Source organism: Streptococcus oralis (genome assembly GCF_023611505.1).
Classification (GTDB): Bacteria; Bacillota; Bacilli; order Lactobacillales; family Streptococcaceae; genus Streptococcus; species Streptococcus oralis_CT.
This window is the reverse complement of the sequence record NZ_CP097843.1, coordinates 1,670,253-1,785,595: the sequence shown is the minus strand read 5'-3', so window position 1 is coordinate 1,785,595 and position 115,343 is coordinate 1,670,253. Positions and strand designations below refer to the sequence as shown.

Genomic DNA, 115,343 nt, shown 5'->3' with positions numbered 1-115,343 from the left:
GAGTGGCAGGAAAATAGACCGGATATTGTGATTGCGGACTTTATAACCCTCTCTGGAGGACTTGTAGCGGAACAGTTGAATATTCCCTGGATTACCACGATGGCGACACAGTTTGCCATTGAAACGACAGATGGACCGCCTTGTTTCTTTGGAGGAATGGGCAGTCCAAAAACATCTTTCCAATCTGCTCTGCAATGGCTAGGAAGAAAAGGGACTCGTTTAGGGAAACGAATCGTAAGCTTTTTATTGAGAGAACGATTGAAACGTTACGATTTTAAGCTTTACAATCAGAAAGGTCAGGAAACCATCTATTCACCCTATTCCATCTTGGGAATTGGGATGAAAGAGTTGGAGCTGAAAAGTGATTTTCCAGAGCACTACCTTTGGGTTGGACCTTTTGGCTCTTCGATTGAGAGGGCAGAAAATTATCCCCTCGATTTGTCTCCTTATGCAGGTTATAAGAAGGTCCTTGTCTCCTGTGGCACTCAGCTAGCATGGGCCAAAGACAATCTCCTCTATCAGACACAACAATTGGCTAAAGCGCATCCAGATTGCCACTTCTTTGTGACTCTGGGGTTTGGCGGACAAGACTTCCAATGTGAGGAGGTCATGGACAATGTTTCTGTGGTATCCTATCTTCCCTATAAGGAGTACATTCCTCAGATGGATTATGTGATTCATCATGGTGGTGCAGGTATTTTTTACCAGTGTATCATCTATGGTAAGCCTGCCTTGATTCTCCCCCATGACTATGATCAGTATGACTATGCAGTTCGTGGATTAGAGGCAGGGATTGCCTTGACTGCTAAACGAGAGGATACGGAAGCGATTGGACGCGCCTTTGATGAGTTGTTGGCTAGAGATGACTGGGCAGACTTGAACAAACTTAGTCGTGCAGCTCAAATCTATAAGCCAACAGAGATTCTGAAGAGCGAAATACATCGGCTCTTAGGGGACAAGGAGAAGTAAAAAATGAAGAAAGTATTGGTAACAGGTGCTACGGGCTTTCTAGGCAAGTATGTTGTTGAAGAGCTCAGTCAGCAGGGCTATCAGGTACGCGCTTTTGGACGCAATCGCAAGGTGGGTCAGTCTTTAGAAAACTCCTCTGTGGCATTTTTTCAGGGAGATTTGACCAAGCAAGAGGACTTGGCTCGGGCTTGTCAGGGGATGGACATGGTTGTGCATGCGGGTGCTCTTTCTACCGTTTGGGGGCCTTGGGAGGATTTCTACCAGACAAATGTCTTAGGGACTAAGTATGTTCTGGATGCTTGCCGAGAGGCTGGTATTCAGCGTTTGGTTTATGTGTCCTCGCCTAGCATCTATGCTACTCCTCGAGATCAGCTAGCTATCAAAGAAAGTGATGCGCCTCAGGAAAATAAGCTTAACAACTATATCCGTAGTAAACTGGCTTCGGAGAAGCTGTTTAAGGATTATCCCGATGTTCCGAGCATTATCTTACGACCTCGTGGGCTTTTTGGGATTGGGGATACCAGTATTTTGCCTCGGGTTCTCAAACTCAGTCAGAGAATTGGCATTCCCTTGATAGGAGATGGCCGTCAGCTCATGGATATGACCTGTGTGGAAAATGTCGCTCTGGCCATTCGCTTGGCTCTAGAGGCTCCTCAAGCTAGTGGCGAAGTTTATAATATTACCAACGGGGAACCAAGAGCCTTTAAGGATTTGATAGAAGAAACCCTGAGAGGACTGGGCTATCCGATAACATACAGAAAAGTGCCGGCTCCTATTCTTTCAGCTATTGCAAGTAGTTTAGAGTTTCTTTATAAGACCTTGAAACTTAAAGGCGAGCCGGCTCTGACACGCTATACCTATTATTTGCTGCGGTATAGCCAGACGCTGGACATCAGCAAGGCGGAGCGAGACTTGGGTTATCGCCCTCAAATCAGTATTTCAGAAGGGATTGAACAATATGTCCAAGATTATCGAAAGTATTGATTATTTCCCTGCCGGATATTGTACTAGTTATGCGGGTTTGCTATTTAAAGGAGTCAAGAATAAAAAGATGACCTTCCCAGCTGGCGTCTTTCTGATTAAGCACAGAGACAAGGGCTATCTACTATATGATACGGGTTATCACTATAACATTAAGACGAAGCTACGCTATGGTTTTTACCGTCTAGGAACTCCTGTTCAGATGACGGAAAAGGATCAGATTTCATACTTATTGAAGGCAAAAGGAATTAGACCAGAAGAGATTACTTATGTCATGTTGTCTCATCTCCATCCAGACCATTTAGGAGGGGCAAGTTTTTTCCCGAACGCTCAATTTATCCTGACTCAAGAGGTTTTTGAAGTTTACCAGAAACCCAAGCTCAAGGATTTGGTCTTTAAAGAGTTTTTACCAGTTGATTTTGAGAAAAGACTGACCGTTATCAAGGCAAATCAGCGCTATTCAAACTTTCCCTATGGTCCGATTTGTGACCTCTTTGGAGATAGCAGTATCCTAGTAGCTTCTGTTGATGGGCATGCTAGGGGGCAAGCCTGTCTGTATCTTCCAGACCTTAATCTCCTCATTGCAGCAGATCTTTGCTGGGGAATTGACCTCTTGCCTTACACCAAACAGATGCACCTGATTCCTTCCTTGGTTCAAGATAACAAGGTGGACTATATCAAGGGGACAGAGTTTCTGGAGGAAGTCTTGAAAGACGGAATTGAGGTGCTTGTTAGTCATGACCCTGTAGAAAGGATAGAGTCAATCTTACATGAAAAAAATAACCTTTCTTAAAACCTTTATTCAAACGCGTTGGCTTCATCATTTCAAATCTCGAGAAGCCTTAGAAAACTATCAGAAAAAGCAATTAGCTAACTATATGGACTTTTTAAAGCGAGAGTCACCCTACTTTAAAAATGGGGTGCCTAGCGACTTTGACCATATGGATAAGGCTTTTATGATGGAACATTTCAATGAGCTCAACACCCAAGGAGTGGATCGTGATGAAGCCTTATCCTTAGCTATTGAAAGTGAGAAAACCCGTGATTTCAGTGAACTTAAAGGCGAAGTAGCAGTCGGTCTGTCTTCAGGGACATCTGGACATCGGGGCCTCTTTATCACAACAGAGAAAGAGCGAAGTATGTGGGCAGCGGCTATCTTAGCCAAGATGTTGCCAAAGGGTCAGCTTTTTGGACATCGTATCGCCTTTTTCCTAAGAGCTGATAATGAACTCTATCAGACCATCAATACGGCCCTCATTCGTTTAGAGTATTTTGATATTTTCAAACATACAGATGAGCATATCGAGCGTCTCAATAGCTACCAACCGACGATTATTGTGGCGCCAGCCTCTATGTTGATTGAATTGAGCAAGCGTCTCAAGGCTGGACAGTTAGCCATCCATCCACAAAAAATCGTTTCGGTGGCAGAAATCTTAGAAGATAGTGATAGGGAACGGATCGCTGAAGCCTTTTCTCTATCCATTATTGACCAAGTTTATCAGGCGACTGAAGGTTTCTTAGCCTGCACTTGCCCAGCTGGTAATCTACATCTCAACGAAGACATTATCTTTGTGGAAAAGCGGTATCTGGATGACCGACGTTTCTATCCAGTGATTACGGACTTTAAACGAAGCAGTCAGCCTGTTTATCGCTACCAGCTCAATGATATCTTGGTTGAAAATCCGGAGCCTTGTCCCTGTGGCTCCTGCTATACACGGATTGACAAGGTCGAAGGACGCTCTGACGACATCTTCTATTTTGAAGGACTGGATGGGGGACAGGTAACTATCTATCCAGACTTTATCAGGCGCTGCATCCTTTTTGTGGAGAATGTAGGAGATTACCAAGTCAAGCAACATTCCGAGAAGTTAGTGGAAGTTTGCCTAAGCCAACGAGATGAGGACGTAGAGACAGCGATTTTAGCACAGTTCCAACTCTTGGCCCAGCAAAAAGAGTTCATAGTTCCTCAAATCCAATTTTCAGATTATCACTGGGATACTAGCCGTAAACTCAAACGAATCCAACGTTTATGAAAGGATAATAGACAATGACAGAAGTAAAAAGACATGTAGAAATCGCTGGTTATGGTGTTTGCCTTCCCAAACATACCGTCCAATTCAAAGACCAGACTCGTTATCGTGTAGTTGAAAATGAAGAAACGCAACTCGACTTGGCAGAGGTAGCGATTCAGCGTGCGCTTGAACATGCAAATTTAGATATTAAAGATATCGATTGCCTTGTATCAGCTAGTGCAGTTGGAGTTCAGCCTATTCCTTGTACTGCTGCCTTGATTCATGAGCGCGTGGCAAAAGGACTCTCTATTCCAGCTATGGATATCAATACGACCTGTACTAGCTTTATTTCTGCCCTATCGACCATGTCCCACTTGATTGAGGCGGGCGAATACAATCGTGTTCTGATCGTGTCTAGTGAGGTTGGTAGTTTAGGGCTCAATCCCAAGCAAAAAGAAAGTTTTGAACTCTTTAGTGATGGGGCGGCAGCCTTTATTTTCCAAAAAAGCCATCAGGAAAAAGGGGTCATTGCTAGTCTCCAACGTACTTGGTCAGAAGGAGCTCACGATACGGAAATTCGTGGAGGTCTGACTTCTTTTCAACCAAAAGAGTACTCTGAAGCGACTAAGACCAACTATATGTTTGATATGAAGGGAAAGAAAATCCTCCTCTTGTCAGCTCGTAAAATCCCAGTCATGTTTGAAGAGTTTCAAGAAAAGACCCAGCTAGCCTTGGCAGACGTGGACTATATCATTCCTCACCAAGCAAGTCGTGCTCTTCCTTTGGTTATGGAAAAGCTAGGTGTGGCTGAGAATCAATACCTCAATCTCGTCACGGACTATGGAAATATGGTGTCAGTCTCTGTGCCATTTGGCTTGGCCTATTCATTGGACCATGGATTGGTTAAAGAAGGAGATACCGTCTACCTTATGGGAACTGCAGCAGGTATGACAGTCAATATGTTGGCTCTCAAACTGTAATACACATCTGAAAATGGAAGGGCAAGAGTAAAAGGTTGCTATCTACCCCTGAACTGAGGTATACTAGTAGAAAGATTAGTTTATTAAGCAGTTAAGGAGAATGTTAGAAAAGGAAGGGGATCTATGACAGCTAGAAAAATGCAGCTACTCATGTCCAAGTATGGTTTTAGTATTACTATCATGTTGGCAGAGTTGTTTATCGTCTTTGGTTTATTTCTCTATCTGGGGCGGATGGCTCCGATTCTCTGGATTATCCTTGTCATTTTAGTAAGCTTAGCGACCATTGTATCGATTGTGAATAGATCTATGAATCCTGAGAGTAAGGTAACATGGTTGTTAGTAGCCTTTGTGCCAGTTTTTGGCCCTTTGCTCTATATCATGTTTGGAGAGCGCCGTTTATCTAAAAAAGAATTGAAGCAGCTAAAGCAGCTCCAATCAATGGTTTACCGAGAGGACAATAGCAGGGCTCTCCGTTTGGAGTTAAAAGAACAAGACAAGTCGGCTTACGGGGTTATCAAATCTCTCCTCAGTATGGACACGAATGCAGATGTCTATAATCGAACGGATACCCATTTTTTCCCTTCAGGGGAAAGCATGTGGCGTCAGATGCTAGAGGATCTCAAAAAAGCCGAGAAGTTTATCTTTCTTGAATACTATATCATCGAAGAAGGTTTGATGTGGAATAGTATTTTGGAGATTTTGGAAGAAAAGGCAGCTCAAGGAGTAGAAGTGAAACTCCTTTATGACGATATTGGATGCATGGCAACCTTACCTGGGGATTATACCATCCACCTTCGTAGCCGAGGGATTGAAGCCCATAAATTTAACAAGGTGATTCCACGCTTGACCGTTGCCTATAACAACCGTGACCACCGTAAAATCATGATTATCGATGGGCAGATTGCCTATACAGGTGGTGCCAATCTAGCAGATGAGTATATCAACCATATCGAACGCTTTGGTTACTGGAAGGATAGCGGTATTCGCCTAGATGGATCGGCAGTTAAGGCTTTTACTAGACTCTTTTTATCAACTTGGTATATTAACCGTGGGGAAATTAGTGACTTTGACCAATACCATCTCGAAAATCAACCCAAAGATGGGATGGGGCTTTGTATCCCTTACAGTAGCGGTCCCAAACCCATCTACCGAGCCCAGGTTGGAAAAACGGTCTATCAAAATCTTATCAATCAAGCTACAGACTACGTCTACATCACGACTCCCTATCTGATTGCTGACTACGATCTAACTGAAAGTATTAAAAATGCAGCATTGAGAGGGGTAGATGTGCGAATTGTGACGCCGTGTATCCCAGATAAAAAGGTTATTCAGTTAGTTACTCGAGGAGCCTACCCAGACTTGCTATCTGCGGGGGTTCGTATTTATGAGTATAGCCCGGGATTCCTTCATAGCAAGCAAATGCTTGTTGATGGAGAGGCGGCTACTGTGGGAACCATCAATTTTGACTATCGGAGTTTGCTTCATCACTATGAAAATGCCGTCTTACTTTATAGAACGCAGTCCATCATTGATATTGAAAGGGACTTTGAAGAGATTTTTAAAGTTTCTCAAGAAATTTATCCCCACACCATCAAAACAAGCTGGTATCAAAGCCTGATCAAGGAAATTGTCCAGTTGTTTGCACCTATGCTCTAACTATCCATCAAGATCTAGCCCAAGGCTGGATCTTTTTTGTCTTCTTACGAATAGATAGGTAAAGGAGAAAAACATGCTTAATCTAGAAGATGACGATTTTATTAGAGAGTATAGAGACAGTCGATTCCACCGTTTTCGTGAAATCGAACGCTTTGCGCTATTGAATAAGAAATTCAGCAAATATCAATCCCAAGCTGACATTCCTGTAAGATTTTGATATACTAAAACAGATAAACTTAGAGGAGAAATTGAATGAATGTATATGGGAAAATAGATGAGAAACAAGAAGAATCTCATTACCAAGACTGGTCCGTTCCAGAAAAGCGAGAAGGAGCTCCGATTCCCTTTTTTAGTATCTTGCTTTGGAGTTTAGTGGCTACAGCTATTTCTGTGGTTATCCCCCTTATTTTTGGTTTAGTAAGCCCGCGACAAACTCAGGATCTTTATACCGGTTGGGCTTTGCATCAAAATGGTCAAATGTATACCGATTATTTTGGGACGGAGGGATTGCTCTATTACCTGCTTACCTATCTTTCACAAGGCAGTATTCTGATTGCTTTGGTTGAGTGGTTGGCCTTGTTTGGAGCAGGCGTTTTTCTTTTTAAATCTGCGGATAGTCTTACAGACCGTGTAGAAGAAGCCAAGCAGCTTGTGTTTGTGTTTAATTTGTTGGTAGCAGGTCTCGCTTTTGGTGGTGGCTATGCTCTCTTGCTAGCCTTGCCTTTCCTATTTTATTCACTTAGCATTGTTACGAACTACCTAGCTTATCCAAACGGTGACAAAGGATTTTTACGTGTTGGTATGAGCCTTGCTCTCGCTTTCTTCCTTGCGCCAACCCCAACAGCCTTATTTGCAGCTACACTAGCCTTGGGAATTATCGGCTTTAACTTAGGCAAAGGTCACTTTGTTCATGGTTTATATCAATTTTTTGCGTCAGCCTTAGGGTTCTCACTCTTATTCTATCCTTTGGGCTACTATACAGTATTAACAGGTAGTTTTGGGGATGCCATTAGCCAGACCTTGTATCCGGTAAATACTCTTAGCTTCTTTTCAAATGCGCATTTGCTTGAAAATGCAGCCTTCTACGGCTTACTTGCTATTGGGCTAGGTTCCCTTAGTTTGCTCTTTTCTGGTTTGTTCCAGTCAAAATCAGCTAAGCAATATTCCCTATCGATTGCTGCTAGTTTGGGCTTATTGCTTTCTTTGGGGCTCTTGATTTTTTCCAAAGAACCCATCAACGGTACTCATCTTGTGGTACTAATTCCTTTCTTGGTCTTGCTCCTTCTGACAGGAATCAAGGAAGATGTTTCGGATGGAGGCAGTCGTCGTAGAAGAAGACGTGAGAAACAAACTTCTTTCCTTAAAGGAAATTTCTATCTACCACTGATTGCCCTTGCCTATCTTATTGTTCTTCCTATCGTGAGTCGCTACCTTTCGCATCCAGCGACTTATCAGGAGAGAGAACGTCTTGCTAGCATGGTAAAGCAGCAAACGAGTTCTGAGGATCGTGTCTATGCTTGGGATGATCGTCCTGATTTCTACCGTGCAAGTGAACGCTTGGCGCCGACTTCTCTATCAACTCCAACACTCTATACTGCAAGCGACGAAAATAAAACCAAACTGATGAATGATCTGAAAGAGAATCAACCGAAGATGATTGTGGTCAATCAAAAAGTTGCCTTGTGGTCAGATGTAGAGAGCTGGCTCAGTGAAAACTATGAGCTTGTTCAGACAGATACTAGCGAGTTTAAGCTTTATAAATTCAAATAACAAAAATCAATATCTTGTGGAATTTTAAAAATTTTAGGATTTTTAACACAAGATATTGATTTTTATTTTTAGAGTGGTATAATACTGAATATAAACTATTTAACAATATTTTAGAAAAGAGCATGGATATGATTGTATTAGAAGAAAAGCTTGCAACCGTTCCCACCTTGTTCGTTGAAAAACGAGATGGTAGACGTGTAGTATTTGATGTAGACAAGATTGACAAGGCTCTCCACAAGGCGGCGGAAAAGGTTATGGACGTTACGCCTCTAGTAGAAAAACGCCTAAATGGTCTAGTTGAAAGAATCGTTACCGAAATTCACAGTCGTTTCCCTAAAGGTGTGAAGATTTATGAGATTCAGAATATCGTAGAACATGAACTTCTTGAAGCCAAAGAATATGCCTTGGCTGAAGAGTATATCACTTATCGGACACAGAGGGATTTTGAGCGCTCAAAAGCGACAGATATCAACTTTAGCATTCATAAACTTCTCAATAAAGATCAAGCGGTTGTCAATGAAAATGCCAATAAAGACAGCGATGTCTTTAATACTCAACGTGATTTGACAGCAGGGATTGTGGGGAAATCAATCGGATTGCAAATGCTTCCTAAGCACGTAGCCAATGCTCACCAAAAAGGGGATATACACTATCATGACTTGGACTACAGCCCCTACACTCCTATGACTAACTGCTGTTTGATTGATTTTAAAGGCATGCTGGAAAATGGCTTTAAAATTGGTAACGCAGAGGTAGAGAGTCCCAAGTCTATCCAGACTGCGACAGCTCAGATTTCGCAAATCATTGCCAACGTTGCTTCTAGCCAGTACGGGGGCTGTTCAGCTGACCGTATTGATGAAGTCTTGGCACCTTATGCAGAGAAGAATTACCAAAAGCACCTCAAAGATGCGGAAGAGTGGGTCTTGCCTGAAAAACGGGATGATTATGCTTGGAAGAAAACCCAAAAAGACATCTATGATGCCATGCAATCTCTTGAGTATGAAATCAACACCCTCTTCACTTCAAATGGACAAACACCTTTTACTTCACTAGGTTTTGGTTTAGGAACTAGTCGTTTTGAACGGGAAATTCAAAAAGCTATCTTGACCATTCGTATCAAGGGTCTTGGCTCAGAACACCGCACAGCCATCTTCCCTAAACTCATCTTTACGCTTAAAAGAGGCCTTAACTTGGAAGAAGGGACTCCAAACTATGACATCAAACAGTTGGCCCTCGAGTGTGCAACCAAACGGATGTACCCGGATGTCTTATCCTATGATAAGATTATCGAGTTGACTGGTTCTTTCAAGGTACCTATGGGTTGCCGTTCTTTCCTTCAAGGATGGAAGGATGAGAATGGCGTAGAAGTCAATTCTGGTCGGATGAATCTAGGTGTTGTGACGGTCAACCTTCCTCGTATTGCCCTCGAGTCTGAGGGCGACATGAATAAGTTCTGGGAAATCTTCAACGAGCGGATGAACATCGCAGAAGATGCTCTAGTTTACCGTGTTGAACGGACCAAGGAAGCAACACCAGCAAACGCCCCTATTCTCTATCAGTACGGGGCCTTCGGACGCCGTCTTGGAAAAGACGAGAGCGTTGATCAGCTCTTTAAGAATCGTCGTGCGACAGTTTCATTGGGCTACATCGGTTTGTACGAGGTAGCGACAGTCTTCTTTGGAAATAGCTGGGAACACAATCCAGAAGCCAAGGAATTCACACTGGATATCATTCGCGATATGAAACGTCGGGTGGAAGAGTGGTCTGACCAATATGGCTACCATTTCTCTATCTACTCGACACCGTCTGAAAGTCTAACAGATCGCTTCTGTCGCTTGGATACAGAAAAGTTCGGTTCTATTCCTGATATTACAGACAAGGAATACTACACCAACTCGTTCCACTATGATGTGCGTAAAAATCCAACGCCGTTTGAAAAATTGGACTTTGAGAAGGCTTATCCAGAAGCAGGTGCAACAGGTGGTTTCATCCACTACTGTGAGTATCCAGTTCTCCAACAAAATCCAAAAGCCTTGGAAGCTGTCTGGGACTACGCCTATGATCGTGTAGGGTATCTAGGGACCAATACTCCGATTGATCATTGTTATAAGTGTGACTTTGAAGGGGATTTTGAACCGACAGAGAGGGGCTTTGCTTGTCCAAACTGTGGCAATAGCGACCCTAAAACAGTAGACGTGGTCAAACGTACGTGTGGTTATCTGGGGAATCCTCAAGCGCGTCCGATGGTTAATGGACGCCACAAGGAAATCGCTGCGCGTGTCAAACACATGAATGGTTCAACCATTAAAACAGCCGGACATGAAGTAACAAATTAGAAGGAAATGGAATGGGGAAATACCAATTAGACGATAAGGGACGTGCACAAGTGACCCGTTATCACGAGAAACATTCGAAAGGTGGAACAGGTAAAAAAGAACGCTTGCTCAATCTTAGAGAACAGTTTTTAAACAAGAACAAGAAAAAATAAAAGTGAGAGTCCGCTCTCGCTTTTCTCTTAGCAGGAGGTAAGGATGGAACTACGCAGACCAACATTGGCAGATAAAGAAACAGTTTTAGAGATGATGGCAGAGTTTGAACAGACTCAATCAGCCCACGATGGTGGGTTTTGGAACGCCAACAATTTTGTTTATGAAGAGTGGCTAGAAGAAAATCTTCAAGCGGAAGCGGGACTCAATATTCCTGAAAACGGGGTTCCTGCTATCCAGCTGGTTAGTTTTGACGTAGCAGGCCAAGCTCTTGGCTTTCTCAACCTTCGTCTCCGATTAAATGACTACTTACTAGAAAATGGGGGCCATATTGGCTATTCCATCCGACCGTCTGAAAGAGGCAAAGGTTATGCCAAAGAAGCTCTCCGACAAGGCTTGCAAGTAGCCAAGCAAAAGAATATCAAAAAAGCGCTTGTGACCTGCAGTGTGGAAAATCCTGCTAGCAGAGCGGTGATTGTGGCAAATGGTGGGGCGTTTGAGGATGTTCGCAATGGCGTAGAACGTTACTGGATAGATTTGGAGTAGAAGGATGACATGGAATACACCAAAACCGGGTGAATGGAAAAGCGAGGAGCTTAGTAAAGGGCGAATCATTGATTACAAGGCCTTTAACTTTGTCGATGGAGAAGGTGTGCGCAACTCTCTCTATGTATCAGGCTGCATGTTTCACTGCGAGGGGTGCTATAATGTTGCGACTTGGTCTTTCAACGCAGGCATTCCCTATACAGCAGAATTAGAAGAACAGATTATGGAAGATCTCGCTCAACCCTATGTTCAAGGCTTGACTTTGCTGGGGGGAGAGCCCTTTCTTAATACGGGCATTCTCTTGCCTCTCGTAAAACGCATTCGAAAGGAATTGCCAGACAAAGACATCTGGTCATGGACGGGCTACACGTGGGAAGAAATGATGCTGGAGACTCCAGATAAACTGGAACTCTTATCGCTGATTGATATCCTTGTCGATGGACGGTATGATAAAAGCAAGCGAAATCTCATGCTCCAGTTCCGAGGTTCTTCCAATCAACGAATTATCGATGTGCAAAAATCTCTCAAAAGTGGGCAAGTGGTGATTTGGGACAAGCTTAATGACGGAAAAGAAAGCTATGAACAGGTGAAGAGAGAATGAAGAAAAAAAGAGTTAGTAGACAAACTGGTTTCAGAGATTGAAACGGGAAGGGTTAGGACGCTGGGGATTTACGGTCATGGAGCTTCAGGCAAGTCAACATTCGCTCAGGAATTATATCAGGCCCTAGATTCTACTACAGTAAATTTACTAGAAACAGATCCCTATATCACCTCAGAACGTCACCTAGTAGTACCAAAGCAAGCACCTGATCAAAAGGTGACATCTTGTCTGCCAGTGGCGCATGAACTGGCAAGTTTAGAAAGAGATATTGTAGCTTTAAAGGCAGGTATGGACATCTTGACGATTGATGAACCTTAGAAGCCAAGTGAGATCTTATCTGGAGCCAAACCGATTCTGATTGTTGAAGGGATGTCTGTGGGCTTTCTACCCAAGGAACTCTTTGACAAAACCATCTGCTTCTACGCGGACGAAGAAACAGAATTAAAGAGGCGTCTAGCTCGAGATACTATTATGAGAAATCGAGATGCTTCCTTTGTGTTAGCTAGCCATCAGATGAGACGGGAGCAGTATCTGCGTTACTATAGAGAAACCGAGTCTAAAGCAGATATCTTAGTGGATCAATCGCAAGACAAATTCAAAGTCAAAATGACTCGTATTATATAGAAGAAAAGATTGGTTTTAATAGTCGTAAATTAGTAATTGTATGAAGATGAAATAGGAAAACAGTTTCATCCCAAAAAAACGAAAAAAAGCTCACAAATCCCTTGCAATCGCAGGGGCTTTGTGTTATTCTATTATGGTGCTGTAAAATACAGACTTAGCTTTGATGCAAGAGGTTGCGACACGCTCGGTTGCATTGCCACGCAACGCGCGTCGGTTTTCTTGTGGAGCTAGCCTATTATCTTAAATAGACGAAAAGGAGAAAAAGATGGCAAACAAAAAAATCCGTATCCGTTTGAAAGCTTACGAACACCGTACGCTTGACACAGCGGCTGCAAAAATCGTAGAATCAGCTACTCGTACAGGTGCACAAGTTGCGGGTCCAATCCCACTTCCGACTGAACGTAGCCTCTACACAATCATTCGTGCGACTCACAAATACAAAGACTCTCGCGAACAATTTGAAATGCGTACACACAAACGTTTGATCGATATCGTTAATCCAACTCAAAAAACAGTTGATGCGTTGATGAAATTGGATCTTCCAAGTGGTGTAAACGTAGAAATCAAACTTTAATCCGAAGTTTGAAACCTTGAGCATGAAAAACGCTCGTTAAAAACTTTTTGAATAAAAAATATAGAAAAGGAACTATTTTCTCATGACAAAAGGAATCTTAGGGAAAAAAGTGGGAATGACTCAAATCTTCACTGAAGCTGGCGAATTGATCCCTGTAACAGTTATTGAAGCAACTCCAAACGTTGTTCTTCAAGTTAAAACTGTAGAAACAGACGGATATAACGCTATCCAAGTTGGTTTCGATGACAAACGCGAAGTATTGAGCAACAAACCTGCTAAAGGACATGTAGCGAAAGCTAACACGGCTCCTAAGCGCTTCATTCGTGAATTCAAAAACGTTGAAGGCTTGGAAGTTGGTGCTGAAATCACAGTTGAAACATTCGCAGCTGGAGACGTTGTTGACGTAACTGGTACTTCTAAAGGTAAAGGTTTCCAAGGTGTTATCAAACGCCATGGACAATCACGTGGACCAATGGCTCACGGTTCTCGTTACCACCGTCGTCCAGGTTCTATGGGACCTGTTGCACCTAACCGCGTGTTCAAAGGTAAAAACCTTGCAGGACGTATGGGTGGCGACCGCGTGACAATTCAAAACCTTGAAGTTGTACAAGTTGTTCCAGAAAAGAACGTTATCCTTATCAAAGGTAACGTACCAGGTGCTAAGAAATCTCTTATCACTATCAAGTCAGCAGTTAAAGCTGGTAAATAATAAGGAAAGGGGAATACAGTCAAAATGGCAAATGTAACATTATTCGACCAAACTGGTAAACAAGCTGGCGAAGTTGTTCTTAACGATGCAATCTTTGGTATTGAACCAAACCAATCTGTTGTGTTTGATGTGATCATCAGCCAACGTGCTAGCCTTCGTCAAGGAACTCACGCAGTTAAAAATCGCTCAGCTGTTTCAGGTGGTGGACGCAAACCATGGCGTCAAAAAGGAACTGGACGTGCTCGTCAAGGTTCTATCCGCTCTCCACAATGGCGTGGTGGTGGAACTGTCTTCGGACCAACTCCACGTAGCTATGCGTACAAACTTCCTCAAAAAGTTCGTCGCCTTGCGCTTAAATCTGTTTACTCAGAAAAAGTTGCTGAAAACAAATTTGTAGCCGTTGATTCTCTTGAATTTACAGCTCCAAAAACTGCTGAATTTGCAAAAGTTCTTGCAGCTTTGAGCATCGATTCTAAAGTCCTTGTTATTCTTGAAGAAGGAAACGAATTCGCAGCTCTTTCAGCTCGTAACCTTCCAAACGTGAAAGTTGCGACTGCTACAACTGCAAGTGTTCTTGACATCGCAAATAGTGACAAACTTCTTGTTACTCAAGCAGCTATCTCTAAAATCGAGGAGGTTCTTGCATAATGAATTTGTATGATGTTATCAAAAAACCTGTTATTACTGAAAGCTCAATGGCTCAACTTGAAGCAGGAAAGTATGTATTTGAAGTTGACACTCGTGCACACAAACTTTTGATTAAGCAAGCTGTTGAAGCTGCTTTTGAAGGTGTTAAGGTTGCAAATGTCAACACAATCAACGTAAAACCTAAAGCTAAACGTGTTGGACGTTACACTGGTTTTACTAACAAAACTAAAAAAGCTATCATCACACTTACAGCTGATTCAAAAGCAATCGAGTTGTTTGCTGCTGAAGCTGAATAATCTAAGGAGGAAATATCGTGGGAATTCGTGTTTATAAACCAACAACAAACGGTCGCCGTAATATGACTTCTTTGGATTTCGCTGAAATCACAACAAGCGCTCCTGAAAAATCATTGCTTGTTGCTTTGAAGAACAAGGCTGGTCGTAACAACAACGGTCGTATCACTGTTCGTCACCAAGGTGGTGGGCACAAACGTTTCTACCGTTTGGTTGACTTCAAACGTAACAAAGACAACGTTGAAGCAGTTGTTAAAACTATCGAGTACGATCCAAACCGTTCTGCAAACATCGCTCTTGTACACTACACAGACGGTGTGAAAGCATACATCATCGCTCCAAAAGGTCTCGAAGTTGGTCAACGTATCGTTTCAGGCCCAGAAGCAGATATCAAAGTCGGAAATGCTCTTCCACTTGCTAACATTCCAGTTGGTACTTTGATCCACAACATCGAATTGAAACCAGGTCGTGGTGGAGAATTAGTGCGTGCAGCTGGAGCTTCTGCTCAAGTATTGGGTCAAGAAGGTAAATATGTTCTTGTTCGTCTTCAATCTGGCGAAGTACGTATGATTCTTGGAACTTGTCGTGCAACAGTTGGTGTTGTCGGAAACGAACAACATGGACTTGTAAACCTTGGTAAAGCAGGACGTAGCCGTTGGAAAGGTATCCGCCCAACAGTTCGTGGTTCTGTAATGAACCCTAACGATCACCCACACGGTGGTGGTGAAGGTAAAGCACCAGTTGGTCGTAAAGCGCCATCTACTCCATGGGGCAAACCTGCTCTTGGTCTTAAAACTCGTAACAAGAAAGCGAAATCTGACAAACTTATCGTTCGTCGTCGCAACGAGAAATAATTTAAAACTAGTCGCATAAGCGCTAGATAATCCGCCAGCTCGGTAGCGCTCCATGTGAGCGCAAGCCGCTGTGGTACAACATTTAAAGGAGAAAACATAAAAATGGGACGCAGTCTTAAAAAAGGACCTTTCGTCGATGAGCATTTGATGAAAAAAGTTGAAGCTCAAGCTAACGACGAAAAGAAAAAAGTTATCAAAACTTGGTCACGTCGTTCAACGATCTTCCCAAGTTTCATTGGTTACACTATTGCAGTTTATGACGGACGTAAACACGTACCTGTTTACATCCAAGAAGACATGGTAGGTCACAAACTTGGTGAATTCGCACCGACTCGTACTTACAAAGGTCACGCTGCAGACGACAAGAAAACACGTAGAAAATAAGGAGAACATAAATGGCAGAAATTACTTCAGCTAAAGCAATGGCTCGTACAGTACGTGTTTCACCTCGTAAATCACGTCTTGTTCTTGACAATATTCGTGGTAAAAGCGTAGCCGACGCTATTGCAATCTTGACATTCACACCAAACAAAGCTGCTGAAATCATCTTGAAAGTTTTGAACTCAGCTGTAGCTAACGCTGAAAACAACTTTGGTTTGGACAAAGCTAACTTGGTAGTATCTGAAGCATTCGCAAACGAAGGACCAACTATGAAACGTTTCCGTCCACGTGCGAAAGGTTCAGCTTCACCAATCAACAAACGTACAGCTCACATCACTGTGGCTGTTGCAGAAAAATAAGGAGGTAACATCGTGGGTCAAAAAGTACATCCAATTGGTATGCGTGTCGGCATCATCCGTGATTGGGATGCCAAATGGTATGCTGAAAAAGAATACGCGGATTACCTTCATGAAGATCTTGCAATCCGTAAATTCGTTCAAAAAGAACTAGCTGACGCAGCGGTTTCAACTATCGAAATCGAACGCGCAGTAAACAAAGTTAACGTTTCACTTCACACTGCTAAACCAGGTATGGTTATCGGTAAAGGTGGTGCTAACGTTGATGCACTCCGTGCAAAACTTAACAAATTGACTGGAAAACAAGTACACATCAACATCATCGAAATCAAACAACCTGATTTGGATGCTCACCTTGTAGGTGAAGGAATTGCTCGTCAATTGGAGCAACGTGTTGCTTTCCGTCGTGCACAAAAACAAGCAATCCAACGTGCAATGCGTGCTGGAGCTAAAGGAATCAAAACTCAAGTATCAGGTCGTTTGAACGGTGCAGATATCGCCCGTGCTGAAGGATACTCTGAAGGAACTGTTCCACTTCACACACTTCGTGCAGATATCGATTACGCTTGGGAAGAAGCAGACACAACATACGGTAAACTTGGTGTTAAAGTATGGATCTACCGTGGTGAAGTTCTTCCAGCTCGTAAAAACACTAAAGGAGGTAAATAACCAATGTTAGTACCTAAACGTGTTAAACACCGTCGTGAATTCCGTGGAAAAATGCGCGGTGAAGCAAAAGGTGGAAAAGAAGTAGCATTCGGTGAATACGGTCTTCAAGCTACAACTAGCCACTGGATTACTAACCGCCAAATCGAAGCTGCTCGTATCGCCATGACTCGTTATATGAAACGTGGTGGTAAAGTTTGGATTAAAATCTTCCCACACAAATCATACACTGCTAAAGCTATCGGTGTGCGTATGGGATCTGGTAAAGGGGCACCTGAAGGTTGGGTTGCACCAGTTAAACGCGGTAAAGTGATGTTCGAAATCGCTGGTGTATCTGAAGAGATTGCACGTGAAGCGCTTCGTCTTGCTAGCCACAAATTGCCAGTTAAAACTAAATTCGTAAAACGTGAAGCAGAATAAGGAGAAGGCATGAAACTTAATGAAGTAAAAGAATTTGTTAAAGAACTTCGTGGTCTTTCTCAAGAAGAACTCGCGAAGCGCGAAAACGAATTGAAAAAAGAATTGTTTGAACTTCGTTTCCAAGCTGCTACTGGTCAATTGGAACAAACAGCTCGCTTGAAAGAAGTTAAAAAACAAATTGCTCGTATCAAAACAGTTCAATCTGAAGCGAAATAATAGACTAGGGAAGGAGAAATTTCAATGGAACGCAATAATCGTAAAGTTCTTGTTGGACGTGTTGTATCTGACAAAATGGACAAGACAATCACAGTTGTAGTTGAAACAAAACGTAACCACCCAGTCTATGGTAAACGTATTAACTACTCTAAGAAATACAAAGCACATGATGAAAACAATGTTGCCAAAGAAGGCGATATCGTACGTATCATGGAAACTCGCCCGCTTTCAGCTACAAAACGTTTCCGTCTTGTAGAAGTTGTTGAAGAAGCGGTTATCATCTAATCAAGCCTGAAAGGAGAAAACTGAAATGATTCAAACAGAAACTCGTTTGAAAGTCGCAGACAACAGCGGTGCACGTGAAATCTTGACTATCAAAGTTCTTGGTGGTTCTAAACGTAAATTTGCGAACATCGGTGATGTCATTGTGGCATCTGTAAAACAAGCTACTCCTGGTGGTGCGGTTAAAAAAGGTGACGTTGTAAAAGCTGTTATCGTTCGTACTAAATCAGGTGCTCGTCGCGCTGATGGTTCATACATCAAGTTTGACGAAAATGCAGCTGTTATCATCCGTGATGACAAAACTCCTCGCGGAACACGTATCTTTGGCCCGGTTGCACGTGAATTACGTGAAGGTGGCTTCATGAAGATCGTGTCGCTTGCTCCAGAAGTACTTTAATTTTTAGAAACAAACTAGTCCCCTAGCTTCAAGCTAGGGTGCCCTTGTGGGCGTAAGAAAAATCAAGGAGAAACCTAATGTTTGTAAAAAAAGGCGACAAAGTTCGCGTAATCGCTGGTAAAGATAAGGGAACAGAAGCTGTTGTCCTTACTGCCCTTCCAAAAGTAAACAAAGTTATCGTTGAAGGTGTTAACATCGTTAAGAAACACCAACGTCCAACTAACGAGCTTCCTCAAGGTGGTATCATCGAGAAAGAAGCAGCTATCCACGTATCAAACGTTCAAGTATTGGACAAAAATGGTGTAGCTGGTCGTGTTGGTTACAAATTTGTAGACGGTAAAAAAGTTCGCTACAACAAAAAATCAGGCGAAGTGCTTGATTAATCACGAAGGAAAGGAGAAGTATAATGGCAAATCGTTTAAAAGAAAAATATCTTAATGAAGTAGTTCCTGCTTTGACAGAACAATTCAACTACTCATCAGTGATGGCTGTGCCTAAAGTAGATAAGATCGTTTTGAACATGGGTGTTGGTGAAGCTGTATCAAACGCTAAAAGCCTTGAAAAAGCTGCTGAAGAATTGGCACTTATCTCAGGTCAAAAACCACTTATCACTAAAGCTAAAAAATCAATCGCCGGCTTCCGTCTTCGTGAAGGTGTAGCGATCGGTGCAAAAGTTACCCTTCGTGGGGAACGTATGTACGAATTCTTGGATAAATTGGTTTCAGTTTCACTTCCACGTGTGCGTGACTTCCACGGTGTTCCAACAAAATCATTTGATGGACGCGGAAACTACACTCTTGGTGTGAAAGAACAATTGATCTTCCCAGAAATCAACTTTGATGACGTTGACAAAACTCGTGGTCTTGACATCGTTATCGTAACAACTGCTAACACTGACGAAGAGTCACGTGCATTGCTTACAGGCCTTGGAATGCCTTTTGCAAAATAATATAGGAGGTAAATCTAATGGCTAAAAAATCAATGATTGCTAAGAACAAACGTCCAGCGAAGTTCTCTACTCAAGCTTATACTCGTTGTGAAAAATGTGGTCGTCCACATTCAGTTTACCGCAAATTTAAACTTTGCCGTGTTTGCTTCCGTGAATTAGCTTATAAAGGACAAATTCCTGGTGTAACAAAAGCATCTTGGTAATTTAAGATATCAAGGGCGTCAAAACTCCAGGTGAAAATAGGAAACTTGACGAAGAAACTGAAGTTTCTAGGAAAGTTTATCTTTTTCACGCAGAGTTTAGCCCGGGTTCAGTTGGGCTTACCAATTTGAACACGAGCTACAGCTTTGGCAAAAAAGACCAATTTGCTTTGGAGCATCGCTCCTGCATCAAATTGCCTATTTTTGCTCTTGCTGTTACGCTCTTTGTATCATGTGTTAACTAGCAAGTGCAACTTGCAAACTACTAGTAAGAGGAGAAAAACTAAATGGTTATGACTGACCCAATCGCAGACTTCCTAACTCGTATTCGTAACGCTAACCAAGCGAAACACGAAGTACTTGAAGTACCTGCATCAAACATCAAAAAAGGGATTGCTGAAATCCTTAAACGCGAAGGTTTTGTAAAAAACGTTGAAATCATCGAAGATGACAAACAAGGCATCATCCGTGTATTCCTTAAATACGGACCAAACGGTGAAAAAGTTATCACTAACTTGAAACGCGTTTCTAAACCAGGACTTCGTGTCTACAAAAAACGTGAAGATCTTCCAAAAGTACTTAACGGACTTGGAATTGCTATCCTTTCAACTTCTGAAGGTTTGCTTACTGATAAAGAAGCGCGCCAAAAGAATGTTGGTGGGGAAGTTATCGCTTACGTTTGGTAATTGATGATGTGAGAGCGTTAAAAGAATGCTGTGAAAATAGAAAGTTTGTAGCAGGAGCGATGCTCTAAGACAAACTTATCTTTTTCACCAAATTCTCAGCTCGAACTCAAATCAGATACAAAGCTCGTAAAGAACAAAGCAAAATTAGGAAGTCGGAGAAGTTTGTTTACAAACAAGCCAACATATTTATTTTGCACAGTTCTTAGAGCGAGTTCAATTTAGCTATTGAACTCAATGAGTATCTTTAACCCCGTGAAAACTGGCCATTTAGGCCTGACAATTTAACAGGAGAAAATAAACATGTCACGTATTGGTAATAAAGTTATCGTGTTGCCTGCTGGTGTTGAAGTCACTAACAATGACAACGTAGTAACTGTAAAAGGACCTAAAGGAGAACTTACTCGTAAGTTCTCAAAAGATATTGAAATTCGCGTGGAAGGTACTGAAGTAACTCTTCACCGTCCAAACGATTCAAAAGAAATGAAAACTATCCACGGAACTACTCGTGCCCTTTTGAACAACATGGTAATTGGTGTATCAGAAGGATTCAAGAAAGAACTTGAAATGCGTGGGGTTGGTTACCGTGCACAACTTCAAGGATCAAAACTTGTTTTGGCTGTTGGTAAATCTCATCCAGATGAAGTTGAAGCTCCAGAAGGGATTACTTTTGAACTTCCAAACCCAACAACAATCGTTGTTAGCGGAATTTCAAAAGAAGTGGTTGGTCAAACAGCTGCTTACGTACGTAGCCTTCGTTCACCAGAACCTTACAAAGGTAAAGGTATTCGTTACGTTGGAGAGTACGTTCGTCTTAAAGAAGGTAAAACAGGTAAATAATGTTGAGTGGTTGATTTTCAACCACCAACCTATTTTCCAACTTTGTGCATAGCACGCGATTTAAAACTAAAGAGGTGAAAACTGTGATTTCTAAACCAGATAAAAACAAACTCCGTCAAAAACGCCACCGTCGCGTTCGCGGAAAACTCTCTGGAACTGCTGATCGCCCACGTTTGAACGTATTCCGTTCTAATACAGGCATCTACGCTCAAGTGATTGATGACGTAGCGGGTGTAACGCTCGCAAGTGCTTCAACTCTTGACAAAGAAGTTTCAAAAGGAACTAAAACTGAACAAGCCGTTGCTGTCGGTAAACTCGTTGCAGAACGTGCAAACGCTAAAGGTATTTCAGAAGTGGTGTTCGACCGCGGTGGATATCTATATCACGGACGTGTGAAAGCTTTGGCTGATGCAGCTCGTGAAAACGGATTGAAATTCTAATAGGAGGACACTAGAAAATGGCATTTAAAGACAATGCAGTTGAATTAGAAGAACGCGTAGTTGCTGTCAACCGTGTTACAAAAGTTGTTAAAGGAGGACGTCGTCTTCGTTTCGCAGCTCTTGTTGTTGTCGGTGACCACAACGGTCGTGTAGGATTTGGTACTGGTAAGGCTCAAGAAGTTCCAGAAGCAATCCGCAAAGCAGTAGAAGATGCTAAGAAAAACTTGATTGAAGTTCCTATGGTTGGAACAACAATCCCACACGAAGTTCTTTCAGAATTCGGTGGAGCTAAAGTATTGTTGAAACCTGCTGTAGAAGGTTCTGGAGTTGCCGCTGGTGGTGCGGTTCGTGCCGTTGTGGAATTGGCAGGTGTGGCAGATATTACATCTAAATCACTTGGTTCTAACACTCCAATCAACATTGTTCGCGCAACTGTTGAAGGTTTGAAACAATTGAAACGCGCTGAAGAAGTTGCTGCCCTTCGTGGTATTTCAGTTTCTGATTTGGCATAAGAAAGGGGATAAAATGGCTCAAATTAAAATTACTTTGACTAAGTCTCCAATCGGACGCATTCCATCACAACGTAAAACTGTTGTAGCACTTGGACTTGGCAAATTGAACAGCTCTGTTATTAAAGAAGATAATGCTGCTATCCGTGGTATGATCACTGCAGTATCTCACTTGGTAACAGTTGAAGAAGTAAACTAATGATTTTTAGGGGATGTGGCAATACTCATCCCCTAAAACTAGATATAGTCATCTAAGATGACGAATGTATAGGCGAGTTGATAAGGGAGACAACCTTTTCTCTCTTATCGGCGCTAGCATTTTACAAAAGAGGAGAAAACAATAATGAAACTTCATGAATTGAAACCTGCAGAAGGTTCTCGTAAAGTACGTAACCGTGTTGGTCGTGGTACTTCATCAGGTAACGGTAAAACATCTGGTCGCGGTCAAAAAGGTCAAAAAGCTCGTAGCGGTGGCGGAGTTCGCCTTGGTTTTGAAGGTGGACAAACTCCATTGTTCCGTCGTCTTCCAAAACGTGGATTCACCAACATCAACGCTAAAGAATACGCAATTGTAAACCTTGACCAATTGAACGTCTTTGAAGATGGTGCTGAAGTGACTCCAGTTGTGCTTATCGAAGCAGGAATTGTGAAAGCTGAAAAATCAGGTGTTAAAATTCTTGGTAACGGTGAATTGACTAAGAAATTGACTGTTAAAGCAGCTAAATTCTCTAAATCAGCTGAGGAAGCTATCACTGCTAAAGGTGGTTCTGTAGAAGTCATCTAAGAGAGGTGACCCATGTTTTTTAAATTATTAAAAGAAGCTCTCAAGGTTAAACAAGTTCGCTCAAAAATTCTCTTTACAATTTTTATCATTCTTGTTTTCCGTATTGGGACAAGTATTACTGTTCCAGGGGTGAATGCAAAAAGTTTAGAAGCTCTCAGTGGTTTATCTTTCTTAAACATGCTTAGTCTAGTTTCAGGGAATGCCATGAAGAACTTCTCTGTTTTTGCACTCGGAGTAAGTCCGTATATCACTGCTTCTATCGTTGTTCAATTGCTACAAATGGATATTTTACCGAAGTTTGTAGAATGGGGCAAACAAGGGGAAGTGGGACGGAGAAAACTAAATCAGGCTACTCGTTACATTGCACTTGTGCTTGCATTTGTTCAATCTATTGGGATTACAGCAGGGTTTAATACTCTATCTGGAGCGAAATTATTAACGACAGATTTAACTCCGCAAGTCTTTGTTACTATTGGTATCATCCTAACAGCAGGTAGTATGATTGTAACTTGGCTTGGGGAACAAATTACAGATAAAGGATATGGAAACGGTGTTTCTATGATCATCTTTGCAGGTATTGTCGCTTCAATTCCTGAGATGATTAAGGGTATCTATGTTGACTACTTTGTCAATATTCCAAGTAGCCGATTGACTTCATCTATTATCTTTGTTGTTATTTTGATTATCGCTGTCTTGTTGATTGTTTACTTTACAACATATGTTCAACAGGCAGAATATAAAATCCCAATCCAATATACAAAGGTTGCTCAAGGAGCTCCATCAAGCTCATACCTTCCTTTGAAGGTAAATCCAGCGGGGGTTATCCCAGTTATCTTTGCAAGTTCCATTACAGCAGCACCTGCAGCTATCCTTCAATTTTTGAGTGCTACAGGTCATGATTGGGCTTGGGTACGTACAGCACAGGAAATGTTATCTACAACATCTCCGACAGGTGTTGCTATGTATGCCTTGTTGATCATTCTCTTTACATTCTTCTATACATTTGTACAGATCAATCCAGAGAAAGCAGCAGAAAACTTGCAAAAGAGTGGAGCTTACATTCATGGAGTCCGTCCTGGTAAAGGGACAGAAGAATATATGTCGAAACTTCTTCGTCGCCTTGCGACGGTCGGATCAATCTTCCTTGGTGTCATTTCTATCTTACCTATCGTAGCTAAAGATGTATTTGGCCTTTCAGAAGTTGTTGCTTTTGGGGGAACAAGTCTACTAATCATTATCTCGACAGGTATTGAAGGAATTAAACAATTGGAAGGGTATCTATTGAAACGTAAGTATGTTGGTTTCTTAGACACAACAGAATAGTTGTAATAGGAAATAAAATTGACTATTGCTCAGAGAGTGGAGTGTAAAAATCGAAGACTTTGTCAGATTTTTATCTCCTCTCTTCTATTTTGTTTTTAAATAGGGGTTGAAATAGATTTCTGCTTCTATTTAAATATAAAATAAGGAGATCCTATCATGAATCTTTTGATTATGGGCTTACCTGGAGCAGGTAAGGGAACGCAAGCAGCTAAAATTGTGGAGAAATTCCATGTTGCACATATCTCAACAGGCGATATGTTCCGTGCTGCAATGGCTAATCAAACTGAAATGGGTGTACTTGCAAAGTCATACATTGACAAAGGTGAGTTGGTCCCAGACGAAGTTACAAATGGTATTGTTAAAGAACGCCTTTCACAGGACGATATCAAAGAAACAGGTTTCTTGTTAGATGGTTATCCACGTACGATTGAACAAGCTCATGCCTTGGATGAAACATTGGCTGAACTTGGTATTGAACTTGAAGGAGTAATCAACATCGAAGTGAATCCAGACTGTCTCTTGGAACGCTTGAGTGGCCGTATCATTCACCGCAAAACAGGTGAAACTTTCCACAAAGTTTTCAATCCACCAGTTGACTACAAAGAAGAGGATTACTACCAACGTGAAGATGATAAACCTGAGACAGTTAAACATCGTTTGGATGTGAATATTGCACAAGGTGAACCAATCATTGCTCACTATCGTGCTAAAGGTTTAGTTCATGATATCGAAGGAAATCAAGATATCAATGATGTGTTCAAAGACATCGAAAAAGTATTGACAAATTTGAAATAAAGCGTTTTTCATACTTGCAAAAAATCGCGACAAATGTTATACTGAGATAGTCTGACTTATAATTGTTGCCTCTGTGTCTTGAGGCATCGAATCGAAATTTATGGAGGTGCTTTTGCGTGGCAAAAGACGATGTGATTGAAGTTGAAGGCAAAGTAGTCGATACAATGCCGAACGCAATGTTTACGGTTGAACTTGAAAATGGACATCAGATTTTAGCAACAGTTTCTGGTAAAATTCGTAAAAACTATATTCGTATTTTAGCGGGAGATCGTGTTACTGTCGAGATGAGTCCATATGACTTGACACGTGGACGTATCACTTACCGCTTTAAATAATCGAAAAACTTGGAGGGATAAGAAATGAAAGTAAGACCATCGGTCAAACCAATTTGCGAATACTGTAAAGTAATTCGTCGTAATGGTCGTGTTATGGTAATTTGCCCAGCAAATCCAAAACACAAACAACGTCAAGGATAAGATAGAAAGGAGAAAACATGGCTCGTATTGCTGGAGTTGACATTCCAAATGACAAACGCGTAGTAATCTCATTGACTTACGTTTATGGTATCGGACTTTCAACATCTAAGAAAATTTTGGCTGCTGCTGGAATCTCAGAAGATGTTCGTGTACGTGACCTTACATCAGATCAAGAAGATGCTATCCGTCGTGAAGTGGATGCAATCAAAGTTGAAGGTGACCTTCGTCGTGAAGTAAACTTGAACATTAAACGTTTGATGGAAATCGGTTCATACCGTGGTATTCGTCACCGTCGTGGACTTCCTGTCCGTGGACAAAACACTAAAAACAATGCTCGCACTCGTAAAGGTAAAGCTGTTGCGATTGCTGGTAAGAAAAAATAATATAGGAGGTAAAAGTCTTGGCTAAACCAACACGTAAACGTCGTGTGAAAAAGAATATCGAATCTGGTATTGCTCATATTCACGCTACATTTAATAACACTATTGTTATGATTACTGATGTGCATGGTAATGCAATTGCTTGGTCATCAGCTGGTGCTCTTGGTTTCAAAGGTTCTCGTAAATCTACACCATTCGCTGCTCAAATGGCTTCTGAAGCTGCTGCTAAATCTGCACAAGAACACGGTCTTAAATCAGTTGAAGTTACTGTAAAAGGTCCAGGTTCTGGTCGTGAGTCAGCTATTCGTGCGCTTGCTGCCGCTGGTCTTGAAGTAACAGCAATTCGTGATGTGACTCCAGTGCCACACAATGGTGCTCGTCCTCCAAAACGTCGCCGTGTATAATCATCGCATTACACTGCTTTTCGTTTAAGAGGGAGTAACTAAATGATTGAGTTTGAAAAACCAAATATAACAAAAATTGATGAAAATAAAGATTATGGCAAGTTTGTAATCGAACCACTTGAACGTGGCTACGGTACAACTCTTGGTAACTCTCTTCGTCGTGTACTACTAGCTTCTCTACCAGGAGCAGCTGTGACATCTATCAACATTGATGGTGTGTTACATGAGTTTGACACAGTTCCAGGTGTTCGTGAAGACGTGATGCAAATCATTCTGAACATTAAAGGAATTGCAGTGAAATCATACGTTGAAGACGAAAAAATCATTGAGCTTGACGTTGAAGGTCCTGCTGAAATTACAGCTGGAGATATTTTGACTGACAGTGATATTGAGATTGTAAATCCAGATCATTATCTCTTTACAATCGGTGAAGGTTCTTCTCTAAAGGCGACAATGACTGTTAACAGTGGTCGTGGATATGTACCTGCTGATGAAAACAAAAAAGATAATGCGCCAGTTGGAACACTTGCTGTAGATTCTATTTATACACCAGTTACAAAAGTCAACTATCAAGTTGAACCTGCTCGTGTAGGTAGTAACGATGGTTTTGACAAATTAACCCTTGAAATCTTGACAAATGGAACAATTATTCCAGAAGATGCTTTAGGGCTTTCAGCACGTATCTTGACAGAACATCTTGATTTGTTTACAAATCTTACAGAGATTGCTAAATCTGCAGAAGTGATGAAAGAAGCTGATACTGAATCGGACGACCGTATTTTGGACCGTACGATTGAGGAACTGGACTTGTCTGTGCGTTCATATAACTGTTTGAAACGTGCCGGTATCAATACGGTGCATGATTTGACAGAAAAATCTGAAGCAGAGATGATGAAAGTACGAAATCTTGGACGTAAGAGTTTGGAAGAAGTGAAACTCAAACTCATTGACTTGGGTCTTGGATTAAAAGATAAATAAAGGAGGAATACATGGCTTACCGTAAACTAGGACGCACTAGCTCACAACGTAAAGCAATGCTTCGCGATTTGACAACTGACCTTTTGATCAACGAATCAATCGTGACAACTGAAGCTCGTGCTAAAGAAATCCGTAAAACTGTTGAAAAAATGATTACTCTAGGTAAACGTGGTGATTTGCATGCACGTCGTCAAGCAGCTGCTTTCGTACGTAATGAAATCGCATCTGAAAACTATGATGAAGCAACTGATAAGTACACTTCTACTACAGCACTTCAAAAATTGTTCTCAGAAATCGCACCTCGTTATGCTGAACGTAACGGTGGATACACTCGTATCCTTAAAACTGAACCACGCCGTGGGGATGCTGCGCCAATGGCGATCATCGAATTAGTATAAAATCATCAATTTTGTTGAGTGTTATGATGATGGAGCCTTGTGCTCTTAGTCTAGCTCTGGTCTACCGCTGGGACTTCGGTCCTAGCGGGAACACTCATCATCATTTGATAGGGTAGACGCTTGTTTACGAAATTGTTTTTTTGTTTAAGAACAATTTCGTAAGCAGGCGTTTTTTAGTATTTTTTACGGAAATATGCTATACTAGGAAAAAAGAAAATCAAAAACGTTCAGGTTTTCTAAAAATCGTAGAAATGGGGTATAAGAATGAAGGCTATTATTACAGTGGTTGGTAAGGACAAGGCTGGGATCGTTGCAGGCGTGTCTACTAAGATTGCAGAGTTGGGTTTGAATATTGACGATATTTCTCAGACGGTGTTGGATGAATACTTTACCATGATGGCGGTCGTTTCTAGTGACGAAAAACAGGATTTTACCTCTCTCAGAAATGAGTTTGAAACTTTCGGTCAGACCTTGAATGTTAAAATCAATATTCAAAGTGCAGCGATTTTTGACGCCATGTATAATATCTAGGAGGGCATCATGGATATTAGACAAGTTACGGAAACCATTGCCATGATCGAGGAGCAGAACTTCGATATCAGAACCATCACCATGGGGATTTCCCTTTTGGATTGTATTGATCCAGATATCAATCGTGCTGCTGAAAAGATTTACCAAAAAATCACCACTAAAGCTGCGAATCTAGTGGCTGTGGGAGATGAAATTGCTGCAGAACTTGGGATTCCTATTGTTAATAAACGGGTATCGGTGACTCCGATTTCCTTGATTGGAGCAGCGACAGATGCGACTGACTATGTCGTTTTGGCAAAGGCACTTGACAAGGCTGCCAAGGAGATTGGTGTTGACTTTATCGGAGGTTTTTCGGCCTTGATACAAAAAGGCTACCAAAAAGGAGATGAGATTCTTATCAATTCTATCCCCCGTGCTCTAGCTGAGACAGAAAAGGTCTGTTCGTCCGTCAATATCGGCTCAACCAAGTCAGGCATCAATATGACAGCAGTTGCAGATATGGGACGTATCATCAAGGAAACAGCGAACTTATCAGATATGGGAGCTGCCAAATTAGTCGTATTTGCTAACGCCGTTGAGGACAATCCTTTTATGGCAGGGGCTTTCCATGGTGTTGGCGAAGCAGATGTTATCATCAATGTCGGAGTTTCTGGTCCTGGAGTTGTCAAGCGTGCCTTGGAAAAAGTTCGTGGACGGAGCTTTGATGTAGTAGCGGAAACAGTCAAGAAAACTGCCTTCAAGATTACTCGTATTGGTCAATTGGTTGGTCAGATGGCCAGCGAGAGACTGGGTGTCGACTTTGGGATAGTAGACCTAAGCTTGGCGCCTACTCCTGCGGTTGGTGATTCTGTGGCACGTGTTCTTGAAGAAATGGGCCTAGAAACAGTTGGTACGCATGGGACGACGGCTGCCCTCGCTCTTTTGAATGACCAAGTTAAGAAGGGCGGAGTGATGGCTTGTAACCAAGTCGGTGGCTTGTCAGGTGCTTTTATCCCCGTTTCTGAAGATGAGGGGATGATTGCTGCAGTGCAAAATGGCTCTCTGAATTTAGAGAAACTAGAAGCTATGACGGCTATCTGTTCTGTTGGGTTGGATATGATTGCCATTCCGGAAGATACGCCTGCTGAAACCATTGCGGCTATGATTGCGGATGAGGCGGCAATCGGTGTTATTAATATGAAAACAACGGCTGTCCGTATTATTCCAAAGGGCAAAGAAGGCGATATGATTGAGTTTGGAGGTTTGCTAGGGACAGCTCCAGTTATGAAGGTCAACGGGACTTCGTCTGTCGATTTCATCTCTCGCGGTGGGCAAATCCCAGCTCCAATCCATAGTTTTAAAAATTAATAAAAAAGGAGAGGATTTAAGATGAGTTTAAGGATGACTGTGTATACTATAATCATTAAATAAAGACCTCCTAACTTTATTTAATAGAAATCCTAAACTTTTTCATAATAATCTCCTAGGGAAGCTACCATGAGGGTAGCTTTTCTTTTGGATAATTTACAAATGTTGGCTTCACTTTTGAAAACCGAATATTTCTTTGATCCATGATATAATAGAAGAAAATGGAGGATAGAAAATGTCTAAAGTAAGATTGTATTTGGTTCGTCATGGGAAAACAATGTTTAACACCATTGGACGTGCTCAAGGATGGAGTGATACACCTCTGACTGCAGAAGGTGAGTTGGGAATCCATGAACTAGGAATTGGCTTGAGAGAGTCTGGTTTACAATTTGACCGCGCTTATTCCAGCGATTCAGGGCGGACTATTCAAACCATGGGAATTATCCTGGAGGAACTTGGCTTGCAGGGGAAAATCCCTTATCGCATGGACAAGCGCATCAGAGAGTGGTGTTTTGGTAGTTTTGATGGGGCCTATGATGGGGACCTCTTTATGGGCTTGATTCCGAGAATTTTCAATGTAGACCATGTTCATCAGTTGTCCTATGCAGAGCTAGCAGAAGGTCTAGTTGAGGTTGATACTGCAGGCTGGGCTGAAGGTTGGGAAAAACTCAGTAGTCGAATCAAAGAAGGCTTTGAAGCGATTGCCAAAGAAATGGAAGAACAAGGTGGGGGCAATGCTCTCGTCGTAAGCCATGGAATGACCATTGGGACCATTGTTTATCTGATTAATGGCATGCATCCGCATGGTCTCGATAATGGTAGCGTGACGATTCTTGAATATGAGAACGGCCAGTTTACAGTCCAAGTCGTTGGAGACCGTAGCTATCGAGAGCTCGGACGTGAGAAGATGGAAGAGACAAATAATCAATAGAAGTTAGCTCCGATTAGGAGCTAATTTTGAGTTAAAGGATATGATTTAAATCAATAGTTCCGAAAAAGTAAAAATTTTTGGGAGATGTTATGAAAGGAAGGCTAGAATTATTTTGGAGAAATAATACCCTAAAGTCCAACATAGTGGCATCCGATATAAACAGAGTGAAATCAAACTAAAAGGATTGAATTTTGCATAACGCAAAACTCAATCCTTCATTAAAGAAATATTTATCATGTTTAGTAATCAGTCAAATCTAGTTGAAAGGTATGTTATATTTGAATGAAATTACCAAATATAAGGGAAAATTCGATAGTGAACCTTTTGACAGTATGTTTCAAATGCTTTTCCAAAATGATTGTGTAAGGCTTTTTCTTCTACCTTTAATCGAATACTGTAACCAACTACCAATAGAATGAGACAAATAATAATTGTGAGAGGATTTAATGAAACAATTGACAAGCCAAGTATGGATACGATGCTACCAGTATAGGCAGGATTTCTTACTATAGAGTAGGGACCTGCTTCTACCAACTGTTGACTATCTGTTGTTTGAACAGCAAGTGTAAAATTCTTCCCAAGATAATTAACTGCATAGATACGTAATATAAAGCCGGCTAGAGAAAGGAGAATTCCAATATAGATCAAAAAATGTGGCAGTTGAGCTATAGAAGGTAGAAGTTGTTCATTCATTAATAGAAGACAACAAACAACACTACCAATAATGATGTAACGACTTCCTTTGTCTTCAGAGTTATTTTCATTGTTTGATTTTGTTTTCCTTTTAATCCATGTTTCTGTGATGATGAAAAGGAGAATGAACCCATATGCAAAAATCGTTTGTAAATCCATGATTATTTCCTCCAGCTAGCATTATACAACTTTCAATTTTGGTGGTCAATTAAAAGGAAATAGTTAGAGTATGTTTTGTAATAGGTATCAATGGAAACTTCATGATTTCATCTGTAAAAATCTCTTGAAAATGGTATAATAGTAACATCATAAAATTGGAGAAATAGCATGAGTTTTTACAATCATAAAGAAATTGAGCCTAAGTGGCAGGGCTACTGGGCAGAACATCATACATTTAAGACAGGAACAGACGCATCAAAACCGAAGTTTTATGCTCTCGATATGTTCCCATATCCATCAGGAGCTGGATTGCACGTAGGACACCCAGAAGGTTATACAGCAACCGATATCCTCAGCCGTTACAAACGTGCGCAAGGATACAATGTCCTTCACCCAATGGGATGGGATGCCTTTGGTTTGCCTGCAGAGCAATACGCTATGGATACGGGGAATGACCCGGCAGAATTTACAGCGGAAAATATTGCCAACTTCAAACGTCAAATCAATGCACTTGGCTTCTCTTACGACTGGGATCGTGAAGTCAATACAACAGATCCAAACTACTACAAATGGACTCAGTGGATTTTCACCAAGCTTTACGAAAAAGGCTTGGCCTATGAAGCGGAAGTACCAGTAAACTGGGTGGAAGAATTGGGAACGGCCATTGCCAACGAAGAAGTGCTTCCTGATGGAACTTCTGAGCGTGGTGGCTATCCAGTAGTCCGCAAACCAATGCGCCAATGGATGCTCAAAATTACGGCCTATGCAGAGCGCTTGCTTAACGACTTGGATGAGTTGGATTGGCCAGAGTCTATCAAGGATATGCAACGCAACTGGATTGGTAAATCAACTGGTGCTAATGTAACTTTCAAAGTGAAAGGGACTGACAAGGAATTTACCGTCTTTACCACTCGTCCTGATACTCTTTTCGGTGCGACCTTCACAGTCTTGGCGCCTGAGCATGATTTGGTAGATGCTATCGTCAGTCCAGAACAAGCTGAAGCCGTAGCAGACTACAAACACCAAGCTAGTCTCAAGTCTGACTTGGCTCGTACCGACCTTGCCAAGGAAAAAACAGGGGTTTGGACGGGTGCTTATGCCATCAACCCTGTCAATGGTAAAAAAATCCCAATCTGGATTGCTGACTACGTTCTTGCTAGCTATGGAACAGGTGCGGTTATGGCTGTGCCAGCCCACGACCAACGTGACTGGGAATTTGCCAAACAATTTGACCTTCCAATCGTCGAAGTGCTTGAAGGTGGAAACGTTGAAGAGGCTGCTTACACAGAAGACGGTCTTCATGTCAATTCAGACTTCCTAGATGGACTGAACAAAGAAGACGCTATTGCCAAGATTGTCGCTTGGTTGGAAGAAAAAGGCTGTGGTCAAGAGAAAATCACCTACCGTCTCCGCGACTGGCTCTTTAGCCGTCAACGTTACTGGGGTGAGCCAATCCCAATTATTCATTGGAAAGATGGGACTTCAACAGCTGTTCCAGAAAGTGAATTGCCACTTGTTTTGCCTGTAACTAAGGACATCCGCCCTTCAGGTACTGGGGAAAGCCCATTGGCTAACTTGACCGACTGGCTAGAAGTGACTCGTGAAGATGGTGTCAAGGGTCGTCGTGAAACAAACACTATGCCACAATGGGCTGGTTCAAGCTGGTACTACCTCCGTTATATTGACCCACACAATACTGAGAAATTGGCTGATGAGGATCTCCTCAAACAATGGTTGCCAGTCGATATCTATGTGGGTGGTGCAGAACACGCTGTGCTTCACTTGCTTTACGCTCGTTTCTGGCATAAATTCCTCTATGACCTCGGTGTTGTTCCGACTAAGGAACCATTCCAAAAACTCTTTAACCAAGGGATGATTTTGGGAACAAGCTACCGTGACCACCGTGGAGCTCTTGTAGCGACTGATAAGGTTGAAAAACGTGATGGTTCCTTCTTCCATGTGGAAACAGGAGAAGAGTTGGAGCAAGCGCCAGCCAAGATGTCTAAATCGCTCAAAAACGTTGTCAACCCAGACGACGTAGTGGAACAATACGGTGCTGATACCCTTCGTGTTTATGAAATGTTCATGGGACCGCTTGATGCTTCAATTGCGTGGTCTGAAGAAGGTTTGGAAGGAAGCCGTAAATTCCTCGACCGTGTTTACCGTTTGATTACAAGTAAAGAAATCGCTGCGGAAAATAATGGTGCTCTTGACAAGGTCTACAATGAAACAGTCAAAGCTGTCACTGAGCAAATCGAGTCCATGAAATTCAACACAGCCATTGCCCAACTTATGGTCTTTGTCAACGCGGCTAACAAGGAAGACAAGCTCTATGTTGACTATGCAAAAAGCTTTATCCAATTGATTGCACCATTTGCGCCTCACTTGGCAGAAGAACTCTGGCAAACAGTTGCAGCAACAGGTGAGTCCATCTCTTATGTAGCTTGGCCAACATGGGACGAAAGCAAATTGGTTGAAGACGAAATCGAAATCGTCGTCCAAATCAAAGGAAAAGTCCGTGCCAAACTCATGGTCGCTAAAGACCTCTCACGCGAAGAATTGCAAGAAATTGCTCTCGCTGACGAAAAAGTTAAAGCGGAGATTGACGGTAAGGAAATCGTGAAAGTGATTGCGGTACCGAACAAGCTGGTAAATATCGTTGTGAAATAAGATAGGAATCCTTCAGAGTAGAATCTGGAGGATTTTTAAATTGGATTATGCTATAATAGTCCCAACTAAGATAAAAACACAGTTCTGGTTGGTAGTCCAGACGTAGGCAAGCCTATCAGTAACCTTCCTCCTTGGTTGTCCATTCTTAGGGATAGATTTAAGGAGGTGCTGTCGTGGAAATCGTTTCAATTGGCTTGACAGTTTATTTTGAAGATGGATTTTGGCATGGATTGTTTGAACAAGAGTACGAGGGAACTTATCAAGTTTGTCGAGTGACATTTGGTCAGGAACCAAAAGAGGATGAAATTTTGAAACTTTTACAGACTCAGTTTGTTCGGTTATCTTTTAGTCCAGAGGCAACAGTCAAACAGCATGTGAAGATTAAGAATCCGAAGCGTCTGCAGCGAGCTGTAAAGAAACAGGTGAAGCAGAAAGTTTCTTCTAAGTCACAAGAGCTTTTACAGTTGCAGCACGAGGAACAAAAAAAGCATTCAAAACAACAGTCTAGTCTCCAAAAGCAATTGCTCAAGCAAGAGAAATTTGAACGCAAACAGCAAAAACGTAGAGAGAAGCACAAGGGGCACTAGTGACTCTCTCTTTCATAAAATAGAACAGCTCTTCTTGGATAACAAGAGCTGTTTTTGCTTGTATTGAAGATTTCTTTCCTAATAGATAGACTTATCGTTAATGGCAGTTTCAAATTCAGGACCATACTTGCTTACTTCAAATTCAATCCTGCCCCATTCAGCATTTTCATTTTACTAGAAGGGAGTGTGTGTCATGATTTCTGATTCATTTTTTATTGTTTGCTTTGGTGAGAACAATACTACCGACTTTTGGCTTTTTCTGCTAGATGTGGTAAAACACCTCTTTTATAGCGCATGTTTTAAAAAATAATGTTTGGTTGTAAGTGATTTTAAACTTCCTCTAGTGATTCGATAGGAGAAAAACGGTTGCAGCCTGAACCACTTTAACTTAGCCCCCATTATTTTACCACTTGGCCTTTCATTTTAACTGCTTATCTCAAAAGTCGATTTTTCTTTCATTCTTTTTGTTAAACTAGTGAGGTAAAGAGGAGGGAAAAATATGATTTTACAAGCTAAACATTTGACTAAACGGTACGGCAATCATATGGCTGTCGATGATATTCAGTTAGAGTTTGAAAAAGGAAGTTTCAATGCTATTTTGGGACCCAATGGTGCAGGGAAATCAACCACTATTTCCATGTTAATCGGTTTGAAAAAGCCGACACAAGGTCAAATTCGATATGCGCCAAATACGAAAATCGGAGTTGTTTTTCAAGCTAGTGTACTGGATGAGATGTTGACGGTTAGGGAAAATCTCACGATTCGTGCTCAACAGTATAAGGAGATTGCAGCAAGTCGTGTGGATGATTTGATTCATCAACTGGGTTTGACTGCTTTCCAGAAACAACTCTATGGAACCTTGTCAGGTGGGCAAAAACGTCGGGTTGATATTGCGCGTGCTCTTCTTTCGCGACCAGATATTCTTTTCTTGGATGAACCAACGACAGGTCTTGATATTCAGACTCGCAAATCCATATGGGATCTGCTGTATCGACTACAAAAGGATGAAGGGATGACTATTATCTTAACGACTCATTATCTGGATGAAGCAGATGAAGCGGATCAGATCTATATCGTTGATCATGGAAAAGTGATCGCGCAAGGTTCTGCGACTGCTATCAAAAGTCAGTATGCATCTAATATCCTAAAAATTCGTTTTAAGGAAATGAAGGATTTAGAAAAGTTGCTACAGACTGGAATGACAGTAGAGGAAGAAAACGAGTTGAAATATCTTTTTTATCCAAGGACGTCACAGGAAGCCATTGAATATTTGGCAAAAGTTCGAGAAGAAATTGATTCTTTTGAGTTTCGCCCAGGTACTATGGATGATGCCTTTATTGCACTTACAGGAAGAGAGGTTCGCTAATGCTAGCTTTATTGAAACGGAATTTTATCTTATATTTTCGTAATCGTTCGGGAGTATTTTTCTCATTATTGGGGGCATTGATTTCCTTCCTCCTTTATATCATTTTTTTGCAGAAGAACTTGACGGATGCTTGGTCCCAACTCCCTGATAATACGAACCTTTTAAATAACTGGCTGATGGGTGGGACCTTGGCTGTGACTGGGATGACAACCAGTTTTACGGCTCTTACACAAATGGTACAGGATCGTGAAAATCAAGTGGATCAAGATCTCTTCTTGACAGATTTAGGTAACTGGGGCTTACAGACGTCCTATCTAATCAGTAGTATTGTCATTTCTTTTGTCATGCAGGTGTTTATGTATGCTGTTATGAGTTTTTATTTTAAAGAGAGCCCAGTTATCAGTCATTTACCGGAAATCGCTTTGATTATGTTGTTAAGCAGTCTGCTTTCAAGTTTGGTAAATGTTCTCTTGGTTTACCGTTTTCAATCTGTAGATAGCCTTGGGAAACTGGCAACGATAGTGGGAACTGCCTCTGGATTTTTAGTAGGAACTTATATCCCTATTGGAGTACTACCTGATTCTGCACAGCTTTTCATGAAATGTACCCCTGCAACTTATATTGCTTCTCTTTATCGACAAGTCTTGATGAAAGATCGGTTAGAGACTGCATTTTCAGGAAACAACAGTCTGTTACAGGAATTTCAAGAAAAAATGGGAATCCAAATCAACTGGCAAGAACTATTGACAAAGGAAGAAACATACTTTATAGTGGTTATTATCAGTCTCGTCGCTATTCTTCTTTGGATTTTATTTGTTAAAGTGTTTAGCAAGAGAAAATAAAGATGTATTGGAGAGAAAATGAAGATTCGTTTTGAAATGAAGACAGAGTTTTCAGAAAAAGACCCACACATTTTAATTCAGGCAGCTCAGTTAACTGACCAAGCAAGAGAAGTCATGGAGTATTTAGAACAATTTTCAACGACTAATCAGGTGGTCATTCCTATTCGAACGGATGATCATCTGGTTATGGTGAAAATTGAGGATCTTATTCTAGCAGATATCGATAAGAATTTGTTGACCATTTATACGGTAGACGGGATTTATAAAACTAAGGAAACATTGACAAACTTTCAGAATCGGATTAACCGGCGTAACTTTATACAGATATCACGTCATTCAATTATAAACATTGACCATCTAGAGTCATTATCGGATAGTTTTTCAGGAAACATGATGGCTAAGATGACTCGGGGTATCAAATCTAGTGTGAGTCGGAAATACGTTAAGTCCTTAATGGATTATTTAGGTTTATAGGAGAAAATCATGAAGCGATTGATTGCTTATTTTGTATCGGGAATGCGGACGGCCTCCTTTGTTTATTTGAGTTTGGTGTTATTGGCTCAGTTTTATTCAGGTATCACCTATCCCGCACCAACGACAAAAAATATTCTAGCTTTGTTTTTGATGAGTGGAATTATGGGGGTATTGACCTTAATCCTTGAAAGGCTAGAGTTTCTTGCTTATAGTATGCGTGTAGGAGTTCATTTGTTAGCGACAGCTACTATTTTAGTATTGACCTACCTATTTTTTGGCTGGGGTTCAGCATTGTTGAGTCCCTTGCTGTGGTTCTTTTTCTTGTTAATTTATGGACTGATATGGTTGTACCAGATCTGGCAAACTCACAAACTCACCCAACGAATTAATCAAGCCTTAGAAGAGAAAAGAAAGAAAACGGATCACTAATGTAGTGTTGAGGATGAAGTTTGGGGAGAGTGCTAGTTTCCATATAGAGAAAATTATGATATAGTATTTTCAGCGTAAAACAAGGAGAAAGCTATGCCAGTAAATGAATATGGTCAGATAATTGGTGAGTCAATGAAAGGTTATACACCAGGTGAATTGCCTTCCATTGATTCCTTAGAAGGGCGCTACGCTCGGATAGAGGCTCTTTCGGTGGAGAAGCATGCAGAGGATTTGCTAGCTGTTTATGGTCCAGATACTCCTCGGGAGATGTGGACCTACCTCTTTCAGGAACCAGTGGCAGATATGGAGGAACTAGTTACCGTCTTAAATCAGATGTTAAATCGTAAGGATCGTTTTTACTACGTGATTATAGACAAGGCAACTGGTAAGGCCTTGGGAACATTTTCTCTCATGCGCATTGACCAGAATAACCGAGTAATAGAAGTTGGTGCCGTCACCTTTTCGCCTGCTCTTAAGGGTACGAGGATAGGGACAGAGGCTCAATATCTCCTAGCTCGCTATGTTTTTGAGGAGCTTAACTATCGTCGCTATGAATGGAAATGTGATTCTCTAAATCTGCCATCCAGACGAGCAGCGGAACGTTTGGGCTTTGTCTATGAAGGAACCTTCCGCCAGGCAGTCGTTTATAAGGGGCGTACGAGGGATACGGATTGGCTCTCTATGATTGATAAGGACTGGCCTCAAGTTAAAGCTCGTTTGGAAGCATGGCTGGCTCCTGAAAACTTTGATAAAGATGGACGGCAGTACAAGAGCTTGAGAGAGCTCTAAGAGGTGATGACATGATTAGCGTGAGAAAGCAAGAAGTTGTCAAGTTAGAAGATGTTTTACATCTCTATCAGGCAGTAGGTTGGACAAACTATACACATCAACCCCAAATGTTGGAGCAGGCTTTGTCTCACTCATTAGCGATTTACCTGGCACTTGATGGCGATGCCGTGGTGGGCTTGGTCCGTTTGGTCGGAGATGGTTTTACATCGATTTTTGTCCAGGATTTGATTGTTTTGCCTTGCCATCAGCGCCAAGGGATTGGTAGCGACTTGATGAAAGAGGTTTTAGGTGATTACAAAGATGCCTATCAAGTCCAACTAGTGACCGAACAGACAGAAAAAACCTTGGGATTCTATCGTTCTCTGGGATTTGAAACTTTATCTACTTATGATTGCACAGGAATGATTTGGGTGGATCGAAAAAGATAAAAAAAATTATTTTTTCTTAAGTAAAGTTTAAGTCTCCTCGTGTATCATATAGTTATTAGATAAAGACCTCCTAATACTCTTCGAAAATCTCACCAACCTTCGTTAGAGTCGACTTAGCTAACTATCGTTATGCTTACGTCTATCTGCCTAGTCTGATTTCGATTTTCATTGAGTACCCTTTATTTAATGAAATCCCAAACTTTTCTTTTTCATCATAATCTCCTAAAGAAGCCACCCAATCAGGTGGCTTTTTTATGGCTTGGAGAGGAAAATTCCATTCGAAAAAAATTTTTAAAAAAATGATAAATCAGAGAAAAAATTAAGTTAGCTTTAAGATTCATCTTGTATTATATAATCATTAAATAAAGACCTCCTAACTTTATTTAATGAAATCCTAAACTTTTCTTTTTCATAATAATCTCCCTAAAGAAGCCACCCAATCAGGTGGCTTTTTTGTTTGAAAAAACTCCTTAGAAAAGACTAAGGAGAAAGAATCATGTTTTCTTTTTAAGTTGTTGATTTCGATACTGTCTAGGTGTTAAGTGATAGTGCTGCTTAAATTGACGGTTGAAGTTTGAAAGGTTGGTGAAACCGACTTGGCTTGCAATTTCTTGAATGCTGAGGTTGGTTTGGACGAGTTTCTCACAGGATTTTTCAAGACGTAACTGGAGCAGGTAGTCCATACAACTGGCTCCAGTATGTTGCTTGAAAATACTCATAAAGTGATTTTTACTATATCCAAATATTGCAGCTAGTTGTTCGATATGAATGGGTTCTGCATAGTGCTGTTCAAGGTAGCAAATCACTTCTTTTAGTTTTTGGTATTTTTGATAGGTATCATCTGTATAGTGTCGATTGACATATCGATACTTAAAGAGAAGATGAAGCAATTCGTATAGTTTAGACTTTATGAGTAGATCGTAGTATATGCCTTTTTCTTCAAGGATAGAAAAGAGGGAAAGAAGGCAGGATTGAATTTGATCATAGGCTTTATCGCCTGGTGATATTTGAGGAGTGAGGCAAAAGTGGCCAGAGTGGAGGGGTTGAATATAGCGTTGGCTAAAACTGTCAATTTGACTTCTACCAAGATAATCTAGATGAATCCGAAAGCTGGTAGAAAATAGTTCTTGATCTTTGTGAGAATAGATAGCATGGAGAGAGGTCGGTTGGATAAGAAAAATATCTCCTTCACGACTTTCAAAGCGTTCTGAGTTGATATGAACGATGGCAGAACCCTTTGTAACGTAAATAATCTCTAGTTCAGGATGACAATGATAGATTGTGTCAGGAGACGTTTTGGATAGGATTTGTTTTTCAAAATCATATGGGAAGTCAGATGGGTTATCTCGTAAGAAACGTGAACGGTCTGCCATGGTAAATCCTCCCAATATACTATTACTACTTTTATTATACCAAAAAAACTTCCTTATCTAGGAAGTTTTCTAGATTTAAGCTTTCTTTTTCATATAAAAAATAGTAAGCATAAGTCCAATGAAGGCCAAAGCGATAGCCACATAAAAAGCTACACTATAATTTCCATTATTAGCCATTGCCATTTGAACAGCGACTTTGGGAGCGAAAAATGCTGCTAAAGAATATCCAGTGAAGACGATACCGTAGTTGACTCCCTGATTTGCAGGACCGTAATTTTCCATGACGATAGATGGGAAGACCCCCATAACACCACCAAAGCAGATACCAAGTCCTATAATTCCTAAGGTGAAGCCGAATTGACCAGGGACGATAGTTAGAGAGAATAAAGCTAGGACAATGACAGAATAGATAATCAATAAGGTCTTTGAACGGCCAATTTTATCAGAGAGTGATCCCCAGATAAAACGACCACTAGAGTTTGCAATGGAATAGAGAGAAACATAGAGAGCTGCAGTTCCTGCAGAGAGTCCAAACATTGATTGACCGATTGGCGATGCCTGAGAGGCAATCATCAAACCAGAAAAGGCGCCGACAAAGAACATGCTAATGATAATGTAAAACAGAGGGCTTCGTAGCATTTGTTTCCAGGTTTTATTAGTAGGTCCTTGCTTAGTTTGTACTGGAGCTTTCCAGCCTGATGGTTGGTAGCCGCTTGGAGCTGCCTTGATAAAGAAAATGGCACAGATGATAACAACAATATAGACTAGCCCAATGGTACGAAAAGCAAAGAAGGCATCTTGTTGTTGAATGAGATTGCTTGCGACTGGAGAAGCGATGACTGCGGCAAATCCCATTCCGCCTGTCAGAATTCCAGAGGCTAAGCCACGTTTATCAGGGAAGAGGCGAAGTGAATTGGAGAGGGCACCCGAATAGGCAAAACCTTGACCAAGTCCAGCCATTAATCCATAGGTCAAATAAAGCATGGCTGGTGAATTGGCATAGCCGGTTAAGTAAAATCCGCTAGCAAATAGGAGAGCGCCGAGGGCGATGGTCCATTTTACATAACCTTTGTCAACTAAATAACCTCCTAGAATCATGGGGATAGGGCCGATTGCAGAGTTGATAGCAAATGCTAACATAATATCTGACATGGACCAGCCTGTTGAACTGCTAAGTGGTCCGGCAAAAACAGAAAAGGAATAGACGGCACCTGTGCAAAGAAGAATGGCTGTAGACGCGACTAGAATCCGCCAACGATTGAATGTCTCTTTCATAAAAACATCCTCCTTAAATGTATATTTTTTCACCAAGACTATATCATAGTTAAGGAAGCCGTTCAATAGTTTATGAAGATATTTTGTTAATTTTTTCACGAACTTATACTAAAGTACGATAATCTGATAGAATAACACGGTCTTTATTATCAAGGATTTACAAGATTTTCTAAAGTAGTATAATGAAAGTAGATTAAATAAATGAAAGGGGTACCAAGATGAAACTAGTTGCTATCGTTGGAACCAATTCGGATCGCTCAACCAATCGGAAACTCTTGAAATTTATGCAAAAGCACTTCTCGGATAAGGCCGACATTGAGGTATTGGAAATCAAACAATTGCCAGCATTTAACGAACCTGAGGACAAGCAAGCACCAGTTGAGGTTCAAGCTTTTTCAGAAAAAATTCTTGCTGCAGATGGTGTGATTATTTCAACACCTGAGTACGATCACACAATACCAGCACCTTTGGCCTCTGCTTTGGAGTGGATTGCCTATACCAGTCGTGCCTTAATCAATAAACCAACTATGATTGTAGGTGCTTCTCTCGGTTTGCTAGGAACATCTAGAGCGCAGGCACATTTACGTCAAATTTTAGATGCGCCGGAGCTTAAAGCGAGAGTTATGCCTGGTACAGAGTTCTTTCTAGGTCATTCTGAGCAAGTACTAGATGATGAGTGTCATTTGAACAATCCTGAAAAGGTTGCAGAACTAGAAGAACATTTTTCAGAGTTTCAAAATTTTGTTGAACTAACAAAAGCTTTAGTAAAACCTGAAGATACAAATCGTAAAAAATCATTCATCTGGGAAGAATGGTTAAAAGCCTAGGGAATTAATGAAAGGAGAAGAGTCAATGAAATTAGTAGCTATTGTTGGGACTAATGCAAAAAAATCCTATAATCGCAACCTGTTGCAATTTATGAAAAGACATTTTGCTCAGAAAGCGGATATTGAGATTTTAGAAATAACAGATGTACCGATGTTCAATGAAACAGATGATCAAACAGATACACCTATTATTCAGAAGTTTAATCAAGCTATTTCAGAAGCTGATGGTGTCATTATCTCGACACCCGAGCACAATCATACGATTCCATCAAGTTTGAATAGCTTGCTCGAGTGGTTGTCTTTTAACATTCATCCACTAGACGGAAAGCCGACAATGATTGTAGGAGCTTCCTATGATATTCAAGGTTCTTCACGTGCCCAACTTCATCTTCGTCAGATTCTTGATGCTCCTGGAGTAAATGCAACAGTTATGCCAGGCAGTGAGTTTTTACTTGGTCGAGCTCATCGAGCATTTGATGATAATGGAAATTTAATTGATGAACGAACTGTAGATTTCCTAGATAGTTGTTTTTATCGCTTCCTTCGCTTTGTATCCGTTGCAAACCAACTAAATCTCCCTGAAGAAGTTCGATTTGAACCGGGGACTTATCATGTTACAACTGAAGGCCATAATGGTAAATTGCCGATGGATGTCACGGTTTCTGAGGACCGTATTGAAAAAATTGAAATCGATTCTTCTGGAGAATCTTCAGGAATCGCAGATGTTGTCTTTACTCGTATCCCAGCAGAAATCATTGAGGGACAAACCTTAAACGTTGATGCGGTGTCAGGAGCTTCTGTGACTTCAAATGGTGTCTTGGACGGAGTTGCGCGTGCGGTCAAACAAGCTGGTGCAAATCCAGATGTTTTACGCAAGCGTTCAAAAGCGCCATCTGCTCTAGATAAAGAAGATAAAACCTATCAGGCAGACGTTGTCATCGTTGGAGGTGGAGGAGCTGGTTTAGCTGCGGCTGCTGCAGTCTTACAAGCTGGTAAGAAGCCGATTATTGTTGAGAAATTCCCAGCAATTGGAGGAAATACTGTTCGTGCAGGTGGTCCAATGAATGCACCAGATCCAGCATGGCAAGGAACCTTCGCAGCTCATCCAGGTGAGGCACATACGCTTCAAGAATTGATTGCGATAGATGAATCAACGATTGACCCAGAATATCTAGAGGACTTTAGAGCCTTGAAAGTTGAGGTTGAGCAGTATTTACAGGACCCAAGCTATTTGTTTGACTCTACCTTACTTTACCGTATCCAAACCTATATCGGTGGGAAACGAAAAGATTTACAAGGAAATGAAATTCATGGCCAATACGATTTAGTATCTGTTTTAACCGAACGGGCCCTAGAGTCTGTTCGTTGGTTGGAAGACATTGGTGTTGAATTTGTTCGTAGCGAAGTGACAATGCCAGTTGGAGCCCTTTGGCGTCGTGGTCATAAGCCGGTTCAACCAATGGGGTATGCCTTTATATCTGTCCTACAAAAATATGTTCTAGAAAATGGAGGTAAGATCTTGACTGACTCTCCAGTTAAAGAATTGCTTGTAAAAGACGGGGCTGTCAAGGGTGTCAGAGCAGAAGGCCGAAACGGTCAAACCATCATTGTCAATGCAGATGCTGTTGTTCTAGCTTCTGGAGGATTTGGTGCCAATACCAAGATGCTACAAAAATACAATACCTACTGGACTGAAATAGCAGATGATATTGCCACATCTAATACACCAGCTGTAACAGGAGATGGTATTCTTTTAGGTCAAAGTGTAGGTGCAGATTTGGTGGGTATGGGCTTTAGTCAAATGATGCCAGTATCCGATCCAGTGACAGGAGCTCTCTTCTCAGGACTTCAAGTTCCTCCAGCTAACTTCATCATGGTAAATACTCAAGGGAAGCGATTTGTAGATGAGTACGGTAGCCGAGACAAGCTATCTCAAGCGGCGATTGATAATGGTGGTTTGTTCTACTTGATTGCGGATGACCGCATCAAGGAAACTGCTTACAACACTAGCCAAGAAAAAATCGATGCCCAAGTCAAGGCAGGAACTCTCTATCGTGCAGATACGATAGAAGAGTTGGCGGTTCAGATTGGTATGGATCCACAAGTTCTAGTGGAAACGATTAAGAATTACAATTCCTATGTAGATGCAGGTTTTGATCCTGAATTTAATAAAGGTAGTTTTGATCTCAAGTGTGAGGTTGCGCCATTTTACGCAACACCGAGAAAACCGGCCGTTCACCATACAATGGGTGGACTCAAGATTGATACTTCAACACACGTTTTGAACGAAAAAGGTCAGATTATTCCTGGTTTGTATGCTGCCGGAGAAGTCGCAGGTGGACTCCATGCAGGTAACCGTCTAGGAGGAAATTCGCTTACGGATATCTTTACTTTTGGACGTATTGCAGGTCAAACAGCTGTTCAAGAAAATTGTTAGTAATGGATTTAAAAATTAAGGGAATTTTAAGTCTCCTTGTGTATTATATAATCATTAAATAAAGACCTCCTAATACTCTTCGAAAATCTCATCAACCTTCGTTAGAGTCGACTTAGCTAACCATAGTTATGCTTGCGTCTATCTGCCTAGTCTGATTTCGATTTTCATTGAGTACCCTTTATTTAATGAAATCCTAAACTTTTCTTTTTCATAATAATCTCCCTAAAGAAGTCACCCAATCAGGTGGCTTTTTTGTTTGTAGGCTGGATTTTTGCTATAATAGGAGCATGAGTAGAATTTTAGATTATGAAATCATGGGTGATGAGGAGTTGGTAGAACGTACCCTACGTCCCCAATATTTACGTGAATATATTGGGCAGGATAAGGTCAAGGACCAGCTCCAAATCTTTATCGAAGCCGCCAAAATGCGGGATGAAGCACTGGATCATGTACTCTTATTTGGGCCTCCAGGTTTGGGGAAAACGACCATGGCCTTTGTTATTGCCAACGAACTGGGAGTCAATCTCAAGCAGACCTCTGGGCCTGTCATTGAAAAAGCGGGTGACTTGGTAGCGATTTTGAATGATTTGGAACCTGGAGACGTCCTCTTTATTGACGAGATTCATCGCCTGCCCATGTCGGTGGAAGAGGTACTTTATAGTGCCATGGAGGACTTTTACATCGACATCATGATTGGGGCTGGTGAAGGCAGTCGCAGTGTCCATTTGGATTTGCCACCTTTTACCTTGATTGGTGCGACGACCCGTGCTGGTATGCTTTCTAATCCTCTACGAGCGCGTTTCGGGATTACAGGTCATATGGAATACTATGCCCATGCTGACTTGACAGAAATTGTCGAACGAACAGCAGATATTTTTGAGATGAAAATCACTCATGAGGCAGCTGCTGAGCTGGCCTTACGCAGTCGAGGAACTCCTCGTATCGCCAATCGTCTCCTTAAGCGCGTGCGCGACTTTGCCCAGATTATGGGGAATGGTTTAATTGATGATGTCATTACTGATAAGGCTTTGACCATGCTAGATGTAGACCATGAAGGGTTAGACTATGTGGACCAGAAAATCCTTCGGACCATGATTGAGATGTACGGTGGTGGTCCTATCGGATTAGGAACTCTCTCTGTCAATATTGCCGAGGAGCGCGAAACGGTGGAAGATATGTATGAGCCTTACTTAATCCAAAAAGGTTTTATCATGCGGACACGATCTGGACGGGTTGCGACGGCTAAGGCATATGAACATTTAGGTTATGAATACAATGAAAAATGAACAAGAAATTCTAGATGCTTTCAGAGAAAATCCAGATATAATGACCATTCTGACCATTATTCGTGACCTTGCTCTGAAAGACTCTTGGTTGGCAGCAGGTTCTGTCCGAAATTTTATCTGGAATCTCTTGTCAGACAAATCGCCTTTTGACAGTGAGACGGATGTGGATGTGATTTTCTTTGATCTAGATGTTTCTTATGAGGAAACAGTATCCCTAGAGAAAAAGCTGAGAGAAGATTTTCCTCAGTATCAGTGGGAGTTGAAAAATCAGGTCTATATGCACCAGCACAGTCCCCACACTGCGCCTTACACGAGTTCTCGTGATGCTATGAGTAAATATCCCGAACGCTGTACGGCGATAGGGCTTCGCTTGCATGCCGACGCAACTTTAGAGCTCTTTGCGCCCTATGGTTTAGAGGATATTTTAAAGTTTCAAGTTTCCCCAACTCCTCATTTCTTAGAGAATGAGGACCGAATGAAGCTCTATCAAGAGCGCTTGTCCAAGAAAAATTGGCAAGAAAAATGGGAAAATCTGACTTTTTCGAAAAACTTAAGAAAAATTTAAGTTAGGGGCGGTATACTAGACTCATAAGTTAAGAGAAACTTAACTTAAACTCCTAAAACTTTTTCATAATAATCTCCCTATAAAATAAAGTCGCCCAATCAGGCGGCTTATTTTTTGTTTGTCTGCAAGCAGGGGCAGTAACTTAGCAATAGAAGAATAGAGGGAAATATGGTATAATGAAACGATAGATTTTTGAATAGGAATAAGATCATGTTTGGATTTTTTAAGAAAGATAAAGCTGTAGAAGTTGAGGTTCCAACACAGGTTCCTGCTCACATTGGGATTATCATGGATGGGAATGGTCGCTGGGCTAAAAAACGCATGCAACCACGGGTTTTGGGTCATAAGGCGGGGATGGAAGCCCTCCAAAAGGTGACCAAGGCAGCCAACAAACTGGGCGTTAAGGTTATTACGGTCTATGCTTTTTCTACGGAAAATTGGACACGCCCAGATCAGGAAGTCAAGTTTATCATGAACCTACCAGTCGAGTTTTATGATAACTACGTTCCTGAATTACATGCAAATAATGTTAAGATTCAGATGATTGGGGAGACAGACCGTCTGCCTAAGCCGACGTTTGAAGCTTTGACAAAAGCAGAGGAATTGACCAAGAACAATACGGGTTTGATTCTTAATTTTGCTCTTAACTATGGTGGACGTGCAGAGATTACACAGGCTGTTAAGCTGATTTCTCAGGATGTTTTAGATGCGAAAATCAATCCAGGTGATATCACAGAGGAATTGATTGGCAACTATCTCTTCACCCAACATTTGCCTAAGGATGTGCGAGATCCAGATTTGATTATTCGTACCAGTGGAGAATTACGCTTGAGCAATTTCCTTCCATGGCAGGGGGCGTATAGTGAGCTCTATTTTACGGATACCTTGTGGCCTGATTTTGACGAGGAAGCTTTACAGGAAGCAATTCTTGCCTATAATCGTCGTCATCGCCGATTTGGAGGAGTTTAGGAGATAATATGACCAAGGATTTACAAGAGAGAACACTATTTGCTGGACTGGCTCTGGTTATCTTCCTTCCCGTCTTGTTTGTTGGCGGGCTCTTGTTGCAGATAGGAATTGGATTGATAGCTATGCTGGCTGTTCATGAACTTCTGCACATGAAGGGACTAAAGACTATGACCATTGAGGGTACCTTGACCCTCCTTGCAACCTTTGCCCTCACAATCCCCTTAGAAAATTACCTAACTTTTTTGCCGGTTGATGGCAATGTAGTTGCCTACAGTGTTTTGATTACAATAATGTTAGGGACAACCGTTTTCAGTAAAAACTATACGATTGAAGATGCTGCCTTTCCGATTGCTGTGAGTTTCTATGTTGGTTTTGGCTTCAATGCCTTACTAGATGCTCGTATAGCTGGATTTGATAAGGTTCTCCTGGCTCTCTTTATCGTTTGGGCGACAGATAGTGCAGCTTATCTGACGGGGGTGAATTTTGGCAAGCATAAGTTAGCCCCGAGAGTTTCTCCTAATAAGAGTATTGAGGGCTTTGTTGGGGGTATTCTAGGTGCGGTACTGATAACAGTACTCTTCATGCTAGTGGACAGTACAGTTGCTCTTCCCTATGGAATTTATAGGATGAGTCTCTTTGCAGCCTTCTTCAGTGTGGCAGGTCAGTTTGGTGACTTGATTGAGAGTGCCATGAAACGCCATTTCGGTGTCAAGGATTCTGGAAAATTTATCCCTGGACATGGCGGTGTGTTGGATCGCTTTGACAGCATGCTGATTGTGTTTCCAATGATGCACTTATTTGGCCTGTTTTAAAGAAAGGAATATTGAATGATTGGATTGCTAACCTTTATCCTCGTTTTTGGGATTATTGTGGTGGTGCATGAGTTTGGACATTTTTATTTTGCCAAGAAATCAGGCATTCTAGTTCGTGAATTTGCCATTGGTATGGGGCCCAAGATTTTTTCCCATATCGGTAAGGATGGCACTGCTTATACAATTCGTATCCTTCCTCTAGGAGGCTATGTTCGTATGGCAGGCTGGGGTGATGATGCGACAGAGATCAAGACAGGAACTCCAGTCAGTTTAACACTTGCCGAAGATGGTAAGGTCAAACGAATCAATCTATCTGGGAAGAAACTTGATCAAACAGCTCTCCCTATGCAGGTAACTCAGTTTGACTTTGAAGACAAGCTCTTTATCAAGGGCTTGGTCTTGGAAGAAGAAAAGACCTTTGCGGTGGATCACGATGCAACAGTTGTTGAGGCAGATGGAACCGAAGTACGCATTGCCCCTCTGGATGTACAGTATCAAAATGCTTCTATCTGGGGTAAGCTCATCACCAACTTTGCAGGTCCTATGAATAACTTTATCTTAGGTGTTGTTGTTTTTTGGATTCTGATCTTTTTGCAGGGTGGTGTTAGAGACACTCAGACCAATCTCTTTCATGTCATGCCAGAGGGATCTTTGGCTAAGGTGGGCGTAGCTGAGACAGCTCAAATCACCAAGGTCGGCTCGCATGAGGTTAAGAATTGGCAAGATTTGACCCAGGCTGTGGAAGCAGATACCAAGGACAAGACCGCTCCGATCTTGGATGTGACTATTTCTGAAAATGGTAGCGAAAAACAAGTTACTGTGACTCCAGAAGAGAATCAAGGACGCTATATTCTCGGAGTTCAACCGGGGGTCAAGTCAGACTTTCTATCCATGTTTGTTGGTGGGTTTACAACCGCTGCTGACTCAGGGCTCCGTATCCTTTCAGCTCTGAAAAACTTGATTTTCCATCCAGATTTGAACAAACTCGGTGGTCCCGTTGCCATTTTTAAGGCAAGTAGCGATGCTGCTAAAAATGGAATTGAGAATGTCCTCTACTTCCTAGCTATGATTTCCATCAATATCGGGATTTTTAATTTGATTCCTATCCCGGCTTTGGATGGTGGAAAGATTGTGCTCAATATCCTAGAGGCTATCCGCCGGAAACCCCTTAAACAAGAAATTGAAACCTATGTCACCATGGCTGGTGTAGTTATCATGGTTGTCTTGATGCTAGCTGTGACCTGGAATGACATTATGCGACTCTTCTTTTAGATAATCGAGGAATATTATGAAACAAAGTAAAATGCTAATCCCTACGCTTCGCGAAATGCCAAGCGATGCTCAAGTTATCAGTCACGCCCTTATGTTGCGTGCTGGTTATGTTCGTCAAGTTTCTGCTGGTGTTTATTCTTACCTACCACTTGCTAACCGTGTGATTGAAAAGGCTAAAAACATTATGCGCCAAGAGTTTGATAAGATTGGTGCGGTGGAAATGCTAGCCCCTGCCCTTCTCAGTGCCGATCTTTGGCGTGAATCAGGTCGTTATGAAACCTATGGTGAAGACCTTTATAAACTGAAAAATCGTGAAAAGTCAGACTTTATCCTAGGTCCGACACACGAAGAAACTTTTACAGCTATTGTTCGTGACTCTGTCAAGTCTTACAAGCAATTGCCACTCAACCTTTACCAAATTCAACCTAAGTACCGTGATGAAAAACGTCCACGTAACGGCCTTCTCCGTACGCGTGAGTTTATCATGAAAGACGGATATAGTTTCCATGCTAATTACGATAGTTTGGATGTGACTTATGACGAGTACAAGGCGGCCTACGAACGTATTTTCACTCGTAGTGGCTTGGACTTCAAGGCCATCATCGGTGACGGTGGCGCTATGGGTGGTAAGGATAGCCAAGAATTTATGGCCATTACACCAGCCCGTACAGACCTCGACCGCTGGGTTGTCTTAGACAAGTCAGTTGCCTCATTTGATGAAATTCCTGCAGAAGTGCAAGAAGAAATCAAGGCAGAATTGCTCAAATGGATGGTTTCTGGTGAAGATACCATTGCCTACTCAAGTGAGTCTAGCTATGCAGCTAACTTAGAAATGGCAACAAACGAGTACAAACCAAGCAACCGTGTCGTTTCGGAAGAAGAAGTGACTCGAGTAGAAACTCCAGGTGTTAAATCCATCGATGAAGTGGCAGCCTTCCTCAACGTGCCAGAAGAACAAACGATCAAAACCCTTTTCTACATGGCAGATGGTGAACTTATCGCAGCCCTTCTAGTTGGAAATGACCAACTCAACGAAGTCAAGTTGAAGAACCATTTGGGAGCAGATTTCTTTGATGTGGCTAGCGAGGAAGAAGTCGCAAGTGCCGTCCCAGCAGGCTTTGGTTCGCTTGGACCAGTTGGTTTACCAGAAAATGTGAAAATCATTGCAGACCGTAAGGTGCAAGATGTTCGCAACGCTGTTGTAGGGGCTAACGAAGATGGCTACCACTTGACGGGTGTGAACCCAGGTCGTGACTTCACTGCAGAATATGTGGACATTCGCGAAGTTCGTGAGGGTGAAATTTCACCAGACGGACAAGGTGTTCTAAACTTTGCCCGTGGTATTGAGATCGGTCACATCTTTAAACTCGGAACTCGTTATTCAGCAAGTATGGGTGCAGATGTTTTGGATGAAAATGGTCGTGCTGTGCCAATCATCATGGGCTGTTACGGTATCGGTGTTAGCCGCCTCCTTTCAGCCGTTATAGAGCAACACGCTCGCCTCTTTGTTAACAAAACGCCTAAAGGTGAATACCGTTATGCTTGGGGAGTTAACTTCCCTAAAGAATTGGCACCATTTGATGTGCACTTGATCACTGTCAATGTCAAAGACGAAGAAGCACAAGCCTTAACAGAAAAACTTGAAGCAAGCTTGATGGGAGCTGGTTACGAAGTCTTGACAGATGACCGTAACGAACGTGTCGGAGTGAAGTTTAGCGATAGCGATTTGATTGGGTTGCCAATCCGTATCACTGTTGGGAAAAAAGCAGCCGATGGTATTGTAGAAGTTAAGATCAAGGCAACTGGTGACACAATTGAAGTTCACGCAGACAACTTGCTCGAAACCCTTGAAATCCTAAGCAAGAAATAAAAACTATAATCAGAAGAAAAACAAGGCAAAAATGTAACTAGTTTTTACCTTGTTTTTTCTATATAATGAGAGTGAAGAAATACATAATCAAGTTAAGAGGTATAATAATGCTAAAATTTCCAAAGGATTTTGTCTGGGGTTCCTCTACTTCTGGACCACAGACAGAAGGAAGAGTGCTTGGTGATGGTAAAGGAGATAATCTCTGGGATTATTGGTATCAGGTGGAGCCCAATCGCTACTACAATGGGATTGGACCTGACAAAACATCGACCTTTTACGAAAACTGGGAAAAGGATATTGAGCTTTTGGTAGAGACTGGGCATACAGCCTTCCGAACTTCTATCCAGTGGTCTCGTATTTTCCCACAAGGCCGTGGAGAAGTCAATCCACAAGGGGTGGCTTTCTACCGTCAGGTTTTTGAAGCCATTAAGGCCAAGGGCATTCGTCTCTTAGTCAATCTCTATCACTTTGACCTGCCTTTTGCCCTGCAAGAAGATGGGGATGGTTGGGAAAATAAGGCAACCGTCTCAGCTTATGAAGACTATGCTCGTTTTTGTTTTGAGACTTACGGTGACTTGGTGGATCAATGGATTACCTTTAACGAGCCCATCGTACCTGTAGAGTTTGGCTATTTCTATGATGCCCACTATCCTCACAAGGTGGATGCCAAAGCAGCGGTTAAGGTTGCCTATCATACGCAACTGGCTAGTAGTCTTGCGGTTAAGGCCTGTCATGAGATTTTGCCTGGCTCTAAGATTGGGATTGTCCTTAATTTGACACCAGCCTACCCACGTAGTCAGCATCCCGCAGATGTCAAGGCTGCTCGCATTGCCGATTTCTTTCAAGCCCAATCTTTCCTAGATCCGTCTGTCTTGGGAGCTTATCCAGAAGAGTTAGTAGAGACTTTAGCAGAGCATGATTTGCTGCCGGATTCTACAGCTGAAGAGTTGGAGCTCATTCGTGAGCATACTGTGGACTTCCTTGGGGTTAACTACTACCAACCCTTGCGCGTCATGGCTCCACGCTTTGCTAAACATCCTGATAGCCCGCTTTTGCCAGAGCATTTCTATGAGCCTTACGTCATGCCGGGCCGTAAAATCAATCCTCACCGCGGTTGGGAAATCTACGAGCAGGGGATTTATGATATCGCTCAAAATATCAAGGAAAATTATGGTAATATTGAGTGGATGCTGACAGAGAATGGCATGGGTGTTGAAGGGGAAGAAAAATTCCGTCAAGATGGGATGATTCAGGACGACTATCGTATTGACTTTGTCAAAGGGCATCTGCGTGAACTTCACCGTGCCATTGAAGACGGGGCCAACTGTAAGGGCTACTTGATTTGGACCTTTATCGACTGCTGGTCATGGCTCAACAGCTATAAAAATCGTTATGGTTTGATTGAACTTGACTTGGAAACACAGGAACGTCGCCTGAAGAAATCAGGCCATTGGTTCAAAGAACTCAGCGACCATAATGGATTTTAAGAATGAAAAGAGTGAGATGGTGTTCATCTCACTCTTTATTACAATATCATCACCAAGGTTCCGATCGTAATCAGGATACAGCCAATAATTGTTTTAAACGTCAGGATATCCTGTAGAAAGAAAAAGGCTAGAACAAGGGTAATGACGAGACTGAATTTATCGACAGCAGATACCTCAGTCGCATTGCCCATCTGTAGTGCCTTGTAGTAGCAGAGCCAAGAAGCGCCAGTGGCTAAACCAGATAAGATGAGAAAGAGCCAACTTTTTCTACTGATGTTGAAAATTTCGGTCTGACTATTGGTCAAGAAAACCATGGCCCAGGCCATAAGAATGACGACGACCGTACGAATAGCAGTTGCTAGATTGGATGGAACTCCCTCAATCCCAATCTTGGCTAAAATTGACGTTAAGGCTGCAAAGACAGCTGATAAAAGTGCGAAGAAAAACCACATGGCAAATACCTCCTCTTTTTATTATAAGTAATTGATGCTGACTTGTCAGGTATCAAGTGAAATCTTGATAAAATACCAGATAGAAAAACTATACCAATTTTTATCCTTGACAAGTGAGAAAAACAAGTATATACTGTTTTTGCTGATTCTGTAAAAGGGAAATCAGACTATACCAATTTAAGGAGAAAGCACAGCTGGTCTGTGTCGTATATACTATGTGTGGAATTGTTGGTGTTGTTGGAAACACAAATGCAACTGATATTTTGATTCAGGGGCTTGAAAAGCTCGAATACCGTGGTTATGATTCTGCGGGGATTTTTGTCCTAGGTGGTGCTGAAAATCATTTAGTCAAGGCTGTCGGTCGTATCGCAGAATTATCTGCAAAGACAGCTGGTGTTGAGGGTACAACTGGTATCGGACATACGCGTTGGGCGACTCACGGAAAACCAACGGAGGACAATGCTCACCCACACCGCTCTGAGACTGGACGTTTTGTCTTGGTGCACAATGGGGTGATTGAGAACTACCTTGAAATCAAGGAAGAATACCTTGCAGGTCACCACTTCAAGGGGCAAACAGATACGGAAATTGCTGTTCACTTGATTGGGAAATTTGTTGAAGAAGATGGCTTGTCAGTTCTTGAAGCCTTCAAAAAAGCTCTTCACATCATCCGTGGTTCTTATGCCTTTGCCTTGATTGACTCTGAAAATCCAGATGTTATCTACGTGGCTAAGAATAAATCACCACTTTTGATTGGTCTTGGAGATGGCTATAACATGGTCTGCTCAGATGCCATGGCTATGATTCGTGAAACCAACCAATACATGGAAATCCATGACCAAGAGTTGGTAATCGTCAAGGCTAATAGCGTTGAAGTGCAAGACTATGATGGCAATCGCCGTGAGCGTGCTAGCTATACTGCTGAGCTTGACTTGTCTGATATCGGTAAGGGAACTTATCCTTACTACATGCTCAAGGAAATCGATGAGCAACCGACAGTTATGCGTAAGTTGATCCAAGCTTACACAGATGAGGCTGGTCAAGTAGTCGTAGACCCGTCTATCATCAAGGCTGTTCAAGAGGCAGACCGTATCTACATCCTTGCAGCTGGGACATCTTACCACGCAGGATTTGCTTCTAAAAAGATGCTAGAAGAATTGACAGATACACCAGTTGAACTTGGAATCTCATCTGAGTGGGGCTATGGTATGCCACTTCTCAGCAAGAAACCACTCTTCATCTTTATCAGCCAGTCTGGTGAAACAGCTGACAGCCGTCAGGTTTTGGTCAAGGCCAATGAAATGGGCATTCCAAGCTTGACAGTGACAAACGTGCCAGGTTCAACTCTTTCTCGTGAAGCCAACCATACTATGCTTCTTCACGCGGGTCCTGAAATTGCCGTGGCTTCAACCAAGGCCTATACCGCACAAATCGCAGCTCTTGCCTTCTTGGCAAAAGCTGTCGGAGAAGCAAATGGGAATGAAAAAGCCAAAGCTTTTGACCTGGTTCATGAGTTGTCAATCGTAGCTCAGTCTATCGAATCAACTCTTTCAGAAAAAGAATTAATTGATAGTAAGGTTCGTGAGCTTCTTGAAACAACTCGCAATGCCTTTTACATCGGACGTGGTCAAGATTACTACGTAGCTATGGAAGCCAGTCTCAAACTCAAAGAGATTTCTTATATCCAGTGTGAAGGCTTTGCGGCAGGAGAACTCAAGCATGGAACCATTGCCTTGATTGAAGAGGGAACTCCTGTTTTGGCCCTCTTATCAGATCCAGTCCTTGCCAACCATACTCGTGGAAATATCCAAGAGGTCGCAGCACGTGGTGCCAAAGTGCTTACAATCGCAGAAGAAAATGTTGCTAAAGAGACAGACGATATCGTCCTTACGACCGTACACCCTTACCTCTCACCAATCTCAATGGTGGTACCAACGCAATTGGTCGCTTACTTTGCAACACTTCACCGTGGCCTTGATGTGGACAAACCACGCAACCTTGCTAAGTCAGTAACAGTAGAATAAGCTAAGAAAGTCTAGTTGATCTAGGCTTTTTTACTCTGTCTTGACATCCTTGAGTAAGGAGCCACTGTATTAATGACTAAGTTATTTATCCTGAAAAGAAATAAAGTATTATTGCCGTGCTAGGTTGGTTCAGTCTCAAACTTAGAGGGAATCAAAAGAACAGAAAGAACGATTTTTGATAGTGCAGATAAAACTTCCATTCAACTGAAAGACTATGCCAGCCACACACTGATCAACGACAACTACAGTTTTGGTACAAGGGACAGAGCATACTTTCTAGGGAATATATACCAGCTTATACCAACTACAAGATAAAATAGCAAAAAAGGCGATTATCCAAGCGGAAATCGTCTTTTTGATATTTAGAATAAGTCCAGCCTAATATTTCCACCAAAATGTGGTTTTTCAAGAGCTACCTGTGCTAATTGATTGAGTGTTTGCTTACTATTTTCTTGATTATAGAATTTAAGTCCTTTGATGATAACTCCATCAACTTCATCCTCGAAAATCAAATCTTCTTGATGGTCGTTGATGTATGAAAGGAGTTCCTCCTTCCATCTATCTTTTTCTGCCAATTGTTCACCTTTGGGTTCAATGAAGATTTGAAGATAGTAATCCTTATTTTGAAGAAGTAGGATAAAGTCTGGTTGAAATCCTGAAAAATTGATTTCCCGTGGATTCTCTTCAAATTGGTGCAATTTCAATCGTTCAACTTTATCTGTCCCCTTTAGCATGTTTTCGTCCATTCGAATGAGGAAAACATCACCGTATTGTTCTCTTAGTTCATCAATATGGTTGGCAATAGCATTAACTAGATTTTCTTCATTTCTATTGATTATAGCTGATTGATAAGCAAAAAAGTCAAATTTTTCAAAACTAATATTAGCTACTTTTTGTTCGATGAAGGAGCCACTATGTTTAGCTGTATCATAATTAGGTATTCGTTTGCGATAATCAACGAGATATTCTGTAATTGGATATCCGATAAAGCGGTTCGTACCTCTTGCTTTGCGATAACCTGCCTTTATTTTGGCAGCCAGTAGGTTAAAAAAGTTATCAACAATTTTCAGCTTTTCCATAGCGGAAAAATCTTCTACAATGGTTTCTTTTTCTGTTGTGACAGAGAGTGTAAGATTTTGCAAATCTAGCCAATTTTCGCCCCAAAAATCTTCAATGGACTTGAGATTTGGAAGATATCTTTTCAGATTTTCAAATCGGAAAAAGTTAGAGCGGCTAATTGATTTTTTAAAATAACGAATATCAACTCCCCTCAATTGGGACGTTTTTAACTCTATTGCTTCAGCTGAAAGGTAAGTTGTCTCATAGGTGGATTTAAAATAGGTTATATTGGCTAGCTTAGAAATTTCAATACCATATGCACGTAAATTCACATAGTGACTGTCAGGAATTTCCTCAGTTTCATTATAGTAAAGTTTACCTGCTTTAAAGATTTGGGTTTTCTTGAAAGAGGGTTTCAGTTTGATTTCAATTGGAGGATTTTTTTCATCAGTCCCAGTCGCAAGATTCATCTTGTCAAGTGATGCCATCAAATTCTTAATGTATTGTGGCTCATTAAGGGTATGGTAGTGTAGTGTTTCCAACAAAAGACTTGCTGTTTCATCTGATTCATCAAATCGTCTTTGGTAAGAAATCTTTTGATTTAAGGAGAAAGGATTGTATCGCGCCCCACGTCCGATCAACTGAGCCTCGGAATTGGTTGATTTAGCATCTCTTTTATCATTCATTTTTCCCAAGTTGCTAATACGAACGATATCGTAAAGATTGAGGACATCCCAACCTTCTGTTAATTTTGCTACGGCAAAGACTACACGGTACAGATTATTGGGCGATTCAAGCGAATTGAGGGCTTGATACTGTCCTGTTTCTAGCAACCCTTTTGAGCCACTATCTGAATCATTTGCATTTAGAATTCTAGCTGGTGAAAAACCACGCTTAATTTCTCGAACAACAGTTGAAAGATCATCCTTTTCGAGATAATACTGATAAGCTAGCTGTAGAGTATGGCTTTGCTCTTCTGATACACTTCTCAATTGTGAAATAAGGAACGACCTTAAACTTTCCACAGTCAGACTATCAATCATCTCATTGAATAGCTTATTTGCTTCATAGGAAGCATCAATTTTATGTGATTTGAAAAGAATGACTGGTTTTATCTCAATCCCAAATTTTTCTAGAGCAAATTTGCGACGATATTCACTCAGAAGAACGGTACTAAGCATGTTATCTTCGTTGGAATTCCCCGTCTGAATGCGTCTTACATTTTTTGAATATCGCTCTTTGATGTATGAATCCAAGGTATAACGGTAAATAATCTTATCTCGATATTTTTGATAAATGGTCTCATCGTCAAAATCAAGTGTTGCGGTAAATTCTAGCAAGAGATTATCAGCATGTGCGTGAAGAAGAGAAAGTAGGCTTTTTTCCCATGAGATTTTTTCCAATTCTGCTTTATTTTTCTTTTTCGTAGAAGCAGAATAGTGATGGGCTTCATCCGCCAGAATAACCATTTTTGTCTTCTGGTAATCTTTTAATGACATGATATTTTCTGCCTGTGTGAAGAGGTCATTTGTCAATGTTTGAATTGAAACAAACTTAATATTAATTACATTTTTATTAGGAAAATCTGGAAATCTTCCTGAAATCTGGTTGATAAAGATATGTTCCCCATCAATTTCTAAGTTAGAATTGAAAAGAAACTTAGTAGATTGAGCACTCGTTAGATTATCAATGGTTTTACTCAGAACACCATTTGTATTCACTGTAAACAGAAAATTTTGATACCCTTTTTCTTTATAAAGATAGAGGATTAAACCAGCCATCAAATCAGTCTTTCCCGAACCAGTTGCCATATTGAACATCAGCTGTCTTGGTTTTCGAAACTTGAAAGTATCTGATGCTTGAGTGTAATGAAAATAGCGAATAGCTTCACTTTGATAAGAACGTGGTTCATGCTTGAGATTTTCTACAATATACTGTGGTAATTCCCAACCATGCTGTTCGTTCAAAATATCCATATCCAGCTGTTTCAATTCATCGAAGAGTTCAAAGATCAGTTCTTTTTTCTTTGCTTTTCTAACCATCAGTTCTCTCCATAAAAACTCTTATTGAAATCATAATCTGATTGGGATAATTGCGATTTAATGGTTTCATCGTCAATTTCAGAGTAGTTGTGATAGAGCTGGTTTTTGTCAATAATCTTCACAAGAATTTTTTTCTGCATTTCAAAATCTTCATCCCAGATAGATTGGTCAACTTCTTGTAAATCCACTCTGAAATCAAAATCAAGTGTGGCTTTCATGTCGTCAAAGATAGCCTTTAATTCATCAGAATGTTTAGAGTTAAGAACAGCATCAACAAAGGTTGCATTTTTATCCATTAACTCAGCATAAATGAATGAACCACCGCCAGACCAAGCAACATCTTGAGAAATGCCACCTTGTTCTCCATCAATAACTTTCTTTAATCTCTCTACCGCTACGGTTTCAATATAATCCATTTGTTCAATACCGATGTACTGACGATTCATCTTGTGAGCAACTGCTGCAGTAGTTCCCGAACCCATAAAGAAGTCAAGGACAATATCGTTTTCAGAAGTTACCGCTCTAATAAAAAATGCTAATAAACTTTCTGGTTTAGAGTATGAAAAGTCAAAACCTAATTCTTTCAAATGAGTTTTAGCATCCTCATTTGTGCCCACTCCAAAAATTTTTGATAGATAGCGTTCATCAATAAATTTTTCTGGGGCAACATTGCCTGCTTCTGCTTTTTGATATCGAATAGAAAACTTATCTGATTTAATAACAAAGTCTCCTCCTTTTGAAACTTCGTTATCAAGATAGTCTTGTCCCCATTTAAACTTACCAGTCAACCGAATGGCATTTTTATTTTTACCATTTTCAATTATTAAATCGTCCTCAAGAACTACTGACGATTTTTGCCCAGCAAAATAATGTCCATCTGGAATACTAAATCGAATAACTCCTGCTTTGAAGTTAAGTGTTCCAATAGAATTACTTGAATTTAATAATGGTGCGTCTCCATTTTCTGCATCCTTACCAATCCAACGAACACTGGGGTTTTTCTTCTTTTCATAAGCATGGATATATTCTACACCGCTACGACTTTTTTTCCCAAGTGAGTCAGCGTTATCAGTATTCCGCCAAATAAAAGTTTCAACAAAATCATTCTTCGCAAAAACATCATCCATCAACACTTTTAAATAGGCTTGACCATCCTCTGCCATAGAAACAAGCAACACTCCACCGTCGTCCAATAAGTCTCTTGCAACTTCTAGTCTATTCTTCATAAACGTTAACCAAGTGGATAACTTAAAATTCGAATTATAAGAAAAGGTATCGGCGTCTTTTGTCCCCTCAAAATAATACGGTGGATCGATATAAATCAATTTCACCTTCTCTGCAAATCGTTTTTTCAAACTGTGGAGGGCTAATAGATTATTTCCCTTGATAATCAGGTTATCCGTATCCTTGATTTCTGATACAGGGGAAGAACCGTTTTTGTCATATTTCTTAGCATTTTTAAAAATCTTTTCATCAAGGAGGACATCAATCTCCTCTCTAGCAACTATCTCATTTAAAAAGGATTCTTCAGCATCTTCCCTCGATACATCATCTTTAGTCATACCAGCTTTTAAGATACCATCTTTGTAGGGGAAATTTAGGACAACATCTGTTGTTTCATCTAGATAGCGATTATCTGCTGCTAATCCGATTTTGTTGGTGTAACGCGTGTAAGAGTTTGACCAATATTCATCAACTTCAAGTATTTGAATGATATCATTGATTTTCAAAATTGTCGCACCAGCAATATCCTCGGTAAATGCTTCATTTAGAATTGCATTTGTCAAAATCTTTTCAACCAACTCAGGTTTATAATTATCTAAATCTACTATAATAGCATCTTTTTTTAATAGTCCCTCAGCTACATACTGTTCATCAAAGCTTTCTACCACCTCTCGTAGGGCTTGTTGAATCGCTGTTTCGAATGCCTGATTCATACAAGTCCCTCACTTTCACACAGAACAGAAAAGACCTTCTCACAAAAATGTGAAAAAGTCTGTTTTAGGGCTTGACAAAAAATACGCTTGATTACATAATCAGCGTGAGCTGTGAGCTGTGAGCTGTGAGCTGTGAGCTGTGAGCTGTGAGCTGTGAGCTGTGAGCTGTGAGCTGTGAGCTGTGAGCTGTGATTGCTTTCATACCAATCGTTCCTTTACTTTTTGATAGTTCTATTATATCAAAATTTCTAAATTTTGCATATTTGCTTTTCCTGACGGACAGTCATGTATAAACCACTTAGAAAATATGGTTTATGGCTACACATATACTAAATGAAGTACATTTTGAATTGGAGAAGTCTGTTCTATTAAAAGACGATTTCCGCTTGGAAATCGTCTTTTTTTGATATTCTTGCAAATACGATATCTTGTGGTTGGTGTAAACTGGTATATAGCTCCCTTATTTTATTTATCAAAACCTTGTAAGTTTTTTTGGCGCTCTTCAGTTTGACCCTTAGCATCCAATTTATTACCATTGTAGACAGTGCTTTCCCATGATCCGTACATTGGGTTAGGGAAAATGATGAATTTCTCACCAAACTCTTTTTGTAATTCCTCTAATTTTTGGTCGCGCTCAGTTTCAGAGGTCTTTGAAAACTCTGCAAAGTCCACAAGATTGTCTCCTAGTAGCATGACTAAGTTGGTTTTTTCTTGGACTGCTTGTCTACGACCTTCTTTAGATTTGACGCCTTTTTCTAAGAACATGAGATGATCGCGGCTTTGTACAGGAATTCCTTCATTTTCTAGGTTTTTGATCGTATCATCTACCTGATCTATCGTGCGGTCAGATACATAGTAAATTTGGACACCGTTTTGGTCTGCAAATTGGAGAAAGTCTTTAGCACCTGGTACAGCCTTGGCTGCGGCTTTTTTTACCCAGACATCCCAGTTTTCTGGGGTAAATGCTGTTCCATCTTTGACATTTTGCGCTTGATAAGGGCTATTGTCTAATACGGTTTCGTCCAAGTCCAAAACGATAGAGTAGGGTTTATCTGTCTGTGTTTTTAGTAGTTCTTTCAAACGATCAGTAGCGACATTGTAACCTTGTAGATAGAGTGCCTTGGTCTCAGCTGCTTTTTGATACCAAAGAGTTGACATAGTATTTTCTCTTGAACGCAACTGATCATAGGTCATTGTAACCTGATTGTCAGATGTACTACTTTGTGTTGTCTGTGAATTTGCCGAATTTGTGCCACAGCCAGTCAGTAAAATGACGGAAGCAAGTGTAGAAGCAATTGTAATGGTAACTTTGGATATTTTCATAATCCTATCCTCCTAATAATAGTCTATTAACATTGTAGCGTTTTCATGGGATTTGTGCAAGGGAATATCGGGAGAAAATAAATTTTTCAGTAGTAATTTGGTATTAGGATAAAATTATGTACTTAATTTGGGAATGAAGATGGTTATAAAAAAATCCAATCGACTTGATAGAAAATCTATATCAACTCCTTTTTGAAAAATAGATGAAAATAAAGTGAATCTTTGAAAGGCTAGTAACATCAAGCTTTTCAGAGATTTTTTCTTTATAGATATAAAAATTTCCAATCGGGTTGATAGTCAATATATATTGGGAAAAGGGAAAAAGGAGTGGTAAGATGGTTTCAATCCAAATGGAAGGAGAAAGGTATGGCAAGTAAAAGAGATCTAGTCTTTAGAGCGATTCGAGGCGATGAAGTGGAAAGAGTGCCTGTGGGATTTTGGTTTCATTTTGTAACACTCGAAGAAAAGGGGCAGGGATTAAATAATCCACGTATCTTTCAAAAAAGTGTTGATGGGCATCGCAACTATGTGGAAAAGATTCGTCCTGATTTTGTCAAAATTATGAGCGACGGTTTTTTCCTTTATCCAAGTAATGTCTATAGTCCTAAGATTGCAAGCATTCAGGAGCTGACTTCTATTGAGTCGATTGGTGAGGAACACCCATGGATTCAGCAACAGGTGGAAGTGGTACAAGCGATTCGAGAGACCTTTACCGAAGAGATTGCTTCTTTCTACAATATCTTTTCACCGATCTCCTACCTCAAGCGCTGGTTCCGTACAGAAACTTCTCGAGGAGATAGGGAAGTAGCTGATCTATTGCTTGAAAATCCTGAGCAATTCAGAGCGATTCTAGATGTGATTGCAGGAGATATTGCTATCCTAACTCAAAAAATCATCCAGCAAGGCGGTGTTGACGGGATTTATCTCAGCACCCAGGAAATTCAAGATGAGCGCATCACACCAGCACTCTACAAAACCTATATCGAACCGAGCAATATAGCGATTTTGGAGGCGGCCAATCAGGTTGATGGGACCAATATCCTTCATATCTGTGGTTTTGAAGGTGCGAGTAATGATGTGACGATATTTAAGGATTATCCAGCGCAAGTTGTCAACTGGGCGACCCACCATGAGGATGTTAGTTTGACACAGGGTCAAGAGTTGTTTCCAGGCAAGGCCGTTTTAGGTGGATTTGAAAATGGCAAGAAAAGCTTGCTTTATCAAGGTTCCAAGGCGGAATTGCAAAATGAAACAAGACGGTTACTGGCTGAAGCAGGTAGTAAAGGCGTTCTTCTGGGAGCTGACTGTACTGTTCCAGATGACTTTGACTTAGAGAGGTTGGACTGGATTCGGCAGGCAGCGGTTCTCTAAAAGGAGGAGCTATGAAAAGTAAAAGATGGGGCATCTTCATTGTAGTTGTCGGTTTGCTGGCTTTGGTTGCCATAAGTGTCGTAAAAAATGGGCACTGCAAAAATGGAGAGAGATGTCGTGGAGTTCAGGATTTTTCCAAGTCCAGTCTCCCCTTTCTACGCTCGAATGATATCGCAAACAGTTTATTAGTTGAAAAAGTAAGAAATGGAGAATAAGAATGTCAGAAAAAAAAGAATGGGTTTTAAAAGCATTTAAAGGTGAAAAGGTTGATCGTGTGCCAGTTGGTTTTTGGCACCATTTCACATCCGAAGGCGAATGGCTAGACGGTTTCTCAAATCCAGCCATTATCGAGAAGAATATTGAGGGGCATAAGCGCTTTATCCGAGAAGTTCAGCCAGACTTTATCAAACTCATGAGTGATGGCTACTTTGCTTATCCAAATCCAGCGATTGCCAAAGGAAAATCACTTCAAGAATTGGCGACCATTCAACCACTCGGACCAGATCACGATTGGATAAAAGAGCAGGTGGACTTGGTTAAGAAAATCAAGCAAGAGTTTACAGAAGATATCGTTGCGATTTACAATATTTTTGCTCCTGTGACCTATCTCAAGTGGCTACTAGGGGAAGTGTCTGGCGGAGATGACCTCATTGCAGATTTTTTGGTGGAAGATCCTGAAGCCCTTAAGAAGGTGTTGGATGTGATTGCAGAAGATATTGCTAGCCTCAGCCAAGCCGTCATCGAAGAGGCTGGTGCTGACGGAATCTACCTCAGCGTGCAAAGTATCCAAGATCAACGAGTATCAGCAGCAGATTATCAAGCCGTCATTGCACCTAGTGGGATAACTGTTCTGGAAGCGGCTAGTGCTGTTGGTGGTGTCACTGTTCTTCATATCTGTGGCTACGAGGGAGCGCGAAATGATATTCACCTTTTTGCAGACTATCCAGCCCAAGTCTTTAACTGGGCTGTAGGGCCAGAGGGAATCACTCTCAAGGAAGGTCGTGAGATTTTCAAGGGACGTACGGTTCTTGGAGGATTCGAAAATGGTAAGACGGGCTTGCTGTATACTGGTAGCAAGGACGCCATTCAGGCTGAGGCAAAGAAACTAGTTGCAGAAGCTGGGGAACAGGGATTGGTACTTGGGGCAGATTGTACCATTCCAAGTGATATCGCAGTTGAACGTATCCAGTGGGTGAGAGAAGCGCTTGAAAACTAAAGGAGAAAAAGATGAGTAAAAAAGCATGGATTATCGGTGGTGTAGCAGTTGTTGCAGTAATTGGGGCAACGATTATCGGGAGAAGTTTAGCTGGCGCTCCAGCCAAGGAGGGAGAAACGGCTTCGTCTGCTGAAGTCATAACCTTGAAGGTTGCCCATACACAAAACTACGTCCCTTATGACTTTGTCAATGAAAAAGGGGAATCAGATGGTTATGAAGTAGCTGTTTTGAAGGCTGTTGATGAGAAGTTGGAAAACTATCAATTTGAATATACGGGTACCAGTGATGATGACCTCTTGATTGGTCTGGAATCAGGCAAGTATGACATCGGAACCAAGGGAGCTTGGTACACAGAAGAACGAGCTAAAAAGTTTGTCATTCCATCTGAACCAGTCGGAGCGAGCATCATCGGATTTACTGTCAGAAAAGAAGATGAACAGAAATACAAAACCATTGATGACTTTGCTAAGAATAAAGGGAAATTGGTTCCCATCTCTCCACAGAATGCTCAATGGAATGTTATCACCAGCTACAATGAAAAACATCAGGATGCACCAATTGAGCTAACTGCAGCGGAATCCTTTAAGGTGGCAGATGCCTATGCCTGGGTCTTAGAAGGACGTTATGATGCCTTCTTTGATATCAAACTGTCCTTTGAAAAAGCAGTTACCGCAGAAGATGGCCCTTACCACCAATATGCGGACGAACTCAGCTGGTTCCCATATAAGGGCATTCCAACTTATCCCTTGATTCACCGTGATGAAAAGGGTGAGAAATTTGCTAAAGAATACGAAAAAGTAATTAAAGAGTTGAAAGAAGATGGCACGCTTGCTAAGCTATCTCAGCAATACTTTAAAGAAGATGTCTTTAGTTATGTAGACAAAGACTAGACCAGAAATTCCAAAACTAGAAAGGGTTTTGCATGGTTTCTTATGATTTTTCCAAGGTCTTTCAGTTTTTGCCAACCTTATGGCAGGCACTTCCTATGACCTTGTCCATTCTCTTTTTTACCACTCTTCTTGGTTCCCTTTTTGGAGGTCTCTTGGCCTGGGCGCAAGTAGGAGAAGATAAGAGTTTTGCAGCGATTTCCAAAGGCTATATCTTTACCCTTCGTTGTACACCGCCGATTGTCTTACTTTTTCTAGTCTTTTATGGCTTGCCAGAATTTCTGAAATGGTGGCTGGGTTTGGATATCAACAACTGGTCTAAAACTATTTTTGTCCTCCTGACGATGATTCTCTTGTTTGCGGCTATTGTTGCTGAGGTTTTCAAGGCAGCCTATCAAGCTATTCCAAAGGGACAGACAGAGGCCGGGCTTAGTATTGGTTTGACTCCAAGTCAGACTTTTTGGAGAATCATTTTTCCCCAAGCTTTTCAAGTTGCTCTTCCTAATATAACGACCGCTATTCTCAATCTTATGCGGGATGCTGCCTTGGCCTATACGATTGGTTTCGTTGATGTTATGGGTGCAGGCAATCTCTTGATCAGTCGCAATTTAGGGAACTACTCGCTGGAAACCTATACGGCAGTTGCGCTTCTTTATTGGGGGATTGCCTTAGTTATTTCTAGCTTGAGTCGTTTGCTTGAGAAGTCTTTGGAAACAAAAGGGAGGTAAGAAATGGATATAGACTATATTGTAAAGACCTTTCTTGAGACCTTGAAGGGTGTGCCAATCACCTTGATTATCATGATTGTGGCTATGGTCTTAAGCTTTTTACCGGCTCTATTTTTGGCCTTGGGGCAGATTTACAAGGTTCGAGGGGTGAGGAGTTTTTCTCTGGTCTATCTGGCGTTTATCCGAGCGACTCCTCCGATTTTATTGATTCTCTTCTTTTATAGTTTGTTTCCAAGTCTGCTGAATCAACTTCTCAAAAGCATAGGAAGCGACTTTGATATTTTCAAGCTTGATCCTCTCTACTATGCCTTCATTATTTATAGTTTGATGACAGTCGGGAGTTTATCGGAGATTTTGCGTTCAGCTATCTTGACGGTGGACAAGGGACAACTAGAGGCGGCGCATGCGATTGGGCTGACTACGACCCAGGCCTATCTAAGGATTGTTTTTCCTCAAGCCTTGCGCTCAGCCTTGCCTAACTTGGCCAATCTGGTAATCAATATCGTCAAAGGGACCTCCCTGGTCTTTGTTATGACTATCAAGGATATCACCGCTATTGCTCGTGTGGAAGCATCCTACGGTTACCAGTATTTTGAGTCTTATTTTGTAATCTTTTTGCAGTATATTTTGATCTGTGGTTTGATTCAGTGGGGCTTTTCTGTATTAGAAAAAGGCTATGTGAAAAAAGAAAAGAGAGCGAAAGCATCTAGCGCGCGTTTTGTATAGGAGGACAGGATGTTACAAGTAGAACATATTGCAAAAACATTTGGTGAGAGACAGGTCCTGGAGGATGTCAATCTCCAGGTCAACCAAGGGGATGTCGTCGTTATCTTAGGACCATCAGGTTCGGGGAAAACGACCTTTCTCCGTTGTCTCAATCACTTAGAAAAAGCTGATAGTGGCCATTTGACCTTGGCAGGAAAAACTTATGACTTAGCCAAATTAAGCAAGAAAGACATTCTAGAAATTCGCCAAAAAACAGCCTTTGTTTTCCAACACTACAATCTCTTTGCAAACAAAACTGCTCTGGAAAATATTCTAGAAGGCCTAATCGTAGCTCGTAAAGTTCCCAAGGAAGAAGCGCTCAAACGTGCAGAATCTGCCTTGGAAAAAGTTGGTTTACTGGCCTATAAAGACTACTACCCTTCACAACTATCTGGAGGACAACAACAACGAATAGGAATTGCGCGTGCTATTGCCGTCAAGCCCGAGGTGATTTTGTTAGATGAACCAACATCTGCACTAGACCCTGAGTTGGTTGGAGATGTTTTGGATGTTCTGAAACAGTTGGCGGGAGAAGGTGTGACCATGGTAGTCGTCACGCATGAGATGGGATTTGCTAGAGATGTCGCTAACCACGTTATTTTCATGGATGGAGGCCGTATCGTAGAGGAGAATAATCCCCACGATTTCTTTAGTCGTCCACAAGAAGAACGAACCAAGCAGTTTCTGGCTCGTATCTTATCAGATGCCACCTATAGCGTAGAATATATGATTTGATAGACAAGTGTATCATAAAAACAACACCCCATTGGCTAGAAGAGTCTTCTAATCATGGGGTGTTTTTCTATAGGAAGGCTAGGTTATATTCTTTGAAAATCTCTTTAAACCAGGTCAGCTCCGCCTTGTCTACAACCTCAAAGCTGTGCTTTGAGCAGCCTATGGCTAGCTTCCTAGTTTACTCTTTGATTTTCATTGAGTATTAGTTCTTTTTCTTGTTTTTTATCAACCATCCAAGTCCGAGAAGGGCAAGGAGGCTGAATCCAGCAAGAGCAAGAAGGGATTTATTCTCAGTTCCTGTGTTTGGAAGGAGTTTTTGAGAAAGAGCCTCTGTAGTAGTTTCTTGAGTTTCAGGATTGGCTGCTAGGTTTTGAGCTTGGCCTTGTTCTGGTTCAACTTCCAGGCTAGAAAGATCAAATTCTGGTTTTTCTTCCACAGCTGGAGCGACAATGGCACCACCTTGAGACAAGCGGAGAACGACAGCAGTGAGAGCGTTCAATTTCAAGCCTTTTTCAGTCCATTCGAGACCTTGAGGGTTGGCAATTCCTACTGGTCCTGCTTGGTTTTCATCAGCTAAGACTTCGGCCTTTCTCAAGTGAGCAAAGGCAGTTCCCAAGTTGAATTCGCGAGCCTTTTCATCCGCATTGACAAAGACTGCGTAGATATCTCCATTTGGAGCTGTGATTTGGTAGCCGATGACTACGTCTTCTTTTTCAACACCATTTTTTCCTGGGACAGTAATGAGTTGGACGCGTTCTTTGATATCTTGTAGACTCTTGAGTCGGAAGGCATCTGTCGATTGACGAAGGGCAATCAAACCTTTCATGTAGTTACGGCTCTTGACATTTTCAGGGAAAGCTTTACCATCTGTTGCCTTGGTCCAATCAAACTTGTTGACAGCATCACTAGAGTCGTAAGAGTCATGGATAAAGTAAGGATAGACAAATGGCTTGCCGTCCTTGTCGCGCAACAAGTGAGACTTGTTTGGAACCTTATCTTCAGGAACAGGAGTCTTGTAGGCTGGGTCAAGGAATTGTTTGGTACGTCCATATTCCTGACCAGAGTGGATAAACGGAGTTCCTTGAGCAGTCAAGACCATGAGGTTTCCAAGTCGCAAACGACGATGGATCTCAGCGTAGTTTTCCGCCTTGCTTGGGTCTTTTTTGATAGACTGGGCAATGATGTCAAAGAGTGTCAAGTTATCATGGGCTGCGATATACTGGATCACATCTCCAGGACTGTCTGCTTCAAAGTTAGTTGGTTGGGCAATGAGATTTTTAAAGATGGTATTGATATCTCGTTTGCCACCTGTGATAAAGGCAGGCTGCCCTTCGTTTGGATAGCCAGACTTGAGGTTGTTACGGATGTCGTCTGAAAAGACAGCGACAGTATCTGTTTTCTTCATCCAATCTTGGTCAGCAGGTTGTACAGGCGTATTTTCATCGCCAGTATAGGTTCTCCAGCCTTCACCTAGCATGATAAGGTTTGGATTGAGGGCGCGTACAGCCTTGTAAGCTTCTTCAATAGAAGCTGCATCGTGATCTCCCATCATATCGAAACGGAAACCATCTACTTTGTAGGTTTCAACCAGATACTTGATGGAGTCTACCAAGACACGCTTAGACATGTAGTGGGTTGTTCCTAAACGACCGCCTCCAAAGCTAGTACGAGGTGTTCCGTCTGCGTCCATAAAGTGATAGTAGTTTGGCTCAATATCCTCAAAAATATCAACATTGGCAGTATGGTTGTAGACCACGTCCAAGATAGCCCCCATGCCACGTTTGTGGATTTCGTTGATGAGGTTCTTGAATTCGGCAATACGTTTTTCTGGATCCTTAGGATCGCTTGAGTACATACCAGTCAAGGAGAAGTAGTTTTGAGGGTCATATCCCCAGTTATAGTTGCTGTTACTTGAAGCATAGGCAGACAAACGTTCTTGGTTCTTCAATTCATTGACAAAGTAGTAAGACAAGACTGGAAGGAGTTGGATATGAGTCACACCCAAGTCTTTGAGATAGTCTAGTTTTTCGATAAAGGCTTCAAAGGTACCAAATGGCTTGGTCAAGTCTTTTGCGATGGCAGGATCCGAAGTGAAGTCACGAACATGAGCTTCGTAGATAACGGCATCTTCACGCGATTTGAAGTTGCGAATCTTCCCATAGGTCAAGTCTTGCGGACCTAACTTTGCTGGATCGACGAAGGCAGCTTTAGCGACCTTATGAGCGGCATCTGTTTTTGCTAGGTCGCTATTCCAAGCCGCTAATGATTTGGCATAAGGGTCAAGAACGAGGACAGTTTTACCTTGGCGCTCGATTTGGTAGTGGTAGTAGTAGCCAGTGTAGTTGCTGATACCTAGACCAGAGTTTGCATCTAGAGTTTGTTTCCAGGTTCCTTTTTCTCCTTTTTCAAGGGCGACAGTTCCGACTACTTTTTCAGGGTCTTTCTTGTCATAGACGACAACGGAAACCTTATCAGCACTTGGAGACCAGAGGGTAAGGTCGACACGCTTGCCATCTTCTTTTAGGGTTGCGCCGAGTGGACCGTCATAACTGTAGGTCTCATCCTTGAGGCGCCAGCTTGAACGTGTGGTAAAACGGTCTGAATTGTAGCTGACAGTGTAAGGGTGTTGGGTATCAGAGAAGTCGCCAATGTAGGTCACTTTCTTACCAGCTTCATCTACTTCCACGTCTGTGATGGCTACTTTGTTCCCTTGATGGTCAGTGATGTTGGAGTGCTTAAGAATGTCTTCTTTCTTGGCTCCGACTAGGGTAGAAAAGCTGCTTTCAATACGAGACTTAGCTACGTGTTGAGCACCAGTCATGCGGATGTCGTGCACGTAATAGGGGTTGGTGTAGATGGTTTCGTCATCATCTTTGAGAAAGATTTGACTGTGATTTTTCAAATCTGTAAATTTGTAATCCTCTTTTCGGATTTTCACATCATCGCCTTTCTTGCTTTCGTCTAGTAATAAAAATCCAAATTCTCTTGCAGCTTCATTGAGTGGAATATCAATGTAACGGCCATATTTTCCAGTTGCAGTAAAGTCTGTCCCGTCAGGCCATTCTCCACTGCTTGGATTCTTGACATCGCCCCAATACCAGAGAGATTTTTTGTCATAGTTCCCGTCGGTGCGATAGTAGTTGACACGGACAGTTCCCGCTGGCTGAGGACGGTAGTTGTATACCTTATAGTTTTCATCTAGCCAAGCCTCATTCATTTTTGGAGAAAGGCGCTCTACTGAACGGTCTCCAGTAAGGTTATCCCCTTTAGTATTGTTGATGAGGAAGCTGACCTTCTTGGCTTGATCATTCTTAAGTTTGACATCGAGATAATAGCCGTAGTCATCTTGCTTGGCATCCTTGAAAGACTTGGCTCCATTTGGCCAGTTTTCAGAAGGTTTTTCAACATCGTCCCATGTCCAAAGACCTTGAGAATCCTTGTTTTCTTCAGGGAGTTTTTTTACATGGATGCGGAAGTAGTTGTCTTCGATTGGTTCTTCAGAACTAGTGTCTGCTTGTGGTTTTTGATCAGAACTTGGCGTCGAAGTGCTGGTATCTACTTTCTCTTCTTTGCTGTTGGGCTGGCTTGTAGTAGCGTCTTCTTTTTTAGGTGTTTCAGCTGCTAGAGCTTCCTTTTTAGCGTCAAGGGAAGCGTTTGCATTCTTTTGTTCAGAAATAGGCGTTTCCTTTTGAGTTTGACTCGTTTCAGTCTCAGTAGGGGCCTTGATCACAGCGCTAGTATTTTCCTGAGTTTGAGGAAGGTTTTCGTTAGCTGAAATAGTTGGCATTGCAGCAGAAAGCAAGACAATGCTGGCACCAATAAGGACAGAACCAGTTCCGTTCTTCAAGGAACGGATACCATAAATCATTTTTTTCTCAGTTTGAGATGGGATCTTTTTCATCACAATTCTCCTTGTGTAGTTGTTCCCTAACAGTATAGCACGAGGTAAACATTAGTGCAAGCGTTTTCCTAGTTTTTAAGAGAAAATATAATGCTTCATTCTCTTGAAATTTTAAAATAATATATAGGAAAAGATTGTTTAAAAAGTAGTAAAAAAACCTTGAAAAATCTGGCTAAATAAGGTATAATATGAGTAGTCATTTGTCGTAGGTTTTGTCTGAAATATTGTCCAGACAAGGCTCACAGCAGTTAAATCTTCTGAAAAAGTCAGATTTAGCTGCTCTTTTTGTGCTTTTTTTCAGGTTTTTGAGTGCTTGTAACAAAGATTTAAAGATTCTGAAAATTCATCAAAGGGACACGGTGATAGGGGTTTTTAAAACCATATGACGATTAGAAAAGCCTGATTGATAAGGCTTGGAATTTATTTACAAAGGAGAATCATCTTGGCAGGACATGACGTTCAATACGGGAAACATCGTACCCGTCGTAGTTTTTCAAGAATCAAAGAAGTTCTTGACTTACCAAATTTGATTGAAATTCAAACGGATTCATTCAAAGATTTCCTAGACCACGGACTTAAGGAAGTATTTGAAGATGTATTGCCAATTTCAAACTTCACAGACACAATGGAGTTGGAATTTGTTGGCTATGAAATCAAGGAACCAAAATACACGCTCGAAGAAGCTCGTATCCACGATGCTAGCTACTCAGCACCAATTTTTGTAACCTTCCGCTTGATCAATAAAGAAACAGGCGAAATCAAGACTCAAGAAGTCTTCTTTGGTGATTTCCCAATCATGACTGAGATGGGTACTTTCATCATCAATGGTGGTGAACGTATTATCGTTTCTCAGTTGGTTCGCTCACCAGGTGTTTACTTTAATGACAAAGTAGACAAGAACGGTAAAGTGGGTTACGGTTCTACTGTTATCCCTAACCGTGGAGCTTGGTTGGAACTTGAAAGCGACTCAAAAGACATCGCTTATACTCGTATCGACCGTACTCGTAAGATTCCATTTACGACCTTGGTTCGTGCGCTTGGTTTCTCGGGTGATGATGAAATCTTTGATATCTTTGGTGATAGCGAATTGGTTCGCAATACTGTTGAAAAAGATATCCACAAGAATCCAATGGACTCTCGTACAGACGAAGCCTTGAAAGAAATTTACGAACGCCTTCGTCCAGGTGAGCCTAAAACTGCTGAAAGCTCACGTAGCTTGCTTGTGGCACGTTTCTTTGATCCACGTCGCTATGACTTAGCAGCCGTTGGTCGATACAAGATTAATAAAAAATTGAACATCAAAACACGCTTGCTCAACCAAACCATCGCTGAGCCATTGGTAGATCCTGAAACGGGTGAAATCTTGGTAGAAGCTGGCACCGTTATGACTCGTAGCGTGATTGAAAGTATTGAGAGCCACTTGGATGGCGACTTGAACAAGATTGTTTACATACCAAACGATGCAGCTGTTCTGACAGAACCAGTTGTTCTTCAAAAATTCAAGGTTGTTGCCCCAACGGACCCAGACCGTGTTGTAACCATCATCGGAAATGCTAATCCAGACGACAAGGTTCGTGTTGTAACTCCTGCGGATATCCTTGCAGAGATGAGCTATTTCCTCAACTTGGCAGAAGGTATCGGTCGTGTGGATGATATCGACCACCTTGGAAATCGTCGTATCCGTGCAGTTGGTGAATTGCTTGCCAACCAAGTACGTCTTGGACTTTCTCGTATGGAACGTAATGTCCGTGAACGTATGTCTGTCCAGGACAATGAAGTTTTGACACCGCAACAAATTATCAACATCCGCCCTGTGACAGCTGCGATCAAAGAATTCTTTGGTTCGTCACAATTGTCCCAGTTCATGGACCAACACAACCCACTTTCTGAGTTGTCTCACAAACGTCGTTTGTCAGCCTTAGGACCTGGTGGTTTGACTCGTGACCGTGCTGGATATGAAGTACGTGACGTGCACTACACTCACTACGGTCGTATGTGTCCAATCGAGACACCTGAAGGACCTAACATCGGTTTGATCAATAACTTGTCATCATACGGTCACTTGAACAAGTATGGATTTGTTCAAACACCATATCGTAAGGTTGACCGTGAAACTGGTGTAGTCACAAACGAAATCGTTTGGTTGACAGCCGATGAAGAAGATGAATTTACTGTAGCACAGGCTAATTCAAAATTGAACGAAGATGGTACTTTTGCTGAGAAGGTTGTCATGGGACGTCACCAAGGGGTCAACCAAGAGTATCCAGCAGAAGTAGTTGACTACATGGACGTTTCACCAAAACAGGTAGTTGCCGTTGCGACAGCATGTATTCCTTTCTTGGAAAACGATGACTCAAACCGTGCCCTCATGGGTGCCAACATGCAACGTCAGGCTGTGCCTTTGATTGATCCAAAAGCGCCTTACGTTGGTACTGGTATGGAATATCAAGCAGCCCATGACTCTGGAGCTGCGGTTATTGCTCAGCATGATGGTAAAGTTACCTACGCAGATGCGGACAAGGTAGAAGTTCGCCGTGAAGATGGTTCCCTAGATGTTTATCACATTCAAAAATTCCGCCGTTCAAACTCAGGTACTGCCTACAACCAACGTACCCTCGTTAAAGTTGGTGATGTCGTTGAAAAAGGCGACTTTATCGCTGACGGACCTTCTATGGAAAATGGAGAAATGGCGCTTGGACAAAACCCAATCGTTGCCTACATGACTTGGGAAGGTTACAACTTCGAAGATGCCGTTATCATGAGCGAACGCCTGGTGAAAGACGATGTCTACACATCTGTCCACCTCGAAGAATACGAATCAGAAACGCGCGATACAAAGCTTGGGCCTGAAGAAATTACTCGTGAGATTCCAAACGTTGGGGAAGATGCCCTTAAAAACCTTGACGAAATGGGAATTATCCGTATTGGTGCCGAGGTTAAAGAAGGCGATATCCTTGTAGGTAAAGTCACACCTAAGGGTGAAAAAGATCTTTCAGCTGAAGAACGCCTCTTGCACGCTATCTTCGGAGACAAGTCTCGTGAAGTACGTGATACTTCTCTTCGTGTACCACACGGTGCCGATGGTGTCGTTCGTGATGTTAAGATCTTTACACGTGCAAATGGAGATGAGTTGCAATCAGGCGTTAACATGCTGGTTCGCGTCTACATCGCTCAAAAACGTAAGATCAAGGTCGGAGATAAGATGGCCGGACGTCACGGAAACAAGGGGGTTGTCTCTCGTATCGTCCCTGTAGAAGACATGCCTTACCTTCCAGACGGAACTCCAGTCGATATCATGTTGAACCCTCTTGGGGTACCATCACGTATGAATATCGGTCAGGTTATGGAACTCCACCTTGGTATGGCAGCCCGTACTCTTGGTATCCACATCGCAACACCAGTCTTTGACGGAGCAAGTTCTGAAGACCTTTGGGACACTGTTAAAGAAGCAGGTATGGATAGCGATGCTAAGACAATCCTTTACGATGGACGTACAGGTGAGCCTTTTGACAACCGTGTATCAGTTGGTGTCATGTACATGATCAAACTCCACCACATGGTTGATGATAAATTGCACGCCCGTTCAGTCGGACCATACTCAACTGTTACCCAACAACCACTTGGAGGTAAAGCTCAGTTTGGTGGACAACGTTTCGGTGAGATGGAAGTTTGGGCTCTTGAAGCCTACGGTGCGTCAAATGTTCTCCAAGAAATTTTGACTTACAAGTCTGACGATATTAACGGACGTTTGAGAGCTTATGAAGCTATTACAAAAGGAAAACCAATTCCAAAACCAGGTGTTCCAGAATCATTCCGAGTTCTTGTGAAAGAATTGCAATCTCTTGGTCTTGACATGCGTGTCCTTGACGAAGATGACCAAGAAGTGGAACTTCGCGACTTGGATGAAGGAATGGACGAAGATGTCATCCACGTAGATGACCTTGAAAAAGCCCGCGAAAAAGCAGCCCAAGAGGCTAAAGCAGCCTTTGAAGCTGAAGAAGCAGAGAAAGCAACAAAAGCGGAAGCAACAGAAGAAACTGCTGAACAAGAATAAGCAGTTCACTTAGAATAGAAAGGGAAGAAATAGTGGTTGATGTAAATCGTTTTAAAAGTATGCAAATCACCCTAGCTTCTCCAAGCAAAGTCCGTTCATGGTCTTATGGAGAAGTCAAAAAACCTGAAACAATCAATTACCGTACCTTGAAACCAGAACGTGAAGGACTCTTTGACGAAGTCATCTTTGGTCCTACAAAAGACTGGGAATGTGCTTGTGGTAAGTACAAACGCATTCGTTACAGAGGGATTGTTTGTGACCGTTGTGGGGTTGAAGTAACGCGTACAAAAGTTCGTCGTGAGCGTATGGGGCACATCGAGTTGAAAGCTCCTGTATCTCACATCTGGTATTTCAAGGGAATTCCAAGCCGTATGGGCTTGACCCTTGATATGAGCCCTCGTGCCCTCGAGGAAGTTATCTACTTTGCGGCTTATGTGGTGATTGATCCTAAGGATACACCACTTGAGCACAAGTCTATCATGACAGAGCGTGAATACCGTGAGCGCTTGCGTGAGTATGGCTATGGATCATTCGTTGCCAAGATGGGTGCCGAAGCCATCCAAGACCTTTTGAAACAAGTAGATCTCGAAAAAGAAATTGCTGAACTCAAAGAAGAGTTGAAAACAGCTACTGGACAAAAACGTGTCAAAGCTATCCGTCGTTTGGATGTTTTGGATGCCTTTTACAAGTCTGGGAACAAACCTGAATGGATGGTTCTTAACATCCTCCCAGTTATCCCACCAGATCTCCGTCCAATGTTGCAGTTGGATGGTGGCCGTTTTGCCTCATCTGACTTGAACGACCTTTACCGCCGTGTTATTAACCGTAACAACCGTTTGGCTCGTTTGCTTGAGTTGAATGCACCAGGTATCATCGTTCAAAATGAGAAGCGTATGCTTCAAGAAGCGGTTGACGCTTTGATTGACAATGGTCGTCGTGGCCGTCCAATCACAGGACCAGGTAGCCGTCCGCTGAAATCATTGAGTCACATGCTTAAAGGGAAGCAAGGACGCTTCCGTCAAAACTTGCTCGGTAAACGTGTTGACTTCTCAGGACGTTCCGTTATCGCTGTTGGTCCAACTCTTAAGATGTACCAATGTGGTGTGCCACGTGAAATGGCCATCGAACTCTTTAAACCATTTGTGATGCGTGAAATTGTCGCTCGTGACATCGTGCAAAACGTTAAAGCGGCTAAACGCTTGGTGGAACGTGGAGATGAACGTATCTGGGATATCCTCGAAGAAGTAATCAAAGAACACCCAGTCCTTTTGAACCGCGCACCGACCCTTCACCGTTTGGGTATCCAAGCCTTCGAGCCAGTCTTGATCGATGGTAAGGCCCTTCGTTTGCACCCGCTTGTCTGTGAAGCCTACAATGCCGACTTTGACGGGGACCAAATGGCCATCCACGTACCGCTTTCAGAAGAGGCTCAAGCAGAAGCTCGTATCCTCATGCTCGCTGCTGAGCACATCTTGAACCCGAAAGATGGTAAACCAGTTGTTACCCCATCTCAGGACATGGTTTTGGGTAACTACTACTTGACGATGGAAGAAGCTGGTCGTGAAGGTGAAGGAATGGTCTTCAAAGACCGTGACGAAGCTGTTATGGCTTACCGCAATGGCTATGTTCACCTCCACTCACGTGTTGGTATCGCGACAGACAGCCTCAATAAACCATGGACAGAAGAGCAAAAACACAAGGTCTTGCTTACAACAGTTGGTAAAATCCTCTTCAACGACATCATGCCAGAGGGTCTACCTTACTTGCAAGAACCAAATAATGCGAACTTGACAGAAGGGCTTCCAGCTAAATACTTCTTGCCACTAGGTGGTGATATCAAGGAAGCCATTCGCAACCTTGAACTCAATCCTCCATTCAAGAAGAAAAACCTTGGAAATATCATCGCTGAGATTTTCAAACGTTTCCGTACAACAGAAACCTCTGCATTCTTGGACCGATTGAAAGACTTAGGTTACCATCATTCAACACTTGCTGGATTGACAGTGGGGATTGCTGATATCCCAGTGGTTGAAGACAAGGCTGAAATTATTGAAGAATCTCATAAGCGTGTAGAACAAATCACAAAACAGTTCCGTCGTGGTTTGATCACTGATGATGAACGTTACAATGCTGTTACAGCTGAATGGCGTGCAGCTCGTGAGAAATTGGAAAAACGCTTGGTCGATAACCAAGATCCGAAGAACCCAATCGTTATGATGATGGACTCAGGAGCCCGTGGTAACATCTCGAACTTCTCACAACTTGCCGGTATGCGTGGTCTGATGGCTGCTCCGAACGGACGTATCATGGAATTGCCAATTCTTTCAAACTTCCGCGAAGGTTTGTCAGTACTTGAAATGTTCTTCTCAACTCACGGTGCCCGTAAAGGTATGACCGATACGGCCCTTAAGACAGCCGACTCAGGTTACTTGACTCGTCGTTTGGTTGACGTTGCCCAAGACGTTATCATCCGTGAGGACGACTGTGGAACAGACCGTGGTCTCTTGATCCGCTCTATCGCGGAAGGAAAAGAGATGATCGAGTCTCTCGAAGAACGTCTCAATGGTCGTTACACTAAGAAATCTGTTAAACACCCAGAAACTGGTGCAGTGATCATTGGTCCAAATGAATTAATCACAGAAGACAAGGCGCGCGAGATTGTCAATGCTGGTGTGGAAGAAGTGACTATCCGTTCCGTATTTACATGTAACACTCGTCATGGTGTTTGCCGTCACTGTTACGGTATCAACTTGGCGACTGGTGATGCGGTTGAAGTTGGTGAAGCAGTTGGTACAATCGCTGCCCAATCTATCGGGGAACCTGGTACACAGCTTACAATGCGTACCTTCCACACGGGTGGGGTTGCCTCAAATACCGATATCACTCAGGGTCTTCCTCGTGTCCAAGAAATCTTTGAAGCCCGCAATCCTAAAGGGGAAGCGGTTATTACAGAGGTCAAAGGACAAGTTACAGCAATCGAAGAAGACGCTTCAACTCGTACCAAGAAAGTCTTTGTTAAGGGTGAAACTGGCGAAGGTGAATACGTCGTTCCATTTACAGCACGTATGCGTGTTGAAGTTGGAGACCAAGTTTCTCGTGGTGCAGCATTGACAGAGGGTTCTATCCAACCAAAACATCTCCTTGCTGTTCGTGATGTCTTGTCAGTTGAAACTTACCTTCTCGGTGAAGTCCAAAAAGTTTACCGTAGCCAAGGGGTAGAAATCGGTGACAAACACATTGAGGTTATGGTTCGTCAAATGATCCGTAAAGTCCGTGTCATGGATCCAGGTGATACAGATCTTCTCATGGGTACCCTTTTAGACATCAACGATTTTACAGATGCGAACAAAGATGTCCTTATCGCCGGTGGAGTTCCAGCGACTGGTCGCCCAGTCCTTATGGGAATTACCAAAGCCTCACTTGAAACAAACAGTTTCTTGTCAGCGGCTTCCTTCCAGGAAACAACTCGTGTCCTTACAGATGCGGCCATCCGTGGTAAGAAAGACCATCTCCTTGGACTCAAGGAAAATGTTATTATTGGTAAGATCATCCCAGCAGGTACTGGTATGGCTCGCTACCGTAATCTTGAACCACAGGCAATCAATGATGCAGAATATCTGGCTCCTGAACAAGAAGAGACAGAACTTGCTCCAGTAGATGAAACTGTGGAAATCCAATCTGAAGAAACTGTAGAATAAAAGTAAATAAGAGAACCTTGGGGTTCTCTTTGCTTTGTTTCAGAAAATTTTCCAATTTTTTCATAAAGTGTGGTAGAATAGAAGAACTAAAATGACAAGGGGATTTATATGGAACAAACATTCTTTATCATTAAGCCAGATGGTGTGAAGAGAGGTCTAGTTGGCGAGGTTTTGAAAAGAATTGAGCGACGTGGTTTCAAACTCGAAAAATTAGAGTTACGTTCAACAGTTTCAGAAGATTTGATTGACCAACACTATCGCGACTTAGTTGGAAAAAGTTTTTATCCTCCTATCCGCCAATTTATGACCTCAGGTCCAATAATTGTGGGAATCATTTCAGGTCCCAAGGTAATTGAAAGCTGGCGTGACATGATGGGGGCCACTCGTCCAGAAGAGGCTCTTCCGGGGACAATCCGGGGAGATTTTGCTAAGGCGGCAGGAGAAAATCAAGCCATTCAAAACGTCGTACATGGATCAGATTCAGAAGAGTCAGCTAAACGAGAAATCGCCCTCTGGTTTAAGGATTAGATTAGAAGAGAACAGTTCTGTGAATGACGGAACTGTTTTTTGTACCGTTCAGCGTCCTAATGTGACATTTCGGAAGTCATTTATCATTTTCTAATCCTGTCAGAGTATAATTTCTTATACGGAGGAAGAAAAGGAAATGATGAAATCAATTCGTGTTTTATTATTATTAGCTGTCGCTCAAATTTTATTTGGAAGTTGTTTATTGTGGAAGGAATCATTTTTATCCTTAAGAGAAGGAAATGTCTATTTTTTAATTCTCATAGTGGGAGTTTCTGGCTTTTGTGCTGGGATTAATTACTTCCATACCTTGGGTCAGAAAAGTCATAGTATTTTGCATTCTGCAGAGAAAGTGAAGCTTATCCATAATCTTCTTTTAATCATCAATCTTTTAGCCAGCTGTTTCATTTTATCAGAAAGTATCCAAGTTGGTACTGAGCTTCAGCAGGATCTAGTTGACCTCTTTTTGCCTTCATTCTTTTTCTTGCTGGGAGTAGATCTATGGATTTTCTTACCTTTTGATAAATATATTCGGGATATGGACAACCATCTCAACAAGAAGAGAACGGTTGTGATTTCCGTTTTAGGCACGATTATTTTCTTGAGAAATCCCGTAACGATCTCCTCCATTCTCCTTTATATCGGTCTCGGTTTTTTATGTGCGCGTTTCCTCTTTCCAAAATCCGTGCAAAGGGAAATTTCATTTTACGGACATGTGATTCGCGATGTTTTATTTGTTATTTGTATTTTTACCTTTTTCTGAGAAAGGCAAGGAGAACTATAAATTTAGCATAGTAAGTCTATAAAGAAAATTCACACAAAAGAAAACTTTTTGGTATAATAGTAACATGTACACAAAAAATGAAGAAGAGCTTCGAGCTCTCGGAGAAAGATTAGGTCATTTGCTTCAAAAAGACGATGTTCTGATCTTGACGGGAGAGTTGGGTGCGGGTAAAACAACCTTTACAAAAGGCCTTGCCAAGGGTTTGGATATCCGTCAGATGATTAAAAGTCCAACTTATACTATCGTGAGAGAGTATGAAGGGCGTCTGCCACTTTACCACTTGGATGTCTACCGTATCGAAGGAGATGCTGATTCTATTGACTTGGATGAGTTTCTCTTTGGTGGCGGCGTGACTGTTATTGAGTGGGGGCATCTTTTGGGTGAGGATTTACCAGATTCCTATTTGGAATTGGAAATTTTGAAAGAAGCTGAGGGTCGTTGTCTTCATTTTACGGCTCATGGCCCTCGGGCTGAACAACTCATCAAGGAGCTTCATGATGGAGTATGAGTTGTGCATTCGTGAGGCAGAGACTTCAGATGCTACAGCTTTGATTGCATTTTTAGATTGTGTCGGTCAAGAGACAGACCTCACTAGCCTAGATGAAAATGGTATCATGATGACAGCGTCTGAAATGGCTCTTTTTATCGAAAAACAAGCTGCATCGGAGAATCAAATTACTCTTCTCGCCTTACTGAATGATGAGATTGCAGGTATCTTAAATATCACAGCGGATCAACATTTAAGAGTTCGGCATATTGGAGATGTTTTTCTAGCAGTTCGCAAGAAATTTTGGAACCAAGGCTTGGCGACTATACTTCTAGAAGAAGGCATCGAGTGGGCTAAAGCCAGTGGTGTCTTGCGCCGTTTGCAACTTAGTGTACAAAAACGAAATGAGGCTGCTATCCACCTCTATTCAAAAATGGGATTTATCATAGAAGGCTTGCAAGAAAGAGGAGCCTATTTAGCAGAAGGGATATTTTTAGATGTTTGTCTGATGGGCAAATTGATAGATGAATAACAAGATGATTAAAAAATTAATTGGAATGGTTCTAGGTTTCCTAGCAGTAACAGTTTTAGGTGTAGCGGTTTATGGCTATACCATCTACCAACAGGGAACAGAAACCCTAAGTAAAAAGACTTACAAAAAAATCGGGGAAGAAACCAACGTTATCGAAGCGACGGAGCCACTGACTATCCTCTTGATGGGGGTAGATACGGGAAATTCGGAACGTACAGATCCGTGGGCAGGGAATAGTGATTCTATGATACTCCTGACGGTTAATCCCAAAACAAAGAAAACCACTATGATGAGTTTGGAACGGGATATTTTGACTAAGATCGAGAATGAAAATGGCCAAGTTCAGGAAGCCAAACTCAATGCGGCCTATGCCAATGGTGGTGCAGAGCTTGCAATTTCTACTATTCAAAAGATGATGAATATTCACATTGACCGCTATGTAATGGTTAACATGCAGGGACTTCAACAATTGGTGGATGCAGTTGGTGGGATTACCGTTAACAATACACTTGGTTTCCCAATTTCGATTGCTGACCAAGAAGAGTTTAATAAGATTTCCATTGGTGTTGGGGAACAAAACTTGAATGGTGAGGAAGCCTTGGTGTATTCACGGATGCGTTACCAAGACCCTGAAGGAGACTACGGCCGTCAAAAGCGTCAACGTGAAGTCATTCAAAAAATCGTTGAGAAGGTTTTGAGCCTAAACAGTGTGAGCCATTATCAAGGTATCCTCAAAGCTTTGAGTGATAACATGCAGACCAATGTGGACTTATCAGCTAAGAGCATTCCACAATTGCTCGGCTATCAAGATTCTTTCAAAAATATTGAGACGCATCAATTGCGCGGAGAAGATGCTGAGCTACAAGGGATTTCTTATCAGATTGTCACTTCAGAACATATGCTCGAAATGCAAAATCTCTTGCGTAGTTCACTAGGTAAAGAGCCAGTGACAGAATTGGAAACCAATGCGGTATTGTACGAAACAGCCTTTGGTCGGACAGCGCCTTCGACCAGTACTAACGCTTCAAACGAAGAGGTAGAATAAAACAAAGAATCAAATCGTAGGAAATTTCCTGCGATTTTTTCAAAAAAATTCGAATAGATAAATAGGAGGAAAAATGAAAGCAGAAATTATTGCTGTCGGAACAGAAATTTTAACAGGGCAGATCGTCAATACCAATGCTCAGTTTTTATCAGAGAAGTTAGCCGAAATCGGGGTAGATGTTTATTTTCAAACAGCTGTCGGAGACAATGAAGCTCGTCTTTTGTCCTTGCTTGAGATTGCGAGTCAACGTAGCAATCTTGTGATTTTGACAGGGGGTTTGGGACCAACCGAGGATGATTTGACCAAACAAACTCTGGCAAAATTTTTAGGAAAAGCTCTAGTGTTTGACCCTCAAGCACAAGAGAAATTGGATATTTTCTTTGCTCATAGACCTGACTATGCTCGGACACCGAATAATGAGCGCCAAGCCCAAATTGTAGAAGGGGCGACCCCACTGCCAAATGAGACAGGTTTAGCAGTAGGAGGAGTGTCGGAAGTGAATGGCGTGACCTACGTAGTCCTTCCAGGACCGCCAAGTGAGTTAAAACCCATGGTCTTAAATCAACTTTTACCCAAGCTGATGACTGGCACCAAACTGTATTCCCGAGTGCTTCGTTTCTTTGGGATTGGGGAGAGTCAGTTGGTGACCATTTTGGCGGATTTGATTGACCATCAAACAGATCCGACCTTGGCGCCTTATGCCAAGACGGGAGAAGTGACCTTGCGCTTGTCCACAAAAGCAGTCAGTCAAGAAAAGGCTGATCAAGCCTTGGACATCTTGGAGAATCAAATTTTGAATCGCCAGACTTTCGATGGACAGTCACTGCTAGACATCTGTTATGGATATGGAGAAGAAACCAGTCTAGCAAGTGTCGTTGTAGAAGAGCTAAAGAAGAGACAGAAAAGCATTACTGCGGCAGAAAGCTTGACGGCAGGTCTCTTTCAGGCTACTTTAGCAGACTTTTCAGGTGTTTCAGCTATCTTTAATGGCGGTTTTGTCACTTACAGCCTAGAAGAAAAGTCCAAGATGTTGGATATTTCCGAGCAAGAGCTGAAAGAGTACGGAGTCGTTTCTGAGTTTACGGCTCGAAAAATGGCAGAGCAGGTACGACTCAAGACTCAGTCTGACTACGGAGTCAGTTTGACGGGTGTGGCAGGGCCAGATAGCTTAGAGGGGCATCCAGCTGGGACAGTCTTTATAGGATTGGCACAGGAGCAAGGAACTGAGGTCATCAAAGTTAATATTGGAGGCAGAAGTCGAGCAGATGTACGTCACATCGCAGCTATGCATGCCTTTAACCTAGTTCGCAAGGCTTTATTAAGTGACTAACTTTTGATATAATAGTAGATAGGTCTAAGGACCAGTAGAATATAGGAGAACAGAATGGCGAAAAAACCAAAAAAATTAGATGAAATTTCAAAAAAGTTTGGAGCGGATCGTGAAAAAGCCTTGAACGATGCTCTTAAATTGATTGAGAAAGACTTTGGTAAAGGCTCAATCATGCGTTTGGGCGAGCGTGCGGAGCAAAAAGTGCAAGTCATGAGTTCAGGGTCCTTGGCTCTTGACATTGCTCTTGGTTCAGGTGGTTATCCTAAGGGACGTATCATCGAAATCTACGGGCCAGAGTCTTCTGGTAAGACAACGGTTGCCCTTCACGCTGTCGCGCAAGCACAGAAAGAAGGCGGTATCGCTGCCTTTATCGATGCGGAACATGCTCTTGACCCAGCCTATGCTGCAGCCCTTGGTGTGAACATTGATGAGTTACTCTTGTCACAGCCAGACTCAGGTGAGCAAGGCCTTGAAATTGCAGGAAAATTGATTGACTCAGGTGCAGTTGACCTCGTCGTTATTGACTCAGTTGCGGCCCTTGTACCACGTGCAGAAATCGATGGGGATATTGGAGACAGCCACGTTGGTTTGCAGGCTCGTATGATGAGCCAGGCCATGCGCAAACTTGGTGCTTCTATCAATAAGACCAAAACAATTGCCATCTTTATCAACCAATTGCGTGAAAAAGTTGGGGTCATGTTTGGAAATCCAGAAACAACACCTGGTGGACGTGCTCTGAAATTCTACGCTTCAGTCCGTTTGGATGTTCGTGGAAGCACACAAATCAAAGGAACTGGTGACCAAAAAGATACCAATGTTGGTAAGGAAACCAAAATCAAGGTCGTGAAAAACAAGGTAGCTCCACCGTTTAAGGAAGCCTTCGTTGAAATCATGTACGGAGAAGGGATTTCTAAGACCGGTGAGCTCTTGAAGATTGCAAGTGATCTCGATATTATCCAAAAAGCAGGAGCATGGTACTCTTACAAGGGTGAAAAGATTGGGCAAGGATCTGAAAATGCTAAGAAATACTTGGCAGATCACCCAGAGATTTTTGATGAGATTGACCATCAGGTTCGTGTTCAATACGGTTTGATTGAAGATGAAGAGGGAACCGTTCTTACTTCTGTCGCAGAAGATCTAGCACCTAACCAAGAAGTAACGCTTGACCTAGGCGATGGACTTGAAATCGAAATTGAAGATTAAAGATAAAACTAGGGAAAGATTTCAAAATTATAAAAACGCATAATATCAGGTATTTATAACCTTGATATTATGCGTTTTATCGTGAGAAAGTTCATTAGACTTCTCTTCCTTGAAACAACTAATGATCACTAAAGCGTCTGTATTTAATATGAAAGTCAAAATAATGTTCATCTTGTAATTTTTGGAAGATGTCGCGATAGGCTTCCTCGTCGAAATGGTCACCGCGGTAGAGAATTTCAAAACTCAAGCCATCATACTCTAGAAAAGCGTTAGCTGTTTTAAAGCCATTTTGTTGATAGAAGCTCATACGAGCTTTTCTTTGTTCCAAGTTATCGCATTCTTCATCCAATCGCTCCACTTCAAGCAACATGGTCCGCTGGTAAAAATCAGTTAGTTTGTCGATAATTTCCTTCCCGTACCCGTGACTTCTTAAGTGAGGCATGATGGCAAAAAAGCTAATATAGAAGGCATTTTGGTTGGAGATGGCAAAAGCAAAGCCAACAAATTCTTCTTCGTTATAAAAAGCAAAAAAGTGGGCGTCATCTCGGTCCTGATAGCGCAAAAACTCAGAAAGAGGGACTCGTTCTTCCTCGGGGAAAGCTTCGTTATTTAGCTTTTCAACTTTATCAAGATCTGGAAACACATCGGTTATTAATTGACTGGTCAAACTCATAAATGACCTCCTTTTCTTGATTATAGCAAATTGTCTCTCTGTAAGCAATTGATTTCAGGATTCGTTAAAGAATCTTGTCGGTCCTCTGGAAAGCTGATATAATATCTTTATGAATAAAAAACGAACAGTGGACCTGATTCATGGCTCCATTCTTCCCTCACTTTTGAGCTTCGCCCTTCCAATTCTGTTGTCCAATATCTTCCAACAACTATATAATACAGCTGACGTCTTGATTGTAGGGCGGTTCCTTGGACAAGAATCCCTAGCAGCAGTAGGAGCAACGACGGCTATCTTTGATCTGATTATCGGCTTTGCCCTCGGAGTTGGAAATGGGATGGGAGTTGTCATCGCTCGTCTTTACGGTGCTCGTAATTTTGCTAAGATTAAAGAAGCTGTTGCAGCAACTTGGATTCTGGGTGCCATCCTGAGTGCTCTTGTCATGCTGATAGGCTTCTTCGGTCTTTATCCACTCTTGCAATATTTAGAGACACCTGTAGAAATCCTTCCTCAATCCTATGAGTACATCTCCATGATTGTTACCTGTGTAGGGGTTAGTTTTGCTTACAATCTTTTTGCAGGCTTACTGCGCTCGATTGGCGATAGCCTTGCGGCTCTTGCTTTTCTTATCTTTTCAGCTATCGTTAATGTGATCTTGGATTTATATTTTATTACGCAACTGCATCTGGGAGTTCAGTCTGCGGGTCTTGCAACCATTATCTCGCAGGGTTTGTCAGCAATCCTCTGTTATTTTTATATTCGTAAGAGTGTTCCAGAGATTCTTCCGGGTCTCAAACATTTCAAATGGAATAAGACTCTCTATGTGGATCTCTTGGAGCAGGGACTAGCCATGGGTCTGATGGGGTCAATCGTCTCTATCGGAAGTGTCATTTTGCAATCCTCTGTCAATAGTTTTGGTGCAGTCATTATCAGTGCTCAAACGGCAGCACGGCGAATCATGGCCTTTGCCTTATTACCAATGACAGCTATTTCAGCATCGATGACGACTTTTATCTCTCAAAACTTTGGAGCGAAACGTCCCGAACGTATTGTCCAAGGTCTTCGTTTAGGGAGCTATTTGAGTATGTCTTGGGCAGCCCTTGCCTGTATTTTCCTATTTTTTGCCAGTCCTAGCCTAGTTTCTTTCCTAGCAAGTTCGACAGACAGCTACTTGGTAGAAAACGGGACCTTGTACTTACGTATCAGTTCTGTATTTTATCCATTTTTAAGTCTTTTATTGATTTATAGAAATAGCTTGCAGGGACTAGGCCAAAAACTTTTGCCCCTCGTATCTAGCTTTATCGAGTTGTTTGGAAAAATTATTTTCGTAGCTTGGATTATTCCTTGGACAGGCTACACAGGTGTTATTCTCTGTGAACCGCTACTCTGGGTTGTGATGACTGTCCAACTTTACTTCTCCCTTTCCCGACACCCTTGGATAAAAGAAGGCAAGAAAATCGTGGCAGTCGGAGGGAAATCCTAGCTTGCTTTGCAAAAGAAAATCCATTTCCTCTAGTGAAAATCAGCTAGACTTGTGTTATAATAAGAAAGATTAAAATGTGAAAAAAGGAGATTCCTAATGGGACGTAAATGGGCCAATATCGTAGCCAAGAAAACGGCTAAAGATGGAGCTAACTCTAAAGTGTATGCAAAATTTGGTGTAGAAATCTATGTAGCAGCTAAAAAAGGGGAACCAGATCCAGAATCAAACACTGCTTTGAAATTCGTTATCGATCGTGCTAAACAAGCGCAGGTGCCAAAACACGTTATTGATAAGGCTATCGATAAGGCAAAAGGAAACACAGACGAAACCTTTACAGAAGGACGTTACGAAGGATTTGGACCAAATGGTTCTATGCTGATTGTGGATACCTTGACTTCAAACGTCAACCGTACAGCTGCGAACGTTCGTGCTGCTTTTGGTAAAAATGGCGGTAACATGGGAGCTTCAGGTTCTGTTTCTTACCTCTTTGACAACAAGGGTGTTATCGTATTTGCTGGTGATGATGCGGATGCTATCTTTGAGCTTTTGCTTGAAGCAGACATTGATGTGGATGATGTAGAAGCAGAAGAAGGAACAATCACTGTTTACACAGCTCCAACTGACCTTCACAAGGCTATCGTTGTCCTTCGTGAGTCAGGTGTCGAAGAATTCCAAGTTACTGAACTGGAAATGATTCCTCAGTCAGAAGTTGAGTTGTCAGGTGAAGATTTGGAAACCTTTGAAAAACTTTACAGCGTTCTTGAGGATGATGAGGACGTCCAAAAGATCTACACAAATGTTGATGGATTCTAATAAAAAAGCGAACAGACTTGCTAGCTGTTCGCTTTTTATATTTGAGATTAGATTCTGGTTCCAGAATCTCTTTGCTGCTGGCTTTCTCCTAGGCCTACAGCTATTTTATGAACTAGTAAGAGTTGACCATTATCCTGTTTTACAAAGGTTAGAGTAACGGTTTTGATTCTATCATCAATGCCAATATAGGTAATTTTCTTTGTGTCGTAGCCCTCAATAGTGGAATCAAACTCGGAGTCTGGCAGTCCGTGTTTTTTGATAATATCCTTGTAGTTGGTACCACCTTTTCCTTTGTTATCAAGGTCACCTTCAATTAAAGCGTCGAACTGTTCTTGTGTCCAAGTGAAGGTATCGTCTTCTTCCTCATCTTCGGGGAGTGAATCAATGGTATCATCTGTCAAGTCGCGTTCCATTGAGGAGCTAGCTTCTCTATAGGAACGGTTAAACTCTCTGATAAAATCTTTGTAGACATTAGCGTACAGTATCTGGGTCGTAAAGAAAAGTACAACAGAAGCAACTGCGAGAGATGTTCCGATAATGGCCATTGTTTTCCGTTTTTTGAGATTGGCAATAAGTCCGATAATACCTAAGATCAACGCGACAATAGCGATGAAAAACGATAGATAGTTAATAAACGGGATCCAGGACCCTAAAAGTGCGATGGCTCCAAAAATGGTTGCTAAAATCCCTAAAACTTTTTGTTCTTCTGGTTTCATTTGAACGTTTTCTCCCTTCATCAAGTGAATGGATTCCTATCCACGGTAGCTAGTGCTTATTATAGAGAAAATATTCTCCAATGTCAATTCAGACTAAAATAGTTCTCTAGGAAACTTTTTTCTTGACATCTCTTCTGAAAGTGATAAAATAGTTCTCATGGAAACTTAATTAGTTCTCCTGAGAACTATATTCAATCGTGAGAAAGGAGCAATCATGGACAAGCCGATGTTGATTTTTAAACGCTTTGGGCACCAGGTTCACCTGATGGTACAGAAAGAAGCCAAGCGTTGCGGCATTGAATTTATGGGTGGACCGCAAGGGCAAGTTCTGCGTTTTTTAGATCATTGTGAGCAAAAAGAGGAACTGGTTCTGATTAAAGATATCGAGCAGGAACTCAATATTACCAAATCTGTGGCGAGTAATTTAGTCAAGCGCATGGTGCAAAATGGTTTGGTTGAGCTAGAGGCCAGTCCAAGTGATAAACGAGCAAAATTTGTTCGTTTGACTGACAAATCACGATCTCAGATGCAAGAAGTTAAGGCATTTTTTGATCGGATTGATCAGAGTCTGCTAGACGGGGTTTCAAAGTCGGACTTGGCAATTTTTGAAAAGGTCCTCGGTCAGTTGCAAGAAAATGTTGAGAAGATAGGAGGAGAGAATGAAGAAACTCGCTAAACGTATTACAGGAAAAGAGTGGGGGATGATTGTCCTCGCGATTCTTTTCACTTGTTTCTCGGTCTATCTCGAGTTAGAGGTACCGACCTACATTTCACAAATTACAGAGTTACTTGGAACGTCTGGAACGCAGTTGGATGCACTCTGGTCACCAGCTGCGAAGATGATTGGTTTGTCTTTATTGGCTTTCTTTTCATCTGTTATGGTTGGTTTCTTTGCCGCTCGCGTTGCAGCATCCTATACAACCCATCTACGCACTGATGTATTTCATCAGGTTTTGGATTTTTCGCAGACAGAGATCAAACGTTTTTCAATCCCAAGTCTTTTGACTCGGACGACCAATGATATCACTCAGATTCAGATGCTCTTTACTATGGGCTTACAGGTAGTGACTCGTGGGCCTATCATGGCCATCTGGGCCATTGGAAAAATCCTTGGGAAGTCGGAATACTGGCTCTGGGCAGTGGTTGTGGCTGTTATTGTGAATGTCTTGATGACCACTATTCTCATGACTCTGGCCTTTCCAAAACAATCTGTCATCCAAAAATTGACAGATAAACTCAATAGCATCACTCGTGAAAGCTTGACTGGGATTCGAGTTGTTCGTGCATACAATGCGGAAGATTACCAAGATGAAAAATTTGAAGCAGCCAATGATGAGGTGACACGTCTCAATCTCTTTGTCAATCGATTGATGGCGATTATGAACCCAATCATGATGGCCATTTCAAGTGGACTAAGTTTAGCCATTTACTGGATTGGTGCCTATATCATCAACGACGCAAGTTTGGCAGAACGTTTGCCACTCTTTAGTGATATGGTGGTCTTCATGTCCTATGCTATGCAGGTCGTGATGGGCTTCCTTCTCATGGGAGCACTCTTTATCGTTCTTCCTCGTACCTTAGTTTCGGCAGGACGTATCAATCAAGTATTGGATCTGCATCCTTCTATTGAAAATCCTGGTCATGCACAGACGGCGGATCCTTCAATTCAAGGACAAGTGGAATTCCGTGATGTGACTTTCCGCTACTCTAAAAATTCTGAAGCAGTCGTGGAACATGTCACTTTCAAAGCAGAAGCGGGTCAAACCGTAGCCTTCATTGGATCGACTGGATCAGGTAAGTCCACGCTTGTCAACCTCTTGCCTCGTTTTTACGACGTTTCAGATGGAGAAATCCTAGTGGACGAAGTTAATGTTCAAGACTATGACTTTGAAGATTTGCGCAACAAGGTTGGTTATATTCCTCAAAAAGCTGTGCTCTTTTCTGGAGATGTCAAGGGGAACTTGGACTTTGGCAAAAGCAAAGAAACTCCTCTAAGCGAAGCTGCTATGTGGCAAGCCCTTGAAATGGCCCAGTCTAAAAGCTTCATAGAGGATAAGGAAGCAGGACTTGCATCAGAAGTAGCCCAAGGTGGAACCAACTTCTCAGGAGGTCAAAGACAGCGTTTGGCCATTGCGCGTGCCTTGGCTCGTAAACCAGAGATTCTCATTTTTGATGACTCCTTCTCAGCCTTGGACTACAAGACGGATCGTATCTTACGCCAAGAGCTAGCTGAGAAAACACAATCCATGACCAAGCTCATCGTAGCGCAGCGGATTTCTACCATTATGGATGCTGACCTGATCTTAGTCTTGGATCAAGGAAAAGTCGTGGGACAAGGCACCCACAAGGAACTTCTAGCCACCAACGAAGTCTACCAAGAAATTGCCTACTCACAACTATCGAAGGAGGAATTGGAACATGGAAAATAAAAAAGTGTCGGTCTGGGAACAGTGCAAACCTTATATGGCAGGCCTCCAACTCCCTCTCCTAATAGCAGTTGTGGCTGCAGTTATTTCAAGCATCATTACCGTTTATGGTCCAACTAAGATTAAAGAAATTACTAACTTGATTTCAGATGGCTTGATGACAGGAATTGATTTAGAGGCTGTTTCAAGTATTGCTAGCTTTTTAGTGATTCTCTATGTATTTGGTGCCATCCTTAACTATACACAGGCCTATATCTTTTCAACAAGTATCCAACATTTTTCAAAACGCTTGCGGACAGCAATCGCTGAAAAGATCAATCGTTTGCCCCTTGGCTATTTTGATCGTCATTCGCAAGGGGACACTCTATCTCGTGTGACCAATGATGTGGATACGGCGGCGCAATCTCTCAACCAAAGTCTCGGAACAGTTATCTCAGCCAGCTTCTTGTTGATTGCTGTTTTGGTGACCATGTTTAGTATGAACTGGATTTTAGCTCTGGTAACGGTTGTTTCTACGTTTGTTGGTTTTGCGGCGGTTTCAGTAATTATGGCCAAGTCACAGGGTTATTTTAAAGCCCAACAAAATAATCTAGCAGCCGTCAATGGTTATGTGGAAGAGATGTACTCTGGCCACAATGTAGTGACTAGCTACAACGCAGTGGACACCTCCAAAGCGAGATTTGCAGGTTTAAACCAAAACTTGCATGATAGTATCTGGAAATCTCAGTTTATCTCTGGTATCATGATGCCAGCCATGTTCTTTGTTGGGAATTTTAGCTATGTTTTGGTCATCATCGTTGGGGCTGCGCTTGCTCTAGAAGGGCATATCACTATAGGGATTATTGTAGCCTTTATGGTTTACGTACGGACCTTCTCCCAACCCCTGTCACAGATTGCCCAAGGGATTACGAGCTTACAACAAGCGAGTGCAGCCATGGGACGTGTCTTTGAATTTCTAGGTGAAGCTGAGATGCAGGATGAATCCCATAAGGAAAGACAATTGACTGGCATGAGAGGAGAAGTGGTCTTTGATCGCGTATCCTTTGGTTATACACCAGAACGCACCATCATCCATGACTTTTCTGCGACAGCTCATGCAGGCCAGAAGGTCGCTATCGTTGGGCCTACTGGAGCTGGTAAGACAACCATTGTCAATCTTTTGATGAAGTTCTATGAGATTGATAAGGGAAGTATCCGTATCGATGGTGTCGATACCAAGGATATGAAGCGCTCAGAAGTACACGATGCCTTTTCAATGGTCTTGCAAGATACTTGGCTCTTTGAAGGAACGATTCGAGAAAATCTCATCTACAATCAAACGGGCATCAGTGATGAACGAATGATGGAAGCAAGCAAGGCTGTGGGAATCCACCACTTTATCATGACTTTGCCAGATGGCTACGATACTGTTTTGGATGACACCGTGACCTTGTCTGTTGGACAAAAACAGCTCTTGACCATTGCTCGTGCCCTTCTCAAGGATGCACCGCTCTTGATTTTGGATGAAGCGACATCCTCAGTCGACACACGTACAGAGGAGCTGATTCAAAAAGCCATGGACCGTTTGATGGAAGGCAGAACTTCCTTTGTCATCGCCCACCGCTTGTCAACGATTCGTAATGCAGATTTGATTCTTGTCATGAAAGATGGAAATATCATCGAGCAAGGCAATCACGAGGAGCTGATGGCGCAAGGTGGCTTCTATGCGGATCTCTACAATAGTCAATTTACAGAAGACGAAGCAGAAGAATAAATCTAAAGAAGGCTTGACGGCCTTCTTTTTCTGCACTATACTAGAAGACAAACGTCTCACCTGTAGACGAAAACAAGGTAATGAATGAGAATTATAAATGAAAAATTATCAAGAATGGTATCGAAATATCAGCTCCAGACTAACTAGTCATCCCCCTCTTTTATTCCTATTACGCAGTTTCAATCGTTTGATGACAGTCGCCATGCCCCTGATCTATTTGATCTTGCTAGTCACCACTTACCTGCAACTAGGACTTGGTCAGCAAGTCGGGGTCTATTTGTTTGTCCCTGCTACAGGCTTTGTGATCTTGTCCCTGTTTCGTAAGAAAATCAATCACCCGCGACCCTATGAAACTTGGAACATCAGTCCCCTACTTGAAAAGGATAGCTTGGGACAGTCTATGCCCAGTCGCCATGTCTTTTCGGCAACTATCATCTCCCTGGCCTGTCTGCATGCTAGTCTACCTGTTGGCTTAGCATGCTTGATTTTTTCAGCTTTGCTGGGCTTGGTGAGGGTTTTAGGGGGTGTTCATTATCCTAAGGATGTCTTAGTTGGCTATGCTTGTGGTCTGGTGTGGGGATCCCTTTTCTTCCTATTCTGACATGTAAGTTAAGCTAGTCCTACAACCACTTACTGCTTTAAATTGACCACTTGCTTTTTTGCCCTTGTATTCCTAACTTAGCTTTGATATAGTAGAGTCAGAAAGGAGATGTGATGAAGTTACGAATTGAGATTGACGGCAATTTAGAGGAGACTGAAATTGTCATCAAGACCCCTGCTTTGACAGATGAAATTGCAGACTTGCAACGGCTCTTGCAAGAGTCAAAGGCTCCGAGGTTGACTTTTTACAAGGGGACAGGTGAATATTATCTAGACCTTTCAGAAATTCTCTTCTTTGAAACAGAAGGGAGCAAGATCTACGCTCATAACCAGAAGGAAGCCTATGAAGTTCGTCTCAAACTTTATGAGTTGGAGTCCATCTTGCCTCGCTATTTCAGTCGGGTATCCAAGTCAACTATCGCAAACATCCGTCAGATTTACTCAGTGGACAAGTCCTTTTCAGGAACGGGCACCATTTCCTTTTATCAGACGCACAAGGAGGTTCATGTTTCACGACATTACCAATCCCTCCTAAAAGAAAATCTAAGAAACATGAGGTAAAAAGCATGAAAAAGAAAGCATTTGGTATTGTTTTATTGGTTTTAGCAGCTTGGATCTTGCTGCAAGGAAATTTTGGCATTCCTTCTTTGGATGGTAAAATATGGCCTTTGATTGGTATCGCCTTTTTTGCTTACCAATCAGTTGAAGCTTTGCTTCGTCGTCATCTAACATCAGCAGTTTTTACCGCTCTAGTAGCCTTAATGATTGCGAATCATTTTTATAACATTTTTCCTATTCCAAACCAGTCTTTGTTTTGGGCTAGTATCTTAGCAGTGCTAGGAGTTGGCTATCTCACTCACTCAAGTAAGTTTTGGTATGGCAAAAAATGGTGGTACAATGGGAAAAAAACAGTCGTCACGGATAAGGAAGTCGCTTTTGGTAGTGGGACCTTCTATAAGCAAGATCAAGATCTCGTAGATGACCAAGTTGAAGTTGCTTTTGGAGATGCAAAAATCTACTATGATAATGCAGAGATGTTAGGTGATTTTGCAACTCTGAATATCGAAGTGGCTTTTGGTAATGCAACTGTCTATGTTCCACAACACTGGCGTGTCGATTTGAAAGTAGAAACCTCCTTTGGTGCAGCTAAGGCAGATGCTCCTGTAGCGCCAACAAACAAAACCTTGATTATCCGTGGGGAAGTCGCTTTTGGTAAACTTGGAGTTGTTTACGTTAAATAAAAAAAGTCTCCGAATTTCCTTGCCAAAATAGAGAAAGTGTGATAACATAGTACGGTATGTGGTGCTAGCACATCCGCTATATTAGATCTAATAGGAGGAAAACACAATGGCTAAAGTATGTTACTTTACAGGTCGTAAGACTGTATCGGGAAACAACCGTTCACACGCGATGAACCAAACAAAACGTGCCGTAAAACCAAACCTTCAAAAAGTTACTGTTCTTATCGATGGTAAACCTAAAAAAGTTTGGGCTTCAGCTCGTGCTTTGAAATCAGGTAAAGTTGAACGCGTTTAATAAAGATGAAAAGACCGCTTAGGTCTTTTTTTTTTTGCTCTAGAGATAAAACCATTTGAAAAATAGAGTAATACTCTTCGAAAATCAAATTCAAACCACGTCAGCTTCGCCTTGCCGTACTCAAGTACTGTCTGTGGCTAGCTTCCTAGTTTGCTTTTTGATTTTCATTGAGTATAAATATCCGCCGATACAGCATTCTGCTTTTACACTTGGGCTGAAATATGATAAAATAGAGTATCAACTAGTTGAGGTAAAAAAAATGACTGTAAAAATTAATACAAAAGATGGTCAAATCGAACTGACAGATGAAGTGATTGCAACCGTAGTAGGTGGTGCCGCAACTGAGATTTTTGGTGTGGTCGGTATGGCTAGTAAAAATGCCCTCAAAGACAATTTCCAAGCCCTTCTTGGTAAGGAAAATTATTCTAAGGGTGTTGTCGTGAAGGCAGCCGAGGATGGTAGCATTGCAGTTGATGTTTATACCGTATTGAGCTACGGAGTAAAGATAAGCGAAGTGTCAAAAAACATTCAAGAGCGTGTTCGTTTTAGTTTAGAAAATCAACTAGGAATTACTGCTCAGACTGTGAATGTCTACATTCAAAATATCAAAGTTGTAGGAGAATAATCGTGTCAAAAATTACTACCAGTTTATTCCAAGAGATGGTGCAGGCTGCATCAACTCGTTTGAATAAGCAAGCAGAATATGTCAATTCATTGAACGTCTTTCCAGTTCCAGATGGAGATACTGGGACAAACATGGGAATGACCATTGAAAATGGTGCGAAAGAAGTAGCAGACAAGCCTGCTTCTACAGTTGGAGAAGTAGCGAGCATTCTTGCCAAAGGGCTCTTGATGGGTGCGCGTGGGAACTCAGGGGTTATCACTTCTCAGCTCTTCCGTGGCTTCTCTCAGGCTATCAAGGAAAAAGATGAATTAACAGGTCAAGACTTGGCTCTTGCCTTCCAATCCGGTGTCGAAGTAGCTTATAAAGCGGTTATGAAACCAGTTGAAGGAACTATTTTGACTGTTTCTCGTGGTGCAGCCATTGGGGCTAAGAAAAAGGCCGAGGAGACAGATGATGCTGTTGAGGTCATGCGTGCAGCCTTGGAAGGCGCGAAAGCAGCTTTGGCTAAGACACCAGAAATGCTTCCAGTCCTTAAGGAAGTTGGTGTGGTAGACTCAGGTGGTCAAGGTTTGGTCTTCATCTACGAAGGCTTCCTTTCAGCTCTTACTGGTGAATACAGTGCTTCTGAAGACTTTGTAGCGACTCCTGCCAACATGAGTGAAATGATCAATGCAGAGCACCACAAGTCTGTAGCAGGGCATGTGGCAACTGAGGATATTACCTTCGGTTACTGTACAGAGATCATGGTAGCTCTCAAACAAGGTCCAACTTATTCTAAGGACTTTGACTACGATGAATTCCGTAACTACTTGAATGACTTAGGTGACTCTCTACTTGTTGTCAATGATGATGAAATCGTCAAAGTTCACGTCCATACAGAAGATCCAGGTCTTGTCATGCAAGAAGGTCTTAAATATGGTAGCTTGATCAAGGTCAAAGTGGACAACATGCGTAATCAACACGAGGCGCAAGTTGAAAAAGAAGCAACTCAAGGAAACAAGCCTGCTGAAACAAAAGAGTATGCCCTTATCGCAGTAGTAGCTGGTCAAGGTTTAGCAGATATCTTCCGTGCCCAAGGTGTGGATTATGTCATCGAAGGTGGTCAGACAATGAACCCTTCAACAGAAGACTTTATCAAGGCTGTTGAACAGGTCAATGCTCGCAACATCATCTTCTTGCCGAACAACAAAAATATCTTTATGGCAGCTCAGTCTGCGGCTGAAGTGCTTGAACAACCTGCTGTTGTGGTAGAAGCACGTACAATTCCTCAAGGGTTGACGAGTCTTCTTGCCTTCGATCCAAGCAAGTCTATCGAAGAAAATAAAGAACGCATGACTGCAGCTCTTGGTGATGTGGTCAGCGGTAGTGTAACAACAGCCGTTCGTGACACGACTATCGATGGTTTGGAAATTCATGAAAATGACAATCTTGGTATGGTAGATGGTAAGATCCTCGTATCAAACCCTGACATGCACCAAACTTTGACTAAAACATTGAAACATATGTTGGATGAAGACAGTGAAATCGTAACCTTCTATATTGGTGAAGATGGAAGTGAAGAATTGGCTAACCAAATCGCCCAAGAAATCACAGAAGAATTCGAAGATGTTGAAGTAGAGATTCACCAAGGTCAACAACCTGTATATCCATATCTTTTCAGTGTGGAATAAAAATTTAATCGATTAAAAAGAAAGTTGATTTTGCAGCTTTCTTTTTTTATGACATTTGTCATATTTCCTAGTGACAGAAGCATCTAGCTCCGCTAACTTCAAAAGACTATAATTGAAGTATGAAATGGAGAAAGAAGAAATGAAAAATAAAATGATTGTCGCAGTGAGTTTAGTAGCAGCAGGAGTTATGACCTATCTCATGTTTTCAGGATTGGACGAAGGTTTCTACCATTTTCCTTGGGAGCTCTTTGCTGGCTTTGGAATGATGTCTTGGCTTGTCAGAGAAGGTTTGAAATTAGTCAGAGAAGTGAAAAAGGAGTTTGAGGAATGAAAAAAACAATCACCTATCTTTTTATCGGCCTGTCACTCTTGGCATGGTTAGTGGAAATGTTTACAGGTTGGTTTGACCAAACCTTGCTTCGCCAATTCATTCGTGGTGCTTGGGGGATTGGATTTATGATTTTTGTCGTTTTCCCTATGGGAATGGAGTGGTTGAAAGGAGAATCTCATGACTGTGATTAAAGTTGAGAAATTGAGTAAGAAAATAAAAGACAAGGAGATCTTGCGGAACATCTCCTTTGAAATCAACGATGGTGAATGTGTCGCCTTGATAGGACCTAATGGAGCAGGAAAGACAACTTTGATTGATTGCCTCTTGGGTGACAAGTTCGTGAGCTCAGGTCAGGTAACCATTCAAGGATTTGCGCCAATCGATCCTCGATTAAAGCAGCTTGTTTCTGTCTTGCCTCAAGAAAATGCAGTTGTCCAAAGCTTGAAAGTGAAAGAACTTCTATCATTTTTCAAGTCACTTTATCCTAACAGTCTTTCAGACAAAGAAATTGATGATTTGCTAAGGTTTTCGGACAAGCAGAAAAATCAGCTAGCGGGCAAGTTGTCTGGTGGGCAAAAACGTTTGTTCTCTTTCGTGTTGACTTTAATAGGTCGTCCGGAAATTCTATTTTTAGACGAGCCAACTGCTGCCATGGATACCTCGACACGTCAGCATTTTTGGGAAATTGTCAATCGGTTAAAGAAAAATGGTGTCACCATTGTCTACTCTTCTCACTATATCGAAGAGGTAGAACATACGGCTGACCGCATCTTGGTCCTCCACAAGGGCGAATTGATTCGTGACACGACACCTTATGCCATGCGTGGTGAAGAACAAGAAAAGCATTTTACGGTGCCTCTAACCTATCAGGATTTTGTCAGTACCTTGACTGTGGTTCAAGAGATTGAAATCAAGCAAAATGCACTTTCCTTCACAACCAAAGAAGCCAGCCAGGTATGGGAAGTCTTGAAAGAACAGGGCTGCACGATCGAAGAAATTGAAGTTCGCAATCGAACTCTCTTAGACAGCATCTTCGAAACGACTCAAGACTAAAGGAGATTGACGATGAAAAATATGACAAGTCTCATGAAAGTGGAAATCATTCTGATGAAACGGCAAGCCGTCTACTACTTGCTTTCCATCGGACTTCCAAGTGTGTTTTACCTTATCTTTTCTGGTATGATGTCAGGGTCAGATATTCCAGAGATCGCTCTTCAAGCCTATCTTTTTGCCATGACGCTCTTTAGTATCATGTCAAGCGCCTTTTTCAGCATTCCTAGCACACTCGAGTCTGATAAGACAAACAACTGGCAAAAATTGATTCAACATTCTCCCGTATCTATGGTAGAATATTATGTATCAAAACTGTTCAGTACTCTACTGACTTTCTTGTTATCAATTATAGTTGTCTTTTCAGTTGGTCATTTTGTCCGTGGAGTGACTCTGCCTTGGCTTGATTGGTTGGTGATTGGAGTTATGTTGCTGGTCGGAAGTGTGGTCTTTATCAGTATGGGGGTCTTGGTGAGCTTGCTTCCCAGTGCTCAATTGATGACGGTTATTGGAAATATTGCCTATATTGCTTTGGCTGTCCTAGGTGGACTCTGGTTCCCTTTGAGTTCCTTCCCAGAATGGCTCCAATCTATTGGAAAACTGACTCCAACCTATCAACTGATGCAGGTCGTCTCTACTTATTTGGAGCACCATGAGTTGAATATTCTTTCTGCCTTGGTTGTACTAGGCTATACAGTGTTCTTTAGTGTACTGGTAATCCAGCTTAAAAAACGGATTGAGGTAAAATAAATCTATGTTGGAAAAATTTAAAAACACTCATTATATGTTTCATATTTCAACAGTGTTTATCATCTTTCCTATAGCGGGTGTCATCGTTGGAGAGTACCCGCTTTTAACCTTGTTATGGACCCTACTATTTGTCCTAGCTTTCTATTCGGTTTTAGTCAGTCAGAATCGCACCGTGCAGTGGCTAGCTTGGTGGATCATGCTTGCTTACATTTTTTACAGTTCCGTTTGGCTGAATGGGAGCTTCGCTTGGTTTATCTTTTATTTATCAAACCTCCTTATTTACCAACTGGATGAGATTTCTTTTCACTCTTGGCGTTTTGTCAGCTTTATTGTCTTACAACCGCTGATTTTGACAGGGATTTATATGGTCGATCAAGTTAGTCCCTGGCAACTGCTCTTTTTCTTGGTGACCTTTGTCTTTTCTGATGCCTTGACTTTTGGTCTCTATCGAATTCGGATGGCAGAAGAGCTAAAAGAAGAAAAGAGAAAACAAAATGCAAAGCTCAATCTCTTCTTGGCTGAAAATGAACGCAGTCGTATCGGCCAGGATCTCCATGACAGTCTAGGCCATACTTTTGCTATGTTGAGTGTGAAGACGGATCTTGCCCTCCAGCTTCTTCAAATGGAGGCCTATCCTCAAGTAGAAAAAGAATTAAAAGAAATTCATCAGATCAGTAAAGAATCCATGAACGAAGTTCGTACCATCATTGAAAATCTTAAAACCAGAACTCTTGTGTCTGAATTTGCGACTGTGAAAAAAATGCTGGAAATTGCTGGAATTGAAACGGAAGTCAATCACCAACTAGATACTGCTAGCCTAACTCAGGAATTGGAGTCAACAGCTTCCATGATTTTGCTTGAATTGGTGACCAATATCATCAAACATGCCAAAGCATCCAAAGCCTACTTAAAATTAGAACGAACAGAGAAAGAACTTATTCTAACAGTGAGAGATGATGGCTGTGGCTTTGCTTCTCTAAAGGGAGATGAACTCCATACCGTTCGAGATCGTGTCCTTCCTTTTTCAGGAGAAGTAAAAGTGATCAGTCAGAAACATCCAACTGAAGTGCAGGTTCGACTACCTTATAAGGAGAGAAACTAAGATGAAACTACTTGTTGCAGAAGATCAAAGTATGTTGCGAGATGCTATGTGCCAGTTGCTTACCTTTCAACCAGATGTAGATTCTGTCCTACAAGCTAAGGATGGCCAAGAGGCAATCCAACTCCTAGAAAAAGAGTCTGTGGATATCGCCATTCTTGACGTAGAAATGCCTGTTAAGACAGGCCTCGAAGTCTTGGAGTGGATACGAACAGAAAAGGCGGAAACAAAGGTGGTTGTGGTGACGACTTTCAAGCGCCCCGGCTATTTTGAACGTGCGGTCAAGGCTGGAGTGGATGCTTATGTCTTAAAAGAAAGAAGCATTGCGGACCTTATGCAAACCTTGCACACTGTTCTCGAAGGACGCAAGGAATATTCGCCTGAATTGATGGAAGTGGTGATGACACATCCCAATCCGTTAACAGAGCAAGAAATCGCTGTTTTAAAGGGAATTGCTCAGGGCTTGTCTAACCAAGAAATCGCAGATCAGCTTTATCTATCAAATGGAACCGTCCGAAACTATGTTACCAATATTCTTTCGAAACTAGATGCTGGTAATCGAACAGATGCAGCCAACATCGCAAAAGAATCTGGTTGGCTTTGATAAGAAAGATAAAAAACAACTCAAATGATTGCTAAATCGAAGGAAATCCATACTAGAATGTAGGAGGCAGATTGCCTCCTTTTTTGTTTAGAAAAGCAGTGAAAACCAGTGTCAAAGAGTTAAAAGATCAGAATAAAAATGAAAAATATCTTGACAATGAAGGAAAAATTGTGTTACAATAATAGATGGTACTTTTTACTTTTGGTCTCTCAAAAGTGTACAGGGACGTGCTGACAAATGTTGCAAAAGTACACACAGATGGTAGCTGTCACCAAGTGTATCATCACCAAAAATAAAAAAACACAGGAGAATGTAGATGCCTACAATTAACCAATTGGTTCGCAAACCGCGTAAATCAAAAGTAGAAAAATCTAAATCACCAGCTTTGAACGTTGGTTACAACAGTCATAAAAAAGTTCAAACAAACGTTTCTTCACCACAAAAACGTGGTGTAGCAACTCGTGTTGGAACAATGACACCTAAAAAACCTAACTCTGCCCTTCGTAAATTTGCTCGTGTACGTTTGAGCAACCTTATCGAAGTTACTGCCTACATCCCAGGTATCGGACACAACTTGCAAGAGCACAGCGTGGTGCTTCTTCGTGGTGGACGTGTAAAAGACCTTCCAGGGGTACGTTACCATATCGTCCGTGGTGCACTTGATACTGCAGGTGTTAACGATCGTAAACAAGGCCGTTCTAAATACGGTACTAAACGTCCAAAAGCATAAGGAAAGGGGAAAAGAGAAATGAGTCGTAAAAATAGAGCTCCAAAACGTGACGTATTGCCAGATCCGCTTTACAATTCACAACTAGTTACTCGTCTTATCAACCGCGTTATGCTTGATGGTAAACGTGGTACAGCTGCTTCAATCGTTTACGGTGCTTTTGAGCAAATCAAAGAAGCTACTGGCAACGATGCACTTGAAGTATTTGAAACAGCTATGGAAAACATCATGCCTGTACTTGAAGTACGTGCACGTCGTGTTGGTGGATCTAACTACCAAGTCCCAGTTGAAGTTCGTCCAGAACGTCGTACAACACTTGGACTTCGTTGGTTGGTAACCATCGCTCGCCTTCGTGGTGAACACACAATGCAAGATCGTCTTGCAAAAGAAATCTTGGATGCTGCTAACAACACTGGTGCAGCAGTTAAGAAACGTGAAGACACTCACCGTATGGCTGAAGCTAACCGTGCCTTCGCACACTTCCGTTGGTAATATAGGATGCGAAAGCGTTAAGAAAGTCCCAGAGAAAATAGGGAATCGAAGCAGGTTGCGATTGCAACCAATGAGATTCATCTTTTTCTCCAGACTTTTAGCTTGAGCTCAACTAGATCATGATGCTAGGAACGGTAAGGATGCAAGGTGAAAATAGGAAACTGACGCAGTATTCGACGAATACAAGGAAGTTTATCTTTTTCACACAGCATCCCGTTCCGGCTCAAATCGGCTAGCTAACTTTAGCCCGAGTTCAATTCAACTTGTCTACAAGTTGAAACCAACAAAAACAAGATAAACATTGAGAACGGGTAGGTCCTGCCTATCCGTTTTTATTAAAATCGTGTTATAATAGAATAGAAATCAAAAATAAATAGGAGAAACAAACCTCATGGCACGCGAATTTTCACTTGAAAAAACTCGTAATATCGGTATCATGGCTCACGTCGATGCCGGTAAAACAACAACTACTGAGCGTATTCTTTACTACACTGGTAAAATCCACAAAATCGGTGAAACTCACGAAGGTGCGTCACAAATGGACTGGATGGAGCAAGAGCAAGAACGTGGTATCACTATCACATCTGCTGCGACAACAGCTCAATGGAACAACCACCGCGTAAACATCATCGACACACCAGGGCACGTGGACTTCACAATTGAAGTACAACGTTCTCTTCGTGTATTGGACGGTGCGGTTACCGTTCTTGACTCACAATCAGGTGTTGAGCCTCAAACTGAAACAGTTTGGCGTCAAGCAACTGAGTACGGAGTTCCACGTATCGTATTTGCCAACAAAATGGACAAAATCGGTGCTGACTTCCTTTACTCAGTAAGCACACTTCACGACCGTCTTCAAGCAAACGCACACCCAATCCAATTGCCAATCGGTGCTGAAGATGATTTCCGTGGTATCATCGACTTGATCAAGATGAAAGCTGAGATCTATACAAACGACCTTGGTACAGATATCCTTGAAGAGGATATTCCAGCTGAATATCTTGAACAAGCACAAGAATACCGTGAAAAATTGATCGAAGCAGTTGCTGAAACTGATGAAGATTTGATGATGAAATACCTCGAAGGTGAAGAAATCACTAACGAAGAATTGAAAGCGGGTATCCGTAAAGCTACTATCAATGTTGAATTCTTCCCAGTATTGTGTGGTTCTGCCTTTAAGAACAAGGGTGTTCAATTGATGCTTGATGCAGTTATCGACTACCTTCCAAGCCCACTTGATATCCCAGCGATTAAAGGTATCAACCCAGATACAGATGAAGAAGAAACTCGTCCAGCATCTGACGAAGAGCCATTCGCAGCTCTTGCCTTCAAGATCATGACTGACCCATTCGTAGGTCGTTTGACATTCTTCCGTGTTTACTCAGGTGTTCTTCAATCAGGTTCATACGTATTGAATACTTCTAAAGGTAAACGTGAACGTATCGGACGTATCCTTCAAATGCACGCTAACAGCCGTCAAGAAATTGACACTGTTTACTCAGGTGATATCGCTGCTGCCGTTGGTTTGAAAGATACTACAACTGGTGACTCATTGACAGATGAAAAAGCTAAAATCATCCTTGAGTCAATCAACGTTCCAGAACCAGTTATCCAATTGATGGTTGAGCCAAAATCTAAAGCAGACCAAGACAAGATGGGTATTGCCCTTCAAAAATTGGCTGAAGAAGATCCAACATTCCGTGTTGAAACAAACGTTGAAACTGGTGAAACAGTTATCTCTGGTATGGGTGAGCTTCACCTTGATGTCCTTGTTGACCGTATGCGTCGTGAGTTCAAAGTTGAAGCGAACGTAGGTGCTCCTCAAGTATCTTACCGTGAAACATTCCGCGCTTCTACTCAAGCACGTGGATTCTTCAAACGTCAGTCTGGTGGTAAAGGTCAATTTGGTGATGTATGGATTGAATTTACTCCAAACGAAGAAGGTAAAGGATTCGAATTCGAAAACGCAATCGTCGGTGGTGTGGTTCCTCGTGAATTTATCCCAGCGGTTGAAAAAGGACTTGTAGAAGCAATGGCTAACGGTGTCCTTGCAGGTTATCCAATTGTTGACGTTAAAGCTAAACTTTACGATGGTTCATACCACGATGTCGACTCATCTGAAACTGCCTTCAAGATTGCTGCATCTCTTGCACTTAAAGAAGCTGCTAAGACTGCACAACCAGCTATCCTTGAACCAATGATGCTTGTAACCATCACTGTTCCAGAAGAAAATCTTGGTGATGTTATGGGTCACGTAACTGCTCGTCGTGGACGTGTAGATGGTATGGAAGCACACGGTAACAGCCAAATCGTTCGTGCTTACGTTCCACTTGCTGAAATGTTCGGTTACGCAACAGTTCTTCGTTCTGCATCTCAAGGACGTGGTACATTCATGATGGTATTTGATCACTACGAAGATGTACCTAAGTCAGTACAAGAAGAAATCATTAAGAAAAACAAAGGTGAAGAATAATCTGTCTTCGCAATAGAAGGAAGTCACTTGGTGGCTTCCTTTTTTTGTCTTTAACTATTCATTTTTGCTGAATATAGTATACAAATTTGGTCGCTAAGTGAGAGAGTTATTAATTTTATCCAGAAAGAAAATATTCTAATTTGATAAATTAAAGTAAATAAAGGTTCCTAATTCCGTAGAAAAGTTAATAAAAATGAGAAAAAGATTCATAAATACACTTTTAGATAGAAAATTCAGAAAATTGCTTCTTTTATCTTGAAAATTTTTGAAAAAATGGTATGATAGTAACAAGCTATTTTTAAGAGAAGAGAAAGGGGAACAATGGAGAAAATCAGTTTAGAATCTCCTAAGACGGGGTCAGACCTAGTTTTGGAAACACTTCGTGATTTAGGAATTGATACCATATTTGGCTATCCTGGTGGTGCAGTCTTGCCTTTGTATGATGCGATATATAATTTTAAAGGCATTCGCCACATTTTAGGACGCCATGAGCAAGGTTGTTTGCACGAAGCTGAAGGATATGCCAAATCAACTGGAAAGTTGGGTGTTGCTGTCGTCACGAGTGGACCGGGAGCTACAAATGCCATTACAGGGATTGCAGATGCCATGAGCGATAGCGTTCCCCTTTTGGTCTTTACGGGCCAGGTGGCGCGAGCAGGGATTGGGAAGGATGCCTTTCAGGAGGCGGATATCGTGGGAATTACCATGCCAATCACTAAGTACAATTACCAAGTTCGTGAGACGGCAGATATTCCTCGCATCATTACGGAAGCTGTTCATATCGCAACGACAGGTCGTCCAGGGCCTGTCGTGATTGACCTACCAAAAGACGTATCTGCCTTAGAGACAGATTTCATCTATTCACCCGAAGTGAATTTGCCAAGCTATCAGCCGACTCTGGAGCCAAATGACATGCAAATCAAGAAGATCTTGAAGCAATTGTCAAAAGCCAAGAAACCTGTTTTATTAGCAGGTGGTGGAGTTAGTTATGCAGAAGCAGCTACAGAACTCAATGAGTTTGCAGAACGCTACCAAATTCCAGTCGTGACCAGTCTTTTAGGACAAGGTACGATTGCAACTAGCCATCCACTCTTCCTCGGAATGGGAGGCATGCATGGGTCTTTCGCAGCTAATATTGCCATGACGGAAGCCGACTTTATGATTAGTATTGGTTGCCGTTTCGATGACCGCTTGACGGGAAATCCTAAGACCTTTGCGAAGAATGCTAAGGTTGCCCACATTGATATTGACCCAGCTGAGATTGGCAAGATTATCAGAGCAGATATTCCTGTGGTGGGGGATGCTAAGAAAGCCTTGCAGATGCTACTAGCAGAACCAACTGTTCATAACAATACTGAAAAGTGGATTGAAAAAGTCACCAAGGACAAGAATCGAGTTCGTTCTTATGATAAGAAAGAACGTGTGGTTCAACCTCAAGCCGTTATTGAACGCATTGGTGAGTTGACGAATGGGGATGCCATTGTTGTAACTGACGTTGGTCAACACCAAATGTGGACGGCTCAGTATTATCCTTACCAAAATGAGCGTCAGTTAGTCACTTCAGGTGGTTTGGGTACCATGGGATTCGGAGTTCCCGCAGCTATCGGAGCTAAGATTGCCAATCCGGAAAAAGAAGTTATCCTTTTTGTCGGTGATGGTGGCTTCCAGATGACCAATCAGGAACTAGCAATCCTAAACATATACAAGGTACCGATTAAGGTTGTCATGTTGAATAACCACTCCCTAGGAATGGTTCGTCAGTGGCAGGAATCCTTCTATGAGGGTAGAACTTCCGAATCAGTCTTTGATACACTTCCTGATTTCCAGCTGATGGCACAGGCTTACGGCATCAAAAATTATAAATTTGATAATCCAGAGACGCTAGAGAAGGATCTAGAAGTCATTCTGGAGGATGTGCCCATGTTTATCGAGGTGGATATTTCTCGTAAGGAACAGGTTTTACCGATGGTACCAGCTGGTAAGAGCAATCATGAGATGTTGGGGGTGAAGTTCCATGCGTAGAATGTTAACAGCAAAACTACAAAATCGTTCAGGAGTCCTCAATCGTTTTACAGGTGTCCTTTCACGCCGCCAAGTCAATATTGAGAGTATCTCAGTTGGTGCGACAGAGAATCCTGATGTATCACGGATTACCATCATTATCGATGTAGCTTCACACGATGAAGTAGAGCAAATCATTAAACAGCTCAATCGTCAGATTGATGTGATTCGCATTCGAGATATCACAGATAAACCACACTTGGAAAGAGAAGTTATCTTGGTAAAAGTATCTGCTCCTGCTGAAAAGCGTGCAGAAATCTTGGCCATTATCCAACCTTTCCGTGCAACGGTAGTAGATGTGGCTCCAAGCTCCATCACTATTCAGATGACTGGAAATGCTGAAAAGAGTGAAGCTTTATTGCGAGTGATTCGACCATATGGTATCAAAAATATCGCTCGTACGGGTGCAACTGGATTTACCCGCGACTAATACTCTTTGATTTTCATTGAGTATAAAATCCAGCATAAATTTGTTAAACCGGCCTAAAAGGCAATAAATAATAGAAAAGAGAGAAAAACTATGGCAGTTCAAATGGAATACGAAAAAGATGTTAAAGTAGCAGCGCTTGACGGTAAAAAAATCGCCGTAATCGGTTATGGTTCACAAGGACATGCGCATGCGCAAAACTTGCGTGATTCAGGTCGTGATGTCATTATCGGTGTACGTCCTGGTAAATCTTTTGACAAAGCAAAAGAAGATGGATTTGACACTTACACAGTAGCAGAAGCAACTAAATTGGCTGACGTTATCATGATCTTGGCACCAGATGAAATCCAACAAGAATTGTACGAAGCAGAAATCGCTCCAAACTTGGAAGCAGGAAATGCAGTTGGATTTGCCCATGGTTTCAACATCCACTTTGAATTTATCAAAGTTCCTGCAGATGTAGATGTCTTCATGTGTGCTCCTAAAGGACCAGGACACTTGGTACGTCGTACTTACGAAGAAGGTTTTGGTGTTCCAGCTCTTTATGCAGTATACCAAGACGCTACAGGAAATGCGAAAAATATTGCTATGGACTGGTGTAAAGGTGTTGGAGCAGCTCGTGTTGGTTTGCTTGAAACAACTTACAAAGAAGAAACTGAAGAAGATTTGTTTGGTGAACAAGCTGTACTTTGTGGTGGTTTGACTGCCCTTATCGAAGCAGGCTTTGAAGTCTTGACAGAAGCAGGATACGCCCCAGAATTGGCTTACTTTGAAGTTCTTCATGAAATGAAATTGATCGTTGACTTGATCTATGAAGGTGGATTCAAGAAAATGCGTCAATCAATTTCTAACACTGCTGAATACGGTGACTATGTATCAGGTCCACGTGTGATTACTGAGCAAGTTAAAGAAAACATGAAAGCTGTCTTGGCAGATATCCAAAATGGTAAATTTGCAAATGACTTTGTAAATGACTACAAGGCTGGACGTCCAAAATTGACTGCTTACCGTGAACAAGCAGCTAACCTTGAAATTGAAAAAGTTGGTGCTGAATTGCGTAAAGCAATGCCATTCGTTGGTAAAAATGACGACGACGCATTCAAAATCTACAACTAATTCTTGTGAAGAAAAACAGAAGGCGAGTTGGGGGTACCTAACTCGCTTTTTATCTTAAACAGTATTTGAGGAGGAGACAATGCTAAGTGCAAAAGACGTGGTGAAAGCCCACAAAGTATTGAGTGGTGTAGTAGTCAATACTCCGCTTGATTATGATCATTATTTATCGGAGAAGTATGGTGCTAAGATTTATTTGAAGAAGGAGAATGCCCAGCGTGTTCGTTCCTTTAAGATTCGCGGAGCCTATTATGCCATTTCTCAACTATCAAAAGAAGAACGTGAGCGTGGTGTAGTCTGTGCCTCTGCAGGAAATCACGCCCAAGGTGTCGCCTATACTTGTAATGAGATGAAGATTCCTGCAACCATCTTTATGCCCATCACAACACCGCAACAAAAGATTGGACAGGTTCGCTTTTTTGGTGGTGATTTTGTGACAATCAAGTTAGTTGGAGATACCTTTGATGCCTCAGCTAAAGCAGCTCAAGAATTTACACTGTCGGAAAACCGTACCTTCATTGATCCTTTTGATGATACTCATGTCCAAGCAGGTCAAGGGACTGTCGCTTATGAAATTCTTGAAGAAGCCCGTAAAGAGTCTATTGATTTTGATACAGTACTCGTGCCAGTAGGCGGTGGTGGATTGATTGCCGGTGTTTCTACATATATTAAGGAAACCAACCCGACTATCGAAGTGATTGGGGTAGAAGCCAATGGTGCCCGTTCGATGAAGGCTGCCTTTGAGGCGGGAGGTCCAGTTAAACTCAAAGAAATTGATAAGTTTGCTGATGGGATAGCTGTACAGAAGGTTGGACAGTTGACCTATGAAGCGACCCGTCAGAATGTTGAAACGCTGATTGGGGTAGATGAGGGATTGATTTCTGAAACCTTGATTGATCTTTATTCCAAACAAGGAATTGTAGCGGAACCAGCAGGGGCTGCTAGTGTTGCAGCCTTGGAAGTTTTATCAGACTATATCAAAGGCAAGACGATTTGTTGTATCATTTCTGGGGGAAATAACGATATCAACCGTATGCCAGAGATGGAAGAACGTGCCTTGATTTACGATGGAATCAAGCATTACTTTGTAGTGAATTTCCCACAGCGTCCTGGAGCTCTACGAGAGTTTGTAAATGACATTTTGGGGCCAAATGATGACATCACTCGTTTTGAATATATCAAACGAGCAAGCAAGGGGACGGGTCCTGTATTGATTGGGATTGCTCTTGCCAATAAGCATGATTATGCTGGATTGATTCATCGAATGGAAAAGTTTGACCCGTCTTATATTAATTTGAATGGAAATGAAACATTGTATAATATGTTAGTTTAAACTAAAATAAAATTATTATCATATTATTTGCGTAATGATAACGATGGTGTTATAATGAGGGTGATGAAAGGGGGAGATTCCCATGGTTTTACAAATTTTACTTGTTGTATTGATTTTAGTGGTGATTGCATCAGTGATTACGATTAGTTCTGTATATGTGGTACGACAACAATCTGTCGCTATTATAGAACGCTTTGGTAAATACCAAAAGTTGAGCAATAGTGGTATTCATTTGCGGGCTCCCTTTGGGATTGATAGAATTGCAGCAAGAGTACAACTACGCTTGTTGCAGAGTGAAATCGTTGTAGAGACAAAGACGCAAGATAATGTATTTGTAACGATGAATGTGGCAACTCAGTATCGAGTGAATGAAAACAATGTCACAGATGCCTATTATAAATTGATGCGTCCAGAAGCCCAAATCAAATCCTATATTGAAGATGCTTTGCGTTCATCTGTACCAAAGTTAACCCTAGATGAGTTGTTTGAGAAGAAGGATGAAATCGCCTTAGAAGTTCAAAAACAAGTGGCAGAAGAAATGTCTACGTATGGGTATATCATTGTCAAAACTCTGATTACTAAGGTTGAACCTGATGCTGAAGTAAAACAATCAATGAATGAAATCAATGCAGCTCAACGTAAGAGAGTTGCAGCGCAAGAACTTGCTGAAGCAGATAAGATTAAGATCGTGACCGCAGCAGAAGCAGAAGCAGAAAAAGATCGCCTACATGGTGTAGGGATTGCAGAACAGCGTAAAGCGATTGTTGACGGACTGGCTGATTCTATCAAAGAGTTAAAGGGAGCTAATGTTGAGCTGACTGAAGAACAAATCATGTCTATCCTATTAACGAACCAGTATTTAGACACATTGAATAATTTTGCAGAAAAAGAAGGAAATAATACAATCTTCCTACCAGCAAATCCTAATGGAGTTGAAGATATAAGAACTCATATATTATCGGCTTTAAAAGCCAAATAAAAATATGCAGAATAATATAGTTGTGACGAATATATGTTTTTTTATTGACAGATAAAATAAAAACGTATACAATTAGGAATTGTAAAGAATAATTCAGGAGAAGAACATGGTTAAGTCAAACTTTGAAAAGGTAGAAGCAGTTGTTGGCTGGGTTCGTGATAAGAAGATCACAGGTTACCGTATCTCTAAAGAAACGAATGCGCGTGAAATGTCTATCATTGCCCTAGCGCAAGGACGCGCAAAAGTTAAAAATATTTCATTTGAAACAGCTCTTAGTTTAATCGATTTCTATGAAAAAAATCATGAAAAATTTGAAGATTGAACTGTGGTTACAGGCAGATTTCTGAATCGAGTCTGCCTTTCCTTTACAATTACAAACTAAAAAGACTGCATTCTGTATGCAGTCTTTATTTATTAATTGAGATAACGCTGAAGGAATTCTTTTGTCCGTTCTTCTTTAGGGTTCGTGAAGAGTTCTTCAGGTTTACCTTCTTCTGCAATGATTCCCTTGTCCATGAAGATGACACGATGGGAGACGTCGCGAGCAAATTCCATTTCGTGGGTTACAACAATCATGGTCAAGCCTTCTTGAGCTAGGTCCTGCATAATTTTGAGGACTTCTCCGACCATTTCGGGGTCAAGGGCAGATGTTGGTTCGTCGAAGAGAATGGCGTCAGGATTCATGGAGAGTGCACGGGCGATAGCTACACGTTGCTTTTGTCCACCTGAAAGTTGCTTCGGCTTGGCTTGCCAGTAACGTTCTCCCATACCAACTTTTTCAAGATTCTCTTTGGCAATTTTTTCAGCTTCAGAGTGGTCACGTTTGAGTACTGTCGTTTGGGCGACGATGGTATTTTCGAGGACATTCAGATTTTCAAAGAGATTGAAAGATTGGAAAACCATACCGAGCTTTTCACGATAATGGGTGAGGTTATAGCCTTTTTCCAGGACATTTTCTCCGCGATAGAGAATCTCTCCTCCTGTAGGTGTTTCTAGTAAATTAATCGAACGAAGGAAGGTTGATTTTCCGCTTCCCGAGCTTCCGATGATGGAAATAACCTCTCCTTTATGGACGGTGAGAGAAATGTCTTTTAGCACTTCGTTTTGCCCATAGGATTTTTTTAGGTGTTTGATTTCAAGGATTGGTCGTGTCATTTTTTCAAATCCCCCGTTTGCATTTGGTTAGCACCTGTAGTGTAAGTGTCCATGTCCATATAGCGTTCGATAAAACGTAGGACACGGGTCACAGTGAAGGTGAGGACAAAGTAAATCACTGCAATGATGGTAAAGGTCTGGAAGTATTGATAGGTTTGAGTCGCTACAGTATTTCCTGAGAAATAAAGCTCGACAACTGAAATAACGTTCAATACAGAGGTATCTTTGATATTGATGACAAACTCATTACCAGTAGCAGGTAGAATATTACGGACAACCTGAGGAAGGACAATCTTACGCATGGTTTGATTGTGTGTCATACCAAGAGCAGTTGCAGCTTCGAACTGTCCCTTGTCAACTGCTAGAATACCACCACGAACGATTTCTGTCATGTAGGCACCCGTGTTGATTGAGACGATAAAGATAGCAGCCAGTGTCCGGTCGAGATTGATACCGAAAGCTTGAGCAGTCCCATAGTAGATAACCATGGATTGAACAATCATCGGTGTACCACGGAAGATTTCAATATAGACATTGAGAATCCAACCGACTAGTTTTTGTAGGCCGTAAATGGCTTTGTTTTCAGAGAGAGGAGCCGTACGGAAGACACCAATGGCAAGACCGATAATGAGACCTACGATAGTTCCGATGATTGAGATTAAAAGAGTGACACCTGCACCACGCAAGAGCTGTTGCCAGTTTTCAGAAAGAATTTTAGCAACTTGGTTGAAGAAATTACTGCTGCTTTCTTCAGTTGTTGTGGCTTCGGCAGGTTGCTCCTGAATCATACGATCCATCAGTGCAACTTGTTCATCTTTGGAGATGGTTTCAATACTAGCATTGATTTGGCTGATACGACTGTCATCTTTACGAAGTCCAATGGCGATAGCTGTATCTTCTTCTCCAGTTTTGAAACCGGGTTGGGGTTGGATCATTTTGAACTTAGCGTTGGCAGACTCAGCGGTCAGTGCTTCAGGGCGTTCAGAAACATAGGCATCGATGACACCTGCTTCAAGTGCTTGACGCATCTGAGCAAAATCCCCCATGGCTGTTTCCTTCTTGGCGCCAGGGATTTGGGAAATCAAATCATAGAGATAAACGCCTTGTTGAGACGTGATTTTTGCTCCGCTAAAGTCGTTTAAAGATTTGGCGTTGGCATAGACAGAGTCCTTTTTTACTAATAGAACCGGTTCGCTAGTATAGTAACTGCTTGAAAAGGCAATTTCTTGTTTGCGTTCAGCCGTTGGGCTCATACCTGCAATAATCATATCGATTTTGCCAGAAGTAAGGGCTGGGACAAGTCCTTCCCACTTGGTTTTAACGACCAAAGGCTCCTTACCTAAGTCTTTGGCAATCTTTTTAGCGATTTGGACATCGTAGCCATTGGCATATTGATTGGTACCGTCGATTTTGACAGCACCATTACTATCGTCGTCTTGGGTCCAGTTAAAGGGAGCGTAAGCTGCCTCCATTCCGATGCGTAAATATTCGTCGGCTTGGACTTGGCTAGCTAGTCCTAATGTAAGGGCTAGGCTAGCAAGAATAGATAAGCATAATTTTTTCATGTTTTCTCCTATTTCTAGTCTAAAAATGACTTCTCTCTATTGTATCTAAAAATGGTGAGATTTTCAATACAAGTAAGCCTTTACTTATAAAAAATGATATAATGATAGCAAAGATAAAAAGGGGATTGTGTTATGAAAAAGACTTTTTTCGTGCTTTTATTTAGCTTGTTTTGTATTTTACCACTCTCTGTTTTTGCGGTTGATTTTAAGATTCGCTCTTACCAAGGTGATTTGTATATTCATGCAGATAATACGGCAGAATTTAGGGAGAAAGTAGTCTATTATTTTGATGAAGACTTTAATGGACAACTAGTAGGACTTGGCCGTTCTGGTAAGATGCCAAAGGGCTTTGAAATAGATCCCAGTCCGAAGGTTCAGGTATGGAAAAATGCTAGCGCCATTGAGAATGTCAATAGTGAAGTGATAGAAGAATCGGAAGGTTATACTGTAAAAGTGTATAATCCAGGCCAAGAAGGGGATACCGTTGAAGTGGTAATCACATGGCAACTAAAAAACCTCCTATTTCTATATGATGATATCGCGGAACTTAATTGGCAACCCTTGACAGATAGTTCAGAACCTATCGAAAATTTTGCGTTTCGGGTAACAGGCTTTAATGGAGCTGAAAAACTTTTCTTTCATACAGGGAAACTCTTTACAGAGGGCAAGGTAGAGAAGACAGGTGGTGATTATCGTGTTCATTTGCAGAACCTACCTCGTCAGCGTGAGGTTGAATTGCATGCCTATTGGCCTAGAAAAGATTTTGGAACAGCTTTGGATCAGGGATTGAAGGGCAATCGTTTAGCAGAATTTGAAAAAATAGAGGAGTCCATTGCTGCTGAAAAAGCTCAAAGCAAAGCTCTGGTTACGTGGGTTATCCCTTTTTTACTCTCGCTTTCTTTAGTCTTTAGTGTCATTTTCTATCGCATTTACCGAAGAAAAACCTCCCCATCGAAGAAACATGCTAAAAATCACCGTCTCTACGAACCGCCAATGGACTTAGAACCGATGGTTTTATCGGAAGCTGTTTACTCCACTTCTTTAGAGGAAGTCAGTCCCTTGACCAAGGGAGGAGGGAAGTTCACCTTTGACCAACTCGTTCAGGCAACCTTATTGGATGTGATCGACCGTGGAAATATTTCAATCATCTCAAATGGAGATGAGGTCCGTCTAAAAGTCGTAAAAGAAAAAGGATTGGCAAGTTTTGAAAAAGATTGTCTTAATTTGGCCTTTTCAGGAAGAGAAGAAGTGCTTGTTTCAGATTTGTTTGCAGATTACCAAGTGTCAACTAGTCTTTACCAAGGTGCAAAAGCAGCTGATGAAAAAAGGATTCAGAAAACAGGACGTAAGCTTAAGTCGTCTTTCGAGCAAGCTCTGAAGCAGATGCAGGATGGGGTGAGAAAGCGGGTTTCCTCTTTGCAACTTCCAGATTATTATCGTCCACTGAGTAATGGCGAAAAAATCTTGCGATTGACGATAGGTGTCTCTACGCTTCTACCTGCTTTCGTTGGTTTTGGCTGGTTTTTGTACAGTTTGGATGCTCACGGGTATTTTTCCCTGCCACTTCCTATCCTTGGGTTTGTGAGCTTGATGTTAGCTGCCGTCTATTATTGGACAACCCGATTTGATACTCGTGATGGTGTTTTAAACGAAGAAGGACTAGAAGCGTACTATCTCTGGACTAGTTTTGAAAACATGCTTCGCGATATCGCCCATCTAGACAAGGCAGAATTAGAGAGTATTGTTCTTTGGAATCGCCTCCTTGTCTATGCTACTTTATTTGGTTATGCGGACA

117 protein-coding genes and 1 pseudogene (2 of these 118 cut by a window edge) are annotated in these 115,343 nt (G+C 41.8%); 106 read left to right on the top strand and 12 right to left on the bottom strand.

What is annotated here, in order from left to right; translation table 11 throughout:
• The 45 genes and pseudogenes from M9H69_RS09030 to M9H69_RS08810 all read left to right on the top strand — a co-directional run.
• Positions 1-969, top strand: the 3' portion of a protein-coding gene (locus M9H69_RS09030; RefSeq protein ID WP_250315440.1) for a glycosyltransferase. The gene continues 300 nt to the left of window position 1, outside the view; 969 of the gene's 1,269 nt are visible here — the last part of the coding sequence; its start codon lies beyond the left edge, outside the window; the stop codon is at positions 967-969.
• Between the two features lie 3 nt (positions 970-972).
• Positions 973-1,953, top strand: coding sequence for an NAD-dependent epimerase/dehydratase family protein (locus M9H69_RS09025; protein WP_250315439.1), 981 nt, complete (start codon positions 973-975; stop codon positions 1,951-1,953).
• Positions 1,928-2,743, top strand: a complete 816-nt coding sequence (locus tag M9H69_RS09020; RefSeq protein ID WP_250315438.1) for an MBL fold metallo-hydrolase — start codon at positions 1,928-1,930, stop codon at positions 2,741-2,743. Before M9H69_RS09025 ends, M9H69_RS09020 begins: the two co-directional genes overlap by 26 nt.
• Complete coding sequence (locus M9H69_RS09015) at positions 2,721-3,983, top strand: F390 synthetase-related protein (protein WP_250315437.1); 1,263 nt, start codon at positions 2,721-2,723, stop codon at positions 3,981-3,983. The genes M9H69_RS09020 and M9H69_RS09015 overlap by 23 nt, the downstream gene beginning before the upstream one ends.
• Positions 3,984-3,997: 14 nt before the next feature.
• Positions 3,998-4,942, top strand: a complete 945-nt coding sequence (locus M9H69_RS09010) for a 3-oxoacyl-[acyl-carrier-protein] synthase III C-terminal domain-containing protein (protein WP_049538541.1) — start codon at positions 3,998-4,000, stop codon at positions 4,940-4,942.
• Positions 4,943-5,065: 123 nt separating this feature from the next.
• The gene (cls, locus tag M9H69_RS09005) at positions 5,066-6,598 is read left to right on the top strand and encodes a cardiolipin synthase (protein ID WP_250315436.1); all 1,533 of its coding nucleotides are present in this window, start codon (positions 5,066-5,068) and stop codon (positions 6,596-6,598) included.
• A 73-nt stretch (positions 6,599-6,671) separates the two neighbouring features.
• The gene (locus tag M9H69_RS09000; RefSeq protein ID WP_193431989.1) at positions 6,672-6,815 is read left to right on the top strand and encodes a hypothetical protein; all 144 of its coding nucleotides are present in this window, start codon (positions 6,672-6,674) and stop codon (positions 6,813-6,815) included.
• A 35-nt stretch (positions 6,816-6,850) separates the two neighbouring features.
• Entirely contained in the window at positions 6,851-8,368 is a 1,518-nt protein-coding gene (locus tag M9H69_RS08995; RefSeq protein ID WP_250315435.1) for a damage-inducible protein CinA, read from the top strand.
• A 128-nt stretch (positions 8,369-8,496) separates the two neighbouring features.
• Positions 8,497-10,704: an anaerobic ribonucleoside-triphosphate reductase gene (gene nrdD / locus M9H69_RS08990; RefSeq protein WP_250315434.1), complete on the top strand. Its 2,208-nt coding sequence runs from the start codon at positions 8,497-8,499 to the stop codon at positions 10,702-10,704.
• A gap of 11 nt (positions 10,705-10,715) precedes the next feature.
• Complete coding sequence (locus tag M9H69_RS08985) at positions 10,716-10,856, top strand: hypothetical protein (protein WP_000521625.1); 141 nt, start codon at positions 10,716-10,718, stop codon at positions 10,854-10,856.
• Between the two features lie 43 nt (positions 10,857-10,899).
• Entirely contained in the window at positions 10,900-11,400 is a 501-nt protein-coding gene (locus tag M9H69_RS08980; protein ID WP_250315433.1) for a GNAT family N-acetyltransferase, read from the top strand.
• A gap of 4 nt (positions 11,401-11,404) precedes the next feature.
• The gene (gene nrdG, locus M9H69_RS08975) at positions 11,405-12,001 is read left to right on the top strand and encodes an anaerobic ribonucleoside-triphosphate reductase activating protein (protein WP_000220159.1); all 597 of its coding nucleotides are present in this window, start codon (positions 11,405-11,407) and stop codon (positions 11,999-12,001) included.
• Positions 12,002-12,025: 24 nt separating this feature from the next.
• Positions 12,026-12,625 (top strand): annotated as a pseudogene (locus M9H69_RS08970) (uridine kinase family protein).
• Positions 12,626-12,890: 265 nt separating this feature from the next.
• The gene (gene rpsJ, locus M9H69_RS08965) at positions 12,891-13,199 is read left to right on the top strand and encodes a 30S ribosomal protein S10 (RefSeq protein WP_001284513.1); all 309 of its coding nucleotides are present in this window, start codon (positions 12,891-12,893) and stop codon (positions 13,197-13,199) included.
• A gap of 82 nt (positions 13,200-13,281) precedes the next feature.
• A complete protein-coding gene (rplC, locus tag M9H69_RS08960) occupies positions 13,282-13,908 on the top strand; it encodes a 50S ribosomal protein L3 (RefSeq protein WP_000160197.1) in 627 nt (208 codons plus the stop codon).
• 24 nt (positions 13,909-13,932) lie between these two features.
• Entirely contained in the window at positions 13,933-14,556 is a 624-nt protein-coding gene (gene rplD, locus M9H69_RS08955) for a 50S ribosomal protein L4 (RefSeq protein ID WP_000024550.1), read from the top strand.
• Positions 14,556-14,852 carry a 50S ribosomal protein L23 gene (locus M9H69_RS08950; protein WP_001055347.1) on the top strand — a complete coding sequence of 99 codons (297 nt, stop codon included), beginning with the start codon at positions 14,556-14,558 and terminating at the stop codon, positions 14,850-14,852. The genes rplD and M9H69_RS08950 overlap by 1 nt, the downstream gene beginning before the upstream one ends.
• 17 nt (positions 14,853-14,869) lie before the next feature.
• Complete coding sequence (gene rplB / locus M9H69_RS08945; protein ID WP_000512901.1) at positions 14,870-15,703, top strand: 50S ribosomal protein L2; 834 nt, start codon at positions 14,870-14,872, stop codon at positions 15,701-15,703.
• 102 nt (positions 15,704-15,805) lie between these two features.
• The gene (rpsS, locus tag M9H69_RS08940) at positions 15,806-16,087 is read left to right on the top strand and encodes a 30S ribosomal protein S19 (protein ID WP_000533766.1); all 282 of its coding nucleotides are present in this window, start codon (positions 15,806-15,808) and stop codon (positions 16,085-16,087) included.
• A gap of 11 nt (positions 16,088-16,098) precedes the next feature.
• The gene (rplV, locus tag M9H69_RS08935; RefSeq protein WP_000818137.1) at positions 16,099-16,443 is read left to right on the top strand and encodes a 50S ribosomal protein L22; all 345 of its coding nucleotides are present in this window, start codon (positions 16,099-16,101) and stop codon (positions 16,441-16,443) included.
• A gap of 12 nt (positions 16,444-16,455) precedes the next feature.
• Positions 16,456-17,109: a 30S ribosomal protein S3 gene (rpsC, locus tag M9H69_RS08930; protein ID WP_000529936.1), complete on the top strand. Its 654-nt coding sequence runs from the start codon at positions 16,456-16,458 to the stop codon at positions 17,107-17,109.
• 3 nt (positions 17,110-17,112) lie between these two features.
• Entirely contained in the window at positions 17,113-17,526 is a 414-nt protein-coding gene (gene rplP, locus M9H69_RS08925) for a 50S ribosomal protein L16 (RefSeq protein ID WP_000960947.1), read from the top strand.
• Positions 17,527-17,535: 9 nt separating this feature from the next.
• Positions 17,536-17,742 carry a 50S ribosomal protein L29 gene (gene rpmC / locus M9H69_RS08920; protein WP_000772918.1) on the top strand — a complete coding sequence of 69 codons (207 nt, stop codon included), beginning with the start codon at positions 17,536-17,538 and terminating at the stop codon, positions 17,740-17,742.
• A 24-nt stretch (positions 17,743-17,766) separates the two neighbouring features.
• Positions 17,767-18,027, top strand: coding sequence for a 30S ribosomal protein S17 (rpsQ, locus tag M9H69_RS08915; RefSeq protein WP_000440801.1), 261 nt, complete (start codon positions 17,767-17,769; stop codon positions 18,025-18,027).
• Positions 18,028-18,052: 25 nt separating this feature from the next.
• Complete coding sequence (gene rplN / locus M9H69_RS08910; protein ID WP_000616547.1) at positions 18,053-18,421, top strand: 50S ribosomal protein L14; 369 nt, start codon at positions 18,053-18,055, stop codon at positions 18,419-18,421.
• Between the two features lie 77 nt (positions 18,422-18,498).
• Entirely contained in the window at positions 18,499-18,804 is a 306-nt protein-coding gene (gene rplX, locus M9H69_RS08905) for a 50S ribosomal protein L24 (protein ID WP_000497691.1), read from the top strand.
• Between the two features lie 23 nt (positions 18,805-18,827).
• Positions 18,828-19,370, top strand: coding sequence for a 50S ribosomal protein L5 (gene rplE / locus M9H69_RS08900; protein WP_000013542.1), 543 nt, complete (start codon positions 18,828-18,830; stop codon positions 19,368-19,370).
• 17 nt (positions 19,371-19,387) lie between these two features.
• A complete protein-coding gene (locus tag M9H69_RS08895) occupies positions 19,388-19,573 on the top strand; it encodes a type Z 30S ribosomal protein S14 (protein ID WP_001085697.1) in 186 nt (61 codons plus the stop codon).
• A 284-nt stretch (positions 19,574-19,857) separates the two neighbouring features.
• A complete protein-coding gene (rpsH, locus tag M9H69_RS08890) occupies positions 19,858-20,256 on the top strand; it encodes a 30S ribosomal protein S8 (RefSeq protein WP_000245504.1) in 399 nt (132 codons plus the stop codon).
• A gap of 300 nt (positions 20,257-20,556) precedes the next feature.
• Complete coding sequence (gene rplF, locus M9H69_RS08885; RefSeq protein ID WP_000086642.1) at positions 20,557-21,093, top strand: 50S ribosomal protein L6; 537 nt, start codon at positions 20,557-20,559, stop codon at positions 21,091-21,093.
• A gap of 83 nt (positions 21,094-21,176) precedes the next feature.
• Positions 21,177-21,533 (top strand): 50S ribosomal protein L18, encoded by a 357-nt coding sequence (gene rplR, locus M9H69_RS08880; RefSeq protein WP_000624044.1) that lies wholly within the window; start codon positions 21,177-21,179, stop codon positions 21,531-21,533.
• 17 nt (positions 21,534-21,550) lie between these two features.
• Positions 21,551-22,045 carry a 30S ribosomal protein S5 gene (gene rpsE, locus M9H69_RS08875; protein ID WP_000874204.1) on the top strand — a complete coding sequence of 165 codons (495 nt, stop codon included), beginning with the start codon at positions 21,551-21,553 and terminating at the stop codon, positions 22,043-22,045.
• 13 nt (positions 22,046-22,058) lie between these two features.
• Positions 22,059-22,241, top strand: a complete 183-nt coding sequence (gene rpmD, locus M9H69_RS08870) for a 50S ribosomal protein L30 (protein ID WP_000057241.1) — start codon at positions 22,059-22,061, stop codon at positions 22,239-22,241.
• Positions 22,242-22,385: 144 nt separating this feature from the next.
• Positions 22,386-22,826, top strand: coding sequence for a 50S ribosomal protein L15 (gene rplO / locus M9H69_RS08865; protein WP_000766089.1), 441 nt, complete (start codon positions 22,386-22,388; stop codon positions 22,824-22,826).
• A 12-nt stretch (positions 22,827-22,838) separates the two neighbouring features.
• Entirely contained in the window at positions 22,839-24,149 is a 1,311-nt protein-coding gene (gene secY, locus M9H69_RS08860) for a preprotein translocase subunit SecY (RefSeq protein WP_250315432.1), read from the top strand.
• 156 nt (positions 24,150-24,305) lie between these two features.
• A complete protein-coding gene (locus M9H69_RS08855) occupies positions 24,306-24,944 on the top strand; it encodes an adenylate kinase (RefSeq protein WP_250315431.1) in 639 nt (212 codons plus the stop codon).
• A gap of 116 nt (positions 24,945-25,060) precedes the next feature.
• Positions 25,061-25,279 carry a translation initiation factor IF-1 gene (gene infA, locus M9H69_RS08850; RefSeq protein ID WP_001029883.1) on the top strand — a complete coding sequence of 73 codons (219 nt, stop codon included), beginning with the start codon at positions 25,061-25,063 and terminating at the stop codon, positions 25,277-25,279.
• 24 nt (positions 25,280-25,303) lie between these two features.
• Positions 25,304-25,420: a 50S ribosomal protein L36 gene (gene rpmJ, locus M9H69_RS08845; protein ID WP_001808836.1), complete on the top strand. Its 117-nt coding sequence runs from the start codon at positions 25,304-25,306 to the stop codon at positions 25,418-25,420.
• A 17-nt stretch (positions 25,421-25,437) separates the two neighbouring features.
• The gene (rpsM, locus tag M9H69_RS08840) at positions 25,438-25,803 is read left to right on the top strand and encodes a 30S ribosomal protein S13 (protein ID WP_000090786.1); all 366 of its coding nucleotides are present in this window, start codon (positions 25,438-25,440) and stop codon (positions 25,801-25,803) included.
• Positions 25,804-25,820: 17 nt separating this feature from the next.
• Complete coding sequence (gene rpsK, locus M9H69_RS08835) at positions 25,821-26,204, top strand: 30S ribosomal protein S11 (RefSeq protein WP_001118385.1); 384 nt, start codon at positions 25,821-25,823, stop codon at positions 26,202-26,204.
• A 42-nt stretch (positions 26,205-26,246) separates the two neighbouring features.
• On the top strand, positions 26,247-27,182 hold the full coding sequence (locus M9H69_RS08830) for a DNA-directed RNA polymerase subunit alpha (protein ID WP_000568983.1): 936 nt from the start codon (positions 26,247-26,249) through the stop codon (positions 27,180-27,182).
• 11 nt (positions 27,183-27,193) lie between these two features.
• Positions 27,194-27,580 carry a 50S ribosomal protein L17 gene (rplQ, locus tag M9H69_RS08825; protein WP_000331493.1) on the top strand — a complete coding sequence of 129 codons (387 nt, stop codon included), beginning with the start codon at positions 27,194-27,196 and terminating at the stop codon, positions 27,578-27,580.
• Positions 27,581-27,844: 264 nt separating this feature from the next.
• Positions 27,845-28,111 carry an ACT domain-containing protein gene (locus M9H69_RS08820; RefSeq protein WP_000644108.1) on the top strand — a complete coding sequence of 89 codons (267 nt, stop codon included), beginning with the start codon at positions 27,845-27,847 and terminating at the stop codon, positions 28,109-28,111.
• Positions 28,112-28,120: 9 nt separating this feature from the next.
• On the top strand, positions 28,121-29,458 hold the full coding sequence (locus M9H69_RS08815; RefSeq protein ID WP_250315430.1) for a PFL family protein: 1,338 nt from the start codon (positions 28,121-28,123) through the stop codon (positions 29,456-29,458).
• A gap of 235 nt (positions 29,459-29,693) precedes the next feature.
• On the top strand, positions 29,694-30,389 hold the full coding sequence (locus M9H69_RS08810) for a histidine phosphatase family protein (RefSeq protein WP_250315429.1): 696 nt from the start codon (positions 29,694-29,696) through the stop codon (positions 30,387-30,389).
• 288 nt (positions 30,390-30,677) lie between these two features.
• On the opposite strand, the gene M9H69_RS08805 is transcribed toward M9H69_RS08810, so the two are convergent.
• Positions 30,678-31,241, bottom strand: coding sequence for a methyltransferase family protein (locus M9H69_RS08805; protein WP_250315428.1), 564 nt, complete (start codon positions 31,239-31,241; stop codon positions 30,678-30,680).
• 168 nt (positions 31,242-31,409) lie between these two features.
• Between M9H69_RS08805 and leuS the strand changes: the two genes are divergently transcribed.
• From leuS to M9H69_RS08765, 8 genes are all read left to right on the top strand, one after another.
• On the top strand, positions 31,410-33,911 hold the full coding sequence (leuS, locus tag M9H69_RS08800) for a leucine--tRNA ligase (RefSeq protein ID WP_250315427.1): 2,502 nt from the start codon (positions 31,410-31,412) through the stop codon (positions 33,909-33,911).
• Between the two features lie 173 nt (positions 33,912-34,084).
• A complete protein-coding gene (locus tag M9H69_RS08795) occupies positions 34,085-34,498 on the top strand; it encodes a YjdF family protein (RefSeq protein ID WP_000407104.1) in 414 nt (137 codons plus the stop codon).
• Between the two features lie 499 nt (positions 34,499-34,997).
• A complete protein-coding gene (locus M9H69_RS08790) occupies positions 34,998-35,864 on the top strand; it encodes an ABC transporter ATP-binding protein (RefSeq protein WP_250315426.1) in 867 nt (288 codons plus the stop codon).
• Positions 35,864-36,706 carry an ABC transporter permease gene (locus tag M9H69_RS08785; RefSeq protein WP_250315425.1) on the top strand — a complete coding sequence of 281 codons (843 nt, stop codon included), beginning with the start codon at positions 35,864-35,866 and terminating at the stop codon, positions 36,704-36,706. Before M9H69_RS08790 ends, M9H69_RS08785 begins: the two co-directional genes overlap by 1 nt.
• A gap of 18 nt (positions 36,707-36,724) precedes the next feature.
• Complete coding sequence (locus tag M9H69_RS08780) at positions 36,725-37,180, top strand: LytTR family DNA-binding domain-containing protein (RefSeq protein WP_009729708.1); 456 nt, start codon at positions 36,725-36,727, stop codon at positions 37,178-37,180.
• A 9-nt stretch (positions 37,181-37,189) separates the two neighbouring features.
• A complete protein-coding gene (locus M9H69_RS08775; RefSeq protein ID WP_250315424.1) occupies positions 37,190-37,609 on the top strand; it encodes a DUF3021 domain-containing protein in 420 nt (139 codons plus the stop codon).
• Between the two features lie 93 nt (positions 37,610-37,702).
• The gene (locus tag M9H69_RS08770; protein WP_250315423.1) at positions 37,703-38,398 is read left to right on the top strand and encodes a GNAT family N-acetyltransferase; all 696 of its coding nucleotides are present in this window, start codon (positions 37,703-37,705) and stop codon (positions 38,396-38,398) included.
• An 11-nt stretch (positions 38,399-38,409) separates the two neighbouring features.
• Complete coding sequence (locus M9H69_RS08765; RefSeq protein WP_250315422.1) at positions 38,410-38,826, top strand: GNAT family N-acetyltransferase; 417 nt, start codon at positions 38,410-38,412, stop codon at positions 38,824-38,826.
• A 494-nt stretch (positions 38,827-39,320) separates the two neighbouring features.
• On the opposite strand, the gene M9H69_RS08760 is transcribed toward M9H69_RS08765, so the two are convergent.
• Positions 39,321-40,199 carry an AraC family transcriptional regulator gene (locus tag M9H69_RS08760; RefSeq protein WP_250315421.1) on the bottom strand — a complete coding sequence of 293 codons (879 nt, stop codon included), beginning with the start codon at positions 40,197-40,199 and terminating at the stop codon, positions 39,321-39,323.
• A 75-nt stretch (positions 40,200-40,274) separates the two neighbouring features.
• Positions 40,275-41,474 (bottom strand): L-lactate MFS transporter, encoded by a 1,200-nt coding sequence (locus tag M9H69_RS08755; protein ID WP_250315420.1) that lies wholly within the window; start codon positions 41,472-41,474, stop codon positions 40,275-40,277.
• Between the two features lie 218 nt (positions 41,475-41,692).
• Between M9H69_RS08755 and M9H69_RS08750 the strand changes: the two genes are divergently transcribed.
• The 9 genes from M9H69_RS08750 to M9H69_RS08710 all read left to right on the top strand — a co-directional run bounded on the left by M9H69_RS08750 (position 41,693) and on the right by M9H69_RS08710 (position 52,999).
• Positions 41,693-42,301: an NADPH-dependent FMN reductase gene (locus M9H69_RS08750; protein ID WP_250315419.1), complete on the top strand. Its 609-nt coding sequence runs from the start codon at positions 41,693-41,695 to the stop codon at positions 42,299-42,301.
• A 25-nt stretch (positions 42,302-42,326) separates the two neighbouring features.
• A complete protein-coding gene (locus M9H69_RS08745) occupies positions 42,327-44,738 on the top strand; it encodes a flavocytochrome c (protein ID WP_250315418.1) in 2,412 nt (803 codons plus the stop codon).
• 287 nt (positions 44,739-45,025) lie between these two features.
• On the top strand, positions 45,026-46,024 hold the full coding sequence (gene ruvB / locus M9H69_RS08740) for a Holliday junction branch migration DNA helicase RuvB (protein WP_284453896.1): 999 nt from the start codon (positions 45,026-45,028) through the stop codon (positions 46,022-46,024).
• Positions 46,005-46,589 (top strand): nucleotidyltransferase family protein, encoded by a 585-nt coding sequence (locus M9H69_RS08735; protein ID WP_250315417.1) that lies wholly within the window; start codon positions 46,005-46,007, stop codon positions 46,587-46,589. Before ruvB ends, M9H69_RS08735 begins: the two co-directional genes overlap by 20 nt.
• Positions 46,590-46,799: 210 nt before the next feature.
• Positions 46,800-47,558 carry an isoprenyl transferase gene (locus tag M9H69_RS08730; RefSeq protein WP_250315416.1) on the top strand — a complete coding sequence of 253 codons (759 nt, stop codon included), beginning with the start codon at positions 46,800-46,802 and terminating at the stop codon, positions 47,556-47,558.
• Positions 47,559-47,566: 8 nt separating this feature from the next.
• Positions 47,567-48,370: a phosphatidate cytidylyltransferase gene (locus tag M9H69_RS08725; protein WP_250315415.1), complete on the top strand. Its 804-nt coding sequence runs from the start codon at positions 47,567-47,569 to the stop codon at positions 48,368-48,370.
• A 15-nt stretch (positions 48,371-48,385) separates the two neighbouring features.
• Complete coding sequence (gene rseP / locus M9H69_RS08720) at positions 48,386-49,642, top strand: RIP metalloprotease RseP (protein ID WP_250315414.1); 1,257 nt, start codon at positions 48,386-48,388, stop codon at positions 49,640-49,642.
• A 16-nt stretch (positions 49,643-49,658) separates the two neighbouring features.
• Positions 49,659-51,512, top strand: coding sequence for a proline--tRNA ligase (locus M9H69_RS08715; protein ID WP_250315413.1), 1,854 nt, complete (start codon positions 49,659-49,661; stop codon positions 51,510-51,512).
• 107 nt (positions 51,513-51,619) lie between these two features.
• The gene (locus M9H69_RS08710; protein WP_250315412.1) at positions 51,620-52,999 is read left to right on the top strand and encodes a glycoside hydrolase family 1 protein; all 1,380 of its coding nucleotides are present in this window, start codon (positions 51,620-51,622) and stop codon (positions 52,997-52,999) included.
• Positions 53,000-53,037: 38 nt separating this feature from the next.
• On the opposite strand, the gene M9H69_RS08705 is transcribed toward M9H69_RS08710, so the two are convergent.
• Complete coding sequence (locus M9H69_RS08705; RefSeq protein WP_250315411.1) at positions 53,038-53,451, bottom strand: EamA family transporter; 414 nt, start codon at positions 53,449-53,451, stop codon at positions 53,038-53,040.
• Between the two features lie 215 nt (positions 53,452-53,666).
• On the opposite strand from M9H69_RS08705, the gene glmS reads away from it, so the two are divergent.
• A complete protein-coding gene (gene glmS, locus M9H69_RS08700; RefSeq protein ID WP_250315410.1) occupies positions 53,667-55,475 on the top strand; it encodes a glutamine--fructose-6-phosphate transaminase (isomerizing) in 1,809 nt (602 codons plus the stop codon).
• Between the two features lie 362 nt (positions 55,476-55,837).
• Here glmS and M9H69_RS08695 read toward each other — a convergent pair whose 3' ends face one another.
• The 3 genes from M9H69_RS08695 to M9H69_RS08685 all read right to left on the bottom strand — a co-directional run bounded on the left by M9H69_RS08695 (position 55,838) and on the right by M9H69_RS08685 (position 61,836).
• Positions 55,838-58,576, bottom strand: a complete 2,739-nt coding sequence (locus tag M9H69_RS08695; protein WP_250315409.1) for a DEAD/DEAH box helicase family protein — start codon at positions 58,574-58,576, stop codon at positions 55,838-55,840.
• Positions 58,576-60,513, bottom strand: coding sequence for a site-specific DNA-methyltransferase (locus M9H69_RS08690; RefSeq protein ID WP_250315408.1), 1,938 nt, complete (start codon positions 60,511-60,513; stop codon positions 58,576-58,578). Before M9H69_RS08690 ends, M9H69_RS08695 begins: the two co-directional genes overlap by 1 nt.
• A gap of 465 nt (positions 60,514-60,978) precedes the next feature.
• A complete protein-coding gene (locus tag M9H69_RS08685) occupies positions 60,979-61,836 on the bottom strand; it encodes a 5'-nucleotidase, lipoprotein e(P4) family (RefSeq protein WP_000703383.1) in 858 nt (285 codons plus the stop codon).
• 366 nt (positions 61,837-62,202) lie between these two features.
• Here M9H69_RS08685 and M9H69_RS08680 point away from each other — a divergent pair, with 366 nt between their 5' ends.
• The 7 genes from M9H69_RS08680 to M9H69_RS08650 are packed head-to-tail and all read left to right on the top strand — an operon-like array spanning position 62,203 to position 67,538.
• Entirely contained in the window at positions 62,203-63,207 is a 1,005-nt protein-coding gene (locus tag M9H69_RS08680; RefSeq protein ID WP_250315407.1) for a uroporphyrinogen decarboxylase family protein, read from the top strand.
• Between the two features lie 11 nt (positions 63,208-63,218).
• Positions 63,219-63,422: a hypothetical protein gene (locus M9H69_RS08675; RefSeq protein ID WP_250315406.1), complete on the top strand. Its 204-nt coding sequence runs from the start codon at positions 63,219-63,221 to the stop codon at positions 63,420-63,422.
• A gap of 2 nt (positions 63,423-63,424) precedes the next feature.
• On the top strand, positions 63,425-64,423 hold the full coding sequence (locus M9H69_RS08670) for a uroporphyrinogen decarboxylase family protein (RefSeq protein WP_250315405.1): 999 nt from the start codon (positions 63,425-63,427) through the stop codon (positions 64,421-64,423).
• 11 nt (positions 64,424-64,434) lie between these two features.
• The gene (locus M9H69_RS08665) at positions 64,435-65,313 is read left to right on the top strand and encodes a transporter substrate-binding domain-containing protein (RefSeq protein ID WP_250315404.1); all 879 of its coding nucleotides are present in this window, start codon (positions 64,435-64,437) and stop codon (positions 65,311-65,313) included.
• 32 nt (positions 65,314-65,345) lie between these two features.
• Complete coding sequence (locus tag M9H69_RS08660) at positions 65,346-66,038, top strand: amino acid ABC transporter permease (RefSeq protein WP_000255460.1); 693 nt, start codon at positions 65,346-65,348, stop codon at positions 66,036-66,038.
• A 3-nt stretch (positions 66,039-66,041) separates the two neighbouring features.
• A complete protein-coding gene (locus M9H69_RS08655; RefSeq protein WP_084875944.1) occupies positions 66,042-66,764 on the top strand; it encodes an amino acid ABC transporter permease in 723 nt (240 codons plus the stop codon).
• A 9-nt stretch (positions 66,765-66,773) separates the two neighbouring features.
• Positions 66,774-67,538 carry an amino acid ABC transporter ATP-binding protein gene (locus M9H69_RS08650; protein WP_223331938.1) on the top strand — a complete coding sequence of 255 codons (765 nt, stop codon included), beginning with the start codon at positions 66,774-66,776 and terminating at the stop codon, positions 67,536-67,538.
• Between the two features lie 202 nt (positions 67,539-67,740).
• Here the strand turns inward: M9H69_RS08650 and M9H69_RS08645 are convergent, their stop codons facing one another.
• Positions 67,741-71,439: a pullulanase gene (locus M9H69_RS08645; protein WP_250315403.1), complete on the bottom strand. Its 3,699-nt coding sequence runs from the start codon at positions 71,437-71,439 to the stop codon at positions 67,741-67,743.
• A 442-nt stretch (positions 71,440-71,881) separates the two neighbouring features.
• Between M9H69_RS08645 and rpoB the strand changes: the two genes are divergently transcribed.
• The 9 genes from rpoB to recA all read left to right on the top strand — a co-directional run bounded on the left by rpoB (position 71,882) and on the right by recA (position 85,097).
• Positions 71,882-75,493: a DNA-directed RNA polymerase subunit beta gene (gene rpoB / locus M9H69_RS08640; RefSeq protein WP_250315402.1), complete on the top strand. Its 3,612-nt coding sequence runs from the start codon at positions 71,882-71,884 to the stop codon at positions 75,491-75,493.
• 32 nt (positions 75,494-75,525) lie between these two features.
• Entirely contained in the window at positions 75,526-79,191 is a 3,666-nt protein-coding gene (gene rpoC, locus M9H69_RS08635) for a DNA-directed RNA polymerase subunit beta' (protein ID WP_250315401.1), read from the top strand.
• 108 nt (positions 79,192-79,299) lie between these two features.
• On the top strand, positions 79,300-79,719 hold the full coding sequence (gene ndk / locus M9H69_RS08630) for a nucleoside-diphosphate kinase (protein ID WP_000438306.1): 420 nt from the start codon (positions 79,300-79,302) through the stop codon (positions 79,717-79,719).
• 136 nt (positions 79,720-79,855) lie between these two features.
• A complete protein-coding gene (locus tag M9H69_RS08625; RefSeq protein ID WP_000978030.1) occupies positions 79,856-80,479 on the top strand; it encodes a hypothetical protein in 624 nt (207 codons plus the stop codon).
• Between the two features lie 85 nt (positions 80,480-80,564).
• Positions 80,565-81,008: a tRNA (adenosine(37)-N6)-threonylcarbamoyltransferase complex ATPase subunit type 1 TsaE gene (gene tsaE / locus M9H69_RS08620; RefSeq protein ID WP_000288252.1), complete on the top strand. Its 444-nt coding sequence runs from the start codon at positions 80,565-80,567 to the stop codon at positions 81,006-81,008.
• Positions 80,998-81,519, top strand: a complete 522-nt coding sequence (locus M9H69_RS08615) for a GNAT family N-acetyltransferase (protein ID WP_000455522.1) — start codon at positions 80,998-81,000, stop codon at positions 81,517-81,519. The genes tsaE and M9H69_RS08615 overlap by 11 nt, the downstream gene beginning before the upstream one ends.
• 4 nt (positions 81,520-81,523) lie before the next feature.
• Positions 81,524-82,564: a biofilm formation/cell division transcriptional regulator BrpA gene (brpA, locus tag M9H69_RS08610; protein ID WP_250315400.1), complete on the top strand. Its 1,041-nt coding sequence runs from the start codon at positions 81,524-81,526 to the stop codon at positions 82,562-82,564.
• Between the two features lie 73 nt (positions 82,565-82,637).
• A complete protein-coding gene (locus M9H69_RS08605; RefSeq protein WP_250315399.1) occupies positions 82,638-83,894 on the top strand; it encodes a competence/damage-inducible protein A in 1,257 nt (418 codons plus the stop codon).
• A gap of 54 nt (positions 83,895-83,948) precedes the next feature.
• Positions 83,949-85,097, top strand: coding sequence for a recombinase RecA (gene recA / locus M9H69_RS08600; protein WP_250315398.1), 1,149 nt, complete (start codon positions 83,949-83,951; stop codon positions 85,095-85,097).
• 118 nt (positions 85,098-85,215) lie between these two features.
• On the opposite strand, the gene M9H69_RS08595 is transcribed toward recA, so the two are convergent.
• The gene (locus tag M9H69_RS08595; protein WP_000060288.1) at positions 85,216-85,770 is read right to left on the bottom strand and encodes a GNAT family N-acetyltransferase; all 555 of its coding nucleotides are present in this window, start codon (positions 85,768-85,770) and stop codon (positions 85,216-85,218) included.
• Positions 85,771-85,879: 109 nt separating this feature from the next.
• On the opposite strand from M9H69_RS08595, the gene M9H69_RS08590 reads away from it, so the two are divergent.
• Together M9H69_RS08590 and M9H69_RS08585 are read left to right on the top strand one after the other, a co-directional pair.
• A complete protein-coding gene (locus M9H69_RS08590; RefSeq protein WP_250315397.1) occupies positions 85,880-87,250 on the top strand; it encodes an MATE family efflux transporter in 1,371 nt (456 codons plus the stop codon).
• A gap of 96 nt (positions 87,251-87,346) precedes the next feature.
• Positions 87,347-88,063, top strand: a complete 717-nt coding sequence (locus M9H69_RS08585) for a YebC/PmpR family DNA-binding transcriptional regulator (RefSeq protein WP_000532900.1) — start codon at positions 87,347-87,349, stop codon at positions 88,061-88,063.
• 47 nt (positions 88,064-88,110) lie between these two features.
• On the opposite strand, the gene M9H69_RS08580 is transcribed toward M9H69_RS08585, so the two are convergent.
• Entirely contained in the window at positions 88,111-88,800 is a 690-nt protein-coding gene (locus M9H69_RS08580; RefSeq protein WP_084875933.1) for a DUF308 domain-containing protein, read from the bottom strand.
• A gap of 193 nt (positions 88,801-88,993) precedes the next feature.
• Here M9H69_RS08580 and M9H69_RS08575 point away from each other — a divergent pair, with 193 nt between their 5' ends.
• The 24 genes from M9H69_RS08575 to M9H69_RS08460 all read left to right on the top strand — a co-directional run bounded on the left by M9H69_RS08575 (position 88,994) and on the right by M9H69_RS08460 (position 111,150).
• Positions 88,994-89,455: a MarR family winged helix-turn-helix transcriptional regulator gene (locus tag M9H69_RS08575; protein WP_000360512.1), complete on the top strand. Its 462-nt coding sequence runs from the start codon at positions 88,994-88,996 to the stop codon at positions 89,453-89,455.
• On the top strand, positions 89,439-91,208 hold the full coding sequence (locus tag M9H69_RS08570; RefSeq protein WP_250315396.1) for an ABC transporter ATP-binding protein: 1,770 nt from the start codon (positions 89,439-89,441) through the stop codon (positions 91,206-91,208). The genes M9H69_RS08575 and M9H69_RS08570 overlap by 17 nt, the downstream gene beginning before the upstream one ends.
• Complete coding sequence (locus tag M9H69_RS08565; protein WP_250315395.1) at positions 91,198-92,958, top strand: ABC transporter ATP-binding protein; 1,761 nt, start codon at positions 91,198-91,200, stop codon at positions 92,956-92,958. Before M9H69_RS08570 ends, M9H69_RS08565 begins: the two co-directional genes overlap by 11 nt.
• Positions 92,959-93,055: 97 nt before the next feature.
• Complete coding sequence (locus tag M9H69_RS08560; protein WP_250315394.1) at positions 93,056-93,559, top strand: phosphatase PAP2 family protein; 504 nt, start codon at positions 93,056-93,058, stop codon at positions 93,557-93,559.
• Between the two features lie 113 nt (positions 93,560-93,672).
• On the top strand, positions 93,673-94,119 hold the full coding sequence (locus M9H69_RS08555) for a LytTR family DNA-binding domain-containing protein (RefSeq protein WP_000776582.1): 447 nt from the start codon (positions 93,673-93,675) through the stop codon (positions 94,117-94,119).
• Between the two features lie 5 nt (positions 94,120-94,124).
• Positions 94,125-94,799 carry a LiaF transmembrane domain-containing protein gene (locus M9H69_RS08550; protein WP_250315393.1) on the top strand — a complete coding sequence of 225 codons (675 nt, stop codon included), beginning with the start codon at positions 94,125-94,127 and terminating at the stop codon, positions 94,797-94,799.
• Positions 94,800-94,905: 106 nt separating this feature from the next.
• A complete protein-coding gene (gene rpmB, locus M9H69_RS08545; protein WP_001140948.1) occupies positions 94,906-95,094 on the top strand; it encodes a 50S ribosomal protein L28 in 189 nt (62 codons plus the stop codon).
• Between the two features lie 259 nt (positions 95,095-95,353).
• The gene (locus tag M9H69_RS08540; protein ID WP_000216438.1) at positions 95,354-95,719 is read left to right on the top strand and encodes an Asp23/Gls24 family envelope stress response protein; all 366 of its coding nucleotides are present in this window, start codon (positions 95,354-95,356) and stop codon (positions 95,717-95,719) included.
• Positions 95,720-95,721: 2 nt separating this feature from the next.
• Positions 95,722-97,389: a DAK2 domain-containing protein gene (locus M9H69_RS08535; protein WP_247917882.1), complete on the top strand. Its 1,668-nt coding sequence runs from the start codon at positions 95,722-95,724 to the stop codon at positions 97,387-97,389.
• Positions 97,390-97,513: 124 nt separating this feature from the next.
• On the top strand, positions 97,514-97,720 hold the full coding sequence (locus M9H69_RS08530) for a hypothetical protein (protein WP_000409926.1): 207 nt from the start codon (positions 97,514-97,516) through the stop codon (positions 97,718-97,720).
• On the top strand, positions 97,717-97,911 hold the full coding sequence (locus tag M9H69_RS08525) for a hypothetical protein (RefSeq protein ID WP_250315392.1): 195 nt from the start codon (positions 97,717-97,719) through the stop codon (positions 97,909-97,911). Before M9H69_RS08530 ends, M9H69_RS08525 begins: the two co-directional genes overlap by 4 nt.
• Positions 97,898-98,773: an ABC transporter ATP-binding protein gene (locus tag M9H69_RS08520; RefSeq protein WP_250315391.1), complete on the top strand. Its 876-nt coding sequence runs from the start codon at positions 97,898-97,900 to the stop codon at positions 98,771-98,773. Before M9H69_RS08525 ends, M9H69_RS08520 begins: the two co-directional genes overlap by 14 nt.
• A 12-nt stretch (positions 98,774-98,785) precedes the next feature.
• Positions 98,786-99,520, top strand: coding sequence for an ABC transporter permease (locus M9H69_RS08515; RefSeq protein ID WP_247945944.1), 735 nt, complete (start codon positions 98,786-98,788; stop codon positions 99,518-99,520).
• A gap of 4 nt (positions 99,521-99,524) precedes the next feature.
• Positions 99,525-100,622, top strand: a complete 1,098-nt coding sequence (locus M9H69_RS08510) for a sensor histidine kinase (protein WP_250315390.1) — start codon at positions 99,525-99,527, stop codon at positions 100,620-100,622.
• 1 nt (position 100,623) lies between these two features.
• Positions 100,624-101,223, top strand: a complete 600-nt coding sequence (locus tag M9H69_RS08505; RefSeq protein WP_250315389.1) for a response regulator transcription factor — start codon at positions 100,624-100,626, stop codon at positions 101,221-101,223.
• Between the two features lie 316 nt (positions 101,224-101,539).
• Positions 101,540-101,953 carry a 30S ribosomal protein S12 gene (gene rpsL / locus M9H69_RS08500; RefSeq protein WP_001142332.1) on the top strand — a complete coding sequence of 138 codons (414 nt, stop codon included), beginning with the start codon at positions 101,540-101,542 and terminating at the stop codon, positions 101,951-101,953.
• A gap of 18 nt (positions 101,954-101,971) precedes the next feature.
• Positions 101,972-102,442, top strand: a complete 471-nt coding sequence (rpsG, locus tag M9H69_RS08495) for a 30S ribosomal protein S7 (protein ID WP_000087873.1) — start codon at positions 101,972-101,974, stop codon at positions 102,440-102,442.
• A 391-nt stretch (positions 102,443-102,833) separates the two neighbouring features.
• Positions 102,834-104,915 (top strand): elongation factor G, encoded by a 2,082-nt coding sequence (gene fusA, locus M9H69_RS08490; RefSeq protein WP_250315388.1) that lies wholly within the window; start codon positions 102,834-102,836, stop codon positions 104,913-104,915.
• Between the two features lie 321 nt (positions 104,916-105,236).
• Complete coding sequence (locus M9H69_RS08485) at positions 105,237-106,937, top strand: acetolactate synthase large subunit (RefSeq protein WP_045617707.1); 1,701 nt, start codon at positions 105,237-105,239, stop codon at positions 106,935-106,937.
• Positions 106,930-107,406: an acetolactate synthase small subunit gene (gene ilvN / locus M9H69_RS08480; protein ID WP_001253806.1), complete on the top strand. Its 477-nt coding sequence runs from the start codon at positions 106,930-106,932 to the stop codon at positions 107,404-107,406. The genes M9H69_RS08485 and ilvN overlap by 8 nt, the downstream gene beginning before the upstream one ends.
• A gap of 90 nt (positions 107,407-107,496) precedes the next feature.
• Positions 107,497-108,519, top strand: coding sequence for a ketol-acid reductoisomerase (ilvC, locus tag M9H69_RS08475; protein ID WP_000290683.1), 1,023 nt, complete (start codon positions 107,497-107,499; stop codon positions 108,517-108,519).
• A gap of 79 nt (positions 108,520-108,598) precedes the next feature.
• The gene (gene ilvA, locus M9H69_RS08470) at positions 108,599-109,849 is read left to right on the top strand and encodes a threonine ammonia-lyase IlvA (protein WP_223326289.1); all 1,251 of its coding nucleotides are present in this window, start codon (positions 108,599-108,601) and stop codon (positions 109,847-109,849) included.
• A gap of 82 nt (positions 109,850-109,931) precedes the next feature.
• Positions 109,932-110,828: an SPFH domain-containing protein gene (locus M9H69_RS08465; protein WP_000244068.1), complete on the top strand. Its 897-nt coding sequence runs from the start codon at positions 109,932-109,934 to the stop codon at positions 110,826-110,828.
• A 106-nt stretch (positions 110,829-110,934) separates the two neighbouring features.
• The gene (locus M9H69_RS08460; protein ID WP_000241003.1) at positions 110,935-111,150 is read left to right on the top strand and encodes a hypothetical protein; all 216 of its coding nucleotides are present in this window, start codon (positions 110,935-110,937) and stop codon (positions 111,148-111,150) included.
• A gap of 92 nt (positions 111,151-111,242) precedes the next feature.
• On the opposite strand, the gene M9H69_RS08455 is transcribed toward M9H69_RS08460, so the two are convergent.
• The gene (locus M9H69_RS08455) at positions 111,243-111,983 is read right to left on the bottom strand and encodes an amino acid ABC transporter ATP-binding protein (protein ID WP_250315387.1); all 741 of its coding nucleotides are present in this window, start codon (positions 111,981-111,983) and stop codon (positions 111,243-111,245) included.
• Positions 111,980-113,548 (bottom strand): ABC transporter substrate-binding protein/permease, encoded by a 1,569-nt coding sequence (locus tag M9H69_RS08450; protein ID WP_250315386.1) that lies wholly within the window; start codon positions 113,546-113,548, stop codon positions 111,980-111,982. Before M9H69_RS08450 ends, M9H69_RS08455 begins: the two co-directional genes overlap by 4 nt.
• A gap of 132 nt (positions 113,549-113,680) precedes the next feature.
• Here M9H69_RS08450 and M9H69_RS08445 point away from each other — a divergent pair, with 132 nt between their 5' ends.
• Positions 113,681-115,343, top strand: the 5' portion of a protein-coding gene (locus M9H69_RS08445; protein ID WP_250315385.1) for a DUF2207 domain-containing protein. The gene runs 227 nt beyond the window's last position; 1,663 of the gene's 1,890 nt are visible here — the first part of the coding sequence; it begins with the start codon at positions 113,681-113,683; its stop codon lies off the right edge, out of view.

Excerpts from the sequence above, each read along its gene's own strand:
- M9H69_RS09025 (WP_250315439.1), top strand. The coding sequence starts at position 973 with ATGAAGAAAGTATTGGTAACAGGTGCTACGGGCTTTCTAGGCAAGTAT.
- M9H69_RS09020 (WP_250315438.1), top strand. The coding sequence starts at position 1,928 with ATGTCCAAGATTATCGAAAGTATTGATTATTTCCCTGCCGGATATTGT.
- M9H69_RS09015 (WP_250315437.1), top strand. The coding sequence starts at position 2,721 with ATGAAAAAAATAACCTTTCTTAAAACCTTTATTCAAACGCGTTGGCTT.
- M9H69_RS09010 (WP_049538541.1), top strand. The coding sequence starts at position 3,998 with ATGACAGAAGTAAAAAGACATGTAGAAATCGCTGGTTATGGTGTTTGC.
- cls (WP_250315436.1), top strand. The coding sequence starts at position 5,066 with ATGACAGCTAGAAAAATGCAGCTACTCATGTCCAAGTATGGTTTTAGT.
- M9H69_RS09000 (WP_193431989.1), top strand. The coding sequence starts at position 6,672 with ATGCTTAATCTAGAAGATGACGATTTTATTAGAGAGTATAGAGACAGT.
- M9H69_RS08995 (WP_250315435.1), top strand. The coding sequence starts at position 6,851 with ATGAATGTATATGGGAAAATAGATGAGAAACAAGAAGAATCTCATTAC.
- nrdD (WP_250315434.1), top strand. The coding sequence starts at position 8,497 with ATGATTGTATTAGAAGAAAAGCTTGCAACCGTTCCCACCTTGTTCGTT.
- M9H69_RS08985 (WP_000521625.1), top strand. The coding sequence starts at position 10,716 with ATGGGGAAATACCAATTAGACGATAAGGGACGTGCACAAGTGACCCGT.
- M9H69_RS08980 (WP_250315433.1), top strand. The coding sequence starts at position 10,900 with ATGGAACTACGCAGACCAACATTGGCAGATAAAGAAACAGTTTTAGAG.
- nrdG (WP_000220159.1), top strand. The coding sequence starts at position 11,405 with ATGACATGGAATACACCAAAACCGGGTGAATGGAAAAGCGAGGAGCTT.
- rpsJ (WP_001284513.1), top strand. The coding sequence starts at position 12,891 with ATGGCAAACAAAAAAATCCGTATCCGTTTGAAAGCTTACGAACACCGT.
- rplC (WP_000160197.1), top strand. The coding sequence starts at position 13,282 with ATGACAAAAGGAATCTTAGGGAAAAAAGTGGGAATGACTCAAATCTTC.
- rplD (WP_000024550.1), top strand. The coding sequence starts at position 13,933 with ATGGCAAATGTAACATTATTCGACCAAACTGGTAAACAAGCTGGCGAA.
- M9H69_RS08950 (WP_001055347.1), top strand. The coding sequence starts at position 14,556 with ATGAATTTGTATGATGTTATCAAAAAACCTGTTATTACTGAAAGCTCA.
- rpsS (WP_000533766.1), top strand. The coding sequence starts at position 15,806 with ATGGGACGCAGTCTTAAAAAAGGACCTTTCGTCGATGAGCATTTGATG.
- rplV (WP_000818137.1), top strand. The coding sequence starts at position 16,099 with ATGGCAGAAATTACTTCAGCTAAAGCAATGGCTCGTACAGTACGTGTT.
- rplP (WP_000960947.1), top strand. The coding sequence starts at position 17,113 with ATGTTAGTACCTAAACGTGTTAAACACCGTCGTGAATTCCGTGGAAAA.
- rpmC (WP_000772918.1), top strand. The coding sequence starts at position 17,536 with ATGAAACTTAATGAAGTAAAAGAATTTGTTAAAGAACTTCGTGGTCTT.
- rpsQ (WP_000440801.1), top strand. The coding sequence starts at position 17,767 with ATGGAACGCAATAATCGTAAAGTTCTTGTTGGACGTGTTGTATCTGAC.
- rplN (WP_000616547.1), top strand. The coding sequence starts at position 18,053 with ATGATTCAAACAGAAACTCGTTTGAAAGTCGCAGACAACAGCGGTGCA.
- rplX (WP_000497691.1), top strand. The coding sequence starts at position 18,499 with ATGTTTGTAAAAAAAGGCGACAAAGTTCGCGTAATCGCTGGTAAAGAT.
- rplE (WP_000013542.1), top strand. The coding sequence starts at position 18,828 with ATGGCAAATCGTTTAAAAGAAAAATATCTTAATGAAGTAGTTCCTGCT.
- M9H69_RS08895 (WP_001085697.1), top strand. The coding sequence starts at position 19,388 with ATGGCTAAAAAATCAATGATTGCTAAGAACAAACGTCCAGCGAAGTTC.
- rpsH (WP_000245504.1), top strand. The coding sequence starts at position 19,858 with ATGGTTATGACTGACCCAATCGCAGACTTCCTAACTCGTATTCGTAAC.
- rplF (WP_000086642.1), top strand. The coding sequence starts at position 20,557 with ATGTCACGTATTGGTAATAAAGTTATCGTGTTGCCTGCTGGTGTTGAA.
- rpsE (WP_000874204.1), top strand. The coding sequence starts at position 21,551 with ATGGCATTTAAAGACAATGCAGTTGAATTAGAAGAACGCGTAGTTGCT.
- rpmD (WP_000057241.1), top strand. The coding sequence starts at position 22,059 with ATGGCTCAAATTAAAATTACTTTGACTAAGTCTCCAATCGGACGCATT.
- rplO (WP_000766089.1), top strand. The coding sequence starts at position 22,386 with ATGAAACTTCATGAATTGAAACCTGCAGAAGGTTCTCGTAAAGTACGT.
- secY (WP_250315432.1), top strand. The coding sequence starts at position 22,839 with ATGTTTTTTAAATTATTAAAAGAAGCTCTCAAGGTTAAACAAGTTCGC.
- M9H69_RS08855 (WP_250315431.1), top strand. The coding sequence starts at position 24,306 with ATGAATCTTTTGATTATGGGCTTACCTGGAGCAGGTAAGGGAACGCAA.
- rpmJ (WP_001808836.1), top strand. The coding sequence starts at position 25,304 with ATGAAAGTAAGACCATCGGTCAAACCAATTTGCGAATACTGTAAAGTA.
- rpsM (WP_000090786.1), top strand. The coding sequence starts at position 25,438 with ATGGCTCGTATTGCTGGAGTTGACATTCCAAATGACAAACGCGTAGTA.
- M9H69_RS08830 (WP_000568983.1), top strand. The coding sequence starts at position 26,247 with ATGATTGAGTTTGAAAAACCAAATATAACAAAAATTGATGAAAATAAA.
- rplQ (WP_000331493.1), top strand. The coding sequence starts at position 27,194 with ATGGCTTACCGTAAACTAGGACGCACTAGCTCACAACGTAAAGCAATG.
- M9H69_RS08820 (WP_000644108.1), top strand. The coding sequence starts at position 27,845 with ATGAAGGCTATTATTACAGTGGTTGGTAAGGACAAGGCTGGGATCGTT.
- M9H69_RS08815 (WP_250315430.1), top strand. The coding sequence starts at position 28,121 with ATGGATATTAGACAAGTTACGGAAACCATTGCCATGATCGAGGAGCAG.
- M9H69_RS08810 (WP_250315429.1), top strand. The coding sequence starts at position 29,694 with ATGTCTAAAGTAAGATTGTATTTGGTTCGTCATGGGAAAACAATGTTT.
- M9H69_RS08805 (WP_250315428.1), bottom strand. The coding sequence starts at position 31,241 with ATGGATTTACAAACGATTTTTGCATATGGGTTCATTCTCCTTTTCATC.
- leuS (WP_250315427.1), top strand. The coding sequence starts at position 31,410 with ATGAGTTTTTACAATCATAAAGAAATTGAGCCTAAGTGGCAGGGCTAC.
- M9H69_RS08790 (WP_250315426.1), top strand. The coding sequence starts at position 34,998 with ATGATTTTACAAGCTAAACATTTGACTAAACGGTACGGCAATCATATG.
- M9H69_RS08785 (WP_250315425.1), top strand. The coding sequence starts at position 35,864 with ATGCTAGCTTTATTGAAACGGAATTTTATCTTATATTTTCGTAATCGT.
- M9H69_RS08780 (WP_009729708.1), top strand. The coding sequence starts at position 36,725 with ATGAAGATTCGTTTTGAAATGAAGACAGAGTTTTCAGAAAAAGACCCA.
- M9H69_RS08775 (WP_250315424.1), top strand. The coding sequence starts at position 37,190 with ATGAAGCGATTGATTGCTTATTTTGTATCGGGAATGCGGACGGCCTCC.
- M9H69_RS08770 (WP_250315423.1), top strand. The coding sequence starts at position 37,703 with ATGCCAGTAAATGAATATGGTCAGATAATTGGTGAGTCAATGAAAGGT.
- M9H69_RS08765 (WP_250315422.1), top strand. The coding sequence starts at position 38,410 with ATGATTAGCGTGAGAAAGCAAGAAGTTGTCAAGTTAGAAGATGTTTTA.
- M9H69_RS08760 (WP_250315421.1), bottom strand. The coding sequence starts at position 40,199 with ATGGCAGACCGTTCACGTTTCTTACGAGATAACCCATCTGACTTCCCA.
- M9H69_RS08755 (WP_250315420.1), bottom strand. The coding sequence starts at position 41,474 with ATGAAAGAGACATTCAATCGTTGGCGGATTCTAGTCGCGTCTACAGCC.
- M9H69_RS08750 (WP_250315419.1), top strand. The coding sequence starts at position 41,693 with ATGAAACTAGTTGCTATCGTTGGAACCAATTCGGATCGCTCAACCAAT.
- M9H69_RS08745 (WP_250315418.1), top strand. The coding sequence starts at position 42,327 with ATGAAATTAGTAGCTATTGTTGGGACTAATGCAAAAAAATCCTATAAT.
- ruvB (WP_284453896.1), top strand. The coding sequence starts at position 45,026 with ATGAGTAGAATTTTAGATTATGAAATCATGGGTGATGAGGAGTTGGTA.
- M9H69_RS08735 (WP_250315417.1), top strand. The coding sequence starts at position 46,005 with ATGAATACAATGAAAAATGAACAAGAAATTCTAGATGCTTTCAGAGAA.
- M9H69_RS08730 (WP_250315416.1), top strand. The coding sequence starts at position 46,800 with ATGTTTGGATTTTTTAAGAAAGATAAAGCTGTAGAAGTTGAGGTTCCA.
- M9H69_RS08725 (WP_250315415.1), top strand. The coding sequence starts at position 47,567 with ATGACCAAGGATTTACAAGAGAGAACACTATTTGCTGGACTGGCTCTG.
- rseP (WP_250315414.1), top strand. The coding sequence starts at position 48,386 with ATGATTGGATTGCTAACCTTTATCCTCGTTTTTGGGATTATTGTGGTG.
- M9H69_RS08715 (WP_250315413.1), top strand. The coding sequence starts at position 49,659 with ATGAAACAAAGTAAAATGCTAATCCCTACGCTTCGCGAAATGCCAAGC.
- M9H69_RS08710 (WP_250315412.1), top strand. The coding sequence starts at position 51,620 with ATGCTAAAATTTCCAAAGGATTTTGTCTGGGGTTCCTCTACTTCTGGA.
- M9H69_RS08705 (WP_250315411.1), bottom strand. The coding sequence starts at position 53,451 with ATGTGGTTTTTCTTCGCACTTTTATCAGCTGTCTTTGCAGCCTTAACG.
- glmS (WP_250315410.1), top strand. The coding sequence starts at position 53,667 with ATGTGTGGAATTGTTGGTGTTGTTGGAAACACAAATGCAACTGATATT.
- M9H69_RS08695 (WP_250315409.1), bottom strand. The coding sequence starts at position 58,576 with ATGGTTAGAAAAGCAAAGAAAAAAGAACTGATCTTTGAACTCTTCGAT.
- M9H69_RS08690 (WP_250315408.1), bottom strand. The coding sequence starts at position 60,513 with ATGAATCAGGCATTCGAAACAGCGATTCAACAAGCCCTACGAGAGGTG.
- M9H69_RS08685 (WP_000703383.1), bottom strand. The coding sequence starts at position 61,836 with ATGAAAATATCCAAAGTTACCATTACAATTGCTTCTACACTTGCTTCC.
- M9H69_RS08680 (WP_250315407.1), top strand. The coding sequence starts at position 62,203 with ATGGCAAGTAAAAGAGATCTAGTCTTTAGAGCGATTCGAGGCGATGAA.
- M9H69_RS08675 (WP_250315406.1), top strand. The coding sequence starts at position 63,219 with ATGAAAAGTAAAAGATGGGGCATCTTCATTGTAGTTGTCGGTTTGCTG.
- M9H69_RS08670 (WP_250315405.1), top strand. The coding sequence starts at position 63,425 with ATGTCAGAAAAAAAAGAATGGGTTTTAAAAGCATTTAAAGGTGAAAAG.
- M9H69_RS08665 (WP_250315404.1), top strand. The coding sequence starts at position 64,435 with ATGAGTAAAAAAGCATGGATTATCGGTGGTGTAGCAGTTGTTGCAGTA.
- M9H69_RS08660 (WP_000255460.1), top strand. The coding sequence starts at position 65,346 with ATGGTTTCTTATGATTTTTCCAAGGTCTTTCAGTTTTTGCCAACCTTA.
- M9H69_RS08655 (WP_084875944.1), top strand. The coding sequence starts at position 66,042 with ATGGATATAGACTATATTGTAAAGACCTTTCTTGAGACCTTGAAGGGT.
- M9H69_RS08650 (WP_223331938.1), top strand. The coding sequence starts at position 66,774 with ATGTTACAAGTAGAACATATTGCAAAAACATTTGGTGAGAGACAGGTC.
- M9H69_RS08645 (WP_250315403.1), bottom strand. The coding sequence starts at position 71,439 with ATGAAAAAGATCCCATCTCAAACTGAGAAAAAAATGATTTATGGTATC.
- ndk (WP_000438306.1), top strand. The coding sequence starts at position 79,300 with ATGGAACAAACATTCTTTATCATTAAGCCAGATGGTGTGAAGAGAGGT.
- M9H69_RS08625 (WP_000978030.1), top strand. The coding sequence starts at position 79,856 with ATGATGAAATCAATTCGTGTTTTATTATTATTAGCTGTCGCTCAAATT.
- tsaE (WP_000288252.1), top strand. The coding sequence starts at position 80,565 with ATGTACACAAAAAATGAAGAAGAGCTTCGAGCTCTCGGAGAAAGATTA.
- M9H69_RS08615 (WP_000455522.1), top strand. The coding sequence starts at position 80,998 with ATGGAGTATGAGTTGTGCATTCGTGAGGCAGAGACTTCAGATGCTACA.
- brpA (WP_250315400.1), top strand. The coding sequence starts at position 81,524 with ATGATTAAAAAATTAATTGGAATGGTTCTAGGTTTCCTAGCAGTAACA.
- M9H69_RS08605 (WP_250315399.1), top strand. The coding sequence starts at position 82,638 with ATGAAAGCAGAAATTATTGCTGTCGGAACAGAAATTTTAACAGGGCAG.
- recA (WP_250315398.1), top strand. The coding sequence starts at position 83,949 with ATGGCGAAAAAACCAAAAAAATTAGATGAAATTTCAAAAAAGTTTGGA.
- M9H69_RS08595 (WP_000060288.1), bottom strand. The coding sequence starts at position 85,770 with ATGAGTTTGACCAGTCAATTAATAACCGATGTGTTTCCAGATCTTGAT.
- M9H69_RS08590 (WP_250315397.1), top strand. The coding sequence starts at position 85,880 with ATGAATAAAAAACGAACAGTGGACCTGATTCATGGCTCCATTCTTCCC.
- M9H69_RS08585 (WP_000532900.1), top strand. The coding sequence starts at position 87,347 with ATGGGACGTAAATGGGCCAATATCGTAGCCAAGAAAACGGCTAAAGAT.
- M9H69_RS08580 (WP_084875933.1), bottom strand. The coding sequence starts at position 88,800 with ATGAAGGGAGAAAACGTTCAAATGAAACCAGAAGAACAAAAAGTTTTA.
- M9H69_RS08575 (WP_000360512.1), top strand. The coding sequence starts at position 88,994 with ATGGACAAGCCGATGTTGATTTTTAAACGCTTTGGGCACCAGGTTCAC.
- M9H69_RS08570 (WP_250315396.1), top strand. The coding sequence starts at position 89,439 with ATGAAGAAACTCGCTAAACGTATTACAGGAAAAGAGTGGGGGATGATT.
- M9H69_RS08565 (WP_250315395.1), top strand. The coding sequence starts at position 91,198 with ATGGAAAATAAAAAAGTGTCGGTCTGGGAACAGTGCAAACCTTATATG.
- M9H69_RS08560 (WP_250315394.1), top strand. The coding sequence starts at position 93,056 with ATGAAAAATTATCAAGAATGGTATCGAAATATCAGCTCCAGACTAACT.
- M9H69_RS08555 (WP_000776582.1), top strand. The coding sequence starts at position 93,673 with ATGAAGTTACGAATTGAGATTGACGGCAATTTAGAGGAGACTGAAATT.
- M9H69_RS08550 (WP_250315393.1), top strand. The coding sequence starts at position 94,125 with ATGAAAAAGAAAGCATTTGGTATTGTTTTATTGGTTTTAGCAGCTTGG.
- rpmB (WP_001140948.1), top strand. The coding sequence starts at position 94,906 with ATGGCTAAAGTATGTTACTTTACAGGTCGTAAGACTGTATCGGGAAAC.
- M9H69_RS08540 (WP_000216438.1), top strand. The coding sequence starts at position 95,354 with ATGACTGTAAAAATTAATACAAAAGATGGTCAAATCGAACTGACAGAT.
- M9H69_RS08530 (WP_000409926.1), top strand. The coding sequence starts at position 97,514 with ATGGAGAAAGAAGAAATGAAAAATAAAATGATTGTCGCAGTGAGTTTA.
- M9H69_RS08525 (WP_250315392.1), top strand. The coding sequence starts at position 97,717 with ATGAAAAAAACAATCACCTATCTTTTTATCGGCCTGTCACTCTTGGCA.
- M9H69_RS08520 (WP_250315391.1), top strand. The coding sequence starts at position 97,898 with ATGACTGTGATTAAAGTTGAGAAATTGAGTAAGAAAATAAAAGACAAG.
- M9H69_RS08515 (WP_247945944.1), top strand. The coding sequence starts at position 98,786 with ATGAAAAATATGACAAGTCTCATGAAAGTGGAAATCATTCTGATGAAA.
- M9H69_RS08510 (WP_250315390.1), top strand. The coding sequence starts at position 99,525 with ATGTTGGAAAAATTTAAAAACACTCATTATATGTTTCATATTTCAACA.
- M9H69_RS08505 (WP_250315389.1), top strand. The coding sequence starts at position 100,624 with ATGAAACTACTTGTTGCAGAAGATCAAAGTATGTTGCGAGATGCTATG.
- rpsL (WP_001142332.1), top strand. The coding sequence starts at position 101,540 with ATGCCTACAATTAACCAATTGGTTCGCAAACCGCGTAAATCAAAAGTA.
- rpsG (WP_000087873.1), top strand. The coding sequence starts at position 101,972 with ATGAGTCGTAAAAATAGAGCTCCAAAACGTGACGTATTGCCAGATCCG.
- fusA (WP_250315388.1), top strand. The coding sequence starts at position 102,834 with ATGGCACGCGAATTTTCACTTGAAAAAACTCGTAATATCGGTATCATG.
- M9H69_RS08485 (WP_045617707.1), top strand. The coding sequence starts at position 105,237 with ATGGAGAAAATCAGTTTAGAATCTCCTAAGACGGGGTCAGACCTAGTT.
- ilvN (WP_001253806.1), top strand. The coding sequence starts at position 106,930 with ATGCGTAGAATGTTAACAGCAAAACTACAAAATCGTTCAGGAGTCCTC.
- ilvC (WP_000290683.1), top strand. The coding sequence starts at position 107,497 with ATGGCAGTTCAAATGGAATACGAAAAAGATGTTAAAGTAGCAGCGCTT.
- ilvA (WP_223326289.1), top strand. The coding sequence starts at position 108,599 with ATGCTAAGTGCAAAAGACGTGGTGAAAGCCCACAAAGTATTGAGTGGT.
- M9H69_RS08465 (WP_000244068.1), top strand. The coding sequence starts at position 109,932 with ATGGTTTTACAAATTTTACTTGTTGTATTGATTTTAGTGGTGATTGCA.
- M9H69_RS08460 (WP_000241003.1), top strand. The coding sequence starts at position 110,935 with ATGGTTAAGTCAAACTTTGAAAAGGTAGAAGCAGTTGTTGGCTGGGTT.
- M9H69_RS08455 (WP_250315387.1), bottom strand. The coding sequence starts at position 111,983 with ATGACACGACCAATCCTTGAAATCAAACACCTAAAAAAATCCTATGGG.
- M9H69_RS08450 (WP_250315386.1), bottom strand. The coding sequence starts at position 113,548 with ATGAAAAAATTATGCTTATCTATTCTTGCTAGCCTAGCCCTTACATTA.